Annotated in this window: 124 protein-coding genes, 1 tRNA gene and 2 pseudogenes (2 of these 127 only partly in view); 93 read left to right on the forward strand and 34 right to left on the reverse strand. The window is 28.9% G+C overall.

The features are described 5' to 3' along the window. The 20 genes from CAQ16704_RS00960 to recO form a co-directional block, all read left to right on the forward strand. Window positions 1-803, forward strand: the 3' portion of a protein-coding gene (locus CAQ16704_RS00960) for a ParB/RepB/Spo0J family partition protein (RefSeq protein ID WP_039666486.1). 40 nt of this gene lie to the left of the window's left edge; only the last 803 of its 843 coding nucleotides appear in the window; the start codon falls outside the window, past its left edge; it ends in the stop codon at window positions 801-803. 63 nt (window positions 804-866) lie between these two features. After that, a complete protein-coding gene (locus tag CAQ16704_RS00965; protein ID WP_039666487.1) occupies window positions 867-1,292 on the forward strand; it encodes a FoF1 ATP synthase subunit B' in 426 nt (141 codons plus the stop codon). A 9-nt stretch (window positions 1,293-1,301) separates the two neighbouring features. Further along, window positions 1,302-1,808 (forward strand): F0F1 ATP synthase subunit B, encoded by a 507-nt coding sequence (locus CAQ16704_RS00970; protein ID WP_039666488.1) that lies wholly within the window; start codon window positions 1,302-1,304, stop codon window positions 1,806-1,808. Then, window positions 1,808-2,329 (forward strand): F0F1 ATP synthase subunit delta, encoded by a 522-nt coding sequence (locus CAQ16704_RS00975; RefSeq protein WP_039666489.1) that lies wholly within the window; start codon window positions 1,808-1,810, stop codon window positions 2,327-2,329. Before CAQ16704_RS00970 ends, CAQ16704_RS00975 begins: the two co-directional genes overlap by 1 nt. 9 nt (window positions 2,330-2,338) lie before the next feature. Beyond that, window positions 2,339-3,844 carry a F0F1 ATP synthase subunit alpha gene (gene atpA / locus CAQ16704_RS00980; protein ID WP_039666490.1) on the forward strand — a complete coding sequence of 502 codons (1,506 nt, stop codon included), beginning with the start codon at window positions 2,339-2,341 and terminating at the stop codon, window positions 3,842-3,844. Window positions 3,845-3,853: 9 nt separating this feature from the next. Beyond that, window positions 3,854-4,738: an ATP synthase F1 subunit gamma gene (atpG, locus tag CAQ16704_RS00985; RefSeq protein ID WP_039666491.1), complete on the forward strand. Its 885-nt coding sequence runs from the start codon at window positions 3,854-3,856 to the stop codon at window positions 4,736-4,738. A gap of 14 nt (window positions 4,739-4,752) precedes the next feature. Continuing rightward, window positions 4,753-6,207, forward strand: a complete 1,455-nt coding sequence (atpD, locus tag CAQ16704_RS00990) for a F0F1 ATP synthase subunit beta (protein ID WP_039666492.1) — start codon at window positions 4,753-4,755, stop codon at window positions 6,205-6,207. A gap of 3 nt (window positions 6,208-6,210) precedes the next feature. Then, entirely contained in the window at window positions 6,211-6,603 is a 393-nt protein-coding gene (gene atpC, locus CAQ16704_RS00995) for an ATP synthase F1 subunit epsilon (protein WP_039666493.1), read from the forward strand. Continuing rightward, window positions 6,603-7,169 (forward strand): MotA/TolQ/ExbB proton channel family protein, encoded by a 567-nt coding sequence (locus CAQ16704_RS01000; RefSeq protein WP_039666494.1) that lies wholly within the window; start codon window positions 6,603-6,605, stop codon window positions 7,167-7,169. The genes atpC and CAQ16704_RS01000 overlap by 1 nt, the downstream gene beginning before the upstream one ends. A gap of 5 nt (window positions 7,170-7,174) precedes the next feature. Beyond that, window positions 7,175-7,561 carry an ExbD/TolR family protein gene (locus CAQ16704_RS01005; RefSeq protein WP_039666495.1) on the forward strand — a complete coding sequence of 129 codons (387 nt, stop codon included), beginning with the start codon at window positions 7,175-7,177 and terminating at the stop codon, window positions 7,559-7,561. 4 nt (window positions 7,562-7,565) lie between these two features. Beyond that, a complete protein-coding gene (locus CAQ16704_RS01010; protein ID WP_039666496.1) occupies window positions 7,566-8,342 on the forward strand; it encodes a Tol-Pal system subunit TolA in 777 nt (258 codons plus the stop codon). Continuing rightward, complete coding sequence (tolB, locus tag CAQ16704_RS01015; RefSeq protein ID WP_039666497.1) at window positions 8,342-9,541, forward strand: Tol-Pal system protein TolB; 1,200 nt, start codon at window positions 8,342-8,344, stop codon at window positions 9,539-9,541. The genes CAQ16704_RS01010 and tolB overlap by 1 nt, the downstream gene beginning before the upstream one ends. Window positions 9,542-9,604: 63 nt before the next feature. Continuing rightward, complete coding sequence (gene pal / locus CAQ16704_RS01020) at window positions 9,605-10,090, forward strand: peptidoglycan-associated lipoprotein Pal (protein WP_039666498.1); 486 nt, start codon at window positions 9,605-9,607, stop codon at window positions 10,088-10,090. 16 nt (window positions 10,091-10,106) lie between these two features. Continuing rightward, a complete protein-coding gene (locus CAQ16704_RS01025) occupies window positions 10,107-11,099 on the forward strand; it encodes a tetratricopeptide repeat protein (protein WP_442856716.1) in 993 nt (330 codons plus the stop codon). A gap of 14 nt (window positions 11,100-11,113) precedes the next feature. After that, window positions 11,114-11,692, forward strand: coding sequence for an FKBP-type peptidyl-prolyl cis-trans isomerase (locus CAQ16704_RS01030; RefSeq protein WP_039666500.1), 579 nt, complete (start codon window positions 11,114-11,116; stop codon window positions 11,690-11,692). Continuing rightward, window positions 11,692-12,612, forward strand: a complete 921-nt coding sequence (fabD, locus tag CAQ16704_RS01035; protein ID WP_039666501.1) for an ACP S-malonyltransferase — start codon at window positions 11,692-11,694, stop codon at window positions 12,610-12,612. The genes CAQ16704_RS01030 and fabD overlap by 1 nt, the downstream gene beginning before the upstream one ends. After that, window positions 12,609-13,295 (forward strand): 5'-methylthioadenosine / S-adenosylhomocysteine nucleosidase / 6-amino-6-deoxyfutalosine hydrolase, encoded by a 687-nt coding sequence (locus CAQ16704_RS01040; protein WP_039666502.1) that lies wholly within the window; start codon window positions 12,609-12,611, stop codon window positions 13,293-13,295. Before fabD ends, CAQ16704_RS01040 begins: the two co-directional genes overlap by 4 nt. Beyond that, entirely contained in the window at window positions 13,292-14,053 is a 762-nt protein-coding gene (locus CAQ16704_RS01045; RefSeq protein ID WP_039666503.1) for a tRNA 2-thiocytidine biosynthesis TtcA family protein, read from the forward strand. The genes CAQ16704_RS01040 and CAQ16704_RS01045 overlap by 4 nt, the downstream gene beginning before the upstream one ends. Then, on the forward strand, window positions 14,046-14,558 hold the full coding sequence (locus CAQ16704_RS01050; RefSeq protein ID WP_039666504.1) for a pyrazinamidase / nicotinamidase: 513 nt from the start codon (window positions 14,046-14,048) through the stop codon (window positions 14,556-14,558). Before CAQ16704_RS01045 ends, CAQ16704_RS01050 begins: the two co-directional genes overlap by 8 nt. Continuing rightward, window positions 14,558-15,172, forward strand: coding sequence for a recombination protein RecO (recO, locus tag CAQ16704_RS01055; protein WP_039666505.1), 615 nt, complete (start codon window positions 14,558-14,560; stop codon window positions 15,170-15,172). The genes CAQ16704_RS01050 and recO overlap by 1 nt, the downstream gene beginning before the upstream one ends. Here recO and CAQ16704_RS01060 read toward each other — a convergent pair. From CAQ16704_RS01060 to bamA, 7 genes are read right to left on the reverse strand one after another with little or no spacing between them, the layout of a single operon-like run. Continuing rightward, entirely contained in the window at window positions 15,156-15,506 is a 351-nt protein-coding gene (locus CAQ16704_RS01060; protein WP_148308463.1) for a hypothetical protein, read from the reverse strand. The two genes, recO and CAQ16704_RS01060, sit on opposite strands and share 17 nt — an antisense overlap. Before the next feature lie 30 nt (window positions 15,507-15,536). Next, entirely contained in the window at window positions 15,537-16,463 is a 927-nt protein-coding gene (locus CAQ16704_RS01065) for a tRNA dihydrouridine synthase (protein ID WP_039666507.1), read from the reverse strand. Then, window positions 16,460-17,443, reverse strand: a complete 984-nt coding sequence (locus CAQ16704_RS01070; protein WP_039666508.1) for a hypothetical protein — start codon at window positions 17,441-17,443, stop codon at window positions 16,460-16,462. The genes CAQ16704_RS01065 and CAQ16704_RS01070 overlap by 4 nt, the downstream gene beginning before the upstream one ends. Next, window positions 17,440-17,796 carry an RNA polymerase-binding protein DksA gene (gene dksA, locus CAQ16704_RS01075; RefSeq protein ID WP_039666509.1) on the reverse strand — a complete coding sequence of 119 codons (357 nt, stop codon included), beginning with the start codon at window positions 17,794-17,796 and terminating at the stop codon, window positions 17,440-17,442. Before dksA ends, CAQ16704_RS01070 begins: the two co-directional genes overlap by 4 nt. A 12-nt stretch (window positions 17,797-17,808) precedes the next feature. Further along, entirely contained in the window at window positions 17,809-18,264 is a 456-nt protein-coding gene (locus CAQ16704_RS01080) for a 23S rRNA (pseudouridine(1915)-N(3))-methyltransferase RlmH (protein ID WP_039666510.1), read from the reverse strand. Beyond that, entirely contained in the window at window positions 18,254-19,111 is an 858-nt protein-coding gene (accD, locus tag CAQ16704_RS01085; RefSeq protein ID WP_039666511.1) for an acetyl-CoA carboxylase, carboxyltransferase subunit beta, read from the reverse strand. Before accD ends, CAQ16704_RS01080 begins: the two co-directional genes overlap by 11 nt. A 53-nt stretch (window positions 19,112-19,164) precedes the next feature. After that, the gene (gene bamA, locus CAQ16704_RS01090; protein ID WP_039666512.1) at window positions 19,165-21,381 is read right to left on the reverse strand and encodes an outer membrane protein assembly factor BamA; all 2,217 of its coding nucleotides are present in this window, start codon (window positions 21,379-21,381) and stop codon (window positions 19,165-19,167) included. A gap of 77 nt (window positions 21,382-21,458) precedes the next feature. On the opposite strand from bamA, the gene CAQ16704_RS01095 reads away from it, so the two are divergent. The 13 genes from CAQ16704_RS01095 (at window position 21,459) to ribD (ending at window position 33,299) form a co-directional block, all read left to right on the forward strand. Then, on the forward strand, window positions 21,459-22,286 hold the full coding sequence (locus tag CAQ16704_RS01095) for a chorismate mutase / prephenate dehydrogenase (protein ID WP_039666513.1): 828 nt from the start codon (window positions 21,459-21,461) through the stop codon (window positions 22,284-22,286). A gap of 76 nt (window positions 22,287-22,362) precedes the next feature. Continuing rightward, on the forward strand, window positions 22,363-23,742 hold the full coding sequence (locus tag CAQ16704_RS01100) for a M23 family metallopeptidase (protein WP_039666514.1): 1,380 nt from the start codon (window positions 22,363-22,365) through the stop codon (window positions 23,740-23,742). 2 nt (window positions 23,743-23,744) lie between these two features. Beyond that, entirely contained in the window at window positions 23,745-24,629 is an 885-nt protein-coding gene (lpxC, locus tag CAQ16704_RS01105; RefSeq protein WP_039666515.1) for a UDP-3-O-acyl-N-acetylglucosamine deacetylase, read from the forward strand. A 41-nt stretch (window positions 24,630-24,670) separates the two neighbouring features. Continuing rightward, window positions 24,671-25,078 (forward strand): glycoprotease, encoded by a 408-nt coding sequence (locus CAQ16704_RS01110; protein WP_039666516.1) that lies wholly within the window; start codon window positions 24,671-24,673, stop codon window positions 25,076-25,078. An 8-nt stretch (window positions 25,079-25,086) separates the two neighbouring features. Then, window positions 25,087-25,965, forward strand: coding sequence for a homoserine kinase (thrB, locus tag CAQ16704_RS01115; RefSeq protein ID WP_039666517.1), 879 nt, complete (start codon window positions 25,087-25,089; stop codon window positions 25,963-25,965). A 24-nt stretch (window positions 25,966-25,989) separates the two neighbouring features. Next, window positions 25,990-26,256, forward strand: coding sequence for a putative nucleic-acid-binding protein (locus CAQ16704_RS01120; protein ID WP_052244950.1), 267 nt, complete (start codon window positions 25,990-25,992; stop codon window positions 26,254-26,256). After that, complete coding sequence (gene infB / locus CAQ16704_RS01125) at window positions 26,237-28,849, forward strand: translation initiation factor IF-2 (protein ID WP_039666519.1); 2,613 nt, start codon at window positions 26,237-26,239, stop codon at window positions 28,847-28,849. The genes CAQ16704_RS01120 and infB overlap by 20 nt, the downstream gene beginning before the upstream one ends. Further along, entirely contained in the window at window positions 28,846-29,208 is a 363-nt protein-coding gene (rbfA, locus tag CAQ16704_RS01130; protein ID WP_039666520.1) for a 30S ribosome-binding factor RbfA, read from the forward strand. Before infB ends, rbfA begins: the two co-directional genes overlap by 4 nt. Beyond that, window positions 29,198-29,620, forward strand: a complete 423-nt coding sequence (gene rimP, locus CAQ16704_RS01135; RefSeq protein WP_039666521.1) for a ribosome maturation factor RimP — start codon at window positions 29,198-29,200, stop codon at window positions 29,618-29,620. Before rbfA ends, rimP begins: the two co-directional genes overlap by 11 nt. Window positions 29,621-29,693: 73 nt before the next feature. Next, window positions 29,694-29,981 (forward strand): hypothetical protein, encoded by a 288-nt coding sequence (locus tag CAQ16704_RS01140; protein ID WP_039666522.1) that lies wholly within the window; start codon window positions 29,694-29,696, stop codon window positions 29,979-29,981. Between the two features lie 41 nt (window positions 29,982-30,022). Beyond that, window positions 30,023-30,403, forward strand: coding sequence for a hypothetical protein (locus CAQ16704_RS01145; protein ID WP_039666523.1), 381 nt, complete (start codon window positions 30,023-30,025; stop codon window positions 30,401-30,403). 58 nt (window positions 30,404-30,461) lie between these two features. Then, window positions 30,462-32,156, forward strand: a complete 1,695-nt coding sequence (locus tag CAQ16704_RS01150) for a DUF262 domain-containing protein (protein ID WP_039666524.1) — start codon at window positions 30,462-30,464, stop codon at window positions 32,154-32,156. Between the two features lie 150 nt (window positions 32,157-32,306). Continuing rightward, the gene (gene ribD / locus CAQ16704_RS01155) at window positions 32,307-33,299 is read left to right on the forward strand and encodes a bifunctional diaminohydroxyphosphoribosylaminopyrimidine deaminase/5-amino-6-(5-phosphoribosylamino)uracil reductase RibD (RefSeq protein ID WP_039666525.1); all 993 of its coding nucleotides are present in this window, start codon (window positions 32,307-32,309) and stop codon (window positions 33,297-33,299) included. On the opposite strand, the gene sppA is transcribed toward ribD, so the two are convergent. Together sppA and CAQ16704_RS01165 are read right to left on the reverse strand one after the other, a co-directional pair. Beyond that, the gene (gene sppA / locus CAQ16704_RS01160; RefSeq protein WP_039666526.1) at window positions 33,296-34,189 is read right to left on the reverse strand and encodes a signal peptide peptidase SppA; all 894 of its coding nucleotides are present in this window, start codon (window positions 34,187-34,189) and stop codon (window positions 33,296-33,298) included. The two genes, ribD and sppA, sit on opposite strands and share 4 nt — an antisense overlap. Continuing rightward, window positions 34,177-35,400 carry a metallo-dependent hydrolase, subgroup D gene (locus CAQ16704_RS01165; RefSeq protein WP_039666527.1) on the reverse strand — a complete coding sequence of 408 codons (1,224 nt, stop codon included), beginning with the start codon at window positions 35,398-35,400 and terminating at the stop codon, window positions 34,177-34,179. Before CAQ16704_RS01165 ends, sppA begins: the two co-directional genes overlap by 13 nt. Before the next feature lie 87 nt (window positions 35,401-35,487). Here CAQ16704_RS01165 and aroQ point away from each other — a divergent pair, with 87 nt between their 5' ends. The 11 genes from aroQ to mnmA are packed head-to-tail and all read left to right on the forward strand — an operon-like array spanning window position 35,488 to window position 44,287. Continuing rightward, window positions 35,488-35,970, forward strand: coding sequence for a type II 3-dehydroquinate dehydratase (gene aroQ, locus CAQ16704_RS01170; protein ID WP_039666528.1), 483 nt, complete (start codon window positions 35,488-35,490; stop codon window positions 35,968-35,970). Then, window positions 35,967-36,992 carry a M24 family metallopeptidase gene (locus tag CAQ16704_RS01175; RefSeq protein WP_039666529.1) on the forward strand — a complete coding sequence of 342 codons (1,026 nt, stop codon included), beginning with the start codon at window positions 35,967-35,969 and terminating at the stop codon, window positions 36,990-36,992. The genes aroQ and CAQ16704_RS01175 overlap by 4 nt, the downstream gene beginning before the upstream one ends. A 1-nt stretch (window position 36,993) precedes the next feature. Next, window positions 36,994-37,467, forward strand: a complete 474-nt coding sequence (gene folK, locus CAQ16704_RS01180) for a 2-amino-4-hydroxy-6-hydroxymethyldihydropteridine diphosphokinase (protein WP_039666530.1) — start codon at window positions 36,994-36,996, stop codon at window positions 37,465-37,467. A gap of 8 nt (window positions 37,468-37,475) precedes the next feature. Continuing rightward, complete coding sequence (gene flhF / locus CAQ16704_RS01185) at window positions 37,476-38,858, forward strand: flagellar biosynthesis protein FlhF (protein ID WP_039666531.1); 1,383 nt, start codon at window positions 37,476-37,478, stop codon at window positions 38,856-38,858. Next, window positions 38,851-39,714 carry a flagella biosynthesis ATPase FlhG gene (gene flhG / locus CAQ16704_RS01190; RefSeq protein WP_039667669.1) on the forward strand — a complete coding sequence of 288 codons (864 nt, stop codon included), beginning with the start codon at window positions 38,851-38,853 and terminating at the stop codon, window positions 39,712-39,714. The genes flhF and flhG overlap by 8 nt, the downstream gene beginning before the upstream one ends. A 14-nt stretch (window positions 39,715-39,728) precedes the next feature. Continuing rightward, a complete protein-coding gene (locus CAQ16704_RS01195) occupies window positions 39,729-40,085 on the forward strand; it encodes a hypothetical protein (protein WP_039666532.1) in 357 nt (118 codons plus the stop codon). After that, window positions 40,072-40,758, forward strand: coding sequence for an RNA polymerase sigma factor FliA (locus CAQ16704_RS01200; protein WP_039666533.1), 687 nt, complete (start codon window positions 40,072-40,074; stop codon window positions 40,756-40,758). The genes CAQ16704_RS01195 and CAQ16704_RS01200 overlap by 14 nt, the downstream gene beginning before the upstream one ends. Further along, window positions 40,759-41,850 (forward strand): flagellar motor switch protein FliM, encoded by a 1,092-nt coding sequence (gene fliM / locus CAQ16704_RS01205; protein WP_039666534.1) that lies wholly within the window; start codon window positions 40,759-40,761, stop codon window positions 41,848-41,850. Next, a complete protein-coding gene (gene fliY, locus CAQ16704_RS01210; protein ID WP_039666535.1) occupies window positions 41,840-42,676 on the forward strand; it encodes a flagellar motor switch protein FliY in 837 nt (278 codons plus the stop codon). Before fliM ends, fliY begins: the two co-directional genes overlap by 11 nt. Beyond that, on the forward strand, window positions 42,673-43,308 hold the full coding sequence (locus CAQ16704_RS01215) for a TIGR00730 family Rossman fold protein (RefSeq protein WP_039666536.1): 636 nt from the start codon (window positions 42,673-42,675) through the stop codon (window positions 43,306-43,308). Before fliY ends, CAQ16704_RS01215 begins: the two co-directional genes overlap by 4 nt. After that, window positions 43,271-44,287, forward strand: a complete 1,017-nt coding sequence (gene mnmA, locus CAQ16704_RS01220) for a tRNA 2-thiouridine(34) synthase MnmA (protein ID WP_039666537.1) — start codon at window positions 43,271-43,273, stop codon at window positions 44,285-44,287. The genes CAQ16704_RS01215 and mnmA overlap by 38 nt, the downstream gene beginning before the upstream one ends. 41 nt (window positions 44,288-44,328) lie before the next feature. Here the strand turns inward: mnmA and CAQ16704_RS01225 are convergent, their stop codons facing one another. Beyond that, window positions 44,329-44,580, reverse strand: coding sequence for a helix-turn-helix domain-containing protein (locus CAQ16704_RS01225; RefSeq protein ID WP_039666538.1), 252 nt, complete (start codon window positions 44,578-44,580; stop codon window positions 44,329-44,331). 90 nt (window positions 44,581-44,670) lie between these two features. On the opposite strand from CAQ16704_RS01225, the gene bamE reads away from it, so the two are divergent. Genes bamE through CAQ16704_RS01250 form a run of 5 tightly spaced genes read left to right on the forward strand, consistent with a single transcriptional unit; the run spans window position 44,671 to window position 46,686 of the window. Continuing rightward, window positions 44,671-45,060, forward strand: a complete 390-nt coding sequence (gene bamE, locus CAQ16704_RS01230) for an outer membrane protein assembly factor BamE domain-containing protein (protein ID WP_039666539.1) — start codon at window positions 44,671-44,673, stop codon at window positions 45,058-45,060. 10 nt (window positions 45,061-45,070) lie between these two features. Next, window positions 45,071-45,604 (forward strand): hypothetical protein, encoded by a 534-nt coding sequence (locus tag CAQ16704_RS01235; RefSeq protein ID WP_039666540.1) that lies wholly within the window; start codon window positions 45,071-45,073, stop codon window positions 45,602-45,604. After that, window positions 45,601-46,023 carry a hypothetical protein gene (locus CAQ16704_RS01240; RefSeq protein ID WP_052244951.1) on the forward strand — a complete coding sequence of 141 codons (423 nt, stop codon included), beginning with the start codon at window positions 45,601-45,603 and terminating at the stop codon, window positions 46,021-46,023. The genes CAQ16704_RS01235 and CAQ16704_RS01240 overlap by 4 nt, the downstream gene beginning before the upstream one ends. Window positions 46,024-46,034: 11 nt before the next feature. Beyond that, complete coding sequence (locus CAQ16704_RS01245; RefSeq protein ID WP_039666541.1) at window positions 46,035-46,427, forward strand: hypothetical protein; 393 nt, start codon at window positions 46,035-46,037, stop codon at window positions 46,425-46,427. Between the two features lie 22 nt (window positions 46,428-46,449). Further along, a complete protein-coding gene (locus tag CAQ16704_RS01250; RefSeq protein WP_039666542.1) occupies window positions 46,450-46,686 on the forward strand; it encodes a hypothetical protein in 237 nt (78 codons plus the stop codon). A gap of 42 nt (window positions 46,687-46,728) precedes the next feature. Here CAQ16704_RS01250 and CAQ16704_RS01255 read toward each other — a convergent pair whose 3' ends face one another. From CAQ16704_RS01255 to CAQ16704_RS01270, 4 genes are read right to left on the reverse strand one after another with little or no spacing between them, the layout of a single operon-like run. Further along, on the reverse strand, window positions 46,729-47,220 hold the full coding sequence (locus tag CAQ16704_RS01255; RefSeq protein WP_039666543.1) for a phosphatidylglycerophosphatase A family protein: 492 nt from the start codon (window positions 47,218-47,220) through the stop codon (window positions 46,729-46,731). A gap of 2 nt (window positions 47,221-47,222) precedes the next feature. Next, window positions 47,223-48,389, reverse strand: coding sequence for an ATP sulfurylase (sulfate adenylyltransferase) (locus CAQ16704_RS01260; RefSeq protein ID WP_039666544.1), 1,167 nt, complete (start codon window positions 48,387-48,389; stop codon window positions 47,223-47,225). Beyond that, entirely contained in the window at window positions 48,367-49,242 is an 876-nt protein-coding gene (locus CAQ16704_RS01265; RefSeq protein WP_039666545.1) for a receiver domain protein, read from the reverse strand. The genes CAQ16704_RS01260 and CAQ16704_RS01265 overlap by 23 nt, the downstream gene beginning before the upstream one ends. Beyond that, complete coding sequence (locus tag CAQ16704_RS01270) at window positions 49,239-50,354, reverse strand: bifunctional 2-C-methyl-D-erythritol 4-phosphate cytidylyltransferase/2-C-methyl-D-erythritol 2,4-cyclodiphosphate synthase (RefSeq protein WP_039666546.1); 1,116 nt, start codon at window positions 50,352-50,354, stop codon at window positions 49,239-49,241. The genes CAQ16704_RS01265 and CAQ16704_RS01270 overlap by 4 nt, the downstream gene beginning before the upstream one ends. A 107-nt stretch (window positions 50,355-50,461) precedes the next feature. On the opposite strand from CAQ16704_RS01270, the gene CAQ16704_RS01275 reads away from it, so the two are divergent. Beyond that, a complete protein-coding gene (locus tag CAQ16704_RS01275; RefSeq protein ID WP_039666547.1) occupies window positions 50,462-51,565 on the forward strand; it encodes an Mrp/NBP35 family ATP-binding protein in 1,104 nt (367 codons plus the stop codon). 9 nt (window positions 51,566-51,574) lie between these two features. Further along, window positions 51,575-52,738 carry a 2,3,4,5-tetrahydropyridine-2-carboxylate N-succinyltransferase gene (locus CAQ16704_RS01280; protein ID WP_039666548.1) on the forward strand — a complete coding sequence of 388 codons (1,164 nt, stop codon included), beginning with the start codon at window positions 51,575-51,577 and terminating at the stop codon, window positions 52,736-52,738. Window positions 52,739-52,748: 10 nt separating this feature from the next. Here the strand turns inward: CAQ16704_RS01280 and CAQ16704_RS07915 are convergent, their stop codons facing one another. The 4 genes from CAQ16704_RS07915 to galU form a co-directional block, all read right to left on the reverse strand. Continuing rightward, window positions 52,749-53,630 (reverse strand): Mbeg1-like protein, encoded by an 882-nt coding sequence (locus CAQ16704_RS07915; protein WP_052244952.1) that lies wholly within the window; start codon window positions 53,628-53,630, stop codon window positions 52,749-52,751. Window positions 53,631-53,639: 9 nt separating this feature from the next. Then, window positions 53,640-54,089 (reverse strand): Dps family protein, encoded by a 450-nt coding sequence (locus CAQ16704_RS01290; protein ID WP_039666549.1) that lies wholly within the window; start codon window positions 54,087-54,089, stop codon window positions 53,640-53,642. A gap of 130 nt (window positions 54,090-54,219) precedes the next feature. Next, window positions 54,220-55,443, reverse strand: a complete 1,224-nt coding sequence (locus tag CAQ16704_RS01295; RefSeq protein ID WP_039666550.1) for a glucose-6-phosphate isomerase — start codon at window positions 55,441-55,443, stop codon at window positions 54,220-54,222. Further along, window positions 55,437-56,264 carry a UTP--glucose-1-phosphate uridylyltransferase GalU gene (gene galU / locus CAQ16704_RS01300; RefSeq protein ID WP_039666551.1) on the reverse strand — a complete coding sequence of 276 codons (828 nt, stop codon included), beginning with the start codon at window positions 56,262-56,264 and terminating at the stop codon, window positions 55,437-55,439. Before galU ends, CAQ16704_RS01295 begins: the two co-directional genes overlap by 7 nt. A 74-nt stretch (window positions 56,265-56,338) precedes the next feature. Here galU and CAQ16704_RS01305 point away from each other — a divergent pair, with 74 nt between their 5' ends. Then, the gene (locus CAQ16704_RS01305; protein ID WP_039666552.1) at window positions 56,339-56,920 is read left to right on the forward strand and encodes an IMPACT family protein; all 582 of its coding nucleotides are present in this window, start codon (window positions 56,339-56,341) and stop codon (window positions 56,918-56,920) included. Between the two features lie 19 nt (window positions 56,921-56,939). On the opposite strand, the gene CAQ16704_RS01310 is transcribed toward CAQ16704_RS01305, so the two are convergent. The 5 genes from CAQ16704_RS01310 to CAQ16704_RS08200 all read right to left on the reverse strand — a co-directional run bounded on the left by CAQ16704_RS01310 (window position 56,940) and on the right by CAQ16704_RS08200 (window position 60,166). Continuing rightward, a complete protein-coding gene (locus tag CAQ16704_RS01310) occupies window positions 56,940-57,272 on the reverse strand; it encodes a hypothetical protein (protein WP_039666553.1) in 333 nt (110 codons plus the stop codon). A gap of 50 nt (window positions 57,273-57,322) precedes the next feature. Continuing rightward, entirely contained in the window at window positions 57,323-57,655 is a 333-nt protein-coding gene (locus CAQ16704_RS01315) for a hypothetical protein (protein WP_039666554.1), read from the reverse strand. Continuing rightward, window positions 57,652-59,226 carry an ABC-F family ATP-binding cassette domain-containing protein gene (locus tag CAQ16704_RS01320; RefSeq protein ID WP_039666555.1) on the reverse strand — a complete coding sequence of 525 codons (1,575 nt, stop codon included), beginning with the start codon at window positions 59,224-59,226 and terminating at the stop codon, window positions 57,652-57,654. Before CAQ16704_RS01320 ends, CAQ16704_RS01315 begins: the two co-directional genes overlap by 4 nt. Before the next feature lie 137 nt (window positions 59,227-59,363). After that, entirely contained in the window at window positions 59,364-59,717 is a 354-nt protein-coding gene (locus CAQ16704_RS01325) for a hypothetical protein (RefSeq protein ID WP_039666556.1), read from the reverse strand. Beyond that, on the reverse strand, window positions 59,714-60,166 hold the full coding sequence (locus tag CAQ16704_RS08200; protein ID WP_039666557.1) for a hypothetical protein: 453 nt from the start codon (window positions 60,164-60,166) through the stop codon (window positions 59,714-59,716). The genes CAQ16704_RS01325 and CAQ16704_RS08200 overlap by 4 nt, the downstream gene beginning before the upstream one ends. Window positions 60,167-60,346: 180 nt before the next feature. Between CAQ16704_RS08200 and CAQ16704_RS01335 the strand changes: the two genes are divergently transcribed. The 3 genes from CAQ16704_RS01335 to CAQ16704_RS01345 are packed head-to-tail and all read left to right on the forward strand — an operon-like array spanning window position 60,347 to window position 62,964. Continuing rightward, entirely contained in the window at window positions 60,347-60,544 is a 198-nt protein-coding gene (locus CAQ16704_RS01335) for a hypothetical protein (RefSeq protein ID WP_039666558.1), read from the forward strand. A 52-nt stretch (window positions 60,545-60,596) separates the two neighbouring features. Beyond that, on the forward strand, window positions 60,597-61,595 hold the full coding sequence (locus CAQ16704_RS01340; RefSeq protein ID WP_039666559.1) for a hypothetical protein: 999 nt from the start codon (window positions 60,597-60,599) through the stop codon (window positions 61,593-61,595). A 1-nt stretch (window position 61,596) separates the two neighbouring features. After that, on the forward strand, window positions 61,597-62,964 hold the full coding sequence (locus CAQ16704_RS01345; protein ID WP_039666560.1) for a phosphomannomutase/phosphoglucomutase: 1,368 nt from the start codon (window positions 61,597-61,599) through the stop codon (window positions 62,962-62,964). On the opposite strand, the gene tilS is transcribed toward CAQ16704_RS01345, so the two are convergent. Further along, window positions 62,945-63,907, reverse strand: a complete 963-nt coding sequence (tilS, locus tag CAQ16704_RS01350; RefSeq protein ID WP_082020044.1) for a tRNA lysidine(34) synthetase TilS — start codon at window positions 63,905-63,907, stop codon at window positions 62,945-62,947. The two genes, CAQ16704_RS01345 and tilS, sit on opposite strands and share 20 nt — an antisense overlap. Next, a complete protein-coding gene (gene rimO / locus CAQ16704_RS01355; RefSeq protein WP_039666562.1) occupies window positions 63,897-65,213 on the reverse strand; it encodes a 30S ribosomal protein S12 methylthiotransferase RimO in 1,317 nt (438 codons plus the stop codon). Before rimO ends, tilS begins: the two co-directional genes overlap by 11 nt. A gap of 77 nt (window positions 65,214-65,290) precedes the next feature. Here rimO and prfB point away from each other — a divergent pair, with 77 nt between their 5' ends. Continuing rightward, window positions 65,291-66,391: a peptide chain release factor 2 gene (gene prfB / locus CAQ16704_RS01360; RefSeq protein ID WP_039666563.1), complete on the forward strand. Its 1,101-nt coding sequence runs from the start codon at window positions 65,291-65,293 to the stop codon at window positions 66,389-66,391. Between the two features lie 19 nt (window positions 66,392-66,410). Then, window positions 66,411-67,247: a universal stress protein gene (locus CAQ16704_RS01365; protein ID WP_039666564.1), complete on the forward strand. Its 837-nt coding sequence runs from the start codon at window positions 66,411-66,413 to the stop codon at window positions 67,245-67,247. A 114-nt stretch (window positions 67,248-67,361) separates the two neighbouring features. Here the strand turns inward: CAQ16704_RS01365 and CAQ16704_RS01370 are convergent, their stop codons facing one another. Beyond that, complete coding sequence (locus tag CAQ16704_RS01370; RefSeq protein ID WP_039666565.1) at window positions 67,362-67,964, reverse strand: BspA family leucine-rich repeat surface protein; 603 nt, start codon at window positions 67,962-67,964, stop codon at window positions 67,362-67,364. Window positions 67,965-68,179: 215 nt separating this feature from the next. After that, window positions 68,180-69,223, reverse strand: coding sequence for a YeiH family protein (locus tag CAQ16704_RS01375; RefSeq protein ID WP_052244953.1), 1,044 nt, complete (start codon window positions 69,221-69,223; stop codon window positions 68,180-68,182). A 99-nt stretch (window positions 69,224-69,322) separates the two neighbouring features. Between CAQ16704_RS01375 and CAQ16704_RS01380 the strand changes: the two genes are divergently transcribed. Continuing rightward, the gene (locus CAQ16704_RS01380) at window positions 69,323-70,189 is read left to right on the forward strand and encodes a LysR family transcriptional regulator (RefSeq protein ID WP_052244954.1); all 867 of its coding nucleotides are present in this window, start codon (window positions 69,323-69,325) and stop codon (window positions 70,187-70,189) included. On the opposite strand, the gene murD is transcribed toward CAQ16704_RS01380, so the two are convergent. Then, the gene (gene murD / locus CAQ16704_RS01385) at window positions 70,181-71,380 is read right to left on the reverse strand and encodes a UDP-N-acetylmuramoyl-L-alanine--D-glutamate ligase (protein WP_039666566.1); all 1,200 of its coding nucleotides are present in this window, start codon (window positions 71,378-71,380) and stop codon (window positions 70,181-70,183) included. The genes CAQ16704_RS01380 and murD overlap by 9 nt on opposite strands. Continuing rightward, window positions 71,380-72,408, reverse strand: coding sequence for a phospho-N-acetylmuramoyl-pentapeptide-transferase (mraY, locus tag CAQ16704_RS01390; RefSeq protein WP_442856717.1), 1,029 nt, complete (start codon window positions 72,406-72,408; stop codon window positions 71,380-71,382). Before mraY ends, murD begins: the two co-directional genes overlap by 1 nt. A 109-nt stretch (window positions 72,409-72,517) precedes the next feature. Between mraY and gpmI the strand changes: the two genes are divergently transcribed. Further along, complete coding sequence (gene gpmI, locus CAQ16704_RS01395) at window positions 72,518-73,996, forward strand: 2,3-bisphosphoglycerate-independent phosphoglycerate mutase (protein ID WP_039666568.1); 1,479 nt, start codon at window positions 72,518-72,520, stop codon at window positions 73,994-73,996. Window positions 73,997-74,010: 14 nt separating this feature from the next. Next, entirely contained in the window at window positions 74,011-74,754 is a 744-nt protein-coding gene (gene fabG, locus CAQ16704_RS01400; RefSeq protein ID WP_039666569.1) for a 3-oxoacyl-ACP reductase FabG, read from the forward strand. Window positions 74,755-74,765: 11 nt separating this feature from the next. Here fabG and acpS read toward each other — a convergent pair whose 3' ends face one another. From acpS to CAQ16704_RS01415, 3 genes are all read right to left on the reverse strand, one after another. Then, window positions 74,766-75,122, reverse strand: a complete 357-nt coding sequence (gene acpS / locus CAQ16704_RS01405) for a holo-ACP synthase (protein WP_039666570.1) — start codon at window positions 75,120-75,122, stop codon at window positions 74,766-74,768. Continuing rightward, entirely contained in the window at window positions 75,122-75,667 is a 546-nt protein-coding gene (fliL, locus tag CAQ16704_RS01410; RefSeq protein ID WP_039666571.1) for a flagellar basal body-associated protein FliL, read from the reverse strand. The genes acpS and fliL overlap by 1 nt, the downstream gene beginning before the upstream one ends. Window positions 75,668-75,732: 65 nt before the next feature. Next, entirely contained in the window at window positions 75,733-76,371 is a 639-nt protein-coding gene (locus tag CAQ16704_RS01415; protein WP_039666572.1) for a YheO-like PAS sensor domain-containing protein, read from the reverse strand. Window positions 76,372-76,583: 212 nt separating this feature from the next. On the opposite strand from CAQ16704_RS01415, the gene CAQ16704_RS01420 reads away from it, so the two are divergent. The 6 genes from CAQ16704_RS01420 to CAQ16704_RS08490 are packed head-to-tail and all read left to right on the forward strand — an operon-like array spanning window position 76,584 to window position 81,341. Then, window positions 76,584-78,008: a catalase gene (locus tag CAQ16704_RS01420; RefSeq protein ID WP_039666573.1), complete on the forward strand. Its 1,425-nt coding sequence runs from the start codon at window positions 76,584-76,586 to the stop codon at window positions 78,006-78,008. A 52-nt stretch (window positions 78,009-78,060) separates the two neighbouring features. After that, the gene (locus tag CAQ16704_RS01425; protein ID WP_039666574.1) at window positions 78,061-78,531 is read left to right on the forward strand and encodes an ankyrin repeat domain-containing protein; all 471 of its coding nucleotides are present in this window, start codon (window positions 78,061-78,063) and stop codon (window positions 78,529-78,531) included. 60 nt (window positions 78,532-78,591) lie between these two features. Continuing rightward, window positions 78,592-79,995, forward strand: coding sequence for an argininosuccinate lyase (gene argH, locus CAQ16704_RS01430; protein WP_039666575.1), 1,404 nt, complete (start codon window positions 78,592-78,594; stop codon window positions 79,993-79,995). Window positions 79,996-80,034: 39 nt separating this feature from the next. After that, window positions 80,035-80,658, forward strand: coding sequence for an anaerobic C4-dicarboxylate transporter family protein (locus CAQ16704_RS08480; RefSeq protein WP_256375740.1), 624 nt, complete (start codon window positions 80,035-80,037; stop codon window positions 80,656-80,658). 46 nt (window positions 80,659-80,704) lie between these two features. Then, window positions 80,705-80,971: an anaerobic C4-dicarboxylate transporter family protein gene (locus CAQ16704_RS08485; RefSeq protein WP_250634647.1), complete on the forward strand. Its 267-nt coding sequence runs from the start codon at window positions 80,705-80,707 to the stop codon at window positions 80,969-80,971. Further along, complete coding sequence (locus CAQ16704_RS08490; protein ID WP_200884645.1) at window positions 80,952-81,341, forward strand: anaerobic C4-dicarboxylate transporter family protein; 390 nt, start codon at window positions 80,952-80,954, stop codon at window positions 81,339-81,341. Before CAQ16704_RS08485 ends, CAQ16704_RS08490 begins: the two co-directional genes overlap by 20 nt. A gap of 3 nt (window positions 81,342-81,344) precedes the next feature. Here the strand turns inward: CAQ16704_RS08490 and CAQ16704_RS01440 are convergent, their stop codons facing one another. Then, a complete protein-coding gene (locus tag CAQ16704_RS01440) occupies window positions 81,345-82,013 on the reverse strand; it encodes a YheO-like PAS sensor domain-containing protein (protein ID WP_039666576.1) in 669 nt (222 codons plus the stop codon). Window positions 82,014-82,175: 162 nt separating this feature from the next. Here CAQ16704_RS01440 and CAQ16704_RS01445 point away from each other — a divergent pair, with 162 nt between their 5' ends. The 11 genes from CAQ16704_RS01445 (at window position 82,176) to CAQ16704_RS01495 (ending at window position 93,180) form a co-directional block, all read left to right on the forward strand. Further along, window positions 82,176-82,538, forward strand: coding sequence for a Rid family detoxifying hydrolase (locus CAQ16704_RS01445; RefSeq protein WP_039666577.1), 363 nt, complete (start codon window positions 82,176-82,178; stop codon window positions 82,536-82,538). 3 nt (window positions 82,539-82,541) lie between these two features. Further along, window positions 82,542-83,981, forward strand: coding sequence for a C4-dicarboxylate transporter DcuC (gene dcuC, locus CAQ16704_RS01450; RefSeq protein ID WP_039666578.1), 1,440 nt, complete (start codon window positions 82,542-82,544; stop codon window positions 83,979-83,981). A gap of 13 nt (window positions 83,982-83,994) precedes the next feature. Further along, window positions 83,995-85,164: a trans-sulfuration enzyme family protein gene (locus tag CAQ16704_RS01455; protein WP_039666579.1), complete on the forward strand. Its 1,170-nt coding sequence runs from the start codon at window positions 83,995-83,997 to the stop codon at window positions 85,162-85,164. Between the two features lie 3 nt (window positions 85,165-85,167). Beyond that, a complete protein-coding gene (gene purB, locus CAQ16704_RS01460) occupies window positions 85,168-86,532 on the forward strand; it encodes an adenylosuccinate lyase (protein WP_039666580.1) in 1,365 nt (454 codons plus the stop codon). Between the two features lie 6 nt (window positions 86,533-86,538). Next, on the forward strand, window positions 86,539-87,879 hold the full coding sequence (locus CAQ16704_RS01465) for an MmgE/PrpD family protein (protein WP_039666581.1): 1,341 nt from the start codon (window positions 86,539-86,541) through the stop codon (window positions 87,877-87,879). 93 nt (window positions 87,880-87,972) lie between these two features. After that, window positions 87,973-88,200 carry a FeoA family protein gene (locus tag CAQ16704_RS01470; protein ID WP_039666582.1) on the forward strand — a complete coding sequence of 76 codons (228 nt, stop codon included), beginning with the start codon at window positions 87,973-87,975 and terminating at the stop codon, window positions 88,198-88,200. After that, window positions 88,200-90,227 carry a ferrous iron transport protein B gene (feoB, locus tag CAQ16704_RS01475; protein ID WP_039666583.1) on the forward strand — a complete coding sequence of 676 codons (2,028 nt, stop codon included), beginning with the start codon at window positions 88,200-88,202 and terminating at the stop codon, window positions 90,225-90,227. Before CAQ16704_RS01470 ends, feoB begins: the two co-directional genes overlap by 1 nt. Before the next feature lie 392 nt (window positions 90,228-90,619). Beyond that, entirely contained in the window at window positions 90,620-90,853 is a 234-nt protein-coding gene (gene acpP, locus CAQ16704_RS01480) for an acyl carrier protein (protein ID WP_039617517.1), read from the forward strand. 28 nt (window positions 90,854-90,881) lie between these two features. Then, complete coding sequence (locus CAQ16704_RS01485) at window positions 90,882-92,096, forward strand: beta-ketoacyl-ACP synthase II (RefSeq protein ID WP_039666584.1); 1,215 nt, start codon at window positions 90,882-90,884, stop codon at window positions 92,094-92,096. Between the two features lies 1 nt (window position 92,097). Beyond that, window positions 92,098-93,033 (forward strand): acetyl-CoA carboxylase carboxyltransferase subunit alpha, encoded by a 936-nt coding sequence (locus CAQ16704_RS01490; RefSeq protein WP_039666585.1) that lies wholly within the window; start codon window positions 92,098-92,100, stop codon window positions 93,031-93,033. 71 nt (window positions 93,034-93,104) lie between these two features. Continuing rightward, window positions 93,105-93,180: transfer RNA gene (locus CAQ16704_RS01495), tRNA-Phe, on the forward strand. Here the strand turns inward: CAQ16704_RS01495 and CAQ16704_RS07920 are convergent. Further along, window positions 93,171-93,974, reverse strand: a complete 804-nt coding sequence (locus CAQ16704_RS07920; RefSeq protein ID WP_052245048.1) for a ferritin-like domain-containing protein — start codon at window positions 93,972-93,974, stop codon at window positions 93,171-93,173. The two genes, CAQ16704_RS01495 and CAQ16704_RS07920, sit on opposite strands and share 10 nt — an antisense overlap. A gap of 84 nt (window positions 93,975-94,058) precedes the next feature. On the opposite strand from CAQ16704_RS07920, the gene kpsM reads away from it, so the two are divergent. From kpsM to gmhA2, 16 genes and pseudogenes are all read left to right on the forward strand, one after another. Next, window positions 94,059-94,835, forward strand: coding sequence for a capsule polysaccharide transporter KpsM (kpsM, locus tag CAQ16704_RS01500; RefSeq protein ID WP_039666586.1), 777 nt, complete (start codon window positions 94,059-94,061; stop codon window positions 94,833-94,835). Continuing rightward, the gene (locus tag CAQ16704_RS01505; protein WP_039666587.1) at window positions 94,832-95,503 is read left to right on the forward strand and encodes a capsular polysaccharide export system, ATP-binding protein; all 672 of its coding nucleotides are present in this window, start codon (window positions 94,832-94,834) and stop codon (window positions 95,501-95,503) included. The genes kpsM and CAQ16704_RS01505 overlap by 4 nt, the downstream gene beginning before the upstream one ends. Then, a complete protein-coding gene (locus CAQ16704_RS01510; protein ID WP_039666588.1) occupies window positions 95,493-96,608 on the forward strand; it encodes a capsular polysaccharide export system, inner membrane protein in 1,116 nt (371 codons plus the stop codon). The genes CAQ16704_RS01505 and CAQ16704_RS01510 overlap by 11 nt, the downstream gene beginning before the upstream one ends. Next, window positions 96,608-98,266, forward strand: a complete 1,659-nt coding sequence (locus tag CAQ16704_RS01515; RefSeq protein WP_039666589.1) for a capsular polysaccharide export system, periplasmic protein — start codon at window positions 96,608-96,610, stop codon at window positions 98,264-98,266. The genes CAQ16704_RS01510 and CAQ16704_RS01515 overlap by 1 nt, the downstream gene beginning before the upstream one ends. Before the next feature lie 8 nt (window positions 98,267-98,274). Beyond that, on the forward strand, window positions 98,275-99,231 hold the full coding sequence (locus CAQ16704_RS01520; protein WP_039666590.1) for a KpsF/GutQ family sugar-phosphate isomerase: 957 nt from the start codon (window positions 98,275-98,277) through the stop codon (window positions 99,229-99,231). Further along, window positions 99,228-100,094, forward strand: a pseudogene (locus tag CAQ16704_RS01525) (glycosyltransferase); the annotation flags it as partial. The gene CAQ16704_RS01520 and the pseudogene CAQ16704_RS01525, both read left to right, overlap by 4 nt. A gap of 184 nt (window positions 100,095-100,278) precedes the next feature. After that, window positions 100,279-101,691 carry a glycosyltransferase family 2 protein gene (locus tag CAQ16704_RS01530; protein ID WP_052244956.1) on the forward strand — a complete coding sequence of 471 codons (1,413 nt, stop codon included), beginning with the start codon at window positions 100,279-100,281 and terminating at the stop codon, window positions 101,689-101,691. Further along, the gene (locus CAQ16704_RS07925; RefSeq protein ID WP_052244957.1) at window positions 101,681-104,845 is read left to right on the forward strand and encodes a glycosyltransferase; all 3,165 of its coding nucleotides are present in this window, start codon (window positions 101,681-101,683) and stop codon (window positions 104,843-104,845) included. The genes CAQ16704_RS01530 and CAQ16704_RS07925 overlap by 11 nt, the downstream gene beginning before the upstream one ends. 1 nt (window position 104,846) lies before the next feature. Further along, on the forward strand, window positions 104,847-106,433 hold the full coding sequence (locus tag CAQ16704_RS08405) for an SGNH/GDSL hydrolase family protein (RefSeq protein WP_069358608.1): 1,587 nt from the start codon (window positions 104,847-104,849) through the stop codon (window positions 106,431-106,433). An 839-nt stretch (window positions 106,434-107,272) separates the two neighbouring features. Continuing rightward, window positions 107,273-107,656, forward strand: a pseudogene (locus CAQ16704_RS08575) (alpha-2,3-sialyltransferase); the annotation flags it as partial. Between the two features lie 113 nt (window positions 107,657-107,769). Next, window positions 107,770-108,318 carry a dTDP-4-dehydrorhamnose 3,5-epimerase family protein gene (locus tag CAQ16704_RS01550; protein WP_039666591.1) on the forward strand — a complete coding sequence of 183 codons (549 nt, stop codon included), beginning with the start codon at window positions 107,770-107,772 and terminating at the stop codon, window positions 108,316-108,318. Further along, window positions 108,315-109,385, forward strand: coding sequence for a GDP-L-fucose synthase family protein (locus tag CAQ16704_RS01555; protein ID WP_052244959.1), 1,071 nt, complete (start codon window positions 108,315-108,317; stop codon window positions 109,383-109,385). The genes CAQ16704_RS01550 and CAQ16704_RS01555 overlap by 4 nt, the downstream gene beginning before the upstream one ends. A 48-nt stretch (window positions 109,386-109,433) precedes the next feature. Beyond that, window positions 109,434-110,495 (forward strand): GDP-L-fucose synthase family protein, encoded by a 1,062-nt coding sequence (locus tag CAQ16704_RS01560; RefSeq protein ID WP_039666592.1) that lies wholly within the window; start codon window positions 109,434-109,436, stop codon window positions 110,493-110,495. 38 nt (window positions 110,496-110,533) lie between these two features. Then, the gene (locus CAQ16704_RS01565) at window positions 110,534-111,565 is read left to right on the forward strand and encodes a GDP-mannose 4,6-dehydratase (protein WP_039666593.1); all 1,032 of its coding nucleotides are present in this window, start codon (window positions 110,534-110,536) and stop codon (window positions 111,563-111,565) included. 2 nt (window positions 111,566-111,567) lie between these two features. Next, a complete protein-coding gene (gene hddA / locus CAQ16704_RS01570) occupies window positions 111,568-112,587 on the forward strand; it encodes a D-glycero-D-manno-heptose 7-phosphate kinase (RefSeq protein WP_148308464.1) in 1,020 nt (339 codons plus the stop codon). Continuing rightward, window positions 112,575-112,712, forward strand: partial view of a D-sedoheptulose 7-phosphate isomerase gene (gmhA2, locus tag CAQ16704_RS01575; protein WP_039666595.1) — the 5' portion only. Its footprint extends 468 nt past the window's final position; only the first 138 of its 606 coding nucleotides appear in the window; it begins with the start codon at window positions 112,575-112,577; the stop codon falls past the right edge of the window. Before hddA ends, gmhA2 begins: the two co-directional genes overlap by 13 nt.

The following is a 112,712-nucleotide window of genomic DNA, read 5'->3' on the forward strand; positions in this document are numbered from 1 at the left end:
TTTTAGCTGATATAGATAAGGTTTATGAAAAAGAATTAGGATCTAGTGAAAATAGAATAGAAGAAATTGACATAGAATTAATCAGCCCAAATCCTTATCAACCAAGAAAAAATTTTGATAAACAAGCTTTAGAAGAATTGGCAGGCTCTATAAAAGAATACGGCTTAATTCAACCTATAGTAGTTTTAAAAAAAGATGAGTTTAGTTATATTTTAATAGCAGGTGAAAGAAGATTTAGAGCGTGTAAATTTTTAAAAAAAGACCAAATTAAAGCTATAGTTTTAAATGTTGATGATAAAAAGCTTAGAGAATTGGCCTTAATAGAAAACATTCAAAGAGAAAACTTAAATCCTATAGAATTGGCACACTCATACAAGGAATTATTAGAAATTCATAATATTACTCAAGAAAAATTAGCAGATCTTATTCATAAATCAAGATCACAGATTGCTAACACACTAAGACTTCTAAATTTAAACGAGCAGACACAGAATTTTATTATAGAAGGCAAAATTTCTCAAGGACATGCAAAGGTTTTAGTAGGTCTTGAAAAAGAAAATGAAAAAATGATAGTAGATACCATTATAGGTCAAAAACTTAATGTTAGAGATACAGAAAAGTTAATTAAAAATTTTAAAAATAAAAAAATAGAAAAAAATAGTGGTAGAAAATATCAATCAATGATCAAATTAGAAGAAAAGTTAAATACTTTAGAATTTAAAACGCAGGTTAAAAATTTAAAATTAACCATTGATTTTATGAATGAAGATGAGGTGGCAAAATTTATAAAAATACTAGATTAAATATGTTTTTAGGTATTTTTTGATAAAATAAATATTTCTATCTATTTTATTTTAGGAGTATTAATGTTTAATGATGTACATTTTTCCATCATGATAGCTACAGGCATAATTTTTTTGCTTTTGATAGCAGTTTTAAATTCTATGCTTTATAAGCCTTTAATTAAATTTATGGATTCTAGAGATTTAACTATTAAAAATGATGAAGAGAGAATGAAAAAAAATTCTGATGATATTTCAAATGTTGAAATTGAATTAGAAAAAATTCATATCCAAACAAGAGATGAAATTAATCAAATCAAATTAAAAGCAATAGAAGAAGCTAAAATAAAGCAAGAAAAAGAGCTTTCAGCAAGAAAAAAAGAATTAGAAGAACAAATGATTGTATTTTTAAAAAGTCTTAAAGAGAAAGAAAAAGAGTTAAAAGAAGAAATGAGTTTAAAAATGCCAGAATTTAAACAAAGTTTTAAACAAAGCCTGAATAGAATTTAAGGAAAAAAGATGAGAAATTTTTTAATATTAGCATTTCCTTTTTATGCTTTTGCAGCTAGCAATGGAAATGGGGAATATGATATAATCCCAAGAGCAATTAATTTTATATTATTTGCTGCAATTTTATACTATTTTATTGCTACTCCTTTGAAAAATTTTTACAAAGGAAGAATTGCCAAAATCTCTTCTAAAATGAATGAAATTCAAGAAAAACTTATTGCAAGTAAAAATCATAAATTAGAAATGATGAAAAAACTTGATCTTGCAAAACAAGATGCTGCAAATGCAGTTGCACTTGCAAGAAAAGAAGCTGAAATTATAGCAGATAAAATTGATAGTGAAACAAAAATGGAGCTTAAAGCTTTGGAAAAAACATACGAAGAACATAAAGAGTACGAAACAAGAAGAATGGAAAAAGAGGTTATTCAAATAGTGTTGGAAGAAATTTTTGAGGATAAAGATTTGCAACTACAACAAAAAGAAATTTTAAATATTATGATGAAAAAGGTATCTTAATGAATAGTGTTATTGCGAAAACTTATGCTAAAGCTATACTAGAAAGAGATGATTTTGATTTTTTTTATAATCATTTAATACAGCTTAGCTCTGCATATAATTCTGAAAAATTTGTAAGTATTTTAAATTCATATGAAATAAAGCAAGAAAAAAAATTGGAATTTTTACTTTCTTTGTTAGATAATACTAGTGAACCTTTTAAAAATTTTCTTACTTTGATTATAACTAATAGCAGAGAAATGTTGATTCCAGATATAGTTAAAGAATTAAATGAACAAAAAGCACTAAAAGAAAATATGTTTTTGGGACAAGTTTATTCAAAAGAAGTATTAAATCAAGAAGAAATTAAGAATTTAGAAGTAAAACTTAGTCAAAAGTTTAATGCAAATATTAGATTAGATAGTAAAATAAGTGATAATGATGGTGTAAAAGTTAGCTTAGATGGACTTGGATATGAAATTTCATTTTCAATGAAAAATTTAAAAGCTAAAATGAATGAATATATATTAAAAGCAATTTAAGGAGATTTGATGAAATTTAAAGCAGATGAAATTAGTTCTATTATAAAAGAAAGAATTGAAAAATTTGACTTTAATCTTGAAATAGAAGAAACTGGTAAAATTATTTCGATTGCTGATGGTGTTGCTAAGGTATATGGTCTTAAAAATGCTATGGCTGGGGAAATGGTTGAATTTGAAAATGGTGAAAAGGGAATGGTTCTTAACCTTGAAGAATCTAGCGTGGGTATTGTTATCTTAGGAAAAGGATTTGGTTTAAAAGAAGGAAGCTCTGTAAAAAGACTAAAAAAACTTTTAAAAGTTCCTGTTGGTGACGCATTAATAGGTCGCGTAGTAAATGCATTGGGTGAACCTATTGATGCTAAGGGTGTAATTGAAGCAAGTGAATATCGTTTTGTAGAGGAAAAAGCAAAAGGTATTATGGCTAGAAAAAGTGTTCATGAGCCACTACACACAGGTATTAAAGCAATTGATGCTTTAGTTCCAATTGGTAGGGGTCAAAGAGAATTAATTATTGGAGATAGACAAACAGGTAAAACGACTGTTGCTATAGATACTATTATTAGTCAAAAAGGAAAAGATGTTATTTGTATTTATGTTGCAATTGGTCAAAAACAAAGCACGGTTGCTCAAGTGGTAAAAAAACTTGAAGAATATGGTGCAATGGATTATAGTATAGTTGTGAATGCAGGTGCTTCTGATCCTGCTGCTTTACAATATCTTGCTCCTTATACTGGAGTTACTATGGGTGAATATTTTAGAGATAATTCAAGACATGCTTTAATTGTTTATGATGATTTGAGTAAGCATGCTGTTGCCTATCGTGAAATGTCATTAATTTTACGTCGTCCACCAGGTCGCGAAGCTTATCCAGGAGATGTATTTTATTTACACTCAAGATTGCTTGAAAGAGCAAGTAAATTAAATGATGAATTAGGAGCAGGTAGTTTAACAGCTTTGCCTATTATTGAAACTCAAGCAGGAGATGTTTCAGCATATATTCCAACTAATGTTATTTCAATCACCGATGGTCAAATTTTCTTAGAAACTGATTTATTTAATTCAGGTATACGTCCAGCGATTAATGTGGGTCTTTCTGTATCTCGTGTTGGCGGTGCTGCTCAAATTAAAGCTACTAAACAAGTTTCAGGTACTTTAAGGCTTGATTTGGCTCAATATAGAGAATTACAAGCTTTTGCTCAATTTGCAAGTGATTTGGATGAGGCTAGTAGAAAGCAACTTGAACGTGGTCAAAGAATGGTTGAGGTATTAAAACAACCTCCATATTCTCCGCTTTCAGCAGAAAATCAGATTGTTATGATTTATGCAGGTACTAAGGGATATTTAGATGATATTGCTGTTTCAAAAATTAGTGAATTTGAAGTGGCGTTGTATCCATTTATTGAAGCTAAATATCCAGAAATTTTTGAGCAAATTAGAACGAAAAAGGCTTTAGATAAAGATTTGGAAGAAAAACTAGCTAAAGCATTGAGTGAGTTTAAAGCAAACCATATATAAGGTTTTTAAATGTCTAATTTAAAAGAAATTAAAAGAAAAATCAAAAGTGTTCATAATACACAAAAGACAACCAATGCAATGAAGCTTGTTTCTACTGCTAAACTTAGAAAGGCAGAGGAGGCAGCAAAAAAATCAAAAATTTTTGCTCAAAAAATTGATGAAGTTTTGTCAGAAATTGCATTTAAAATTAATCAGTATAGTGATATTGATGATAAGCTTCTTTTTTTTAGAAAAAAAGAAAATATAGAAAAAATGGATATAATATTTATTACCGCTGATAAAGGTTTATGTGGTGGTTTTAATATAAAAACCATTAAAACAGTTAATGAAATGCTCGAAGAGTGTAAAGCTAAAAAAATTAAGGTAAGATTAAGAGCTATTGGAAAGACTGGCATAGAGTATTTTAATTTTCAAAATATTGAAATTTTAGAAAAATACTTAGATACTAGTTCAAGTCCAGATTATGAAAAAGCTTGCTCAATAATTCAAAGTGCGGTTGATGATTTTACAAACGAAGTTACAGATAAAATTGTAATTGTGCATAATGGATATAAAAATATGATTTCTCAAGAAATGCGTATAAATGAGTTATTACCAGTACAAGCTATTGCAAGTAAAGAAGAGCAAAATTCTCAATCTTTAATGGATTTAGAACCTGAAGATGAAGAAATTTTAAGTGATTTGTTAAAAACTTATTTTGAATATAATATGTATTTTTCTTTGGTTGATTCTTTAGCGGCTGAGCATAGTGCGAGAATGCAAGCTATGGATAACGCAACTAATAATGCAAAAGCTAGAGTAAGACAGCTTAATTTGGCTTATAATAAGGCTAGACAAGAATCTATTACAACGGAATTGATAGAAATTATCAGTGGCGTTGAGTCAATGAAATAAATTTAGGAGTGATGATGCAAGGTTTTATTTCTCAAGTTTTAGGACCAGTTGTTGATGTGGAATTTAAAGACTATCTTCCACAAATTAATGAAGCAATTATTGTAAATTATGAATTAGAAGGCAAAGAATATAAATTAGTCCTTGAAGTAGCAGCACATTTAGGTGATAATAAAGTAAGAACTATTGCTATGGATATGACTGATGGGCTTGTAAGAGGTTTAAAAGTTGAAGCTACCGGTAGTCCAATAAGTATTCCAGTAGGTGAAAAAGTACTAGGTAGAATTTTTAATGTAACTGGTGATTTGATAGATGAGGGCGAGAATATAGATTTTGATAAAAGATGGTCTATACATAGAGATCCTCCTCCGTTTGAAGAGCAAAGCACTAAAAGCGAAATTTTTGAAACAGGTATTAAAGTAGTCGATTTATTAGCACCTTATGCTAAAGGTGGTAAAGTAGGTTTATTTGGTGGTGCTGGTGTTGGTAAAACAGTTATTATAATGGAGCTTATACACAATGTTGCTTTTAAACATAGTGGATATTCTGTTTTTGCTGGTGTTGGTGAAAGAACACGTGAGGGCAATGACCTTTATAATGAAATGAAAGAAAGCAATGTTTTAGATAAAGTTGCACTATGTTATGGACAAATGAATGAGCCACCAGGGGCAAGAAATCGTATAGCTTTAACTGGTCTTACTATGGCTGAATATTTTAGAGATGAAATGGGCCTAGATGTGCTTATGTTTATTGATAATATCTTTAGATTTTCTCAATCAGGATCTGAAATGTCAGCACTTTTAGGTAGAATTCCATCGGCTGTTGGATATCAACCAACTTTAGCAAGCGAGATGGGAAGATTCCAAGAAAGAATTACTTCTACTAAAAAAGGTTCTATTACTTCAGTTCAAGCAGTTTATGTTCCAGCTGATGATTTAACAGACCCTGCTCCAGCAACTGTTTTTGCTCACTTAGATGCCACTACTGTTTTAAATAGAGCTATAGCAGAAAAAGGAATTTACCCAGCTGTTGATCCACTTGATTCTACTTCAAGAATGTTAGATCCTCAAATTATAGGTGAAGAACATTATAAAGTAGCTCGTGGGGTTCAATCGGTTCTTCAAAAATATAAAGATTTACAAGATATAATAGCTATTTTAGGTATGGATGAACTAAGCGAAGAAGATAAGTTGATTGTTGAGAGAGCTAGAAAAATAGAAAAATTTTTATCTCAACCATTCTTTGTAGCTGAAGTATTTACAGGAAGTCCTGGAAAATATATTTCTCTTGAAGAAACGATAGCAGGATTTAAAGGTATTTTAGAAGGTAAATATGATGATTTACCAGAAAATGCTTTTTATATGGTTGGTAATATAGATGAAGTTATAGCAAAAGCTGAAACACTTAAAGAAGTAAGCAGAAAAGAAGTTTGCTTAGATAATTGCAAAGTGGATAAAGCTAAAAAAGGTTAATCCATGAAAGATTTAGTATCTTTAGAAATTATTACTCCTCTTGGTATGATTTATCAAGGAGAAATAAAATTAGTTGTTTTGCCTGGAAGTGAAGGAGAATTTGGAGTTTTAAGAGGTCATGCTTCTTTAGTATCTTCACTTAAAGCCGGAATTATCGATATAGAAAAGTCGGATTCAACGCATGAGTTGATTGCTATTGATTCAGGTCATGCTAAAATTTCTGAAACAAAAGTAAGTGTTTTAGCTAAAGGTGCTGTTTGGGTTGGTGGAAATAGTGATAATGAAATTGCTCAAAAACTAGAAGAGGCAAAAAAATTAATTAAGTCAATGAGTAGCGATAGTGTAGCTTTAGCTTCTACTTTCGCTAAATTAGATAGTAGTGTAAGGCAAAGATAGTGGATTTTCAAGCTATTTTTCATTTTTTTGAAAGTACAAGTTTAATTACATATATAGTTTTAGCTTGGCTTTCTGTATATTTTATACTTAGTTTTAGTATTTTGTTTTCAAGATTAATACTTATTAATAAATGGATACAAAATGAAAATCAAGCCTTAAAAGCTTTGATGCAAGGTGAGAAAGATTTAAGTCAAAGTACATCCATTTTAAAAAAATGTAAAGAAATTGATGAAACTAAAATGAATATCTATAAAAATTCAGTAGAAAAAAAAGCGACTATAGGACTTACTTGGTTGAGTATCATAGCTTCTACTTCGCCTTTTATAGGTCTTTTTGGAACAGTTATTTCTATTCTTGAAACTTTTGGTGGTTTGGAAATGCAAAATTCATTAAGTATTATTGCACCTAAAATTAGCGAGGCTTTGATTGCAACAGGATGCGGAATTTTAGTTGCTATTCCAGCTTATAGTTTTCACTTAGCCATTAAAAGAAAGGCTTATGAACTAATTAATATTTTAGATAGTGAAATTAAATTATTGATTAGTAATAGTTTTACAAAGGTATAATATTAATGTTTTTAGAGGATAAGCCTGAATTAAATATTACACCTTTAGTAGATATTATGTTGGTTTTGTTAGCTATTTTGATGGTTACTGCACCAAGTATTACCTATGAAGAAAAAGTACAACTTCCTCATGGTTCACAAAAAACTTCTAGTGCTCCAAATATTAAGAGTTTAATTGTAACAATTAATGCTAAAAAGGAAATTTTTGTAGGAAAAAATAAGTTCGATTTTGTAAGTTTTGCAGATAATATGAATGCTTTAAAAGCCCAATATAATATTCAGGAAACAGTTTTTATAAGGGCAGATAAAAATTTAAAATATGATGATGTGATGAGTGTTCTAAGAACAATGAAATATTTGGGCTTTCAAAAAGTTGCTTTGCAAACTGAGTAGAGTAATGGAAGAAAATTCTAAATACAATATAAAAGCTTTTATTTATGCGATTTTAATTTATTTTTTTGTTGTTTTTTTGGTATTTTTTAAATTGGTTGAATATAAAACTAAAATTATTGAATACACAGATGACCCTAATAGTTTTATTAATATTGAACTTGGAGATAATGTTAATAAAAACCAAGTTAATATAGAGCAAGAAATTCAAAAAGATAATTTACAAAATTTATTTGAAGAAAATATATTACAAAAATATACTACAAATAAAAGTGTAAATACTCAAGATATAGAGCAACAAGCTAGTGTTTTTAATGAATTATTTGGAAAAATAGAAGATTATCAAGAGGAAAAAACCACAAAAGTGCAATCTTCTATGCCATCAAAAAAACCTATTTTTGCACAAAGAGAAAAAATCAATGATTTTTCAAAACAGCTAAATGAAAATTTACAAATTAATCAAGAATTAGGGCAATCTGTTATAGAGCAAAAAATTGGCGTTTATGATCAATTTTTAGGAGCTGTTAGAAAGTATCTTGAAGATAGATGGAGAATTTATAATCCTAGTGGAAATTTAAGTATAGATGTAGAATTTGTGATTGACAACAATGGTTATTTTTATTTGTTAAGTGCCACTAGTACATATAGTGATAATTTTGATAAAAAAGCAAAAGAATTTTTACAAAATTTAGAAGGAAAGTATATAACTTTACCTCCAAATGGTAAAATGAAAAAAATAAAAATGCAACTTAGTGATGTAATTGAATTTGAAACGGAGAAATGATGAAAAAAATAATGGCAATTTTATTTTTTTGTTCAATATTATTTGGACAAGATGCAACAATTTCTGTTGTAAATAAAGGTATGCAATTACCTAAAATTTACATTAAAGATCAATCTAAGCTCAGTGATTTAGATCTTAAGAAAAGTTTTTATAATATGCTTATTAATGACATAAAAGTAGGTTCAAATTTTGAATTAAGTCAAGACGAAAAACAAAGTGATTATATTTTTTCTTATAATTTAAATAAAAATGGAAAGATTTTAGATATTGATGTAGAAATTCTAGTAGCAAACGAAATTAAAACAAGTTTTTATGAACAAATTCTTTCTGTTGAGGAATATCCATTTTTAGCACATAAGAGTATTGTTCAAATGAATAAAAAATTAGGTTTTGCTCCAATTGATTGGATGGATCATAAAATTTTAATAGCAAGAACCCAAGGTAGCAAACAAAGTGATATTTTGTTAGCTGATTATACTTTAACTTATCAAAAAATATTAATTTCAAAAGGACTAAATTTATTTCCAAAATGGGCCAATAAAGAACAAAATGCTTTTTATTTTACAGCCTATGAGGGTGAAATTCCTACTTTGTATAAATATAGTATGAAAAATAAGAATATTTCAAAAATTATTTCAAGTGAGGGTATGATAGTTGCTTCTGATGTAAGTGACGATGCTAAAAAAATATTGCTTACTATGGCACCTAAAGACCAGCCAGATATTTATTTATATGATATAGATACAAAAAGTCTTACACAACTTACAAATTATAAGGGTATTGATGTGAATGGTAATTTTGTTGATGATGATAAAAATGTAGTTTTTGTATCTGATCGTTTGGGTTACCCAAATATTTTTATGCAAAATTTAGATTCTAATTTAACAGAACAAGTAGTATTTCATGGTAAAAACAACTCTTCAGTTTCTACTTATAAACATTATATGGTATATTCTAGCAGAGAAACAAATCAAAGAGGAGTTTTTAATCTTTATTTAATGTCTACACAAAGTGATTATATTAGACAACTTACTGCCAATGGAAAAAATCTCTTTCCAAGATTTTCTATTGATGGAGAAAGTGTAGTTTTTATCAAATATTTAGGTTCACAAAGTGCTTTAGGTATTATTAGAATTAATGCAAATAAAGCATTCCATTATGGCCTAAAAATTGGAAAAATTCAATCAATTGATTGGTAAAATATAAAAATAATATTTTTTTTGTTATAATTAAATATGATTTTAATAAAAAAAGGGGAAATAATGAAAAAAATCATTTTTGCTTCAATAACTGCATTTGCTGTTATTATTAGTGGTTGTGCTACAAAAAATACTAGTGTGAGTAGCTCAAGTAGTGTCGATAGTTCAAAAGGAAGTGGTGGATCAGATAGATTTGAAAATCTTGAATCTTTAAACTCAATTGCTAATGTTTATTTTGACTTTGATAAATTCGATGTTAGAAAAGATATGCAAAAAGTTATTGCTAACAATGCTGAAATATTAAAAAAAGAAGCTACAAATGCTACAATTGTAGTCGAGGGAAACTGTGATGAATGGGGAACTGATGAATATAATCAAGCTCTAGGTTTAAAAAGAGCAAAAGCGGTTAAAGAATCTTTAATAGCTCAGGGTGTTAGTGCAGATAAAATTAGCATAAAAAGTTATGGTGAAACTAATCCTGTATGTACAGAAAGAACAAAAAATTGTGATGCACAGAATCGTCGTGCAGAATTTAAATTGTTAAAATAAGTTTTAAATAATGAAAATAAAACTACTACATGTAGCTCTTTTTTTAGGAGCTACTTTTTTACACGCTGAGATTTCGGCATTCGATGCAGGAAAAGTAGATACAAAAACACCTTATGGCTTAACTCAAAACGAGAAACTACAATATGAAAATCAAGAGCGTTTAAAAGCTTTAAATGAATATTACACTAATCTAACTAGCAAGATAAATACTGCAGTAGAAAATATAGAGGGTTTGCAAAGTGTAACAGAAGGTTTAAATGCTCAATATTCTAAAGCAAATACAAAACTACTTTTATTAGAAGAAAATTATCAAAATTTTGATACAAATATTACTCATGAGATTCAAAATTTAAGAGCATATGTAGAAGAAAATAGAGAAATTCAAGAGAAAAATTATCAAGAAATTCAAAAAATTTTAAGTGAAATATCAACCTTAATTAATAAAATCAATGATGATTATATTTCCAAAGAAGACATGAATCAAAGTATAAATTTTTTTCAATCAGAAATAACTAGATTGCAAAAACAAACAAATATCCCCCAGGTTATTAATCCTGTTATAATTGATGATGAAAATAAGACACAGGAGCGTGTTCAAGAAACAAATACAACTTTAGAGGAAATGACAGGCAAAAAAGATGATAATTGGAAAAAGCTACAGTCTAGTAAAATTTTAAAAAATGCAATTGATGAAGTAAATAAAAATAAATTCGAGGATGCAAAAGAAAAATTTGAATATTTAATTAACATACATTATAAACCTGCAAGATCTACATTTTGGCTTGGAGAAATAAGATATAAACAGCAAGACTATGCGGGAGCTTTAGGATTTTATAAAAAAAGTTCATCAATAAGCACTAAAGGTGATTATGTACCAAAATTGCTTTATCATACAGCTATAAGTTTAGATAAGGTTGGAGATCCTAAAAGTGCTAATAAATTTTACAAAGCTTTAAAAACGGCTTATCCAGATAGTCCTGAGGCAAAAGCTTCACCAAATAGAAAGTAATCAAAGGAGAAAAAATGGCTATAGAAAAAAATAGCGTAGTTTCAATGTTTTACGAATTAAAAGATGCAAATACAAATGAAATATTAGAATCGAATACCTATGCCGAACCTATTTCTTTTATTTTAGGTAAAGGGCAAATTTTAGAGGGATTAGAAGAAGAAATTCAAAAACTTGATGCACCTTGTAATGTTGATATTGTAATTAAAAAAGAAAAGGCTTTGGGTGAATATGATGCCAGTGCTTTGCAAACTTTACCGAAAGAGCAATTTGCAGGAATTGATTTGCAAATAGGTATGGAGCTCTTTGGTGAAGGAGAAGATGGTAATACAGTAAGAGTGATAGTTAGGGAAATTACAGATAATGAAGTTACTATTGATTATAACCATGCTTATGCAGGGAAAGATTTGTTATTTTCACTAAATATTGTAGATGTAAGAGCTGCAAGTGAGGATGAAATTTTAACAGGAATTATTGCAGGAAGTAAAAGTTGTGGATGTGGTGGTGGAGGACACCATCATGGACATGGCGATGGTGGTTGCTGTGGAGGTCATGGACATGGCAATGGTGGTTGCTGTGGAGGACACCATCATTAATGAATAGTGTATTTATTTTTCCAGGGCAGGGTTCTCAAAGTGTTGGTATGGGGTTTAGTTTTTATAAAAATTCATCTAAAGCAAAAGAATTATTGGATCATGCTAGTGAATATTGTAAAGTTGATTTTAAACAATTGCTTTTTAATAATAATGAAAATTTAAACAAAAGCGAATTTACACAAATGGCTATTGTGTTAAATTCATTAATGGCTTATGAGGCTTTAAGAGAACAAGTCAATATAGAGGCAAAGTATAGCTTAGGTCATTCATTGGGAGAATTTAGTGCTTTGGCAATACAAGGTGCATTTGATTTTTTAGATGTTATTACACTTGTTAATAAGCGTGGCCGATTTATGCAAGAAGATTGTTCTATAATAGAAGCTGGCATGATGGTGATTTTAGGACTTGATGATGAAATAGTCAAAGAACTTTGTCAAAAAGCATTTGCAAACGGAAAAAGCGTTTATGTGGCAAATTATAATTGTGATGGGCAGATTGTTGTAGCTGGTTTAAAGCCGGATTTGATTGCTTGTGAAAATGATTTTAAAAATGCTGGTGCAAAAAGAACTATGCTTTTAAATATGAGCGTTGCAAGTCATTGTCCATTATTAAAAAATGCTTCTATGAAGCTTTCAAAAGAGTTAAAAAAGATTTTAAAAGATAATTTTAAAAATGTCATATCAAATGTAAATGCTAAAGCATACAATGATAAAAATCAAGCTTTAACACTCTTAAGTGATCAGCTTACAAAACCTGTTCTTTATAAACAAAGTATTAAAGCAATTGACAATGATGTAGATTTTTATATAGAATTTGGTGCAAGTGTATTAAAGGGCTTAAATAAAAAAATCACTCAAAAAGAAACCTATGCTTTAAGCAAGATGGAAGATATTGATGAAATTTTAAAGGTAATTAAGTGAAAATAGCTATTTTAGGGGCTATGCCTGAAGAAATTACTCCTTTACTAGAGACGTTAAAAGAATATCAAACAATAAATTATGCGAATAACACTTACTACCTTGCTAAGTATAAAAATCATGAATTAATCATCGCTTATTCTAAAATAGGAAAAGTAAATTCTACTCTTAGTGCGACTATTATGATTGAAAAATTTAAATCCGAAATTTTACTTTTTACAGGTGTAGCTGGAGCTTTTAACCCAGATCTAGAAATAGGTGATCTAATTTATGCTACAAAGTTAGTTCAATATGATTTGGATATTACAGCTTTTGGTCATCCTCTCGGATATGTTCCAGGTAACGAAATTTTTATAAAAACAGATGATAAACTTAATTGTCTTGCTTTAGAAGTTGCCAAAGAACTTGATATTAAACTGCAATCAGGTATTATTGCTACGGGTGATGAGTTTATTTGCAATGAGAGTAAAAAAGTAAAAATTAGAGAAATTTTTAACGCAGATGCTTGTGAAATGGAAGGGGCTAGTGTAGCTTTAGTATGCGATGCTTTAAAAATTCCTTGTCTTATTTTAAGATCAATGAGCGATAAAGCAGGCGAAAAGGCCGAATTTGATTTTGATGAATTTGTAGAAAAATCAGCAAAAATTTCGGCTAATTTTGTTTTAAAAATTTGTGAGAAGCTATGATTAATCTTAGTAAAAAATTGATTAGAGAAGTTGCAAAGGCAAATGCAAAATATTCTTTAATAAAAGATAATGATAAAGTTTTATTAGGACTTAGTGGAGGAAAAGATTCATTAACTTTAGCTCATCTTTTAAGACGTATGCAAGCACATGCTCCTTTTAAATTTGAATTTAAAGCAGTAACTTTAAGTTATGGAATGGGTGAAGATTACACTAAACTTCATAATCATTGTGAAAAATATGGGATTATTCATGAGATAATTGATTCTAATATTTATGAGATTTCAGGTGATACTATTAGAAGAAATTCAAGTTTTTGTAGTTTTTTTTCAAGAATGAGGAGAGGTGCTTTATATACTTATGCCTTAGAAAATGGTTATAATAAGTTAGCAATAGCACATCATTTAGACGATGCCGCTGAAAGTTTTTTTATGAACTTTATTTATAATGGTGCACTTAGAAGTTTAGCACCAAAATATAAAAGTAAAAGAGGAATAGAGGTTATTCGTCCATTGATTTTTGTAAGAGAAAGACAATTGCGGGAAAATGTCATCACGAATGAATTAGAAGTTATAGGTAACGAATTTTGTCCTGGCATGAAATTGAATGAAAAAAATGTTAAATTCCCACATGCTAGAGAAGAAGCTAAGCAACTTTTAGCAAATTTAGAAAAAGAAAATCCGAAATTGTTTACAAGTTTAAAAACCGCATTTGAAAATATTCATACAGATAGTTTTTTTATGGTTAAAAGCAATGACTAAACTTTTAGTTGTTGTTGATTATCAAAATGACTTCATAGATGGTAGTTTAGGATTTAAAAAGGCCATTAAAATAAAAAATAATATTCTTACGCTTTTAAAAGCTCACCAAGGAGATATTATTTTTACTTTTGATACACACGATAGAGGGTATTTAAATACTCAAGAAGGAAGAAATATTCCGATTTATCATTGTATTAAAAATACTTTGGGTTGGAAAATGCCAAATGAGTTCGATGAATATTTAAATAAAGCCAAAAAAATTTTCTATAAAGATACTTTTGGAAGTCTAGATTTGGCTAATTTTTTAAAAGAAAATTATTATGAAAGTATAGAATTTTGCGGTTTAGTTTCGCATATTTGTGTATTCAATAATATCATTTTAGCATTAAATGCTAGTCCTAATTCTAAAATTACTCTACATAAAAATGCTAGTGCAAGTTTTAATGAGCAATTAGAAAAAAGTGCTTATGGTATTTTACAAGCTTATGGTATAGAGCTTCTTTAATGCAAGGTTTTATTTTGCATACTCAAAGCGTAAAAGATGAGGATTTGATCGTTTATCTTTTAAGTACTAAGAAAGTTATTAAAAGTTATAGATTTTATGGTATGAGGCATTCTAGTATCTTAAGTGGTTATAAAATTGATTTTGAGTTAGAAGAAAGCACAAGATTTTTACCACGTTTAAAAGATGTTTTGCATGTTGGATTTTCTTGGGTTTTAGACAGAGAAAAAATGTATCTTTGGCAAGAGTTTATTAGGCTTTTTTATTGGCATTTAAAAGATGTTGAAGAAATAGATAGTTTTTATTTTGAACTTTTAGAAAATTGTGCTATACGGTTTGAAAAACAAGATTGCAAGCGTGTAATAGTAGATGCATATTTAAAAATTTTAAATCACGAGGGTCGTTTGCATAGAGATTTTATTTGTTTTTTGTGTGACAATTGCATAAAAGAGAATGTTGTGTTGATAAGAGCTTTTTTACCTGCTCATAAGAATTGCTGTTTTGGTTATGAATTTAAAATTAAAGATATTTTAAAATTTTATAAAAATTTTAATTCATCGCATTTAAGCGATGAATATATTGATAAATTGCATAAAATTATCAAAGAGGGTTTTTAAGAGTAAAATCATACATCATAATAATATCTTGTCTTAATCTTGCAATAATATTTTGCGTATCAATATGAGTATTTTTTATAATAGCTTTTTTACTATTTTTAATGTCTTCCAGTAAATCTCCAAGTTGTTTTTGAGAGCTTTTTAAACAAGTATTAATACATTTTGGTTGTTCTTGTTTTAAAAATTTTTCAAAATCTAAACTTTGATTATTAAGTTTTGAAGTATAAGCCGCCAAATTATTTGCACTTGTTCTAATACCCCCTAATGCTTTATAAATCCCCTTTGAATTGATATGAGCTGCCATCAACTTTCCTTGTTTTTGGTATCTCTTCATTCGTATTGCTTATTATTTTATAAGCAAAAATTATTCCTTATTAAAGAATTCTTGAATATATTTTCTCATGGTATCAGCATCGGTAATACGATTTACTTGATTTCTAAAATTTGAAGCATCTTCATAACCTTTAGAATATTCATGTAAGTGTTTTCTAAATATACTTACCCCTTGCCCCTTATAATGTTTTAACATTTCTTCGAAATGAGTAAATATAATTTTGTTTTTCATAGCTTTATCGATTTTTTTACCACTTTTAATCTCATAAAATATCCAAGGTTTTCCGATGCTTGCTCGACCTATCATTAAAGCATCACAATTGGTTATCATAAATACATCATTAGCATTTTTAGCATTAATATCTCCATTTGCTATCAAAGGAATTTTTATGTTTTCTTTAGCTAAGGCTATGGCTTCATAATTAGAATTTCCATTATACATTTGTTTTCTAGTACGTCCATGCATACTAATAAAATCTACTCCAGCATTTTCACAAGCTTTGGCTATAGCGATAGGTTCTTTTTTATCGTATCCAATTCTTACTTTTACGCTAGTCAATTTTTTGTTGCTTATTTTTTTTATAAGTTCTAGTATTTTTTGTAATTTTCCAAGATCCTGTAAAAGTGCGCTCCCTGCATTTTGCTTAATAATTTTATTAACCGGACACCCACAATTAAAATCAATGCCATCTATAAAATCAAATTGATTTAGAATTTGCACAGCCTTTTGTATAATATTTTCATCAGATCCTGCAATTTGGACTATATAGGGTTTTTCAAGTTCAGCCTTTTGTAACATTTTAAGAGTTTTTGCACTTTCATAAACCAAAGCATTGGAGCTTATCATTTCACTAATTGTTACATCAGCTCCAAACTGTTTGACTAAATTTCTTAAAGGTAAGTCTGAAAACCCAGCCATAGGTGCTAAAAATAAAGGTTTTTTACTAAAATCTATCATTGTATAAATTTTTCAAGATCAATTTTTTTGTTGTGTTCTCTTAGAAACAAAATAAGTCTAAAATCCTTATATTCATTTTGATCATTTCCTAGTTCTTTTAATAATTCATCATACATGCCAAATTCAGCCAATGTGTAAAAATAAGCTCTTGTAGATTGGGTATGATTCTCTTTTATTTTTTTAAATATTGCAATTAAATTTTGAGGCTCTATTTTTTTACATAGAATTTTTGCACATTGCATATACGCACTCTCATCTAAAGTATTCATGTTTAATAAAACTTCTATTTCAATATGATTTAATTCTATATTTTCATTTTTAAACCGATGTAACAATAGCAAAATATTATCTTGATTTTTTTGAATTTTTAGTGTTTTTATTTGGTTATAAGAGGCATTTTTTAATATTTGTTCATACGCAAAATTTTCAAGGTCACTTGATAGTTTTTCCTTATTTTTGATGAAAGAAAATGCATAGTCGACATCTTTTTGAAAATGATTTTTTTCATTTAAAATAAAGAATTCATTATTTGAATCAAGTTTATATTTTTTTAAATCGACAAAATTTTCATTTTTTAATTGTTCAAAAATATCAATGATATTATCTATTTTTGGATTTTGATTTTTTTCTTTAAAATATAATGCTTGAGTATTTTTGGCTATTTCTTGAAATTCTTGAGTTTTAAATTTAATCTTACTATTTTTTTTAAAAAATATATCAATAATAAAATTTTCATAATTTTTGCTATCTTTAATAAGATTTTTATATTGTAAATGTTTTAAAAAACCATAGAAACTCATATGTAATAATGCTAAAATCATTAATATAAGAGCGGGTAGAATTACCCATAAGCTAATAGGCAAAGTTAACTCAAAAGAAGAAATTGTAAAAGTATAATCTCCTAAATTTAAATTATAAACTAAAGCTGCAATGATTAAAAGATAAACAAAACTTGCAAAAAAAAATAATTTTAACTTCATAACTCTTTCCTTTTTTCTAAGTTTTCACGACAATTTATGCAATATTTTGCATGAGGTTTTATTTTAAGTCGCTCAGGATGGATATCATCTTCACAATATTCACAAATTCCATAAGTATTGTTCTCTATTTTATTTAATGAATGTTTAATTTCTTCTAATTCCGCTTTTAAATTTTCATTAATCTTAAAATCAATATGTGAACTATTATCAATTTGCTGCAAATCAACTTCATCACTAGGTTCACTATCTTGCAAGTTATGAATATTGTCTATATTGCCTTGAAGTTGATTTAAAATTTCTTTTTGTCTTTGAATCAAAATACTTTTAATTTTATCAAGATTTGTTTCTCGCATAAAGTTGTGCTCCTATTTGTGATATGGGTGATTTGTATTAATACAAAATGCACGATAAATCTGCTCTAAAAGCATAGTTTTTGCAAATTTATGTATTAAAGTCATTTTACTAAGTGCTATACTTATATGCATTTGTGCAATAAATTCTTTTTCAAAGCCATAAGCACCACCAATGAAAAAAGAAATTTCATGTTTATCTCGTAATAATTTTGCAAACTCTGTGCTTGTAAATTCTTTACCTTGTTCATCTAAAGCTATACAAAAACCTTTTTTATAAGGGTTTAATGCACTTGTATAAGCTTTTTTTGCTTCTGTTGCATTTATATTTTGTGCCAAAGTTATTTTATTGCTGAAAATGCAAATATCATTAAAATTACAAAATTTTTTAATAAGGCTTGTATATTGTTTATTAATTTTACTAAATTCATCGTTATTATTTTTTTGAATACTTAAGAGATTAATTTGCATTTTCTAGTTTGTTAGAAAAAAATCTTAAGAAATCTGCTATGAATTTTTTTTGCTCACTTCTGTTAATAATAGCATCAATTAAACCATGCTCAAGTAAAAATTCAGCTTTTTGAAAACCTTCAGGTAGATCAGTTCCTATGGTTTGTTTAATCACTCTAGCTCCAGCAAAACCTACCAAAGCACCAGGTTCTGCTACGATAATATCTCCAAGCCAAGCAAAAGAAGCACTAACTCCGCCCATTGTTGGATCTGTTAATACTGAAATATAAGGTAATTTTTCTTCTGCTAGTAATTTTAAAGCCGCACTAGTTTTACTCATTTGCATTAAAGAATAAGTACTCTCTTGCATTCTAGCACCACCACTAGCACTTACTATCACCACTGGAGTTTTTTTCTCTATAGCTCTTTCTATAGCTCTAAGAATTTTTTCGCCTTCAACCGATCCTAAGCTTCCGCCCATAAAAGAAAAGTCAAAGACTACTAGCTGTGTTTTAATTCCATCAATATTACACTCTCCACTTATTACAGCACTTTTTCTACCAGTTTTTTCTTCATTTTCTACTAGTCTTTTTTTATAAGATTTACTATCAACAAATTTTAATGGATCAACTGCATATAAATCTTTATCCATTTCCATAAAAGAATTTTCATCACTTAACAACTCTATGCGTTTTAAGGGAGTTAATCTCATATGAAAATTACATTTAGGACACACATTATAGCAAGTCTCTATTTCTTTATAATACATTAATGCATGACAAGAATTACACTTAACCCAATGATTTGGTGCTTCACTTGGAGTTGATTGCTTACGTCTTATACTAGAAAAAATATCTAAAAAATTCATCATCACTACCCAAAATATAAAAATTTCAAAATTATAGCAAGATTTTTTATTTTTTAAAATCTTGCTCCTAACATAAATTCAAATTTGCTTAAATCATCTTTGGATTTTGTATTAAAAGGTTTAGCAAAAACTAAATTTAAAGCTCCTAATGGGGTTAGCCATTCAAATCCAACACCAGTGCTCCATCTTTGGATTTGAGTTAAAGAATTTTCTCCAATAGCACCATAGTCAAAAAATATACTTCCTCTTAGTTTTATCCTATCAAAAATAGGAAAGCTAAGCTCTACAGAATTTGCAAATGCTATGGTACCGCCAGTTTCATCACCCCAATCATTTTTTGGACTAACACTTCTTCTATCAAAACCCCTAATAGTTCCTATACCACCAAGATATAATTTTTCATTAATTGGTAGATAGCCTTGATCCCATACCTTATAAAAACTTGCTTTGTATCGATAAATCAAATCCCATCCTATGAAATCTTCTAATCCTTGATAATAATTAAATTTAGTAACTGAGCTTATAAATTCTTGATCTCCACCTAATCCTGCGTATTCAAGAGAAGTTGATGCGATAAAACCAGATCTTGGCAAATAATAATCATCTGTATTATTAAATATTATTGATGGCGTTAAAGAGCTTTTGTAAGTTTTACCAAGTTTATATCCTTGAGCAATTAAACGATCACTTAAATAGTAAATATCACTTTGTTCAAGATTATAAGTTAAATCTACATTTACGTATCTTCCTAAAGATTTACCAGCACTTATATTAAAGCCGTAATTTCTTTCATCGTAACTATCCCATTCTAGACGATCTGAATATAGTGATCCGCCAAGAGAATAATCACTATCGTTTACTCTAGGATTTCTTAAAGAAACTCTACCTGAAAGCGTATCATCACCTTTATCTATATTTACACTACCTTTCATACCTGAACCTAGTATATTTGCATCAGATAATGAAGCACTTAGTAAAATTCCATCACTAGTTCCATAGCCAATACCACCAGAAATAGCTCCTGTTGAAGCTTCTTTTACCTCTATTATTAAATCAATATGTGTGTCATCTACTCTTTGTTCTTTGATATTTACACTTTCAAAATAAGCAGTTCTTCTTAGTGCATTTCTTGAATCTGTTAAATCGGTTCTATTGTAAAGATTTCCTTCGGTTAAATAAAGCTCTCTACGAATAACTCTATCAACTGTCTTTGTATTACCTGAAATTTCAACATTTCTAATATATACTTTTTCGTTTGGAATTACCTTAAAAATAATTACCGCTTCATGATTTTCTTTATCTTTTTGTATATCAGGTATAACTTGTACAAAAGCATAGCCTAAATCTGCTGTTTTTGTTTCTATTGTTTTTATATCTTCTCTTAATTTTTCTATATTAACTATTTTTCCTATACTAAGCTTGAGATCTTTAGCTAAAACATCGTTTTCTTCATCACTAAAAATAGGATTAAAGATTCTAATGTCTTTGACCTTATAAACTTCACCTTCGTTAATAAAATATGTCAAATCTGCTTGATAAGTATCTGTGTAAGTATTTAAAAATGCAGGTGATACACTAATATCTAGATAACCTTCTTTTAAATATACATCCGAAATTCTTGAACTATCATTTGCAAGATCAAAAATTTTAAGTTTGCCATCATTAAATCCCCACATCCATCCTAGGATTTCTCTTTGTTTATTTGCTATCACAGGTTCTATATCTGAATAACTTAGTTTTTTAGCTCCACTTAAACGCACCTTTTCTATGATAATATTTTCACCACGATTTACAATAAATGTTAGTTTAAGAGAGCTTGAGTTACTCAGTTTTTCACTTTTTATTTCTACTACAGTATCATAAAATCCTTTAGCTTGATAAAAAAGTTTAATTTTTTCTGCTGATTCTTTAGCTGAATTTTCATCATATAAAATTCCAGGTTTTAATCCTACTAAAGATTCTATTTGTTTTCTATCATTACTTGCTATACCCTGAATGTCAATTTTTCCAATAGATGGTTTTTCTACTACTTTAAAAATTATTACTCCGTTTTTTTCTTCAACAAATATATCTTTAAAATAATTTCTGTCAAAAAGATTTTTAATCGCCATATCTATGCTAGCAGTATCGATTTTTTGTCCTATTTTTAATTTTGAAATCGCAATAGCACTCTCTTTAGAAAGTTGCGATAAACCTTCAAATTTAATATCTTTAATTGTAGTTGCACATAAAGAACTTGAGAGTGCAAAAAAAATAAACCATTTTTTCATCATTTTACCTAAATTTTTATATACAAAAGCGTTATAATACCAAAATATTTTTAACTGATTCTTTTTAAGGAAAATTTATGAAAATAGGCATAGTGGGACTTGGTTTAATAGGCGGATCATTAGGAATTAGTTTAAGAGAAAACAAATTGATAGATTTAGTTTGTGGATATGATATTAATAAAGAATATGAACAAATTGCTTTAGAAAGAAAATTGGTAGATAAAATCGTTGATTTTGAAGCACTAAAAAAATGTGATATAGTCTTTTTAGCTATTCCTGTAAATGCTATTGTAAAAATTTTAAAAGAATTTAAAACCATTTCTAAAGATTGTACTGTAATAGAGCTTGGAAGTACTAAGGAAGAAATTATTAAAAACTTACCACAAAAATTGCAAAAACAATTCATCGCAGCTCATCCTATGGCAGGAACTGAAAATAGTGGACCAAATGCAGCTATAAAGGACTTATATAAAAATGCTGTTTGTGTTTTGTGTGATATACAAAATGCAGATCATATACACCAAAAAAGAGCTATAGAAATTTTTTCTGATTTAGGAATGAAACTTGTGTTTATGGATAGTATTTCACATGATCATCATGCATCTATTATTTCGCATTTGCCTCATGTAATTAGTTTTTCTTTAGCAAATTTTGTTATGAAAGAAGAAAATAAAAAAAATATAGCTCATCTTGGCGGTCCTTCTTTTAAGGATATGTGTAGAATAGCTAAATCTAACCCTCAAATGTGGAGTGGAATTTTTCAACAAAATAAGCAAAATTTATTAAATTCTATTAATCTTTTTCAAAAAGAGCTACAAGAGTGTAAAAAAATGATAGAAAAAAGTGATATTAGCGAACTTGAAAATTGGATTAAAGATGCAAATAAATTAAGAGAAATTTTATAATTTTTTTTACAATTTACTCTTAATTTGCAATTTCATAATATATTTATTATAAAATATAGATTGAAAGTGAATAAATATGATTTTTACGCGTAAAAGATCAAACAAAAAATGGATTGCTATAATTTTTTTAGTAATCTTAACTTTTATAGTATTTGTTTTAAATACGAGTTTATTTGAGAAAAATGCCCCATCAATTCAAACAAAATCAGATATTATTTATAGTAATTTAAATGAACCTATATCAATAGAAATAAATGATGAAAGTGTTTTAAAAGATATTAAAGTAACTTTGTATAAGGCAAATGAGATTAATGGAGAAACTTTAGTTAATGAACATATTAAAGGTAACAAAAAAAATATTCATTTTGACTTAAAATTACCAAAACCAGCTTATAAAGAAAAAATTGATTTTTATAAACTTGTAATTGAAGCAAGAGATAATAGTTTTTGGAATTTTTTCCTAGGAAATCAAGTTATCAAGGAAATAAAAATTATTATAGACACCAAAAGACCTTTAGTAGAAATTTTAGATAATTCTTATCAAATAGAACAAGGTGGCATTGGTAGTGTAGTGTTTAAAGCATTTGATGAGAATTTGCAAGAGGTTTATATTGTAAATAATAAAGATAAGATATATCAGGCAACTCCTTATGTAAAAGAAGGTTATTATGCAGCTTTAGTTCCTTGGGAAGCGACTGAAGAACATTTTAGAGCTTATGTTGTAGCAGTAGATAAGGCAGGAAATATAAACAAACAAAGAATTAGATATTATTTTGCAAATAAAAAATATCGTGTTTCTAATATAAAAGTAAGTGATAGATTTTTAGATGGAAAAATAGAATTTTTAGCCCAACGGTATGCTCCAAAAGATAGAGATTTAAGTAGGCTTGAAAAATTCAAATTTGTAAATGAAGAATTAAGAGCTTTTAATGAAGTGATTATTCATGATATTACTAGTAAAGTTCCTGATACTTTGATTAATAATTTTAAAATTAATCTTTTCAAGCCTTTAAAAAATGGCCAAAAAGTAGCTGATTATGCTGATCATAGATTTTATTCTTATAATAATCAAGCTTTTAGCAGTTCTTATCATATGGGACTTGATTTAGCAAGTATAAAAGAAGCACCTATTGTAAGTAATAATAATGGAGAGGTTGTTTTTGTTCAAGAAAATGGAATTTATGGACTAAATATTATCATATATCATGGATTTGGAATTTATACTCTTTATGGACATTGTACAACAGCTGAAGTAAATGTAGGAGATAAAGTTAGAGCAGGTGATGTGATAGGAACAACTGGAACTACTGGTTTAGCATTAGGTGATCATGTGCATTTTGGAGTATTGGTGCAAGGTGTTGAGGTGCGACCTGAACAATGGCAAGATGCAAAATGGATAAAAGAAAATATCTATAATGTATTAGAAGCAAGTAAAAAAAGAATTTTAAGTGAATAAATATGAATCAGACAACAATAGCAAGAGAAGTTAAAGGTGTTGGTATAGGTTTACATAAGGGTGAACCTATTAATATAAAGTTAGAGCCATTGGAGGCTGGTAATGGTATAGTATTTTACAGAAGTGATTTGGGAATTTCTTATGAAGCAAAACCTGAAAATGTGATTGATACTCAAATGGCTACTGTTATTGGTGATCATAGGGGGTATGTTTCCACTATAGAGCATTTAATGAGTGCTATAAACGCTTATGGAATCGATAATGTGCGTATAGTTTTAAATGCTAATGAGGCTCCTGTGATGGATGGTAGTAGTATAGGTTTTTGTATGATGCTTGAAGAAGCTGGCATAAAAGAGCTTGATGAAGCAAAAAAAATTTTAGTGATTAAAAAAACTATAGAAGTTAAAGAAGGTAATAAATTTGTACGTTTAAGTCCTACTAATATGCCTATTATAAATTATACAATTGAATTTGATAATCCTATCATAGGTAAGCAAAATTATTGTTTTGAATTTAGTAAGGAAAATTATATCAATGAAATTGCAAGAGCAAGAACTTTTGGATTTTTAAAAGATGTTCAAGCTTTAAGAGCTATGAATTTAGGTCTTGGTGGAAGTTTGGAAAATGCAGTTGTAATTGATGATAATCGTATTTTAAATCCTGAAGGATTGCGTTTTAAAGATGAATTTGTACGTCATAAAATTTTAGATGCTATTGGGGATTTAACCCTACTTGGATTTAGAGTTTTTGGAGATTATACCTCTTATGCAGGTTCACATAAACTTAATCATCTTTTAACTAAAGAACTCTTAAAGGATTTTGGAGCATATGAAATAGTAAGCTTAGAAAAAAATACACATAAAATTTATGAAAAGGTTTTTGCATAAAAAAGGTTACTTTACTTTTAAACGCCATAACAAAGCCTTTAATGCTTGGTGTCTATGAAAATGATGAAATATTAGAAATGATTGAGAGTGATTTGAAAGTTAGTGAGATTTTGCCAAAAATTATACAAGATCTACTTTCAAAATATGATTTTGAAGAGCTTATTTATGTGCATGGACCAGGGTCATATATGGGGATAAAAATTTCTTATATTTCTTTTCAAACTTTAGCTATAGTTAAAAGTATTCCTTTAAAAGCTATTAATGCTTTTGAGTTGAATAATAATACTCCCATAGCTGCTAATAAATACTTATGCTTTGTAAAAAAAGAAAATGGTAAAGTTGTTTTAGAAAAAACACAAGCGGGGAATTTTTTTATGCCTCAAAATTTAAAAAATTTAAATTTGAGTAAAGAAAATACACCTTTTTATGTTTTAGATGTAGTTAATTAAGGTAGAAAATGAAAATTTTAGTTCCTGCTACAAGTGCAAATTTAGGTCCTGGTTTTGATTGCTTGGGATTAAGTTTAAAATATTTTAATCAAACAATAGTAGAAAAATCTAATTTTTTTAGCATTAGTATTCATGGTGAAGGCGAAAATAATATCTACCTGAAAAAAAATAATACTTTTGTAAATATTTTTTATGAAATTTATCAAAGACTTATTGGAAGAAAAGATAGCTTTCGTTTTATCTTTCAAAATAATATTCCATTAGCAAGAGGTATGGGAAGTTCTTCTGCTGTAATAGTTGGAGCTATTGCCTGTGCTTATGCATTAAGTGGATTTAAGGTAAATAGAAATATCATTTTAAATGAGGCTTTAAAATATGAAAATCATCCAGATAACATAGCTCCAGCAACTCTTGGTGGATTTGTATGTGCATTAACTTGTAACAATGAAGTTTTAGCTATAAAAAAAGAAATTGATAAAAATTTACAAGCTATTATAACCATTCCCAATGTAGCAATGAATACACAAAAATCAAGGGAGGTTTTAGCCAAAAGAATCAACCTAGAAGATGGAGTTTTTAATCTTTGTCATGCTTCGTTTTTAACAGCGTGTTTTTTAGAAAAAAAATATGACTTGCTAAAATATGCGAGTTTAGATAAATTACACCAAAACCAAAGAATGAAACTTTTACCCGAGCTTTTTGAGGTACAAAAACTAGCTTTAGATAATAATGCTCTTATGAGTACGCTTTCAGGTTCAGGTTCGAGTTTTTTTACTTTAGCTTATAAAGATGATGCAAAAAAAATCAAAGAAAAAATAAAAAATAAATTTGTTAAATTTAGGATTGAGCTTTTAGATTTTGATGATGAAGGCTTTAAAATTTGCTAAAAATTCCAAAAAAAAGATATAATTTTGAAAAATCATATACCCATTAGAATGTGCATTGTTTGTAAAGGTCGTTATGAAAAGCAAAGTTTGCATCAATTTCAAATAAAAAATTCTCAAATTATCACAAAAGTGAAGTTTGGTAGAAGTTTATATATTTGTAATTTATGTTTTGAAAATGACGAAAAGACATTGCAAAAAGCTTTTAAAAGAGCTTGCAAAGGCAATTTTCATGGCAGTATTAATCAGCAGGATTTAAAGGAGATGTTTTTTTATGGCAGATGTAAAAATTAGTGAAATTGCTCAAGAGCTAGGATATACTAGTAAAGAAATTATAGAAAAGGCCAATGAAATAGGCTTAGAAGATATAAAATCCCCTAATAAAAAAGTATCTTCTGAAATTGCTGAAGCAATTTATCAATATGTACAATCAGGTGAAATTTTAGATGTAGTAAAAAAAATTGCAAAACCAAAAAAAGAAAGTGTAACTAAAAAAAATACAAATAAAAAAGAAGAAAAGAAAATTGTAACCAAGAAAGAAACAAAAGCTACTACAAAATCAATACGAGATAAAAAAGAAGAAAAAAAACTTGAAAATTCTATTAAAGAAACATTTTTAGAAGAAACAAGAGAAGATATTAAACTTGATGAAAAACTAGGTTCTAGCATAAATTTAGCTAAAAGAAGAGGTTTGGTTATCGTAAAAAAGAAAAAGGAAGAAAGTAGAGAAATTACAATAGAAAAAGAAGAAAAATCCAATACACAAGTTACTCAAGGCTTGAGTCTTAGCATGATTTTTTCCAACTCTGATTCTGAAGAGAATTTAAAAAGAAAGAAAAAAGAAAAGAAAAATCATCCGGTTGCAAGTAAAAAAGAAAATACTACCAAAATGGATCTTTTAGGAGATAAAGATTTTGCTGAAATTTCATTAGAAGATGATGATATGGTAGTTTTGCCTGATTTTAGTGTAAAAGAAAATAAACCAATTCAAGCGACAAATAAAAAACAACCAAATATTTTAAAACAATCTTTAAATAATTCTATTAATCCTTTTGGTGAAGGTGGTATACAAAGAAGAAATAGAAAAAAACCACCTAAAAAAATAGAAAAAAAAGAAAATGAAACCATTACAAGTGTAAGTATACCTAAAGAAATTCGTGTGTATGAATTTGCTGAAAAACTTGGTAAAAATACAGGCGAGGTTATTTCAAAGCTTTTTATGCTTGGCATGATGACGACTAAAAATGACTTTTTAGATGAGGATGCTATAGAAATTCTTGCTGCAGAATTTGGCGTGGAGATTAATATCATTGATGAAGCTGATGAGTTTGATTATGTAAAAGATTATGATGAAAATCAAACAGAAGAAAATTTAAGCCAAAGAGCTCCAGTTATCACTATCATGGGGCATGTGGATCATGGTAAGACTTCTTTGCTTGATTATATAAGAAAATCACGCATTGCAAGTGGCGAAGCAGGCGGGATCACTCAGCATGTGGGCGCTTACATGGTAGAAAAAAATGGCAGAAAAATAACTTTTATAGATACTCCAGGCCACGAAGCATTTACTGCTATGCGTGCAAGAGGAGCTAGTATAACTGATATTGTTATTATTGTAGTGGCTGCAGACGATGGAGTAAAACCTCAAACTAAAGAAGCGATTAATCATGCAAAAGCAGCTAATGTACCTATCATTATAGCAATCAATAAAATGGATAAAGAAAACGCAAATCCTGATATGGTAAAAACTCAACTAGCAGAAATGGATATAATGCCAGTAGAGTGGGGTGGATCTTATGAATTTGTGCCAGTTTCGGCTAAAAAAGGTGATGGTATAGAGGATTTACTTGAAATTGTATTATTACAAGCTGATATTTTAGAGCTTAAAGCAAATCCAAAAGCACATGCAAAAGCAAGTATTATAGAATCTTCAGTGCAAAAAGGTAGAGGTCCTGTGGCTACTATCATCGTACAAAATGGTACTTTAAGAGTAGGAAATACTGTCGTAGCAGGGGAAGCTTATGGTAAAGTGCGTGCTATGAGTGATGATCAAGGTAAAGCTTTAAAAGAAATAGGCCCAGGTGAGTGTGGTGTGATCATAGGTCTTAGTGAAGTAGCTGATGCGGGAGAAACTTTAATAGCTGTAGATAGTGATAAGCAAGCAAGAGAATACGCTAATAAACGCCATGAATACAACCGCCAAAAAGAATTAAGTAAATCCACTAAAGTAAGTATAGATGAGCTTGGTGCAAAAATTAAAGAAGGCAATTTAAAAGCCCTACCTGTGATCTTAAAAGCAGATGTGCAAGGTTCACTTGAAGCGATTAAGGCTAGTTTGGAAAAACTTAAAAACGATGAGATTAAAGTTAATATCATCCATAGTGGGGTAGGTGGGATTACTCAAAGTGATATAGAGCTTGCAAGTGCTAGTGAAAACTCTATCGTTTTAGGCTTTAATATACGCCCAACCGGTGAAATCAAAGAGCGCGCTAAAGATAAAGGCGTAGAGATAAAAACTTATAATGTTATTTACAATTTGCTTGATGATGTAAAAGCCTTACTAGGTGGTATGATGAGTCCTATCATCTCTGAAGAACAACTCGGTCAAGCTGAAATTCGCCAAGTGATCAATGTGCCAAAACTAGGACAAATCGCAGGTTGTATGGTAACAGAAGGAACTATAAATCGTGGTGCGAAAATCAGGCTCATTAGAGAAGGGGTTGTGGTATTTGAAGGCAATGTAAGCTCACTTAAACGCTTTAAAGATGATGTAAGAGAAGTTGCAAAAGGCTATGAATGCGGTGTTGGCATAGAAGGTTGTAACGATATGAGAGTGGGTGATTATATAGAAAGTTATAAAGAAGTTGAGGAACAAGTAAGCCTATGAACCCAGCTGAAATCAAAAAGCTACGTACGGAAAGTATTTTAAAAGAGCTTATACCAGAAGCTTTAGCAAATTTAGACAATGAAGCTTTAAAAAACTTGTGCGTGGTGGATGTAGAGTGCAAAAAAGGCAGATATGATGCTTTTGTGTATTTAGATAAAATGTTTTTTAACACTCAAGAGCAAGAAATCATACTTAATCAACTCAAAAAAGCCGCCCGTGCTTTGCAAAATTATTGTATGAGTGAGCAAGGATGGTATAGATGTCCGAAATTTCATTTTAAATTTGATGATAGATTAGAGTATCAAAACCATATGGATGCACTTTTTGAAAAGATAAAAAAGGAAAGAAATGAATCTTGAAGCTTTGTGTAAAGAAGCAGGGCTTAGCTTTTATGATGATGAGCTAACAAGTGAAAATGGTAGAAAGATTTATAGAATTTATGTGCAAAAAGAAGGTGGGGTAAATCTTGATGATTGTGCTAGGTTTAGTGAGATTTTATCGCCTATTTTTGATGTAGAGCCACCTGTGGGCGGGGAGTATTTTTTAGAAGTATCAAGCTGTGGGCTTGAAAGAAAACTTAGTAAAATTGAGCATTTTGCAAAAAGCATTAATGAGCTTGTAAAAATCACAACTAGTGAAAAAGAAAAAATCGAGGCAAAAATCATCGCTGTAGATGATGAAAATATCACTTTAGAAAATTTAGAAACTCAAGAAAAAACTACTATAAATTTTAGCGACATAAGAAAAGCTAAAACCTTCATACAATGGTAAAAATTTAGAAATCTAAATTTTTACTTGTCTTTTGTATAATTAAATTTAAACATAAGAATAAAAAAGGTGTATAATGCTTGAAAATAAATATGATTATAAAATCAGTAAAACAGACAAAAATGGCAATGTGTATTATCATTTTCCAAAAGATAGTGATGAATTTAAAGAAGCAGTTGTAAAAAATGGTGGCATGAGTGTGTATGTTTATCAAGATGATAAATTAATAGATGAACTTCATACAAAAAGTCAAGGTTATAAATGGACTTCACCTGTTTTTAATTATTTAAAAACTATGAACAAAAATGGTGAAAGATTTTATAGATATTATAAAAATTGTAAATTTTTTGCAATTGTGGATTAGTCTCCTGATAGTAAATTTATATTTTAGTAAAAGGAATTATTGTGTCTAATGCATTTTTTATTTTTGAAAACAATGTAATGTTTAAAATAAATGTTTTTAAAAAAAGTAATAAAGATGATTTTAGGTATTTTTTAGACGAAAAATCAAATTTGGCTAATTCAACCAAGAGGGATTATTGTGGAACTAAAACAAAAAAATTTTTTCAAAAATTATTTACAAATGGAATTTTATCTTGTGAATGTGAGTTGTATAATTTAGATATAGATTCCTTACAGGCACTCAATTTTTTACTCGATAATATTAAGAATAAAAATAGTGTTTTATATAATATTAATTATGAAAAAAAGAAATTAAATGGAACCCCTAGTGCTTGTATTGCTTGGTATATTAAATTTTTAGAATATAAAAATACTAAAATTTAAATCATTTTTTAATAAAAAATATATTATATTTGTGATTTTATATAATAAAGGATTGTTGATGGAATTTAAGCCAAAAAAAGAATATATATGTAAATTGTTAAGCGATGAGGGGGTTAAATTTGTAATTCCAGAATATCAAAGACCATACAGATGGGATATAGATGAATGCGAAACTCTTTGGAATGATGTTTTGGAGGTATTTGGTGATGGCGAAAGTATTAATGAATATTTTTTAGGATCTATCGTTGCTTATCAAAATAATAATAATGAGCTTGAGATTATAGATGGACAGCAGAGAATTACTACTTTTACACTGTTTTTTAGAGCATTTTATGAGCATTTTCAATCTGAACAAGCTAATGTAAAAATAAGTTATTTGGAAGGTTTTGGTAAATGTGTTTGGGAGTATGATTTAGACAGTGGTTTGGATTATAACAAAAGTCATTTAAGTAGCAGAGTGATTACAGACCGTGATAATGTTATACTAAATGAATTATTAAGAAAAGAGATTAATCTTGAGGATTTACAAAAATCAATCTCAAAATATTCCAAGAATTTTATTTTCTTTTATAATAAATTGCTGGAATTTAAGATAAACAGACCTTTGCAATGGGAAATACTATGTAAAATGTTTTTATCAAAAATACTTTTTATGTTAATTGTGGTATGCGATAGTCAAGAATCTGCTATGACTATATTCAATACTCTAAATTCAAGAGGATTGCCACTATCTAATGCTGATATTTTAAAAGGATATATTTATAAAAGAGTATCACAAAAAAACGAGTTTGCAAGTGAGTGGAAAGAATTAGAAGCAAAAATTGATGAAAGTGATAATATAAAAAATCTAGATTTCTTATTTTTACAATTTATGCATGTAATTCGTGCTGAAAACGAAGATTTTGATACAACAACCCATAGTGTATTAAATTTCTTTACAAAGTCAGATAAAAAAGTATATTATGGTGCAATTGATAATTGGCTTTATAAAGATAATACAATGTATTTTATAAAGTGTCTAGCAAATTTTTGGGATAAGCCTGAAAATTATTTAAGTGATTTATCAAACAAATATATGAAAATTTTAAATTTATTTCAAAATGATTCATGGAAAGCATTTGTTAGTTGCTTGGTTTGGAGAAATAAAGATAATATAGACGACAAAGATAAATTTAGTGAAGAATTTGATAAATATTTACCGATATTAATTCAGTATATTACATTGCCATTTTTAAATGGAAATGCATCAATCAACGTGATTAAAGATATTGTATTTAAAATGAATGTAAAACTTAAAAAGAATGAGAGTTTTCCAGCAAAGCAAAACATGCCTAGCTTTGAAAATTTTATAGAAATAAGTAAAAATTTTGATTCCAGAAAAGCTAAATATATTTTATTTTTATACGCTTATATTTATGATAATTTTGAGCAAAATATAGATTCTGCTTCTTTAGAGGTGGAACATATTTTACCGAAGCAATGGCAAAATGCTAACTTTAATGATTGGTGCGAGCAAACTCACATGGAATATTTAGAAAATATAGGAAATAAAATTTTATTAACAAAAAAAAGCAATATTAAATGTAATGATAATTTTTTTGCTAAAAAACAGATAGAGTATGCTAGTGTTAACAATAAAAATCTAAAAGAAATTTTGGATTTATCAAAACGTGTGAAAAATAATTGGACTAAAGAAGATGTTAATGAAAGGGCAAAAGCGATTTATTCTAAAATTGTAGAATTTTTAAAATAAAATAGCTATCCATAGAGAAGACTCTCTATGGATATTTACGCTAAAATATATTTATGATTTTTTCTGTGCTGTGTATTTTGTTGATATGGTGCATCTCATATATTTTTTGATAAAATGTTTTATGTTTAAAAATACAAAATAGAAGGCAATATGAATCACGAATTTTATATGAATTTAGCCATAGATGAAGCTTGGAAATATCAGCTTTTAACCTACCCAAATCCAGCCGTAGGCTGTGTGATCTTAGATAAAAATGGTAAAATCTTAAGCATAGAAGCACACAAAGAAGCGGGCAAGGCTCATGCAGAGCTTGAAGCAGTGAGTAAAGCCTTAAAAGTACTTAATCCAAATTTAGATTTACCACAAAATGCAAACGATTTGCATGAGTTTATTTGCAAAAATCATCAAGGGTTATTAAAAGGTGCTAGTGCTTATGTGAGCTTAGAGCCTTGCAATCATCAGGGTAAAACCCCGCCTTGTGCGAAACTTTTTAGCGCACTTGGCTTTAGTGAAGTTTTTATCGCCACTAAAGATGAGCATAAACTCGCAAGCGGTGGAGCAGAGTTTTTAAAAAATCAAGGCATAAAAGTTCACATGGGAATTTGTGAGCAAAGAGCCAAAGAGCTTTTAAAGCCTTTTTTAAAATGGCAAAAATCAAGTTTTAAATTTTTTAAACTAGCCCTTTCTTTAAATGGCTCTGCTTATGGTAAAATAGTAAGTTCTAAAGCAAGTAGAACCTATGCTCACGCATTACGCTCAAAGCTTGATTTGCTCGTAGTAGGTGGAGAAACTATAAGACATGATAGGCCTATTTTAGATGCAAGGTTAGTTCAGGCTAAAGCACCAAATTTATGCATACTAAGCCATCAAAATTTAGAAAGTTTTGATCCAAAAATTCCTTTATTTAGTGTGCCTGAAAGAGAAATTTTTACAAACATTCCTAGTGAAGCCAAGTTTATTATGTATGAGGGCGGGGAGAATTTTTTAAAAGCCTTTAAAGATGAGTTAGATATGCTTTTGATTTTTTCAAGTTCAAATTTAAATACCTTTGAAAATGTTAAGTTAGATTTAAAGCTAAAGCCTTTATACAAAGGCTTTTTAGGAAATGATACTTATGGATTTTATGAGATTGTTAAATCTTAGTAGATTTTTTGTGAGCTTACTTGTGTGAAAAATTGCGCTAAAGTGTTAGCAAAAAAGCTAGCACTTTGCTCTTCCAATCGTTTTAAAAACTTATCTATAGCATCTTCTTTTTGCCAGATAGGGTTTTGCACTTTGGCTAGCTTTTCTAGCTCTTTTTTGGCTTGCTCGTAATTGCCTATTTTATCAATGAGTTTTAATTTTAAAGCCTCATTAGCTAAAAACACTTTCGCATCAGCCCATGAGCTTGTTTGGTTTAAGTCTAATTTGCGATTTTTAGCGACAAATTGCGTGAAAAGCTCATAGCTTTGATTAGCTAAATTTTGTAAAAAGTCTTTTTCTTCTGCACTCCATTTTCGCATAAAAGTTCCTGCTTCTTTGTAGCTTCCTGCTTTGATGGTTTGTTCGCTTATGCCAAGTTTTTGTGCAAGGTTGCTTACTTCAAAGCCTTGCATGATTACCCCAATAGATCCTACAAAACTAGCAGGATTAGCAATGATCATATTAGCCCCAACTGCACTTAGGTAACTCCCACTTGCTATGGTCCCACCTGCATATACTACTACAGGTTTTTTAGCTTTAAGATCTTGTATGGCTAAAGCTATTTCCATGCTTGGTGCAAAAGCTCCTCCGGGACTATCTATAAAAAGCAAAACGCCCTTTATGGCTTTATTATCTTTAGCTTTATAAATTTGCTCTAAAAGATTACTCGCATCGCTAATTTCGCCTTTGAGATTAATTTGAGCTAAGTTTGCATTAGAAAGTTTAGCATTATCCCCGCTTGGAGCAAGGATTAAAAATACGATAAATAAAAACACAAAGGTTTTAAAATAAGTGTTGATATAAGAAATGATTTTTCCAATTCCTTTAAAAAATGATTTTATAAGTTGCATTCTTTTCCTTCTATAAACAGTTTTAACACTTCTTTACTTTGCAAAATAAATTGCAAAGGAAGTTGTTTTAAATTTACACTATTTGGTAAAGCAAAAAGACTAAAATCAGCTATTTTACCTTTTTGAATTTGACCTAGATTTAAATTTAAGGCTTTTGCGGCTTTATTAGTCGCCATTAAAAGCAATATTTTAGCAAAATTTTCTAACTCAAAATCATCATGTATAAGCAAATTTGCTCTCATTTCATCAAGCATACTTAAAGAAGTATTTGAGCTTAAGCCATCGGTTCCTAGGTGGATATTAACGCCATTTTTTAAAGCAGATTTTAATTTAAAAGTATTTTTGCTCAAAAGTCTATTAGAAAATGCACAATGTGTGATTGAATGTAAATTTTTATCTAGCAAATCCCATTCTTTAAAATAAACACAATGCGTAAATAAAGTTCTTTGATTTTTAAAAAGTTCCAAAAAGCTTTGTGGGGTGTAAAATGGTATAGGATTTTTACTAAATTTAGCTAAGCTCTTTTTAAATCCACCTTTTTTAAATCTTAGCCAATTATTTTCATGATTACTTTCAAGAAAATGTGTGCTTAATAAATGATTATTTTCTTTAGCAAATTTTATGGCAAATTTAGCAAGTTTTGGGTGTGTTGAGTAAGGTGCATGTACAGAAATTGCAGGGATAAATTTAGAAGTTTTAAAACTCATGCTTTTTTCATAGCGTGTTAAAAATTCTTCTTTTTTAGCAATGATAAAATTTTCATTTGAGCCTAAAATTTCATTAAAAAATATTACCCTAGCTTGTGAATTCACACAAGGGTTTAAATCACCTCCAAAACTTGAAATTTCACCTATAGTAGCAGTGCCACTTTTTAGCATTTTATGGATATTTTGAGAGATTAATTTTTCTTTGGCTTTTTTATTTAGTTGTTCACGGTTATTAAAAATACTATCAAGCCATTTTAAAAAGTCTCCAAAAACTAAATTTCCATTATTTGCACTAAATTCTAAATGTGTATGAGGATTGATGAAAGCAGGTAAAAGTAAAGTATCTTTTGGAGTTGGTATAAGCTTAGCTTGTGGGCAGGATTTTTGTAAATTTTCTAAGGTATCAATTTCTAAAATACTATCGTTAAAAAGAATAGCCTTTTCTTCTAAAATGCTAAATTCATCATCGCAAGTTAATATAATTTTGGGTGCTATTATAAACATTTATATCCTTTAAAAAGGGAAATTGTAGCTAAAATTTATCTTTAAAGTGTTATAATATAGTAAATTTTACTAAATAAAGGTTATATTATGAAAGTTATGGTTATACAAGGTCCAAATATCAATATGCTTGGTGTAAGAGAAACTCATATTTATGGTAATATGAAAATGGAAGACATTCATGAGCAAATGAAATTAGCTGCTAAACAAGCAAATGCTGAGATTGAATTTTTTCAAAGCAATTTCGAAGGTGAGTTAGTTGATAAAATTCAAGAATGTTTAGGAAGCGTAGATGGAGTAATCATCAATGCAGCTGCATATGCACATACTTCTATTGCAATTCGTGATGCTATAGCAGCAATTAATTTACCTGTGATTGAGGTACATATTAGTAACACTTATAGAAGGGAAGAATTTAGACAAAAAAGTATGATAGCACCAGTTTGTGCAGGTAGTATAGTAGGTTTTGGTCCTTTTGGCTATCATATGGCTTTAATGGGGCTTTTTCAAATTTTTGATCAAATTAATGCTTACAAAGCAGCACAAGCAAAAACTCAACAAGCAAATCAATGAATTTTATCTTAAAAAACGAAAATGCACTTTTTTATGAGTGTGGCTATTCTTGTGATCATGCTTTATTTTTAAAACTCGAAAATGAAGCTTTTTTTATAACTGATGCAAGATATAGTTTTGAAGCTAGTGAATTTATAAAAAATGCTAAAGTGATTTTAGCACAAGATCTTTTTGCTAGTGCTAGAGATCTTTTGGAAAAAGCAAGAGTTGATAGAGTATGTTTTGATCCAAAAGACTTTAGCTATTTTGAGTTTAAAGAGCTTAGCAAAAGTGTAAATATCGTTTTTGAAGAAAAATTAGATCTTAGCAAAAATAAACGCATTATAAAAAATGCCAAAGAATTGCAACTTTTGCAAAAGGCTGTAAATTTTGGCAAAGAATGCTTTGAAGAATTTGCTAAATATATTAGTCAAGAAGGCTATGGAAAAAGTGAAAAAGAATTGCATTTTAAAGCATGTGAAATTTTTCAAAAAAATGGTGCTTTAGGACTTTCTTTTTCACCTATTGTAGCTATTAATGAAAATGCCGCTAAAGCCCATGCTTTACCTAGTGATAAAAAGTTAGAGTATGAAGATTTATTATTAGTTGATGCTGGAGTAGTGTATCAAAGGTATTGTTCTGATCGTACGAGAACAGCTTGCTTTGATGAGAGTGGCGTAGTTTTTGATAAAGATAAACCAAATTTTAAGAACAAAGAAATAAAAGAAATTTATGAAATAGTAAAGCAAGCACAATTTAAAGCTATAGAAAAAGTAAAAGTAGGTATAATGGCGAGTGAACTTGATTTTGTAGCAAGAGAAGTGATAAAAAATGCAGGTTTTGAAAAAGAATTTATCCATAGCTTAGGGCATGGAGTAGGGCTTGATATACATGAACTGCCAAACATTAGTCCAAAAAGTGATTATGAATTAAAAGAAGGTATGGTTTTTACTATCGAGCCTGGAATTTATATTAAAGACAAATTAGGCATTAGAATAGAAGATATGATTTATCTTGATAAAGAAAAGGCAGTGGTGCTATAATTTGCTAATTAAAGGAGCTAGAAAAATAGAAAAAATTCGCTTTTTCCCTTTTTATTCAAATGCTGGTAAAAAAGGAAAATATATAGCTATTATAGGAGTTGGAGGTAATATAGAAGATGAAAAAAAACGTTTTAGAAGTTTGTTTAGAGTTTTGATGCAAGATAAACGTTTACAGATTTTACAAACTTCACCATTTGTAATAAATAAAGCTTTTGGTTTCGAAGAGCAAAAAGACTTTACTAATGCAGTAATGGTTGTAAGTACGAGTTTACATGCAAGAGCACTTTTAAAAGTTTTGTTTTTTTATGAGTTTAAATTTAGAAGAAAAAGAACTTTTAAAAATGCTCCTAGGACACTTGATTTGGATTTGCTATATTTTTCAAAGAAAGTGAGAAAAGATGAGTATTGCACGGTGCCTCATGTAGGGGTAAATGATAGAATTAGCGTAACTTTGCCCTTGGGCTTGTTAAGATAAGGAAAAATATGGGACAATTGATTCATACTTTTACAGTTGAAAGCACAGATGAGATTATACCTAAGGTTAAACAAGATTATGGCGATAAAGCTTTGATAGTAACTAATAAGCAAATTCGTCCAAAAACTATCAACCAAAAACCTTTATATGAGGTTATAGTAGCAATTGAAGAATCCGATTATGAAGAACATTTAAAGCAAAATAATATGCCTATACCACCGAAGAAAAAGCCAAATATAGCAAATTTTCCTGAAGCTAAAATTCAAACTCCAAAGCAAGAAGATGTGAAAAAAGAAGAAGATGTGGTACTTGATTTTTCTTCAAAAGCTAAACAAAAACCTATTAATCCTTATCTAAATGCAAATAAAAAAGATGATAATTTTTTAAATTTAAAAAATAAGCTTTCACAGGTTAGTTCAGAAATTAATAAAGTTTCTAATTATCAGGACTTTTCTATGCCAAATCCAAGCTATAATAAAAAAATTGAAGCTTTTGAAAAACAAATGAATAAGCTAAATGATAAAATGAATTTGCTTGTAGATATGATGTGGGATGATAAAACAGATTTGCGTAAAGAACTTGTTATACCGCCTGAATTTGCAAGTATTTATAAGCAAGCTAAGGCAAGTGGTATGCAAGAAGCACACTTAGAAGCAATTATGAAAGCAACTATTGAAAATATGCCAAGTACTATGAAAGCAAACCAAGAAGCAGTACAAAGATATTTTTATTCACTTTTACGCAATATGCTTCCTTGTCGTTTAGAAAGTGAAATTAAAAAACAAAAAATTATGATGTTAGTAGGTCCAACAGGAGTAGGAAAAACTACCACTTTAGCAAAGCTTGCTTTTCGCTATGCTTATGGAGATAGACGATATAAAACTGGTATTATCACACTAGATACATATAGAATAGGTGCTGTGGAGCAACTCTTTCAATATGCTAAGATGATGAAACTTCCTATTATTGATAGTATAGAGCCAACAGATTTAGATGATGCAATTAGAAGTTTAAATACTTGTGAAGTTATTTTGGTAGATACAACCGGAAATTCTCAGTATGATAAAGCAAAACTTGAAAAAACTAAAGAATTTTTATCACATTCTAATGCGCAAATTGATGTAAATTTAGTTCTTTCAGCAAATACAAAGTATGAAGATTTATTAGAAACTTATAATAATTTTTCATTTTTAAATATAGATACTTTAGTTATTACAAAATTTGATGAAACAAAAGTCTTTGGTAATGTATTTTCTTTACTTTATGAAACTGCTACACCGATGAGCTTTTTTTCTTTAGGACAAGAGGTGCCCGATGATATAGAAGTAGCAAATAGCGACTTTTTAGTTCGTTGCGTGCTAGAAGGTTTTAGGAGAGATGAAAATGAGTAATCAGGCGGAAAAATTAAAAGATTTGGTAAAAAATAATAATTCAAATATAAAGCATACTCATTTTATTGCGGTTACTAGTGGTAAAGGCGGAGTTGGAAAAAGTACTTTTAGTGCAAATTTGGGTAATATTTTATCTAAAAATGGATATAAAGTAGGGCTTTTTGATGCAGATATTGGGCTTGCAAATTTAGATGTAATTTTAAATGTACGTATAGAAAAAAATCTTTTACATGTTTTAAAAGGTGAGTGTTCATTAGAAGATATTTTGATAGAAGTAAAACCAAATTTATGGCTTATTCCTGGTGAGAGTGGAGATGAAATTTTAAAATATAATGATAAAAATATTTATGAAAGATTTTTGAATCAAACAAGTATTTTAGATGATTTAGATTTTTTAATTATTGATACAGGTGCAGGTATAGGTGGTAATATAGGAAATTTTTTAGAAATGTCTGATGAGGTTATTGTCATCACTGTGCCTGATCCTGCGGCGATTACTGATGCTTATGCAACTATAAAAGCAACTTCAAAAACCAAAGAAAATTTATTAATGGTGTTTAATGTAGTAAAAAATGAAAATGAAGCTTTGAGAATTTTTGATAACATTAAAAAAGTAGCAGATATTAACATTAAACATAATTTAAATTTAGAATTTTTAGGGTTTTTAGGTCAAAGTAAAGATATTAGTTCTAGTATTAAAAAAAGAACTTTATTTAGTGATGAAGATACCAATGCAAGTGATGAGTTAAAAGCTATAGCTTCTAAACTTTTATATAGATTGGAACAAAAAGTGCTTAGTAATGTAGGAGATAAAAGCATTGTGAGTTTCTTTAAAAAGCTTTTAGATCGTTTTTAGATTGAAGGAAAAAAATGAAGCCAGAAAATTTTGTAGCTTTTTTTACTGTTTGTGGTTTTTTTATAGGTTTAATGTTTACCATAGTTAATATAGAAGATGCGTTAGAAATAGTCGTATATACTTGTTTGATTACTTTTGTGTTTTATGTATTAATTCATATAGTGATTATGATTTTTGTAGATATAAATAAAATTAGTGGTAGAAGTTTCAATAAAGAAAAGTATGAAAATGACAACAATAGTTTTATAGTAGAATTAGCTGCAAGAGAAAAGAAAATGGATTACTTGCTTGAAAAACTTCAAGAAGAACGTGAAGATCTTAAAAAACACGATAATTCTAGTAAAAGAAAAGTAAAACATGCAGCCGCTTAATGCTTATGCTTCTACACTAAAAAAAGAACAAGATGAATTAGTTATATCCTATATGCCAGCATTAAGAGCTATGGCTTTTAGACTTAAAGAACGTTTGCCGGCGAGTATTGATGTAAATGATTTAATTAGTATAGGTGTGGAAGAAATGATTAAGCTTTCACGCCGTTATGATAAAGAGCAAAATGATAATTTTTGGGGTTTTGCAAGAAAAAGAGTTAATGGAGCCATGCTTGATTATCTAAGAAGTTTAGATGTAATGAGTAGAAGTAATAGGAAAATTATTAAAGATATTGATGCTATTATAGATGAATTTTATCAAGAAAATGAAAAAGAACCAGATGATGAGTATTTGGCAAAAAGGCTTGATTTAGAAGTAGAAAAAGTCAAAGAAGCAAGAGCAGCACATGCAATTTCACTTGTGATGCCTTTAGATGAACAGCTTAATTGTTTTAATGATAGTAATATTATAGAACAAATTGAAAAAGAAGAATTAATAGAAAAAATCAATGTTGTTTTAGAAGAATTTAAAGAAAGAGAAAAACTTGTAATTCAACTTTATTATTATGAAGAATTAAATTTGAAAGAGATTGCTGAAATTTTAGAAATTAGCGAATCAAGAATTTCTCAAATTCATAAACGATTATTAAAGAAAATTCGTGAAAGGTTAGCTTAGATGGCTGAGATACTTTCCCAAGAAGAAATTGATGCTTTATTAGAAGTAGTTGATGATGATAGCGATGATAGTGCTACCTCTTCTAAGTTAGAAGAGATAGAAGATAAAAGAGATATAGTTGTATATGATTTTAAACGTCCTAATAGAGTTTCTAAAGAACAACTTCGCTCTATTAAAGGAATTCATGATAAATTAGCTAGAAATCTTGCATCACAAATTTCATCTATGATGAGAAGTATTGTTGAAATAAAACTTCATTCGGTTGATCAGATGACTTATGGCGAATTTTTGATGTCTTTGCCTTCGCCTACAAGCTTTAATGTTTTTTCTATTAAACCTTTAGATGGAAATTGTGTTTTAGAGATAAATCCAAGTATTGCTTTTCCTATGATAGATAGACTTTTGGGTGGTCAAGGTGAAAGTTTTGATACCTTAAGAGAACTGACAGAAATCGAACTTAATTTACTTGATTCTATTTTGCGTATTATTATGCAAAGGCTAAAAGAAAGTTGGATGAATGTGACTGAAATTTATCCAAGTGTTGAAGCTAAAGAATCAAGTCCAAATGTTGTGCAAATTGTTTCACAAAATGAAATTGTTATTATGGTAGTAATGGAGATTATCATCGGAAATTCAAGTGGTATGGTAAATATTTGCTATCCTGTTGTACATTTAGAAAGTATTTTGAGTCGTTTAGCAAATCGTGATATTATGATGGGTGAAACTTCAGCAAAAAAATCAAGAAATAAAGAACTTAAAACCTTAATCGGTCGTGCTGAAGTGATTTATGAAGCTATGCTTGGTAAGACATTTATTAATGTAAATGAGTTTTTAGATCTAAAACAAGGAGATATCTTAAAACTTGATAGAGGTGCAGATGATAAAGCTATAGTGGCCATTGATAAAAAGGAAGTATTTTTAGCTCAAGTTGGACTTCATAGATTTAGAAAGTCAATTAAAATCTTAGAACTTATCAAAACAGATAAAGACGAGATTAAAGAAATGCTTGAAAGATATGAAGATGAAAGAAGAGCAAAAGCAAATTCTTATGATGGTAATGAAGAACTAGAAGAGGAAGACGATGATCAATGATTTTTTAGGCATATTTGTCAACGAATGTGTAAGTACTATAGAAGGTTTAACTGGAAAAAATGCTGAATTTAGTGAGTATTACGAATATGATGTAAATTCTCAAGATTCTATGACTCCACCATTAGTATGTGCTACTTTTAGCATTAATAATGACATGAAAATTAAGGTCTTAGCAAGTGCGGTTTTAATGAGTGCAATTGGTGAATGGATGATGGGGGAAGAGGAAATCTCCAAAAATAACGAATTAAATGATGATGAAATGGATGCAGCTAAAGAAGCTATACAAAATATTATTTCTGCATTTTCTACAACCTTAGGTGCACAAAAAGAAATTCCTAAAATGGAATTTAATTTAGAAAATTGCGAATTTGTTGTAGATGCCTTAGATTTAGGTGGTTTCCATAAATTGTATTTATACAATGTAAAAATATTAGATTTGGAAGAGAAAATTTCTTTAGTTTTTGATGAGAAAATATATAAAATTTTAACTAAGACTGAATTAGAAGAAATTGTTGCATCAGAAGATCATGCACAAGATCATAAAGCTTTAGCAAATGTTGAAGAGTTGAGAAATATCGGTTTGATTATGGATGTACGTTTACCTATAAGGGTGCGTATTGGTAGTAAAAAAATGCTTTTAAAAGACGTTTTGACTATGGATATTGGTTCTGTTATTGAGCTTGATCAACTCGCTAATGATCCTTTAGAAATTCTAGTTGGAGATAAAAAAATTGCCTATGGGGAAGTTGTAATTGTAGATGGAAACTTTGGAGTGCAAATTACCGAAATTGGCTCTAAAAAAGAAAGATTAGAACAATTAAGATGAAAGAATGTATCATTGAAGATATTGCTTATCTTCAAGAATTAGAAAAAATTCAAAAAGGCATAACTTTTTTCGGTTCTGCTCGGTTAAAAGAAGATAATGAATATTGTATATTGGCTTCAAATTTAGCAAAAAGACTAACTGATGAGGGTTATAGTATAATTAGTGGCGGTGGTGGAGGTATTATGCAGGCTGCTAATTATGGTGCTATGCAGAGTAAAGCTTTGCATTTAAAATCTTTTGGTTTTAATATACATTTACCTTTTGAGCAAAAAGCAAATGATTTTTTAGAGTATAATATCACTTTTAAGAGCTTAGCCATTCGCAAAATGGCTCTTATTCAAAAGAGTCTAGCTTTTGTGATTTTCCCAGGCGGCTTTGGGACATTGGATGAATTTTTTGAAATTCTTACTCTTAAACAGCTTAATTTTAAAAAAGATGTTCCTATTATTTTAGTTGGGCAAAAATTTTGGCATACTCTTGATAAATTTATAAAAACCTCTTTGCTAGAGCTTAAAACAATATCTAAAAATGATGAATTAAAGTATAGCATAAGTGATGATTTGGATGAAATTATAAGAATGATAAAGGATAATGATGAAAATTCTTGTTGCGATGAGTGGGGGTGTAGATAGTACAGTTACTGCTTATAAGTTAAAACAAGCTGGACATGAAGTTCAAGGGTGTTACATGAAGCTTCATGGAAAACCTAATTATCATGAAGAAAATATACAAAAAGTTGAAAAAGTTGCTAAATTTTTAGATATCAAATATCATATTTTAGACTTACAAGAAGATTTTAAAAATCAAGTTTATATGCCTTTTGTAAATACATATAAAGAAGGAAAAACCCCAAACCCTTGTGCTTTATGTAATCGCTTTATCAAGCTTGGTAAGCTTTTGGAATTTGCTAAGAGTTTGGGTTGTGAGAAATTAGCCACAGGTCATTATGCAAGGATAGAAAATGGTTTGATTAAAACTGCGGTTGATGAGAGTAAGGATCAAAGCTATTTTTTAGCAAATGCAGATAAAAAAGCTTTGGGATATTTGATTTTCCCTCTTGGAGAGATGAAAAAAGAAGATGTAAAAAAATTTGCTTCTACAATCAATGTTTTAAAATCTTTTGCAACACAAAAGGAAAGTTCTGAAATTTGTTTTGTGGAAGATACTTATGTGCAAGTTTTAGATCAGTTTATGGATACCAAAATTCCAGGTATTGTAAGAGATAGTAGTGGCAAAGAAGTGGGAAAACATGAAGGTTATATGCACTATACTATAGGCAAAAGAAGGGGTTTTGAAGTGCGTGGGGCACATGAGCCACATTTTGTATTAAAAATTGATCCTAAAAAAAATGAAATTATAGTAGGAAAAAAAGAAGAACTTAAAATAAGTGAATTTAATCTTGATAATATTAATTTATTTATTGATACTAAAGAGTTAGATTGTGAAGTAAAAATACGCTATAGATCAAGATCAACCCCATGTAAGGTTTTGATCAATGAAGATAAAAGTGCAAAAATTATCTTACAAGAGCCTGTTTATGGACTTGCTAGCGGACAAATGGCGGTATTTTACGACAAAGATTTAGTTCTTGCAAGTGGATTTATAAATTAACAACAAAGGATTTGTTCCTTTGGTGTTGTATTCTTATGTAATTATTCTAATAAATCTTTCAATGGAATGTCTAAGCTTTTAGAAATTTTATATAAATGTTCTAAGTTAAAATGCTTACCATATCGATTGCATTCACAATTTGAATAAAAAGCAACCGATTTTATGCCTATATCTAAAGCTAGTTCAAGCTGGGAAATTCCCTTTTTTTCTCTAAAATTTCTTATATTTGATGATACTTTTTTATAAAAATTTAAAATTTCTTCTTCGCTAGAATTGCTAAAGTCATCTTCCATTTTTTATCCTATAGGATTAATATGAAATTAAACTTTACAAAGATATAATTTTTTTAAATATATCCTATAGGATAAATTAAAGGAGTAAAAATGAAAAAAATAGCATTCTTTTTTATTGCTTGTATTTTATTTACAGCATGCAATAAAACTTTATACAATCCGCAGGTGGATGAAAAGTTAACTGTAGCAAAAGCTCAAAAAGATATAAAAATAGGTATGAGCTCATCTGAAATCATAGAAATAATGGGATCTCCAAATATTATATCAACTGATGAGCAAAGAAGAGAAGTTTGGGTATATGATAAGATTAACACTCAAAGAGCTTATCAAAATTCATCTGGTGGTATAAGTATTATTTTGGCTGGGGTTGCTGGAAATAGTGGTAGTAACGTTAGTACACAACGAACTTTAACTGTTATTATCAAATTTGATAATAACCAAAAAGTTAGAGATGTAGCATACCACACTTCAAGCTTTTAAGGTATTAAATATGAAGTTTATAATACCTATTTTTTTACTTATTTTTAGTGGTTGTGCTACAACTAGTGTTAAGGAAATGATGAAAATTGAAACATCTACAGCGCAAGAAAGACAATTGCAGACTAAAAGTTTTAATACCGTTGATACAAATAAAATTTTGTCATCTAGTATTGCAACATTGCAAGATCTTGGATTTAATATAGATGAAATCAATAGGGACTTTGGTATAGTTAGTGCATCTAAAATAAGAGATGCGCGTGAAGCTTCAACACAGGTTGGCGTTGTATTCTTGGTACTATTATCGCCAAGTGCTGCTATAGCCGCTTCAAAACAATCAGATCACACACAAGAAATTAAAGCAAGTATAGTTGTTTCTACAAATAACAAGCTAAAAAAAACTTTTGTAAGATTTACAATGCAAAGAACCATAAGAAACCAAGAAGGTGCGGTTAATGAGGTTGGTACGATCAAAGAACCAGAAATTTATCAACAATTTTATGAAAAATTATCAAAATCAGTGTTTTTGGAGGCAAATGAACTATGAAAAAAATATTATTATTTATAATAGCTTTATATTTTGTTGGGTGTGGTATAAATTCTAGACAAATGGTTATTGAAAATACTCAGCAACTTCAAGTTAGGACATACCAAACAAAAGAATATGATTATCCTAAAAAAATTGTTGCAAAGGCTGGTGTTTCTGCATTGCAAGATTTAGGTTTTGTAATAGATAAAGCGGATTTACAAACAGGTACAGTTACTGCAACAAAACTATCAAAAGGTGCAACAATGCGTATAACATTGGTTGTAAGAGAAAAAGGAGATAAAAAATCAACCATTAGGGCAAATGCTCAATATGGATCTAACATGCAAGTTCCAACTCTTGTAGAAGATCCAGAAATTTATCATTCGTTTTTTCAAGTGCTAGATAAGGCAATATTCTTTGAAAAAGAGAATATATAAAGGAAAACACATTGAGAATAATAATTTTTATGTTGCTTTTATCTGTAATGTACGCAGATAATTGCAATAATGAGCAAAATGATTACAAAGAAGCTGTATTAGAATATAAAATTACTATACAAAATTTAGATCAACAAGAACAAATTGACTTAGACAGAGTGCATAATAATATTCTTAGAAATAATACAAAGTCTCCAATGGATTTAATGCAAGAAAGATTATCTGATAATTACAATGCTTTCGAATATAGAAATAAAATATTAGAGGAAGATAATCGTGCTATAAGAGATATAATAAATATGCAAGATGAAGTTAGAAATTTTTACAATAGACAAAGATTAATAGCTCTTGAAAAATTAAATTTATCAAAGTTGAAACTGCAAAGATGTAAAAATAAAAAATAAATTATAACAGTTTGGAATTATTATGGAGATCTTCTTTGTTTTTACTTATCATATGGATTTCATTTACGAGATTGATTTATTTTCTTTTATTTATAATGATTTTATTCAAAGTGCTAATTATAAATCAGGTGGAAACATATCAAAACTTGATTCTTTGTTTGGTGTAATTGCTTCTGTATTTACAAAATTAATCTTTTGCATAGTTGTAGTTGTGGTTATTTTAAGTTATATTTTAGAAAAACTACATAGCAAATCTTAATTCTATATTTTTATGTAATCGTTAAAACAATAGGTATAATGATCAAAATATCTCCATAATGCTTATATCAAACCATAAAAGATCAAATTTAAGTAAAATTCCATAAATCACAGCACTAAACAATCCTGCGAAAATTCCTGCTAAAACATCATCTAGCATTACACCTAAACCGCCTTTAGTTTTTTTGTCAATTTTACCTATGATAGAAGGTTTTGTGATATCAAAAAATCTAAATAAAACAAAAGAAAGTAAAAAAGTAAAAACACTTTGACCACAAATTGCTAAAGCTAAAAATACCCCTACAACTTCATCTATAACGATGTGTTTATCATCATGTTTGCCTGTTTGTTTTTCGTATTGATCGATGATTTTTATAGAGACTAGGAAAAGTAAAATTGCAAGTAAAATTAAAGTTCCTATGCCAAGATATCTTAGTATAAAAAAAGCAGGGATGAGTGCTGCTATAGTTCCAAAAGTTCCTGGAGCTTTACTTACACTACCTGAATAAAAAAATGTTAAAAATAGTTTTTGCATGATTACACCATATATGACATTTGATGGAGCTTTATAAGCTGTTCGTAAAATTCTTTATCGCTTCTATATTCTAAAATACCATGCGTAGGGAAAAGATTACTATAGATATTTTGTTTGTTATGGAAGCGATTTGGAAAAAGCTCTGATAAAATCAAAGCAGAAATTTCTCTTCTTATAAAAACTGCTGGTGGAATGATACCAAGTCTAAGTAAATTTTTTAAAGAATCTCCGTGGTATTTCATATGATGATGAGCTCCATGTGGGCATGATTTGGTACTTACTATCATTTTGCACTCATCACAAAATACAAATTCAGGAAGTATGGTTACTTCTATATTATAATCTTTTGCAAAATCATCAAGAACGGTAAATGCTTTGTTTTGGTTAAAATACATTCCAAGCCCTGCGTGATTTTGTCCTACGAAAAGTTTATTACAATCAAAGCTTTTAGCTAAAGCACATTCAAGTATAGGATTTAAATGTGAGGCAAATATTTTTATATTATATAAAGGTATAAGTAAAACCCTAGAAGAAGGAAGATAGTTTTGTGCAAAAATATCAAAACAACGCTTTTTAAGTTTCAAATTCAAGCCATTATTTTCATAAGATTCTATAAGGAAAATAATCACTAGATCAGATTGTTCTATAGCCCATCTTAAAATTCTTTCATGCGCTCTATGAAAAGGATCAAAACTTGAAACAATGGCTGTGATATTAGAAGGATTGAGTCTTTTTTTGATTTTCTCAAAATCTTCTTTGATAGCTTTAATATGATTGTGATAAATTTCAAATTCGCCGCTTATACAAGTTTTTCCAAAATCATCAATCAAACAAGCATTAGGTCTAAAAATATCATTAGTATTTTTATCGTTTTTAAATTTGCTTTCCAAGATTATATGTCCTATAACTTTATCATCGCATATAAATTCTATTTTTTCGCCAATTCTTGCATTTTCTAAAGTTTTTTCATTTTCTTTCATTCCTGCTGGGGCAAAGGTTAAAGTGTAAGGAATTTTTTGATTGTGAATCATTCCTGTAGATAGAACTTCATCTCTTTCTTTTTCATTCATTAATTTTGTAAAAGATCCAAAAATACCTTCTTTTATAAAACATAAAACCTCGTATTCTTCTTCTGATATTGTAATGTTATTTTTTCTTACTGATGCCATATTTTTTCCTTTTTTCCCATAAAGACTTTCTTGAAATTCCTAATTTTTTTGATAAATCAGTGTCAGGAAATACATTTTGATAACTAATAATAATATGTTTAACATAATCATCAATAGTCAAAATTCCATTACTTTCAAAGGTTTTTTCATCGGTGTTTAAATCTATAATTTTAAATCCATCACACTCGATGTTTGCACTTGTGTGTATAATAACAGATTTTTTAATAGCTAAATTTAATAGTTTTTCTTTTTCTAAAGATTTTAATGTCTGAAAATTTGTTAGATAATATAATGAGTTATCTTTAAAAATTTTATCTAAATTTTGATGGTGTGATAAATCTATGTAGATATTTGCAATATTGTGTTCATTGGTATAGTTAAATACAAAATGATCGGCAAAAATTTGATTGTTTGTTTTTAGAATTAAAGGAGTTTTTATTTTTTTATAATCAAAAATAGGCAATTTTGCTGTTTCAAATTTATGCTTAAGATAAGATTGGTAAGTATGATTTAAAACACTTATTTTTTTAAATTCTTGAAAATGTTTCATTTTGCGTGTAAGTTCTTCTATCATAAAAGGTTTTTGTATATAATCACTAGCTCCTGATTTTAAAGGCGTTAAAACCGTATCTGAGCTAATATAAGATATAAGCAAAATGATTATTTTATGTTTAAAAATTTCTATAATATGCTCAAAATTAGCCACACTAGTTGAAAGTAAGATGATTTCATAATCATGATAAACTATTTCATTAATATTTGCTATTATGTCACACTCATAACCTATAGAATTTAATTTTGAACCCATACTTTGTGCTAAATAAAATTCATTTTCTACTATTAAAACTTTCATAATTTCGTCCAATCAAAATATTTTAAATTTACACTTGCTAAAACACCAATCCCTTCTTTACGGCCTATAAAACCTAAATGCTCTGTAGTAGTAGCTTTAATGTTGATTTTATTTGGTGTAGTTTTCAGTGTTTTAGCGATATTAAAAGCAATGGCTTCTTTAAAATCTTTCATTTTAGGAGTTTGTGCAATGATGGTAATATCAGCATTTACAAGTTCAAAGCCATAATTTTGCACTAAAGTATAAGCATTTTGCAATAAAAGCATAGAATCAACATTTTTATACTGCATATCATTATCTGGAAAAAGTTCTCCTATATCTCCAAGCCCTGCTGCACCCAAAAGCGCATCAATTAGCGCATGAGCTAATACATCCCCATCAGAATGAGCTTTTAAACCCATATTTTCATGCACTTTTACCCCGCCTAAAAGCAAAGCTCTTTGTTCTCCAAATTCATGTACATCAAAGCCATTTCCATTAAAAATATCCCAAGATGGTTTTGGTAAATTTAAACTTTTCAAATCCTCTTTAAAGGTAATTTTTTTTGCTAGCTCATCACCTTGTACATACCAAATCTTACCACCTATAGCTTGAATTGCAGTACTATCATCTGTAAAATTTATATTTTGTTTTAAAGCTTTTTTCAACACATTTGTACGAGAAAGTTGTGGGGTTTGTATGAGTTTGATTTTATCTCTTTCTATGACTTCTTGAGCATAAATTGTCGTATCGCTTACTTTTAAAATAGGTGTAATACAATCGGCTTTATCATAATTTTCTATGATGTTATTAAAAAGATTTTTAGAAACCAAAACTCTTGCTACATCGCTAACTAAAACATATTCACTCTGTACTAGATTTAAAGCATTAAGTAAAGATTGTGCTCTAGTTGTACCACCTTTAACAAAGTGATATTCAGGAGCAAATTTTTTCATATAAGAAATATTACTAGAAGTAACAATTACTTGTTTAAAAGGATAAAAAGAACTTAAATTTTTAGTAGCATAAAGCCATAAAGGTTGATCACCTAGTCTTAAAAATTGTTTTTTTACCGGAGAATTAAATCTTGATGACTCCCCAGCAGATAACATAATCAAGGAAATATCTAACATTTGTTACACCTTAATTTTTTGTTGATGTTACGATATTATACACCATAAAAGCCAAAATTTATATTTTTGTTAGTAGAATTAATCATTTTAAATAATAAGGAGAAAAATTGAAGGAAAAAATAGAAGAAAGGCTAAAACAAGTTATATACCCTGGATTTAAAAAAGATATAGTTAGTTTTGGCTTTGTTAAAAATATTGATACAAATGAAAATAAAGCCCATATTATAGTAGAAATTGTTTCAGCTAATACTCAAATTGCACAAGAGCTTAGAGCGAATATTGTAAATGTTTTAAAAGATTTAAATTTAGAACTTAATTTAGAAATCATTCAACCAAAAATTCCTGAAGAAAAAAGTAATTCAAGAAGTGGTAAAAATATTGCTCCACAAATTAAAAATTTTCTTATGATTTCAAGTGGAAAAGGCGGAGTAGGCAAAAGTACTACGACTTTAAATTTAGCAATTTCTTTAGCTAAAATGGGCAAAAGAGTAGGGCTTTTGGACGCAGATATTTATGGACCAAATATACCAAGAATGTTGGGTGAAAGCAAGAGTAAGCCAGAAATTGTAGGACAAAAAATTCGTCCTATTTTATCTCATGGTGTTTATATGATGAGTATGGGTGTGCTAATAGAAGAGGGTAAAGGTTTAATGTGGCGTGGTTCTATGATTATGAAAGCAATTGAACAACTTTTAGCTGATGTACTTTGGCCTGAACTTGATGTATTATTACTTGATATGCCTCCTGGAACAGGTGATGCACAAATTACTTTAGCTCAAAGCGTTCCAGTGAGTGCAGGTGTGTGCGTAAGTACTCCTCAAGTAGTGTCTTTAGATGATAGTAAAAGAGCGCTTGATATGTTTGAAAAATTACACATTCCTGTTGCGGGTATTATAGAAAATATGAGTGGCTTTTTATGTCCTGATAATGGTAAAGAGTATGATATCTTTGGAAAGGGTACGACTGAAGAAATGGCAAAAGCTTATAATTGTGAAGTTTTAGCTCAAATTCCTATCGAAATGAGTGTAAGAGAAGGTGGAGATAGCGGTAAGCCTGTAAGTTTTTATATGCCTGAAAGTGTTAGTTCAAAGAGGTATTTACAAGCTAGTGAAAAAATTTGGGAATTTATAGAAAAAGTAAACCAAGAGGGTAAAGTAGATAATTCAGCTATTCAGCCAATAATGAATGGTAAAAGTGCATGTTCGCAATAAGGAGAAACAATGGCAATAGAAAATAAAGAAGAATTTTTAAATTTAATCAAACAAATCGAACAAAGGATTAATTATAAAAAGCCTAAAGCTTTTGCTATAGCAAGACTTGATTTAAGTCAAGTTGATCCTAGTAAAAAACTTCAAGCTAATTTTGGCGTGATTAATTTTGAGCAAAACTATGCCGCTGCTGCAGTGATGTTTGAAGCATTTTTCAGAAGAGGGGTTGATATTGATTTTAACGAAAGTGAATTTGTGGCTACTTTGATCAAAGAAGATTTAGATTTTGCACTTGAATGCTTTGCGCCGTTTTTGCAAGAACAAGGCCATAAAAATATAGAAGTCATAAAAGCAGCAAAAGAAAATTTTAGAGAAAATACTTTTTCTTTTGTGTGTATTTTTGAAGATGAAGCACCAAAAAGTTTAGAAAGTGTATATTTAAAACTTTATTTACTTTCGAATAAAAAAGTTCCTCTAAGAAGTTTAAATTTAACAGGCGCTTTTGGGATTTTACCAAATGTTGCATGGAGTGATAATAAGCCTATTGATTTAGACTTTTTAAGAGAAAATGAAATTGATTTAAAAATGAGTGGAAGATATCCAAGGATTGATTATGTGGATAAATTTCCAAGATTTCTAGCTCATGTAATTCCTGAAGATAATACTAGAATTTTAGAAAGTTCTAAAGTAAGAATGGGTGCGGTCTTGGCTGCAGGTACTACTATAATGCCAGGTGCTGCTTATGTGAATTTTAATGCAGGAACAACTGGTGCTTGTATGGTGGAAGGTCGTATTAGCTCTTCAGCTGTGGTAGGTGAGGGAAGTGATGTAGGAGGCGGTGCTTCTATACTCGGTGTTTTAAGTGGTACCAGTGGTAATGCTATTAGTATCGGCAAAGCTTGTCTTTTGGGTGCAAATTCAGTTACGGGAATTCCTTTAGGGGATAATTGTATTGTTGATGCAGGTATTGCTGTTTTAGAAGGGACTAAATTCGCTTTAAAAAATAAAGAAGAACTCCAAAAAATCAATCCTGACTTTAACTTTGATAAAGACATATATAAAGGTTTAGAATTAGCAGGATTAAATGGTTTGCATTTTAGACAAGATTCTCAAAGTGGAGCAATGATAGCAGCTTTTAATAAAAAGGCTGTAAAACTTAATGAAGATTTACATTAATTCTTAGCCCTTATGGGTTAAGAATTTTAAATAATTCGTGTAGTTTATAAATACACACGCTAGGGTGATGTTTAATGCTTCCTATATGTAGTAAAATCTCTTTGCTATCTTTTTTATAAAGCTTTTGCACAAAATTAAAATTCCACCATTTGTAAGTTTTGAAATTTAAATTATGGGTAGTATTTATATGAAAATTTATATAAGAATGGTTTTGAAAATTTTGTTTTAAGCCAGGTGCTTGAAAGGCATAAACTTCTTTTGCTGTGCTAGGAAAGATTCTTGTAAAAGTTTGAGCTAAATATCCTCCTAAAGAATGTCCTATGATGATGAGATTTTTATCAATGGTGTATTTTTGTTTGAGTTGATTGTAAAAATACTGCATGGATTGAATTTGACCTTTAGGGGTTTTGTTAAGTAAAATCAAAAAATCACTATAAAAATCTTTAAAATCAAAACACAAAGGATTTAAGTCACTCCCTGCAAAGGCTAAAATATAGTTTTTTCGTGTTTTATCATAAATAAAATTAGCTCTAAAACCCATTTTAGATTGAGGGTGTGTTTCATTGATGTGTTCAAGTATTTCATAATTTTTTACAAATTTTAAAGCTAAAAATGCATTGTTTAAACCACCTACAGGGATTTTTTCTTTTTTATAAAAAGGATTGGTTAAGGCTTTTATAATGGCTTTGCGTTTTTGAAAACCTTCTTTTTGTAAGCTTTGGTTTAAGCATACATTGGCACAATAAGCTACTAAACTATAATCATATAATTTTTGCAATAAATTGATATTTTTTTTGAAATGAATTTGAAATTTAAATAAGAGTAGCTTTTCTTGGGAATTTAAATTTGTTTTTTGACTTAAAGCAATAAAGCTTTGCAAGTCAAAAAACATTATAAATTCTTACATAGAGCAAGTGTTTTGGATAGTTGAACTAAGCATCCAAAGAACTTTTTCATATTTTGCGATATTTTCTTGAGCAAAAGCTGCAGTTGTAGTATCACTTGCTTTTTCAGCTTCTTCATTTAGTTTTTTAAATTCAGCTAAAAGGTATTTATAATCTTCTCTAATAAGCTCTAAAACTTCTATTGGGGTAAAGCAATCTTTTTGAGCCTTAGGTGCTTTTGCATTTTCTAGTAATGTTTTTGGACAAACAATAGCTTTTTCTCCAAGTTGCAAAGCCCTTTCAGCACAATCATCAAAAAGTTCAGCCATTTCTTCATAAGCTTTTTCTGTATATTCATGAATTGAAAAAAATTGCAAACCTTTTACATTCCAGTGATAATTGTGAAATTTAATCCATAAGCTATGAGCATCCGCTTGTAATTGTAATAATTGTTTTGTTACTGACATGTTATCTCCTTTTTTTATTTTTGAAAATTATAACACAAAATTCTTAAATAATAATTATTATTATATAATAAATTTTAATGTTAATAATTATTATATTTTCATTATACTCTTTTTTTATAATAAAGCAAATTTATTTACTTAACATATTTTTGAGTATTAATTTCCCCACTTCCACACCAGGTTGATCATAAGTATTAATCCCAAGCATAATTCCACAAGCTGAGGTAAATAATTCATAATAATACATCAAATATCCGCAATGATAAGCATCTAATTTTTCAAGTTCTATGACATCAACACTTAAATTTTCAGCAATCAAAGCATGCATGGTTGCATCACATTGAGCATTTAAAAGATCGTGTAAATTGACTTCATTAGTAAAATCACAATTTTGCAAATGATTAAAGCTTATATTTGGGATACTAGGGGATTTTTGACTATCTTTGATTTTTAAAAAAGTAACGGTTTTATCTTTGGGTCCATCCATGATAAGTTGCAAAAAGCTATGCTGATCTCTAGCGCCAATTAAAGCAACAGGAGTTAAACCTATGCGTTTAAAGCCTTGTTTTTTACCTAGGCTTTCAGCAATTAGTTGAATATACCATTCATTAAAACCTTTAAAAGCATCTCCATAAGAAAAAAGTACATTAATATGCGCACTTTTATGTGTGCAATAATGATAAGCTTTTTGCAAAATTTGATCACATTTTTTTTCAAAAAAATCCACATAACAAGCTTTTGCACCTTCTAATAAGGCTTTAGTATTATAACCACAAAAACTCAAAGGAACAATTCCAATAGCAGATAAAACACTAAATCTACCCCCAACATTTTTAGGTATAAAAAAGCATTTTATATTTAATTCTTCGCCTAGTTTGTGAAGTTTTGACTCAAAATCGGTAATAAACACAAAGTTTTCGTGTAAATTTTCATTTTTAAAATTAAAATGAGCAACGATGAGTTTAAATAAAGAAATTACCTCTATAGTTGTGCCTGATTTACTTGCTATAATGAAAAGTGTTCTTTGTGGGTTTATTTTTTGCATAGCTTGGGTAAAATTATGCGAAGAGGTGTTATCTATAATGAAAAGTTTTTTTTCTTCTACTTGGTCAAATAAAAGCTCTTTTAAAGCTTTAACCCCACAACTTGATCCACCCATACCTACTAAAACAATATTTTCTATATGAGTTTTAGTTGTGATGAATTCTTTACTTTCTTTAATCAAATCAAAGCTTGTATCCACTAAGTGATAATACCCTATATCACCACTTTTTAACTCATCATTCATTCTATTTGCATAAGCGGTGATTTTTTTAAAATCTTGGGTTTTAAAAAATAAAGTGTTATTTAGCATTTTTTGCTTTTCTCATAAAAATAATTAGTTGCCTCGACAAAGCCTTCTACGCTTCCACAATCAAATCTTTGTCCTTTAAATTTATAAGCTAAAACCATATTATTGGTTGCTTGTGAAAGTAGTGCATCGGTTAGTTGAATTTCTCCATTTTTACCTGCTTTAGTATTTTCTAAAATACCAAAAATATCAGGTGTTAGAATGTATCTTCCTATGATGGCTAAATTACTTGGAGCATCTTTTGGATCAGGTTTTTCTACCATAGAATTTACCATGATTAAATCTTCTTCCACGGCATTTCCTGCAATCACTCCGTAATTTGAAACTTGATCAGCTTCAACTTCCATCACAGCTATAATAGAGCAGCGGTATTTTTCGTAAATTTTTACCATTTGAGCTAAGACATTTACCCCATCTTCATTCACACATAAATCATCTGCTAAAATCACTCCAAAAGCTTCATCTTGCACCAAAGGCTTTGCTTTTAAAACCGCATCTCCTAAGCCTTTCATTTCATTTTGTCTTGTAAAAGTAAAAGTGCAGCGATCTATAAGTGTTCTTATTTCGCTTAAAAGGTATTCTTTTTTAGTGCCTGCGATTTGATGTTCAAGCTCATAAGAAATATCAAAATAATCCTCTAAAGCTCTTTTTCCACGCCCTGTAACAAAGCCCATAGTTTCCATACCAGCTTCTAAAGCCTCATCTACCCCATAGTGAATTAAAGGTTTGGTTAGTATGGGTAGCATTTCTTTAGGTAGGGTTTTTGTAGCGGGTAAAAATCTAGTCCCATAACCTGCTGCCGGAAAAATACAAGTTTGAAGCATAGTTTATCCTTAAATTTTTATAAGTTGTTTTGATTATAATTTTATTTAAATATTATAACTAATTTAAGGAAAAAATGAAAACCATTGATCAAATTTATCAAGCAAAAATAGAAATCAAAAAATCAACTTTTTTATCTTTTTTATGTCCTTTTGAAGATTTTCAAATTTTAATGCAAAGACTAAGAAATGAACATTTAAAAGCTGTGCATTTTGTATATGCTTATAGGTATTTAAATGAATTTAATCAAATCATAGAAGATAAAAGTGATGATGGTGAGCCAAAAGGAACCTCTGCAATGCCTTGTTTGAATGTCTTAAGAGGAGCTTTGCTTGTTAATTGTGCGGTGATTGTGGTGCGTTATTTTGGAGGGATTAAACTTGGTACAGGTGGTCTTGTAAGAGCTTATAGCGAAGCCACAAATGAAGCTATTTTAAATGCAACGCTTTTAGAATTTGAAGCAAAAAATATTTTAAATTTAAACATTCCTTTTTATCTTTATGCAAGATTTGAGCATTTTTTAAATAAAAATAACATTTCATATGAAAAAAAATTTCAAGAAAATGTTGAATTGATTTTAAGCGTTAATGCTAAAGAAGAAGAGGAATTTAAAAAATTTGCAAAAGAGTTTGAATTTAGCGGACTTGTTTGGAAGTAAGCGTTTGCTTACTTCATTTTTATAAAGAACTTAAAAGATCTTTTACCATATCTTTTTGTGGCTCTTGTTTTTCTTCTATATTAGCTTGCATAGGAGTTTCATTTTGTCCTCTAAAACGATAATTATAAATATTTGACATATTTGAGCTAAAAATTCCTGTGCTAAACTGATCTTGACTCATAGCTTTTGAAAAAAGCTCATCAAGTTTTATGCTTTGCTCGTTTAAATTTTCGCTATTGCTTTGACTAAGTAAAGACATAAAGTCTTCATTAGCTCCTTGAGTGCTTTTATAAGCACTACTTTGACCATATCCATACTCTTTAACCGATAAATTATCATGGTTAACTTGCATGTTTTCTCCTTTCAAAATGTTACAAGGAAAAAACAAGCAAAAATCATTCCTTAATCACCATGAGTTGGGTGGTATTCAGCTTCTATTTCATTATTTTTGATAAACTCTTCTCTAGCTTTATTACAGCGTTCATCTCTTAATTTTCTATAAGCATTTCTACTTTCTAACTCTTGAGGTTTTAAGGGACGATCTTCTAAAAAAGAAATGTGAAAATAAGTATCATCTTCTTTGCTAAATTTTTCATAAAATTCTACATAATCAAAATAATCTTTTTCACTTTGAAAATCTACACTTTCTTCTACATAAATAGTTGGCCCAAAGCCTCTGTGATTTTGAGTAAAATGTCCAAAACCAGCTGCATATTTTATCTTAAACGAATTCATTCTAAACCTCCTAAAAATTCGTCATAACTTCCTTTGAAATCTGTTAATTTCCCATTTTCTAAAAACCATATACGATTAGCAAAAGCACTAATTAGCTCTCTATCGTGGCTTATACATATCACACAACCTTTGAAATTATACAAGGCTTCACCTAATGCAATGATACTTTCAAGATCTAAATGATTATCCGGTTCATCTAAAAGTAAAAAATTCCCGCGTTCTAGCATTAGTTTTGAAAGCATTAAGCGGTGTTTTTCGCCTCCGCTTAAACTAGAAGCCATTTTTTCTTGATCGCTTCCGCTAAAAAGCATTCTACCAAGACATTTGCGAATTTCATCTAAATCTTTGAATTTTTCACTCATTAACCATTCATAAAGCTTCAAATCTTCATTAATTAAATTTGTTGTATCTTGAGCAAAATATCCCATTTCTATAGTAGCACCAAGGTGAATATGGCCACTATCAGGTTCTAATTTTGAAGCGATGATTTTAGCTAAAGTGCTTTTGCCTACACCATTTGCACCAATTAAAGCTATTTTATCACCTTTTTCTAATTTTAATTCTAAATTTTCAAATAAAGTTTTATCATAAGCTTTGCTAATACCTTTTAATTCTAAAACTTCATTCCCTATTTCTCTATTAGTTCTAAAAACTATGCTAGGATCACGCCTGCTTGAAGTTTTAATCTCTTCAAGTTCAAGTTTTTCTAAAGCTTTGGCCCTGCTTGTAGCTTGTTTAGCCTTTGATGCGTTTGCACTAAAACGGCGTATGAAATTTTCTAATTCTTCTCTTTCTTTTAAGGTTTTATCGCGTTTGAGTTCAGCTTGTTTAGCAAGTAAGGTTGAAGCCATATACCAATCATCATAATTTCCTGCAAAATCTCTAATTTGTTTAAAATCCACATCTAAAATTCTTGTACAAACTTTATTTAGAAAATGTCTATCATGGCTAATTACTACTAAGGTTCCCTCATGTCTTAAAAGCTCATTTTCAAGCCAAGAAATAGCTTCTAAGTCAAGGTTGTTTGTAGGCTCATCTAAAAATAACACATCAGCACCTAAAAACAATACTTGTGCTAGTAAAACTTTAAATTTATCTGCACTTTGCAAAGTGCTCATGAGGGCATTAAAATCTTTAATATTTAAAGAGCTTAAAATTTTTTCACATCTAAGCTCACAATCATAGTTTGGATCCTCTTCTGCTGTTATGATTTCAAGCTCGCTTAATCTATCATTGATTTCATCGGTAAATTCTTCACTCGTATAAAGTTTTTCTTTTTCTTTTAGTGCATCGTATAATCTTTTATTCGCACACATTACCGCATCTTTGATGGTGTAGTTTTCAAAAGCAAATTGATCTTGACCTAAAACAGCGATTTTTAAATTTGGATCTATACAAATTTCTCCACTACTTGATTCTATTTCGCCTGAGAGAATTTTTAAAAAGGTTGATTTACCAGCTCCATTTGCACCTATCAGTCCATATCTTTCACCGCGGTTTAGTTTTAAATTTACATCTTCAAATAATAACTGATTTGCAAAACGCATTGAGAGATTTTTTACTTCTACCATTAGTATCCTTGAATATTTTGTTATAATTTTACAAAATATTGTATAATACTTTTTGCGTATATGAGAATATATTTTATTTTTTATGATAAATATTAAAAATCAAAGAGAAGTTGTTATTCTCTTTGATTGATCGTGGGTTATCTTTTGTAATTTTCAAGTTCCACATAGATTTCTTTTTTATCATCTGTAAATTGAGTTGTAAATTCTATCCACGCTTCATCTTTAAAATTTGTTCCAAAAATTTTTACTTGTGCTTTGCAATAATTAGTTTTCCCTTCTTGGTCACTTAATTGGGTTATAAAAGCACTATATGTAAATTTAAGCTTTTTTTGTTCTATTTTGGATAGATTTTGAAATCTATTGTCTAAAATAATAGATGTTAAAATTTCTTGAACAGTTTCATCGTTACATTTTGGAATATTAGATTTTCCGCATGCTATAAATAATATTGCCAAAGGTGATAATAAAATTAATTTAATAATTTTCTTCATTGATTCTCCTTATATTTATTTAATGCATTTAAAACTTTTTCTAAATTTTGTTTTCTAAGTTTTTTACCCACTAAGAATAAGTCTATAATATACCAAACCCAAGAATTTAATATATAGATAACCCCTCCTACTATAGCAAAAAAGCTACCCTTGTCGATACTGCATTCATCTGCCATGGAAAATATTAGTATGGATGTAAAAGCTAAAATTAATCTTATTAATCCAAGTTTAATATCTCCAATCATAAAACGAGCAATTCCGAAACTTCCAAGTAAGAAATTTCCTATCCAAAATACCAATGCTGGATTTTTTAAATGAAGTGTTGATAATTTGCTTAAAACACTACTTTTTTGACTTTCATTGAGTTTTTCAATTTCTGTTATTATTAATTCTTTTGATTCTTTTGGAAGTTTTTTAGTTAAAGAATTTACTAAAAAAATATATTCCATAAAATCCTCCTATCCGTGAATAATTTTATTGAAATTATAAAAAATAAATATAAAATAAACCTTAAAAAACATAATATTTATTTATTTTTTTATAAATAAGAATAAATATTATGCTGTTTGCTTTTAAATAATTTTCAAGTATTCTCAAAAATATCAATTAAAATAAAGAAGAATATAAATATGACAAAACGAGATATAGCAGGCTTTTTAGGAGTTGATGTGCAAACATTGCGTAATTGGCAAAAGACACGCCCTAACCTTTATCGCGTGATTATGCAAGGTTTGGCTATTGAAGAAGCTGTAAAAGAAAGCAAAGAGCATTATGAAAAACTTTCGTCTATTGCAAAGGATGCACAAAAATATGTATTAAAAAAATAATTCAAAATTGTTGTATAATTTTTAAAATTATTTTTAAGTTAAGGTTATTTGATTGAATTTAGTTTTGTTATCTTTTTTACCTTCTTTTAGTCTTGTTTTGGAGTTTTTAGCTTTATTTTTAGCTTATTTTTTTAAGCAAAATAAGATTTTTTTCTTGCTTTTGTTGATTTTATGTGCTAGAGCTTTATCTTTAGTAGCAAGTGAGTATCAAGCACATTTGTTTATCTCGGTGTTTTTGCCTTTTTCTTTTGTGCTTTTTGTGTTTTTGCAAGATAGTAAGCTTGTGTTTGAAAGAATTAATCTCATTAAATTTGCTTATTTAGCCTTTATGGGGCTAGTAGCATTGATACTTAGTACAAGTACTAATTTTAACGCAAGTATTACAAGTGAAATTTTTGGCCTCTCAATACAATTTTTTAAGCCTATTAGCGAGTTAAGTTTTTGTGTGTTTTGGGTAGGATTTGTATTTTTATTATTTTCATATTTTAAAAATAATGATTTTCATTTTTTACTAGCTTATATGGGTTTGAGCGTGCAATTTTTATTTTATAATAATGTCGATTTGGGTTATTATGAATTTGCCTCTTTAGTTCTAATAGGATTTTTAGTATATAAAGCTTATAAAATAGCCTTTTTTGACACTTTAACTAATTTACCAAATTTAAAAGCCTTAAGAAGATATGCACAAGGGCTTGAAAATTTTCATCTAGCTTTGATTGAAGTAAAAAATATCAATGAAATTTATCATCAAAAAAGCTTAAAAATGGGTGAGTTTATAATGCATGAATTTGCTAGGATTTTAAAAAAAGCTTTACACGCTAGGGTTTTTAAAGATGATAAGGATTATTTTATCATTGTATTTGAAAATGAAAATATGGCCTTTGTGCAAAGTAAGCTTCAAATGCTTGAAAATTTTATGCAAAAATATACTTTTGAATTTAAAGAGCAAAGTGCAAAATTAGAAATTAAACTTTGTTTATCTAGTAAAAATGAAAACATAGAAGAGAGTTTAAAACAAGCAAAATTAGAACTTAGAAGACAAAAGGATTAAAATGCTAGATTTGATTTTTAGAGAATATGATATAAGAGGACTTTACCCAAACGAATTGAATGAAAAAAGTGTAAAAGCTATAGGCTATGCTTTGGGTTTAGAAATGAGAGCAAGAGGTTGTGAGAAAGTAAGCATAGGCTATGATGCAAGATATAGTGCAAATGAACTTTTCAACTATTTAATTAGTGGTTTAAATAAAGCTAATATGCAGGTATTTAACATAGGCTTAGCACCAACTCCTATGGGGTATTTTAGCTTATTTTTTGATGATATTTTTGATGCAAACATTATGATAACAGGCTCGCATAATCCAAAAGAATATAATGGCTTTAAAATTACGATTAAAAAAGAAAGTTTTTTTGGTGCTGATTTAAAAAAACTTTCTTTAAAAGTACAAGAGTATTTAGAACTTGAAATAAATGATGATTTAAGATATGAAAATTATGATATTAAGAGCTTGTATATAGACTTTTTAGCTAAGCATTTTTTACATCTTAAAGACTATAAAGAAAAAATCATCATTGATTGTGCAAATGGAGCTACTGGAGTAATTATAAAGCCTTTGGTGGAAAAATTAAATCTTAATGCACAAATTTTATTTGAAAATCCTGATGGAAATTTTCCAAATCACGCGCCCGATCCAACAGAGCTTGAAAATTTACATGCATTGCAAGTTGCGTTAAAAGAAAATGAAAATGCAAAAATGGGCTTTGCTTTTGATGGAGATGGGGATCGTTTGGTAGTCGTAAGTAAAGATTATGTATTTAAGGGTGATGAGCTTTGTTATTTATTTGCTAAAAATATAAAAAATCCTAGAGTTTTAGGTGAAGTAAAATGCTCTAAAAATCTTTTTGATGAGGTGGCAAAATTTGGTTTTATTATGATGGGTAAGACCGGACATTCTAATATTAAAAAAATGATGAAAGAGCAAAATATCGACATAGCAGCAGAGCTTAGTGGGCATATTTTCTTCAAAGATAGATATTTTGGTTATGATGATGGAATTTATGCATTTTTAAGAACTTTAGAGCTTTTAGTAAATGGTTTTGATATAGAAAAATTAGTTAAAGAGTTGCCAAAACTTTATGCAAGTGAAGAGATTAAGCTTAAGGTTAGTGAGGAAAATAAATTTCAAATCATAGAAAAATTTAAAGAAAAAGTAAAAGCAAACGCTTTTGAAAATGTGCTTGATTGTAATGAAATTGACGGAGTTAGAATCACATTTAAAGAAGGCTGGGCGCTTTTGCGTGCTTCTAATACAAGTCCATATCTTATCATGCGTGCTGAAGCTACAAGTGCTGAATTTAAAGACTTTTTAGAAGCAAGAGTAAAAGAACTTTTTGAAGAAATTATAAAAGAGCTTGTATAAGTTCTTTTACATCAATATTTTTTGTGTATAAATATGCTCTTAAGAGTTTAGGAATTTTTGCTTTTCTATAAATTTCTTTAAATTCTTTTGGTATTTTCTCACAATTTACAAAAGGAAAAATCAAAACTTTTTCTTGTATATAAACAATACCTATTTTATGCGAAATCACCCCATCGCCTTTTAATGCTTCTTGTCTTTGTTTAGCACTTAAAAGAACTCCAAGTTTTTTGAAACATTTTGCGATTAAGCTTTCATCTTTTTGAGTTATATAAATATTTTTAAATTCGCAAATATTCTCTTCTTTTAAGTCTTTTTCTAAGTATTTAAAGCTTTTTTTTACTCCATTTGGATAAAACTTTAAAAACTCATTAGCAAAATTTTTGCGTATGAAATTTCTAAAATATTTCTCATCATCATTACTCTCATCATGAAAATAAGTGATATTATTTTCTTTTAGGTAGTTTGAAATTTCTTCTTTTGGAGTTTCAAGCAAGGGTCTTATGATGGTAAAATATTTTCTTTTTTCAATATCTTTAAAACCAAGTAATTCTCTAAGCCCTGCACCTTTAGAAAACTGCATTAAGAACCATTCTAGTTTATCATTTAGATGATGAGCTAATAAAAGATTATCATAAGAGTGATTTTTGCAAAGTTTTTCAAAAAACTCATAACGCAAAGCTCTTGCATGAGCTTCGAAATTTTTTGTTATTTTGGGTGCGGTTTTGATATAAATTTTTTTATGAAAACTCTTGGCTAATTTTTTAGCACTTTGCTCTTCTTTGTCGCTATTTTTGCGAATTTTGTAGTTTATAAAAGCAAGGTCAAAATCTATATTTTTTTCTAAAAGCATGAAAAATAAAGCACTAGAATCACTCCCATGAGAAAATGCTAAAAGATTTTTCCCTTGCTTTAAATGATTTAAATATTTGCTATCAATCATCAAGCTTTCTTAAGGCTTTTGCAATAAGTTTTTTATCTAAGCTCTGCGTAATTTCACACTCATAAAGCTCACCCATTTCTAAATCGCCACAATCACTTTCATTGATGAGAATTTCTCCATCTATATTTCTATCCCAACGCATATCTTTTGCACCGATGAAAAATTCTCCTTCAGAGCTTTGACCTTCACAAAATGCTAAGGTTTTTTTACTAACTTGTTGGTTAAAGCTTTTTTCTATGCATTCATCTACGATTTTTTCTATCACTTTTAATCTTGCATTGATGGTTTTACTAGGAATTTGTTCCATGTCAAAAGCTGCAGTATCTTCTTCTTTAGAATAAGCAAAAACACTAATTCTATCAAAACTAAATTCTTTTATAAAAGCACATAATTCTTCAAAATCCTCATCACTCTCTCCAGGGTGTCCTACTATAAAACCTGTGCGTAAAAATGAATTTGGGGCTTGTTTCATTAAATTTAAAAATTCGATTAATTTAGCTTTGTTAGCCCCACGCTTCATGATTTTAAGCATATTATCACTGATGTGCTGCAGAGGCATATCAAAATAATTTACAAAAACTTTTGATTGAATGATTTTTTCTATCACTTCTTTGCTAATGCTTGTTGGGTATAGATATAAAATTCTAGCAGCTTTTACTCCCTGAATGCTTTCTACTGCTTCAATAAGCTTTAAAAGCCCATCTTTTTGGCCTTGATCAAATAAATACGAGCTTGTATCTTGAGCGATAAAAGAAAAATCTTTATAACCTTTACTAGCAAGTTCTTTTACTTCATTTATAATGCTTTTTAAGTTTCTTGATTTGAGTTTGCCTTTAAAACTTGGTATGGCACAAAATGAGCATTTTTGATTACACCCTTCAGCTATTTTGATAAAAGCATGATAATTTGATCCAGTAATCACACGATTTGTGTTTTCATCTTGCAAGTAAGTAGAAGTTGAAAAAAGATTAGTTTTTTTAAGTATCATTTCATCGATTTTTTCATAATCTCCTACACCAGTAAAAAGATCAACTTCAGGTAATTCTTTCATCAATTCTTCGCGGTAGCGTTGCATTAAGCATCCAGTTACAACCAAGAGAGAATCTTTTTTTCTTTGCTCGTGTAAATCTAAAATCGCATTAATGCTTTCTTTTTTTGCACTATCGATAAAGCCGCAGGTATTTACAATCAATACATCAGCTATGCTTGGCTCATCACAAATTTCATAATTACTTAATCTTCCAAGCATAATTTCACTATCAACTAAATTTTTATTACAACCTAACGACATTAAAAAAAGTTTTGGCATATTTCTCACTTTAAATATTTTATTTTTTTGCTAAAATTATAAGATTAAATTATATCGAAATTAGAAAGAAAATTTTTATGGATAATTACGAATACAGCGAACTTTTAAAAAAATTAAAAAATAAAGTTGGAAATATAGCTTCTATTATTAAACCTGAGGAGATAAAAGCAAGATTAAAAGAAATAGAGAATTTAGAAAATTCTCCTTCTTTTTGGAGTGATGTAAAACAAGCAGGAGTAATTGGAAAAGAAAAAACTAAAATTTCAAATTTGCTTAAAAATTATGATAATGCAAATAATGCATTAAATGATGCAAGCGAGCTTTTTGATCTTGCTAATAGTGAAAATGACCTAGATACCATAGAAGCTTTATTTGAAGATGCAAACAAGCTAGAAGATCTTATTGTAAATCTTGAAATTTCTATGCTTTTAAGCGGAGAAAATGATGGCAAAAATGCCATAGTTTCTATTCACCCAGGAGCTGGTGGGACTGAGAGCAATGACTGGGCAAGTATGCTTTATAGGATGTATTTAAGATTTTGTGAAAGAGAAGGTTTTAAAGTAGAAACGCTTGATTTTCAAGAAGGTGAAGAAGCTGGACTTAAAGATGTGAGCTTTTTAGTTAAGGGTGAAAATGCTTATGGGTATTTAAAGGCTGAAAATGGCATTCATCGTTTAGTAAGAACTTCTCCTTTTGATAGTGCAGGGCGTCGTCACACGAGTTTTTCTAGTGTGATGGTTTCTCCTGAACTTGATGATGATATAGAAATAGAAATTGAGGAAAAAGATATAAGAATTGATTATTATAGAGCAAGTGGGGCAGGTGGACAGCATGTTAATAAAACAGAATCGGCTGTACGTATTACACATATGCCAAGTGGTATAGTAGTGCAATGCCAAAATGATAGAAGTCAGCATAAAAACAAAGCGACAGCCTTTAAAATGCTAAAGTCACGCCTTTATGAACTTGAACTTATGAAGCAGCAAGATGAAGCAAATTCAAGCGAAAAAAGTGAGATAGGTTGGGGTCATCAAATTCGCTCTTATGTTCTTTTTCCTTATCAGCAAGTTAAAGATACACGCTCAAATGAGGCTTTTTCACAAGTTGATAATATTTTAGATGGAGATATTAAAAAAATCATAGAAGGTGTTTTAATAGCACAAAAAGCACAAGATTAATACTACAAAAGGATAATAAATGGAAAAAATTCTAGTTTGTGTGGATGTTTTAGAGCCTTGCAAGGATAGTTTGTATTATGGGGTGTATTTAGCTAAAAAGCTAGATTTACCTTTAATGTTTTTATACACTATAGAGCCAAATTTTACTAATGCTGAATTAGCTTGTAGTTTTGGTATAGGTGCTAGTGGATGTGTGATAGAAGATTTAGTAGAAGAGCAAAATCAAAAAACTGAAAATCTTTGCAAAAAAGGACAAAGAATTTTAGAAGAATTTTGTGCTTATGCAAAAGAACAAGGCGTCAAAGAATGCTTTAGTGTGCAAAGAGATGGGGACTTGGAAGAAGTTTTAAAAGAATATAATGATCAAATAAGACTAGCTATTGCAGGTTTAAAAGGTGGTGGCAAGAAAAATAAAATAGGCATTCATACAGAAGAATTAGTAAGAGCTTTAAATGTGCCTATTTTGCTTGTAAATTCTACATTTAAAGAGATAAAAAGTGTGATGATGGCTTATGATGGAAGTAATTTGGCTAAAAAGGCCATAGAGCAAGCCATTAAAAGACCTATTTTTAAAGAAGCTAAGCGTTATGTGGTAAATGTATCTAAAGATGAAAAAGCCTCTTGTGAGTTATTAGCTCAAGTAAGTCAAATTTTTAAAGAAGCAAAATTAAATGTGCAAACACAGCATTTAAATGGCGATATTACCCAAGCTTTGTTTGATTTTGGTGAACAAAATGATATAGATTTGTTGATTATGGGGGCTTATTCACACCATTGGTTAAAAAGTATTTTATTTGGCAGTTTAACAAATGAGATTTTAACTAAGGCTAAAAAACCTTTATTGTTGATACGTTAATTTTTATAATTTTTTATGTAAAAATAAAACCATAATAAAAATTACAATTTTAAGTTAAATTGTTTAAACTTTTTATATTTTAAGCAGGTAAGTAATTTTACCTACCTGCTATGATTAATGCTTTAACATATATTTACTTTGAAATTCTTCATGACCTAATATTTTTTGTGTATTGCAATTTTTGTCAATATCCAATTTTTTAATATCATGATGAAAATTGGTGCAATTATGAAGTAAAAATGCCATTGTTTTAGCATTATGAACATCCCAATTTGATAAATCTTGGTCAAATTGCTTGCAATTTTCAAACATATGAGCTAAAGTTATAGCATTATGAACATCCCAATTTTCTACTTTATGGTTAAATTTAAAACAATTACAAAACATATATTTTGTATCTTTGACTTTTGACATATTCCAAGAAGATAAGTCTTGATCAAATGATTCACAATCAAAAAACATACCTTCCATATTTTCAACATTTTTAACATTCCATTTAGATATATCACTATTGAAGCTTTTGCAATAATAAAACATATAAGACATATCTTTGACATTTGATACATCCCATTTTTCTATGCCAGAAAAATCAGTTCTAGTAGAATAATAAAACAAGTAAGACATATCAGTAATTAAGCTTACGTCAATTTCACTTAATTTAATAAGCTCTTCTCTAACAAGAGCAACTAATTCATATTTTGTTTTAGGCATAAACATGTTCGCTCCTTTTATTGTTATTTAACAATATAATTATAATATTATTTAAATATAAAAATTAAATAATTAAATGTAAATTTAATAAAGTTTATAATTTTTTTTGAATATTGTTTCATTATGTAACTATAAATTTTATTTTGATATATTTAAAATATTTTTAAAAAATTTAAATTATATTAGGAAAATATAAATTTCCTAGTTTTAAAATTAGGAAATTACATTAAAATATTAACTAGAAAAATTCCAAAAATTACAAGCCATATAAAAAGTATAAATGCCATTAAGAATGGTTTTAATCCAGCATTTTTTATAACATCTTTATGAATATTAACACCAAGTGCTACCATAGATATAGAAAGCAATAAAGTGTCTATAGTTTCAATATTTGATTTAATATGTTTTATAGCAAAAGGTGTGTTTAGTATATCTAAAGAACTAATAACACTTGCAACTAAAAATAATAAAGCAAAGTAAGGAATATTATTTTTAATAGATACTTTTTCTTTTCCTTTGTTTAAAAATTTCAAAGAATAAACTGCTAAAAATATTAAAAAAGGAACTAGCATTAAAACCCTAATCATCTTTTCTATCACAGCACTATCACCTGCTTTTATGGCTTCACCAGCTGCAACTGCATGTGCGACCTCGTGTAAAGTAGCTCCCATAAAATATCCCATTTGTTCGGTATTAAAAAAATCAAACCAGCCAAGATTCCAAGCTAAAGGATATAAAAACATTCCCAAGGTTCCAAAAACTACCACAGTGCAAATTGCCACTCCAACTCTTGAAGATCCTCCCTTTACTATGCTTTCGCTTGCCATTACAGCAGCAGCCCCACATATACTTGAACCACTACTAATTAAAATACTCTCTTTTAAATCAAGCTTGAATAATTTTCCTAAAATAAGTCCTATAAAAAATGTAGAAAATACTATGATAAAAGCTAAAGTTATGCCTTCTAAACCAGCTTTTTGAATATCGTTAAATGTAATTCTAAAACCATAAAGAATAATACCAAGCCTTAAAATTTCTTTAGTGGCAATACCCAAAACACCTGTTTTTTTTAGTAAATTTGCATTTTGATGTGCAAAATTTCCTATTAAAGCTCCAAGACATACTGCTATAATTAATGCAGAAATTCCTATATTTTTAAAGAAGTTAAGCTCTGAAATAGCATAAGCACAAAATGCTAAAACAAATAATAATAAAAACCCTTCAAATTTGCGACCTTTGTATATTTTTTTATGTCTAATATGCATATTTATCCTTTCATTTTTTATAATTTTAACTATTTTTTTATGATAAGAAAAATTAATTTTATTTGTTATAATGATTAAAAATATTTATCAAGGAAAATTATGACTTTTAAACAAATTAAATATTTTCAAGCTTTAAGTAAAAATTTGAATTTAAGAGCTTGTGCTAAAGAATTAAACATAACTCAATCTGCATTGTCTTTGGCTATTTTTGAACTTGAAAAGAATTTGAATGTAAAACTTTTTGATAGAAAATCTAAATTTTTAACTTTAAATGAAAAAGGAAAAACTTTTCTAAAAAAAATTTCACCTTTAATTTTGGAATTTGAACGCATTGAAAAAATGATGCAAAATGATGAAAATTATGAATTAAATATGAAAGTAAGTCAAAACATAGGAACATTTTTAATGGCAAATGTTTTAAATAATAAAAATGATAGGATTAAATTAGAATTATCTTTGGATAATAGTAAAAATATTATAAAAAGTGTTTTAGAAAAAGATATTGACTTAGGTATTATTGAAGGAATTTGTAAAGATAAAGATTTAGAAAAAATTAAAATATGTAATGATGAGCTTATAGTAGTTAGCCATAATGAATTTAAAAATGAATATTTTATTGATGAATTGAAAAATTATCAATGGTTAAGTAGGGAAAAAGGTTCTGGAGCTAAAGAGGTTTTTTTAAATGCCTTACCAAAAGATGTGAAATTAAATTTAATGTATGAGCTAAATTCCACTGCTATGATTAAAGAATTAGTAAAAAAAGGAAATTTTTTAGCAGTATTACCTAAATTTAGTATTAAAGAAGAATTAGAAAATAAAAAACTATTTCAAGTAAGATTAAAAAATTTTAAAATTTCAAGAGAGCTTTTTATAATTTATCATAAAAACAAAGAGCTTAATAAAAATTTTTTAAACTTTTGTCAATTTTTATTAAAGCAGATACAAAAAGACATTTTAGAATAATTTTTTAATACATTCTTTAAAAATACTACCTCTTTCTTCATAAGACTTGAATTGATCTAAACTTGCACAAGCAGGGCTTAGCAATGCTACTTCATTGCTAGTTAAGTTTTGATTGATTTTTTCAACCGCATTAGGTAAAAATTCACAAGAATGTGCTTTTAAATTAGCATTTTTAGCATATTCAAGCATTTTATTTGTACTTTTTCCTATGGCATAAAGCTCTATGTTAAGATTTTTCATAAAAGAAAATAAAGCACTTAAATCTACTCCCTTATCATCACCACCTATAATAAGATGAATTTTTTTATCTTTGTAGCGTTTTAGTGCTGCTAAAGTAGCATCAAGATTTGTTGCTTTAGTATCATTTACCCAAAGCCTATTTTTAAGATCAAATATTTCTTCAAGTTTATTTTTTTCAATCTTAAACTCATTTAACAATTCATACGAGCAATGATCGAGTATGATTTTTTCTATACTTAATGCAATTATTGCATCTAGTAAAAAAGGAGTTTTAAAATTAATTTTTTTAATATCAATTTGCATTTTTTTAGCTAAATCTTGCTCATCTTCATAGCTTATAATAAAGGCATGAGTTGGATAATTTTCATATTTTTTAGGTAAGATTGCAACATCGTTTTCATTCATTCTTTCAAGTACACTAAGTTTTGCTTGTTCATAATCATTAAAACTTTTATGCCAAGAAAGATGATCGGGCGTGATAGGCAAAAGTGCATAGATTTCAGGTTTAGCTATTTTGGTGTAAAAAAGTGAAAATGAAGAACTTTCTAAAATCCATAATTTCGCATTAGTATCCATTTGTGCCAAAGGAATTCCTATATTTGCTCCCATTTGTGCATTGATATGTTTTAAGAGATGATGCGTCATTTGAGTGGTGGTAGTTTTACCATTTGTTCCACTTATCCAAACACTTTTTGGCATAGCATCATAAAAAAAATCATATTCACTGCTTAAATTTTTTGCTTGTTGCACAAGAAAATGATCATTAGGAAAACCAGGACTTGGTATTTCTAAATCACTCATTAAAGGATCAAATTTGCAAGGTGGTAAAAGTGTATTGCCAAATTCATCTTTACTAATACTTGTAAAATGATCATCATAAATATTGCAATTTCCAAAACGCTGTGCAAAAGCTTTAGTTGTTTTTCCGTATCCAAAAAGTGAAATTTTCATTATCTTAACTTTATACTAATTAATGCAATGATATTTGCAAGTAAGGCTATCATCCAAAAACGCACAATGATTTTATTTTCCACCCAGCCTATTTTTTCAAAATGATGGTGAATCGGTGCCATTTTAAAAACTCTTTTATTGAAAATTTTAAAACTTCCTACTTGCAAGATTACTGAAATGGTTTCTAAAACAAATACAAAGCCTATGAGTAAAAGTAAAATTTCATTTTTACTTACTATGCCAAGATAGCCTATAAATGCACCTATACTTAAACTTCCACTATCTCCCATAAAAACTTGTGCAGGATAGCAGTTATACCATAAAAAGCCCATTAAAGCACCAATTAATGCTGATGTTAACACAACAAGTTCTCCTAGACCTTGAACTTTAGGTAAAAATAAGTAAGAGCTATAAATAGCATTTCCACATAAATATAAAAAAGCACCAAGACTTAAAAGAGAAAATATAGAAGGCACGGTTGCAAGACCATCAAGTCCATCGGTTAAATTTACGGCATTAGAACTTGAGATAATAACTAAAACCCATAAAAATAGCATAAATACCCCGCCATCAAAAATAGCATACTTATAAAATGGTAGATAAAATTCTGTGTTTATATTAAAAAAGTATAACAATAAAATACATATAAAAGCAGCACTAAGCTGTCCAAAAAGTTTCATTTTAGGGCTAAGTCCTGCGTGGTTATCTTTTTTTAAAATTTTACCCAAATCATCTACTAAGCCTATAGTGCAAAATAGTGCTAAACACAATAATCCAACTATAACAAAGCTATTGTTTAAGTCAGCACTGAAAATGCTAGCTATAATGGTAGCAAAGATAAAAACAAGTCCACCCATAGTAGGTGTATGAGATTTAGCTTTGTGTGATTGTGGAGCGTATTCATAAATAGGTTGGTTTGCTTTTTTATTTTGAGCCCATTTAATAAATTTTGGCATTAAATATAAACTCAAAAATAAAGCAATAAAAAATGCAAAACCAGCACGAACGCTAATGTAAGAAAAAAACATATAATTTGTATATTCTGTAAGATAAAGCAAAATTTTTAACCTTATGTTTGTTTTTTTAAAACATAATTTTAGTAAAATCATATAAATAAATTATAAAAAAGAGTAAAAAATGTATCAAAAATGTATTTTGATAATAACAGATGGTATAGGACATAATAAAAATTCAAATTACAATGCTTTTTTTCACGCTAAAAAACCAACTTATGATGAGCTTTTTGAAAATACCCCTAATGTTTTGATAAAAACAAGTGGTTTAGCAGTTGGCTTGCCTGAAGGTCAAATGGGTAATAGCGAAGTAGGTCATATGTGTATAGGTAGTGGTCGTATAATTTATCAAAATTTAGTTAAGATAAATAAAGCTATAGAAAATGATACTTTAAAAGATAATAAAGCTTTAAAAGAATTATTGCAAAAATGCAAAAGAGTACATATTGTAGGGCTTTATAGTGATGGTGGGGTGCATTCTATGCATACGCATTTTAATGCACTTTTAAAAATTTGCAAACAAGAAAACAAAGAAGTTTTTGCACATGCTATTAGTGATGGTAGGGATTGCCCACCAAATTCGGGTTTAGAATTTATAAAGTCCTTGCAAGAATTTTGTAAAAAAGAAGATATAAATTTTGCTTCTTTATCGGGAAGATTTTATGCTATGGATAGAGATAAGCGTTATGATAGAATCAAGCTTTATTATGATGCTTTGTTTGCTAAGGCACCAAAGTGTGATGATTTTGTGCAATTTATACAAAAAAGCTACGATGAAAATATCACAGATGAATTTTTAACTCCGGTTGTTAGTCAAAGCTTTGATGGGATTAAAGCAGAAGATGGTGTGATTTTTATCAATTTTAGAAATGATAGAATGCGCCAATTAGTCGCTTCTCTAACGCAAGAAAATTTTAATGAATTTTCAAAAGAAGTGCTTGTAAAAAATACTATTACTATGAGTTTATATGATGAGAATTTTAAACTTCCTGTAATGTTTGAAAAAGAAGAATTGAATAATACTTTAGCTTCTGTAATAGCTAATGCAAATTTAACTCAACTTCACACAGCTGAAACTGAAAAATATGCCCATGTAACCTTTTTCTTTAATGGAGGAAAAGAAGAATTAGAGTGCAATGAAACAAGAATTTTAATCCCAAGCCCTAAAGTAAAAACATATGATGAAAAACCTCAAATGAGTGCTAAAGAAGTTACAGATGAGGTACTTAAGGGTATAGAAAATGGAATGGATTTTATCGTAGTAAATTTTGCAAATGGTGATATGGTGGGACATACGGGTAATTTTAATGCAGCTATAAGAGCAGTTGAATGTGTGGATGAGTGTTTGGGTAAGGTTATTGCTAAAGCAAGAGAGCAAGGATATGCTTTTATTATCACTTCAGATCATGGAAATTGTGAAGCAATGAAAGATGAAAATGAAAATATGCTCACTAATCACACAACCTTTGATGTTTTTGCTTTTGTAGAAGCTAAAGGAGTAGATAAGCTTAAAGAAGGTATGGGGCTTAGTAATATAGCACCAAGCGTGCTTAAAATTTTAAACTTGCCCATTCCAAAAGAAATGGATGAAGCTTTATTTTAATTTAAAGGAGAACAATGAAATTTAGTGGAAAAAATGTTTTAATAACAGGTGCAAGTAAAGGTATAGGTGCAGCGATAGCTAAAGAATTAGCAAGTTATGGTTTAAAAGTTTGGATTAATTATAGGAGCAAGCCTGAACTTGCTGATGCGCTAAAAGAAGAGATAGAAAAAAGTGGCGGTTGTGCAGCTGTGATTAAATTTGATGCAAGTGTTGAAGAAGAATTTATGAGTGCTATAGCTACTATTGTTGAAAGTGATGGTGAACTTAGTTATTTGGTTAATAATGCAGGTATTACTAATGATAAATTAGCTCTTAGAATGAGTATGGATGATTTTTCCTCAGTGATTAATGCTAATTTAAATTCAAGCTTTTTAGGTTGCAGAGAAGCACTAAAAACTATGAGTAAAAAGCGTTTTGGTGCGGTTGTAAATATTGCTTCTATAGTTGGAGAAATGGGAAATGCAGGCCAAACTAATTATAGTGCTAGTAAAGGTGGTATGATAGCTTTAACAAAGTCTTTTGCAAAAGAAGGTGCTGCTAGAAATATAAGATATAACTGTATTACTCCAGGTTTTATAAAAAGTGATATGACTGAAGTTTTAAGTGATGAAATAAAACAAAATTATATTAACAATATCCCTTTAAAGCGTTTTGCAGATGCAAGCGAGGTAGCTCAAGCTGTGGCGTTTTTATTAAGCAATCATTCTTCTTATATTACAGGGGAAATTTTAAAAGTCAACGGTGGGCTTTATATGTAAAAGCAAGGTTTTTAACCTTGCTTAGTTTCTATAGCCACTACTGCTATAGCAAAACCCCCATCATGTGCTACGCTTACACTTGCTGATTTTATATTAAATTCTTGCATGACTTTTTGAGAAAAACTAATATGTGGAGCATTTTTATTATCTTTAGAGATGATGATGTCAAAAAAAGAACATTCTTTAGAAATTCCAACCCCCAAAGCCTTAGAAGCAGCTTCTTTGATAGCCCAAAATCCGGCTAGAGTGTTGGTATTTTTTATATAACTTTGCTCTTGCTTGGATAAAAATTTATCCAAGAAAAGCATTTTGTGTTTTTTATAAATTTTTTCTATGCGTGAGCATACAATTATATCACAGCCTATCATTAAGATACTACAAAGTCGGTAAAATAGATATTTTTAACAAAACCATCAGTTAAAACTTCATTAATTTTACCAGTTAGCTCATCTTTTAATCTTTCTTTACCCTTTGTTGTGCTTACCTCTTCAAAAGTTTTTGAAGTTAAAGTTCTGATAATAATATCTCTAATAATAGCAACTTTTTTATCAAGCTCAGGAGTTAGAGTTTCAACATTTTGTTCAAGCTGAATGGTGCATTTTACATATCTTGAGCCACCATCACTTAATAAATTTAAAGTAAAAGGTGCTAAAGGATACATCACACCAATATTTGCATAATCACTTCCTCTAGCTGCTACAGCATTTGTTTTTTTAGGAGTTTGTGCAACTTGAGCGTTTTCTTCATTTTGTGGAGTAGGATTTTCTTCTGAATTGCCACTAAACATCAAATAGGCAATTGCACCTACAATTACAAGTAAAAAAACAAATAAAAATACTACAATTATGATTACTAAAATATTGCCACTCTTTTTCTTTGGTTTTGTTTGTTCATCTAGCGTATCATCAGCCATTTTTTTCCTTTTGATTAAAATTTAAACACTATTGTATCAAAAAATATTTTTTTTAAAAACATTTATTATTTAATCTTTTGTAAATGTCTGTAAACACTGGGCTCTGAAATATTTAAAAGTTCGGCAACTTTAGGGATTGTACCTTTTATATTAAATATTCCTTTTTTATATAAATTAGCAATTATTTTTTGTTTTTCTTTCGGCTTTAGATTTTTATTTTTAAAATTATCTATATTTATGCTAGTAATATCTTCCACTATTTTCTCTAAATCAAAGTTAATATATTCTTTACTGTCTTGTTCAAGATGCTCATAGGAATTATCATAAATATTTCCAAGACTTAAAATTTCATCAGATATTTTTTTAAAGGACGAGGTATCATGATTAATACAAAGTAAACCTTCAAGTTTTTCATCTTTTTTAATAAAAAATGTTGAGCCTGAAGTGATTTGAGAATTTTTTGTAGAGGTTTTATAATGAGTAATATAATCACGTTCGAGATATATTTTATTTTTAATCATTTCTATTGCAAAACCAGTAAGAGGTGAATTTATGGTTCTTTTGCTAATATGATTATTGGCAATTTCTGCTATATTAGTTCCATCTTCACTTACATCATGTAAGACTATTTCATAATTTCTTCCTAAAGTATCGGCTAAAAATTTTACTAACTTAATATAGTAAGTTCTTGTTTCCTTGTCCATACCATCCCCTTTTAATTAATTTTTTGTAGTAAAAATATTTAAAATAAACAATCTTATTTTTAACAATTTTATTACAAAATAAAAATATTTATGCTTAAAAAAATATTATATTTAAAAAAATAATAATTTTTGTTAATTAATTTTATTTTAAATTCTATATGGATATAATTTATCAAAAAATAAAAATTATTATTTAATAAAAAGGAGACACAATGAAAAAATTAACTAATGATTTTGGTAATATAGTTGCGGATAATCAAAATTCACTAAGTGCCGGTTCTAATGGACCGCTTTTAATGCAAGATTATATTTTGCTTGAAAAACTTGCTCACCAAAATAGAGAAAGAATTCCAGAAAGAACAGTGCATGCGAAAGGAAGTGGTGCTTATGGAGAACTTAAAATCACTAAAGATATTTCTCAATACACTAAAGCAAAAGTTTTACAGCTTGGAGAAAATACACCTTTATTTATAAGATTTTCAACCGTTGCAGGTGAAGCAGGTGCAGCTGATGCAGAAAGAGATGTAAGAGGTTTTGCAATTAAATTTTACACTAAAGAAGGAAATTGGGATTTAGTAGGCAATAATACTCCGACATTTTTTATAAGAGATGCGTATAAATTTCCTGATTTTATCCATACTCAAAAAAGAGATCCAAGAACTCATCTAAGAAGTAATAATGCTGCATGGGACTTTTGGACTTTATGCCCTGAAAGCTTACATCAAGTTACTATTTTAATGAGTGATAGAGGAATTCCTGCAAGTTATCGTCATATGCATGGTTTTGGAAGTCACACTTATAGTTTGATTAATGATAAAAATGAAAGATTTTGGGTGAAATTTCATTTTAAAACAAAGCAAGGTATTAAAAATTTAACCAACGAAGAAGCGGCGAATTTAATAGCAAATGATAGAGAAAGCCATCAAAGAGATTTATATGAAGCTATTGAAAAAGGAGATTTTCCAAAATGGATTTTCCAAATTCAAGTTTTAAAAGAAGATGAAGCAGAAAAACTAGGTTTTAATCCTTTTGATTTAACCAAAGTTTGGCCACATAGTATTGCGCCTTTAATAGAAGTAGGTGAGTTAGTGCTTAATAAAAATGTGCAAAATTACTTTAATGAAGTAGAACAAGCTGCATTTAGTCCAAGCAATATCGTTCCTGGCATTGGTTTTAGTCCTGATAAAATGTTGCAAGCTAGAATCTTTTCTTATCCTGATGCACAAAGATATCGTATAGGGACAAATTATCATTTATTATCAGTTAATCGTGCAAAAAGCGAAGTAAATACTTATAATGTAGCAGGAGCTATGAATTTTGACACTTATAAAAATGGTCTTGCTTATTATGAGCCAAATAGTTATGATGATAGTCCAAAAGAAGATAAAAATTACCTAGAGCCTGATTTGACACTTGAAGGTAATGCACAAAGATATGCTCCACTTGATGATGATTTTTACACCCAACCAAGAGCCTTGTTTGATATAATGAATGAAAATCAAAAAGAGCAATTGTTTAAAAACATAGCAGCTTCTATGAATGGGGTTGAAGAAAAAATCATACAAAGAGCATTAAGTCATTTTGAAAAAATTTCAAGTGAATATGCAAATGGCGTTAAAAAAGCTTTGAAAATGTAATTTTTACTTGCCACTTTAAAAGTGGCAAACTAAAGATTATAAAAGGAAAAATATGTTTAGCAATGAAGAAGAAAAAAGAATTCAAGAGCTTTGTGCTATGGCTTTTGATTATGCAAGAAAAAATGATTTGCAAAATTTAAAGATTATGATAGAAGCGGGTTTAAGTGTGAATTTAAAAAATCATAAAGGTGATAGTCTTTTAATGCTTGCAAGTTATCATAATTCTTATGAATGTGCTAAATTTTTATTAGAAAATGGAGCTAATGTAGATGAAAAAAATGATAGAGGGCAAACCCCATTAGCAGGGGTGTGTTTTAAAGGATATCTACCTATGTGTAAGCTTTTAGTAGAATATGGGGCAAATATTGATGAAAACAACGGTCTTGGTATGACGCCTTTTACTTTTGCACTAATGTTTGGACATAGTGATATAGTAGAGTTTTTAACAAAGCAGTCTAAAAAAAGTTTTTTTAAAAAAATAGCTTTTAGTGTGTTAAAAATTTTTAAAAGAAAGAAAAGTTAAACTCTTTGAAAAAATAAAAATTATAAAATTATCCTTTTATTTGTAAATAGAAGGATAGATATGTCACAAAAAGCAGAGAAATTATGGGGTGGACGCTTTGATTTGCCTACAAACAAATTAGTTGAAGAATACACCGCTTCATTATTAGTTGAGCCAAGACTTGCTCCTTTTGATATACAAGGAAGTATAATCCACTGCACTATGCTTGCAAAACAAGGCATTATAAAAGAAGATGAAGCAAAGACTATCATCAAGGGTTTAGAACAAGTTAGAGAAGAAATTCAAAATGGTACTTTTGTTTTTGATATAGCTGATGAGGATATTCATATGGCTGTAGAAAAAAGAATGACGCAAATCATAGGTTCAGTAGGTGGAAAGCTTCATACTGCAAGAAGTAGGAATGATCAAACAACGCTTGATTCAAAAATGCATATGATGGCTGTTGTAAAAGAAAATTTAAATCAAATCATTGCCTTACAAGAAGAAATTATCCATCAAGCTCAAAAAAATATAAAAGCTATTATGCCAGGTTATACACATTTACAAACTGGTCAACCTATACTTTTTTCACATTGGATTATGGCGTATTTTTGGATGTTAAGTAGGGATTATTCTCGTTTTGAAGATTTATATAAAAGAATGAATGAGTGTCCTTTAGGAGCAGCTGCACTTGGTGGAACAACATTTAATATAGACAGACATTTTTGTGCCAAAGAACTAGGTTTTACTAAACCAACAGAAAATAGTATTGATAGCGTAAGCGATAGAGATCATATGGTTGAATTTACTGCTATTGCCGCAATGTGCTTTATGCACCTTAGTCGTTTTTGCGAAGAGCTTATACTTTTTTCAAGCCAAGATTTTAAATTTATAGAATTAAGTGATGATTTTTGTACTGGTTCAAGCATAATGCCTCAAAAGAAAAATCCAGATGTTGCTGAAAAAATGCGTGGTAAGACAGGTAGAATGTATGGCAATGTTATGGCAATGCTAACTATTATGAAAGGTATTCCACTAGCTTATAATACTGATATGAGTGAAGATAAGGCTCAAGTTTATGATTCTATGGATACTTTAATGACTAGTTTAAAAATCATAACTCCTATGATAGAAAAAATGCAAGTAAATGCTAATAATACAAGAGCAGCAGCTGCAAAAGGCTTTTCAAATGCCACAGATATGGCTGATTATTTAGTAAGAAAAAATATACCTTTTAGAGAAGCTCATAGTATAGTAGGTAGTGTGGTAAATTACTGCATTAAACATGGAAAAATGCTTGAAGAACTTAGCATGGAAGAATTCCATCAATTTAATGAAAATATTCAAGAAGATATATATGAGGCAATTGCTTTAGAAACTTGTGTAAATGCAAGGCTTTCTTATGGTGGTACAGGAGCTAAAGTGGTGTTAGAGCAAATTGAACATGCAAAAGAACTTTTAGCTAAATATAAAAATAAGGTATAAAATTAATGGATATTATTTTTTATATTAGAATTTTTCATTATTTTTTCTATGATAGCCATAGGTGGTAGATATGGTGGCATAGGACTTGGTATTGCAGGTGGACTCGGTGTGTGTATTTTAGTGTTAGTTTTTGGTATGCAACCAGCTTCACTTCCTGTGAGTGTTGTTTTTATTATACTTGCTGTAATTACTTGTGTGAGTGTTTTGCAAAGTGCAGGTGGACTTGATTTACTAGTAAAAATAGCAGAAAAATTGCTTAAGAAAAAACCTCAAGCTATTGTTTTCATGGGACCTTTGATTAGTTCTACATTTACTATATTTTGTGGTACTACTTATGTGGCATTTTCTATTTATCCAGTGATAGCTGAAGTTGCGGCTGATGCTAAAATTCGTCCTGAAAGACCACTTTCGGTTTCAGTTATAGCAGCAGGTATTGCAGTGGTGGTTTCTCCTATGAGTGCTGCTACTGCAGGCATGGTGGCTATTTTAGCTGTTAGTGGTGTAGGGCTTGTTCAAATATTAACTGTGGTAATGCCAGCATTTTTAATTGGTGTTGTATGTGCTTGTTTGAGTGTTTTTAAAAGAGGCAAAGAACTTGAAAAAGATGAGGAGTTTCAAAGAAGAGTAAAAGCAGAGGGAATATCAGTTTTTAACTCAAGATAAACAAGAAGATAAACAAGAAACAGATCCTAAAGTAAAAAGAGCTTTATTGATATTTGTTTTGGGAATTTTAACTATTATTTTCTTTGGAACTTTTACGAGTTTATTGCCTCATTATGAGCTTGCAAATGGTAAAATAGAAAGACTTTCTACTCCAAATTTAATCCAAATGATCATGCTTGCAACAGCTTGTTTGATTATGCTTTTTGCTAAAGTTCCTGCTAATAAGCTTGGTGATGCTTCGGTATTTAAATCAGGACTGATAGGCGTTGTAGGGGTTTTTTGGTATAGCTTGGATGACAGGAACATTTTTTGAAGCTTATAAGCCTTTATTTAGTGATTCTTTATCGCATATTGTAGAGGATTATCCATATTTATTTGGTGTGGCTTTATTTGCCTTTTCTATGGTGATTTTTTCTCCTTCAGCAACTGTAGCTGCTTTGATGCCTTTGGGTGTGAGTTTGGGAATTCCTCCTCAAATTCTTATCGTGCTTTATCCTTGTGTAAGTGGAGACTTTATAGTACCAGGTGCAAATCAAATAGCATGTGTGGTTTTTTATAGAACAGGTACAACAAAAATAGGTAAATTTGTAGTCAATCACTCTTATTTAAGACCTAGTTTTGTTTTAATTATTAGTGCAACAATATCAGGTTATTTCATATCACAAATTGTTTTTGATTTTTAAAGGCTACTTTTTAAGCTTTTGTAAATACCTATAGACGCTAGGTTCTGATATATTAAGCGACTTAGCAACTATAGGTATGCTTCCTTTAATGTTAAAAATTCCTTTCGAATGAAGCTTTTTAATAATTTCATCTTTTTGCTCAGTGCTTAAGCTATATCCTGAATTTAAATATTTTAAGTCTATGTTTTCAGCTAAGATATCTTCTATAGAATGACTAAGTGTTTCTATATTACTCACATTATGTAAATTTACATTGTTTTGATTTTGAATGTTTAATAAATCACTAAAATCATTGATTTTTTCAAGCTCTATAATTTTACTAATAGCATTGCGAATTTCTGTAGTATCATGATTTATACACAAAATTCCTACAATTTTATTTTGATTTTTGATAAAAAAAGTTGATCCTGTAACTATTTTAGATTTACCTACTTTTGCTTTGTAATCACATAAAAAATCTTTATTTAGATATTCTTTTTCTTGTATTAATTCACTTGCAAAAGATGTTAATGGGGAGTTAGTAGTTCTTCCACTAATATGATTATTTGCTATAGCTGCTATATATGAACCTTCTTCAGAAATTACATGAAATACTATTTCGTAATTACTTCCAAGGACTTGTCCTAAGAACTGAGTAAGTTTTATAAATAATTCTTTTTGTTGCTCATCCATAATCTAGACCTTTTTGTTGTTTTTTTGTTATTTTACAAAATATTTTCATCAAAATCATTAATTTTTATCATAAAAAAAATTATTATGATGATAAAAAAATATTGACAATTAATTATTATGATGATAATATTATATCACTATTAAATTATACAAGGAGTACACATGGCAAATTATCCAAAGGCTATAGGTCCATATTCAGCTTATAGAGAAGCTAATGGTTTATTATTTATTTCAGGACAACTTCCTATTAATCCTGAAAGTGGTAATATAGAAAGCGAAGATGTAAAAGAACAAACTAGACAATCTTTGTTAAATATTAAGGCTATATTAGAAGAAAATAATCTTTATTTTAATAATGTTATTAAAACAATTTGTTTTTTAGCAAATATTGATGATTTTTTAGCTTTCAATGAGATTTATTCTGAATTTTTCGCAGCTCCATACCCTGCAAGAAGTGCTTTTGCTGTAAAAGATCTTCCTAAGGGTGCAAAAGTGGAGATAGAGGTTATTGCTCATAAAGGATAGAATATGTTAGGTTTATTTTTTGCAGGATGCTCTGTAGTATTGTTAGTTTTTATGCTTTATAAAAAAATCAACGCTCATATGGCGTTGCTTTTGAGTGGTTTGCTCTTGTTAGCTTTAGCAGGAATTTTTGGACTTTCTCCTATTATTAGTGAAAAGCAATCTTTACATTTAGGTATTTTTGATATTTTCCAAGTAGTAAATACCAAAATGTCAAGCACTTTAGCAGGACTTGGACTTACTTTGATGTGTATAGCAGGGTTTTCTGCATATATGGATCATGTGGGTGCAAGTTATGCTTTATTCAAAGTATTTGAAAGACCTTTAAAGGCAGTAAAATCACCTTATATTTTATTGCTAGTTTCTTATTTTGTAGTTCAATTTTTAGTGCTTTTTATACCTTCACATGCAGGTTTAGCACTTTTGCTTATGGTTACAATGTATCCTATTTTGGTGCGTTCGGGTGTTTCTAAGCTTTCAGCACTTTCAGTAATTGGAATTTGTCAATATATTGACCACGGACCTGGAAGTGGTAATGTGATTTTAGCTGCAAAAACTGCTGAAATTGATCCTGCGGTGTATTTTGTGCATTATCAGCTTCCTACAACTGTGCCTATCATCATAGCAGTAGGTATTGCAATTTATTTTTGTGCTAAATATTTTGATAACAAAGAAAATTTTGTATTTAATCGTGATGAGGTTGAAAAAGAATTAGTTGAGCATGATGGTAAAAATGAAGAACTTAAAAAACCACCTAGAATTTATGCAATTTTACCTATTATACCTCTAGTGTTAATTTTGGGTTTTAGTAGCGTTTTAGATAGCATTATGGTTTTAATGGGGCTTACAACTATGGAAGAAGTTAAGGCAGCTTCATCTACAGCTATAAAAATGAATGTTCCAGTTGCAATGATGATCTCAACCTTTATAGCAATTATTTTTGAAATTATTCGTTATAAAAGTTTAATTGATACTTTAAATTCTATCATGGTATTTTTCAAGGGTATGGGACATTTGTTTGTGATTACAGTTTCTTTGATCGTTTGTGGTCAAGTCTTTGCAAGTGGACTTTTATCAGTTGGTTTTGTGGATACTTTAATAGGTTTTGCGAAAGATGCAGGTTTTGGGGTGCTTGCTATTATCATAGCTGTGTCTATTTTACTTGCTGTATGTGCGTTTTTAATGGGTTCAGGAAATGCAGCATTTTTCTCTTTCGCACCACTTATCCCAAATATAGCAAAATCTTTTGGCGTTGAAACCATAGCTATGATAGCACCTATTCAAATCATGACAGGTTTTGGTAGATGTGTTTCGCCTATTGCGCCTGCTATTTTGGCAATTTCAGCTATGGCTAAAGTAAATCCATTACAAGTTGTAAAAAGAACAGCTATTCCTATGCTTGTAGCTGCTATTGTTAATGTGATTATGACTTATATTTATCTATAAAAAGGAGTACAAAATGAACAACAAAACTAAATTAATCCACCTAGGAAGAGGCGATCAAAATGCTGAGGTAAGACCTGTTAATCCAACCCTAATGCGTGCATCAACTATACTTTTTAAAGATCATGCAACTTGGCAAAAATACCGCGAACTAAGAAAAACTGATCGTGTTTTAAGTTATGGTGCTAGAGGAACAGCAACTAATTTTGAACTTGAAAAACTAATTTGTGCGCTTGAAGGTGGCCATAGAGCGCAACTTTTCCCAACAGGACTTGCAGCACTAGCTATGGTGCTTTTAAATTATGCTAGCAAAGATGCTCATTTTTTAATTACTGATGCTATTTATGGACCTGTTAGAACGATTTGTGATTTGTTTTTAACTAAAATGGGTGTAGAAATTGACTTTTTAAAAGCTGATGCTTCTGATGTAGAAGAAAAAATCAAACCAAACACAAAATTAATCCTTTGTGAAAGCCCAGGTTCTATACTTTATGAAATCATAGATTTACCAAAACTTTGTGAAATTGCACACAAACATAATATACCAGTAGCGATTGATAATACTTATTCAAGTGGGTATTTTTTAAATCCACTTGAGCTTGGTGTGGATATTTCAGTGATTGCAGCGACTAAGTACTTAAGTGGGCATTCAGATGTTACTATGGGTATAGTAGTGATTAATGAAAAAGAATGGAAAAATTTCGACAAATTGCCAGAAGCTTTAGGATTTACTACAAGCCCTGATGATGCTTATTTGGTGCTTCGTGGTATGAGAACTTTAGATGTAAGAATGAAAGCTCATGAAAAAAGTGCGGATGAGATAGTAGAGTTTTTACAAAGTAGAAAAGAAGTTAAAACAATCTTTTATCCAAAATTAAAAACTCATCCAAACCATGAAGTTTTTATGCGTGATCATAAAGGTGCTAACGGTATGGTAACGATTGAATTTGCAGATGGTATTTCTAAAGAACAAGCCATTAAATTTGTAGATAATTTAGAGTATTTTTCAATCGGTGCAAGCTGGGGTGGATATGAGAGTTTAGCTACTGTTACTACTCCACCAAGAACGGCAACAGATTGGAGTGCTAGAGGGCCTTTTGTGAGATTTCATATAGGTCTTGAAGATAGTAAGGATTTGATTGCTGATTTAAAACAAGCATTTGAAAAAATAAATTTTAAAGGATAGGCTATGGGTGTGAGTGTATTTGATATGAGGTTGCTTCAAGATTCTTGGAGCACCCCTGCAATGAGAGCTATTTTTAGTGAAGAAAATAGAATTCAAAAATGGCTTGATGTAGAAGCTGCTTTGGCAAAGGCTCAAGCAAAACTTGGCATTATCCCTAATGAAGCAGCTATAGAAATAGCTAAAAAAGCTCATTATAAATTTATGGACATGGATTTTATTTTTGCTGAATTTAAAAAGACTAAACACCCTTTAGTACCTACTGTGCGTGGTTTGGAAAAAGCTTGCGAAAATGGTTTGGGAGAATATGTGCATTTTGGAGTTACTACTCAAGATATTATAGATACGGGTATAGTTTTACAATTTAAAGAAGCTATGGCTTTAATCAAGCAAGATTTAAAAGATATAGCTAAAAATTTAGCAAAAATCGCAAAAGAGCATAAAAATACTGCTATGATGGGAAGAACCTTAGCTTTACAAGCTTTACCTATAACTTTTGGACACAAAGTTGCAATTTGGCTTAGTGAATTAAACCGCCACTATGAAAGAATTGCTGAACTTGAAAAAAGATTATATGTGGGATTAATTGTAGGTGCAGTAGGAACTAAAGCAAGCTTAAGTGACAAGGCTAATGAAGTAGAAAAACTTACTTTAGAAAGCTTAGGTTTAGAAGTTCCTGATATCTCATGGCAACCAGCAAGAGATCGTTTTATTGAGCTTGGTTATGTTTTGGGTAATATTAATGCAACCTTTAACAAAATTGCACATCAGCTTTTAATTTTAGCTCATAATGAAATCGATGAAATTGCTGAGCCTTTTGGAAAAGGTCAAGTAGGAAGCTCTACTATGCCTCATAAAAGAAATCCTGCAGTAAGTGAAAACGCAGTGACTGTAAGTAATGCCCTAAGAGCAAATATTGCAATTTTAAGCGATATAGAAAGACATGAGCATGAAAGAGATGGCCAAGTTTGGAAAATGGAATGGAAGCTTTTACCAGAAGCATTTTTAATGCTTTCAGTGGTATTGGCAAATATGAAATTTGTCTTTGATGATTTAGAAGTTAAAAAAGACAAAATGTTAAAAAATCTTGATACGCTTAATGGTTTTGTATTAGCAGAACGCGTGATGTTTGCTTTGAGTGATCATTATGGTAAGCAACATGCACATGAAATTGTTTATGAAAATGCTATGAGAGGTATAGAAAATCATAAAACTTTTAAAGAAGTTTTACTTGAAGATGAGCGTGTAAGTAAGGTTTTAAGTGAAAAAGATATTGATACTTTAATGGATGCTACAACTTATGTAGGTTATGCACCAAAATTAGTTGATGAGTTCTTAGAAAAAATTGCTAATGCACCAATTCTAAAGTAGGAAAAAATGTATTTAAGTGAAAAATTAGCCGAATTTATCGTAAATTTAGACTATGAAGCTATTCCTAGTGAAGTAAAGCAAAGAGCAAAAGAGCTTATGCTTGATGCACTAGGAACGGCTTTAGCTGCTAAAAATGAAGCTTGTGTTTTAAATGCAACTAAGGCCTTTGAAGCCTTAAGTGTAAATCCTAGTGAAAAAATTTGGAGTGAAGATAAAAAGCTTGATGTAATTTATGCTGCGATGGTAAATGCTATTGCAGCACATGCCCTTGATTTTGATGATACTCATACTGAAGCTATTTTGCACGCTAGTGCAATTTTGACTCCACTTTGTTTAACTTATGGATTTAGTGTAAGTAAAGATGGGAAGAAAGTTTTAAAAGCCTTTATTGTTGGTTGGGAAGTTGCTGCTAGAGTGGGTATAGCAAGTAAAGGAAGTTTCCATAAACGCGGGTTTCATACTACAGCTATAGCAGGAATTTTTGGTAGTGTGGCTGCAAATTGTGTTTTGCTTGATTTAAACAAAGAGCAAATCATTAATGCTTTAGGTTTGGCAGGAAGTTTTGCAAGCGGAGTAAATGAGTTTTTATCTAATGGATCTAATTCTAAAGTTTTACACATAGCTAATGCTTTGAAAAATGGAATTTTAGTAGCAAATTTTGCAAAAGCTAATATGAGTGGTCCTTTGAGTATATTTGAAGGAAGAGATAATATCTTTAGAACTTTTGGTTTAGAAGAAGAATGTGATAAAAGCGAACTTTGCAAGGGCTTAAATGAAATTTGGCAAATAATGCAAGTTTCGCTAAAACCTTATCCAAGCTGTCATTTTGCACATGGGCTTATTGATTGTGCTATGAGCTTAAGAAATGATGGCTTAAAAGTACAAGATATAAAAAGCATACATTGCTTTGTAGATGAGGTGCCAATTTCATTTATATGTGATCCAATCGAAGTAAAATACACACCACAAAGTGCTTATGCCGCCAAATTTTCCATGCCTTTTTTAATGGCTTTGGCATTTTTTGATGGTAAAATTACTTTAAAATCTTATGAAGACTTAAATAGAGCTGAACTAATAGAATTTGCTAAAAAAATCAGCTATGAGAAGAAAAAATCTACTGGTTTCCCTAAATATTTTCCAGGACATTTAGAAGCTGTTTTAAATGATGGAAGAGTAATTAAAAAAGATGTACTGATTAATAAAGGAAATTTTGACAATCCTTTAAGTTTTGATGAATTAAAAGATAAATTTCTTTCTAATGCTAGCATAGCACTTTCTTTAGAAAAGGCTGAGGAGTTAGTCAAAAAGCTTCAAAATTTAGAAAATATAAATGGTTTTGATTTCTAGCAATCTCATTTTTTGAGATTGCTTATTATTTTAAAAAATAAATAATTTAATTTTTTATATAATATCTTATCTTAGTTTTTATCAAGGAAAAACATGACTTTGGATGTTTTAAAAGATAATGAAGAAGCTATTATAATAGGATTTGGCGCTGATAAGCAACTTTTAGCAAGGCTTTTTAGTTTTGGCTTTGCAAAAAATAAAAAAATTAAAAAAATCCGTTCTTCTATGGCAAATTCTACTATTATGGTAGAGCTTGATACAGCTTGTGTAATTTTAAGATCAAACGAAGCTAAAATAATACAAATTTCAAAAGATTTTTAATGAAAAAAATCATTATTGCCTTAGTGGGTCAGCCAAATGTTGGAAAAAGTTTATTAATCAATGCACTTTGTAAAGCCAATATGAAGGTTGGAAATTTTAGTGGCGTTACGGTTGAAAAGGCTGAAGCTAGATTAGTTTATAAAAACTATGAGTTTGAATTTATAGATTTACCAGGAACTTATGCATTAGATGGTTATAGCGAAGAGGAAAAAATCACAAAAGAGTTTTTAAAAAAAGGTAATTTTGATCTTGTAGTAAACGTGCTTGATTCTACAAATTTAGAACGTAATTTAATCTTAAGTGCTAGTTTAATAGACGCTAAAGTTAAAATGATTATGGCTTTAAATATGCAAGATGAAGCCAAAAATGAAGGTTTTGATATAAATTTTAAAGTTTTATCAGAACTTTTCAATACTCCTTGTATTGGTGTTTGTGCTAAAACCAAAGAAAATTTAAATACACTTTTGGATTTAATCATTTCAACTCACAAAGCTAAATTTGAACCCAAAGAACGCATTTTTAGTGACATCATAGAAGAAGAGCTTGTAAAAATAAGTGATTTTTTAAATAAAAACAATATAACCTATTTGAATTTTTCCACTAAAGACTTAGCACTTGCTTTGCTTAAAAGTGAAGCTAATATTGCTATTTCTCATTCTTTGAGAAAAATACTTGATGAAGCTTTAGAAAAAATTTATATGGCTTATCATAGTAAAGACATAGAAAGTATTTTTAAAGAAGAGCTTGTTGATTTTGCAAATGGTATATGTATTAAAGTTTTAAGCAAGAGTATTAAATATAAAAATCATACGAAAGAAATTGATTCTATTTTAATAAATAAATATTTAGGAATTCCTATATTTTTATTTTTTATGTGGGCTTTGTTTCAGCTAACCTTTACTTTAGGGCAAATTCCTATGGATTATATAGAGGGATTTTTTGCTACTTTAGGTGAGATGGTAAAAAGTAATATTAGTAATGACTTTATAGCTTCAGCCTTAGCTGATGGTATTTTAGGTGGAGTTGGTGCTGTAGTGACTTTTTTACCAAACATAATGATTTTATTTTTTGGTATAGCCTTGCTTGAAACAACTGGATATATGGCTAGGGTTGCATTTTTATTAGATGGAATTTTATATAAATTTGGATTGCATGGTAAAAGTTTTATTCCTTTGATCACGGGTTTTGGTTGTTCAGTGCCTGCTTTTATGGCTACAAGAACTTTAAAAAATAAAAAAGATAGATTATTAACTCTTTTTATTATTAATTTTATGAGTTGTGGCGCGAGGCTTCCTGTATATGTGCTTTTTGTTGGGGTATTTTTTCCTACTGAAGTGGCAGGGAATTATCTTTTTGGGATTTATCTTTTAGGTGCATTTTTGGGTTTGATTGCAGCTAAAATTTTAAGAATGAGTGCTTTTAGAGGACAAGATGAACCCTTTGTAATGGAAATGCCAAAATATAGAATGCCAAATTGGAATTTGGTATGGTTTATGGTGTTTAACAAAGCCAAAATGTATTTAAAAAAAGCAGGAACATTTATTTTGATAGCTTCCTTGCTTATTTGGTTTGCGAGTAATTTTCCTATGCAAAAAAATAATATTCAAGATACTTTAAGTCAAAAACTTCAGATAGAAAATAGTTATCTTGGGCAATTTGGTAAAGCAATAGAGCCTATTTTTGCACCACTTGACTTTGATTGGAAACTTAGTGTTTCTTTGGTAAGTGGTTTAGCTGCTAAAGAAGTGATGATTTCTACCATGGGCGTACTTTATTCTTTAGGCAATGAAGTTGATGAAACAAGTTCAAATTTACAAGAGGTTATAAAAGAAAATATCCCTTTTAGCACAGCTATTGCCTATATTTTATTTGTGATGATTTATAATCCTTGTTTTGCAGCTACCATAGTATTTACTAAAGAATCAGGAAGTAAAAAATATACTTTATATTTATTTTTATTTACCTGTTTAAGTGCATATTTAACAGCATTTATGGGATTAAGTATAGTCAATTTATTTCATCACTAAAAAAGATTATATTTATATTGTTTTTGCTCTGAAAGAGTTTTTCTAAAATGCATTAATTTAATATAAATTAATATATTCAATTTTTGCTTTTTTAAATATATTAATATTTTATAAACAATATGAGCTGATTTGAGTTATAATTAGTTTGTATAGTTAAAAATTTTGAAGTTTTAGTTTATTTATAGAAATAATTTTATTTGCATAAAAGCTTATTTTGCAAGATTGGTTTTTAAATTATTAGAATATATTTTTTTGAATTTTATATAACTATAAAACATAAAGTTTTTATAATCTTTAAAATAACTATTTTTTGTAATAATCTTTAATTTAAACAAGAAATTTATTTTTTTATTGTAAAATACAGTTTAATTTTTTAAAACTAGGAGATAAAAATGGCAATTTTTGATGATGTAAAAAAAGTAGTTGTTGAACAACTTAGTGTTGATGAAGATGCAGTTAAGATGGAATCTAAAATTATTGAGGATTTAGGTGCTGATTCTTTAGATGTTGTTGAATTAGTTATGGCTTTAGAAGAAAAATTTGATGTAGAAATTCCAGATAGTGATGCTGAAAAATTAGTAAAAATCGAAGATGTTGTTAATTATATAGAAAATCTTCAAAAATAATTTTAACTTTTTTGACAAGGAGTGCGGTTTGAAACGCGTTGTAGTAACAGGTATAGGAATGATCAATGCCCTTGGTTTAGATAAAGATAGTTCGTTTAAAGCTATTTGTGATGGTAAAAGCGGTGTTGATAAAATTACTCTTTTTGACACCACTGATTTTCCGGTACAAATTGCTGCTGAAGTAAAAAATTTTGATCCTTTAAGTGTTTGTGATGCTAAAGAGGTTAAAAAGATAGATCGTTTTATACAACTTGGTATTAAGGCAGCAAGAGAAGCTATGGAAGATGCTAAATTTGACGAAATTTTAAGCAAAGAAGAATTTGGTGTAGTTTCAGCAGCTGGTATAGGTGGTTTACCAAATATAGAAAAAAATTCCGTTACTTGTGCTCAGCGTGGGCCACGTAAAATTACTCCTTTTTTCATACCTTCAGCTTTGGTTAATATGCTTGGTGGGATTATTTCAATCGAGCATGGATTACAAGGGCCGAATATCTCATGTGTTACTGCTTGTGCAGCAGGAACTCATGCTATAGGTGAAGCTTATAAAAGCATAGCCTTGGGCAATGCAGATAAAATGCTTGTAGTAGGAGCTGAAGCAGCTATTTGTGCTGTGGGTATTGGTGGTTTTGCTGCTATGAAGGCGCTTTCAACTAGAAATGATGATCCAGCTAAGGCTTCAAGACCTTTTGATAAAGAAAGAGATGGTTTTGTAATGGGTGAGGGTGCTGGTGCATTGGTTTTTGAAGAATACGAAGCTGCCAAAAAGCGTGGTGCAAAAATTTATGCTGAATTAATTGGATTTGGAGAAAGTGCAGATGCACATCATATCACTTCTCCTACTTTAGAAGGACCACTGCGTGCCATGAAAAAAGCTTTAAAAATGGCAAAAAATCCAAAAGTAGATTATATTAATGCCCATGGAACTTCTACTCCAGTAAATGATAAAAATGAAACAGCAGCTATTAAAGAACTTTTTAAAGATCAAATTCCTTTAGTGAGTTCTACAAAAGGACAAATAGGACATTGTTTAGGTGCTGCTGGTGCAATTGAGGCTGTTATTTCTTTAATGGCACTTGATCAAGGCATACTTCCACCAACTATTAATCAAATTTCAGCAGATGAGGAATGTGATCTTGATTATATACCAAATGTTGCAAGAAAGAGTGAAATAAATGTGGTAATGAGTAATTCTTTTGGATTTGGTGGAACAAACGGCTGTGTTATTTTTAAAAAAGTAGATTAAAATGGCTTCTTATTTAGATTTTGAAAAAAATATTCAACAAATTGATGAAGATTTAGCAAATGCAAAAATCAAAGGTGATGATGAAGCGGTAAAAATTCTAGAAAAAAATCTTGAAAAGGAAACTCAAAAAGTTTATAAAAATTTAAGCGATTATCAACGTTTACAACTCGCAAGACATCCTGATCGTCCTTATGCGCTTGATTATATACAAGCTATATTGAGTGATGCTTATGAAATTCATGGCGATCGTGCTTTTAGAGATGATCCTGCTATTGTGTGTTATGCAGGTTATATAGGTGGAAAAAAGGTTATAGCTATAGGAGAGCAAAAGGGTAGAGGAACTAAAGATAAGCTTCATAGAAATTTTGGTATGCCACATCCTGAAGGATATAGAAAGGCTCTAAGAGTAGCAAAGATGGCTGAAAAATTTGAGATACCTATACTGTTTTTAGTAGATACTCCAGGTGCTTATCCAGGAGTTGGTGCTGAAGAGCGTGGTCAAAGTGAGGCTATAGCAAGAAATTTATATGAATTAAGTGCTCTTAAAACTATTACTGTAGCAGTAGTTATAGGCGAAGGAGGTAGTGGTGGAGCTTTAGCTATAGGTGTAGCTGATAAACTTGCTATGATGAAAAATTCTGTTTTTTCTGTAATTTCTCCAGAGGGTTGTGCTGCTATTTTATGGAATGATCCATCAAAAATAGAGGTTGCTACCAAAGCAATGAAAGTAACTGCTGATGATTTAAAAAATCAAGGTTTAATAGATGATGTTATTGAAGAACCAGTCAGTGGGGCTCATAGGGACAAAGATAACGCTATTAAAAATTTAAGTGATTATGTCTTAAAAGCTATAGAAGAGTTAGAAAAATATGATAAAAGAGAATTAGTCGCTATAAGAATGCAAAAAGTTTTTAAATTTGGGGTTTTTTCTGAATAATTTATATTTTATATAAATTTCAATTTTTTTTAAAAAAACTATTGTATAATTACAACTTCAATTTTGTTAATGGTTGGATAGCTCAGTCGGTAGAGCAGCAGACTGAAAATCTGCGTGTCGGCAGTTCGATTCTGCCTCTAACCACCATTTTTATTATAAAGATTGTTTAATTCTTTAAGTTCGCTTTCATTAAATCCAGCTTGTATTCTAGCTTTTTTATTATATATTTTTCCTAAGAGACTAAATTCTTTGTATGCTTTACAAAGGTCTATGTAGTTATCATTTTCTTTTTTAGCAAAATTCCACCAAAAATTCCCCTTGTATACATGTTTTATTTCATCATTTAAAATAATGGTAAAAATTTCATCAAATAAGCATTTTACTGGATGATTTGTAGTTTTTAATTTTTCTAAAACAAAAGGATTAGCATCGAGTCCTTTTGCCTCAAGTCCTCTATGCACTATACCCATTCTGTGAGCAAGATTGTCTTTGGTTAAAAACAGAGCTTTTTCAAGATTATCATGTGCATGAAAGTCTCCATATTTAAAACCTAATTCATTTAAAGTTTTTTCCAAAAGTAAAAAATGCTTAATTTCTTCATCAGCTACTTCAAGCCAGTCTTGATAAAAGTTCAATGGTAAGTTTTTAAATCTATAGCTAGCATCTAAAGCCAAATTTATAGCACTATACTCTATATGTGCAACAGAATGTAAAATTTTAGCCAAAGATAAAGTGCTATTTGCCTCTTTTGGGCGTCTTATTTTCATAGGATGTATGATTTTAACTTGTGAATTCTCATTAATGATAGCTTGATGAGAATGATCAAAAGTATACAAATTAGCTTTAAAATTTTCATAAAAATTATTAAAATCATAAATTTTTTGAAGAATATCTTTTTGATATAAAATTTTTTCTAACTCTATAAAAAAATTTCTTGCCATTTTTCAACCTCTATTAAATATTATATAAGATAAAAAAGTATAATATAAAAATTTTGAAAATTTAAAAAAAGGTTTGCTAAAAATATGCTTAATGTTATCTATGCTCTTTTTTTTAGAGAGCTAAAGACAAGATTTGGTATCAATAAGTATTTAGGCTATTTTTGGGTGGTTGGTGAGCCTATGATGGTAGTGTTAATAATTACTTCTATTATAGCTGCTATTAGGGAATTTCATCATTTAATTATGCCTGAAGGAATTTCTGTTTTTATGTTTTTAGCTGTAGGGATTATACCTTTTTTTATGTTTAGAAGCATTATAACGCAGCTTTTAAATGGTATTGGAGCAAATTTGGCTCTTTTTGCTTATAAACCCATTCGTCCTATACATGTTTTTATTGCAAGAACTATGCTTGAATTTTGTATTTATTTTACTATTTTTTTATGTGTAATGTTTTTAGCTGGTTGGTTTTTGCATATGCAAGTTATTCCTAAACATTTTTTAGAAGTTTTATTTTCCTTTTTTTTACTTGTTTTGTTTGGTTTTGCTTTGGGTATGTGTTTTTCTATAGCAGGACACTTTGCTGAACCTTTAAAGATGGCTTTAGGTTATTTGAATGTGGTTTTATATTGGACTGCTTTAATAGTATTTCCTGTTTGGATAGTTCCCAAACCTATTTTAGATATACTTTATTATAATCCACTACTTCATATACTAGAGCTCTTAAAATATAATTTTTTTCAAAATTATCCATTAGTCGATAATTACAATTATTATTATCCTATTGTTTGCTTGGGTGTTGTTTTGTTTGTGGGTTTATTTTTTTATTATTTTACTAGAGAAAAGTTGATAGCAGTACGATGATAAAACTAATCAATTTAACTAAATCTTTTTCTTTGCGTAATGGGGGAAGGCATTATGTCTTTAAAAATCTAACTTTCGAGTTTCCTGAAAATTGTAGCATAGGTTTGATGGGGCGTAATGGTGCTGGAAAATCTACTTTAATGAAACTTCTAAGTGGTTCTTTGCTTCCTGATAGGGGTAAGATTATAACAAATAAAAAACTATCTTGGCCTTTAGGCTTAGCAGGTGCATTTCAGCATAGACTTTCAGCTAGAGATAATGCACGTTTTGTGGCTAGAGTGTATGGTTACAAAGATGAAGCTTTGGAAGAAAAAGTTAAATTTGTAGAAGATTTTGCCGAGCTTGGAAAATTTTTTGATGAACCTATGAATACATACTCAGCAGGTATGAGTGCTAGAATTTCTTTTGGCTTGAGTATGGCATTTGATTTTGATTATTATTTAATTGATGAAGCAGGAGCTGTGGGAGATCCTAAATTTAGAGAAAAAAGCTCCAAGATATATAAAGAAAAGTTAAGTCAGTCAAAAGTTATCATGGTTTCACATAATGTAGCTGAAATTAAACAATGGTGTGATAAAATTATTTTTATGCAAGATGGACAAGCTACTATATATGATGATGTAGATGAAGGTATAGCTGTGTATCAAGGGAAAATTAATGCAAAATAAATTATTAAAAAAAATTAAAAAATTAAAAATATTAAATTCATTTAAAATTGTTTTAATCTTAACAGTATTTGTTGTGTTTTATTATGTTTTTATAGCAGCAAATCGATATGTAAGTGAGAGTGTATTAAGCGTAAAATCAACTTCAGGAGATACAGGAGCAGTTACAGGTATAGCAGCTCTTTTGACAAATAATTCTTTTTCAAGTGATGATATTAATTATTTGAAATCTTTTATTCATTCTTTAGATATGTTGAAAATTTTAGAAGAAAAAATTCATATCCGAGAACTTTATCAAAAACAAAAACTTGATTTTTTTTATAGTATTTCATCATCAGCCGATCAAGAGGAATTTTTAAAATATTATCAAAATCGTGTTAAAATTATTCAAGAAAATTTAGCCAATGGACTTTTACGAGTAGAGGTTGAGGGTTTTGATCCTCAAAGTGCGCATTTAATAGCTACAACTATAGTAAAAGAGAGTGAAAAATTCATCAATGAAATTTCACATAAAGCCGCAAGAGAACAAATGCAATTTGCCGAAGATGAGCTTTTGCAGTTTAAAAAAAGATATCAAAAAGCTAAAGATGAGCTTTTAGCTTTTCAAAATAAATATGGTGTATTTGATCCACTTAAGCAAGCAGAGGGAACTTTAAAATTAATAAGCGAGCTTGAATCAAAAATAGCAGCTAAAGAAGCAGAACTTTTAATGATGCAAAGTTATATAAATGATAGTGCACCACAAATTGTAACCATAAAAAGTGAAATAACTGCGTTAAAAAAACAACTTCAAAAAGAAAAATCCAAAGTTGCCTCATCAAAATCTTCCAAAAAACTTAATGATCTTGCAGCAAATTTCCAAGATCTAACTATAGAAGTAGGCTTTGCAGAAAGTGCTTACACAGCTGCTCTAAAGGCATATGAGAGTGCTAGAATAGAGGCTTTAAGAAAGATAAAACAAGTAGTAATTGTACAAAATCCAAGCTTACCTCAAAGCGCTAAGTACCCAGAAGCTTTGTATAATATATTTACGGCTTTTATGGTTTTATCTTTGATTTTTGGAATTGTTAAATTTATCAAAATGATTATAGAGGAGCATAGATACTAATGAAAAAGATATTTTTATTTTTAATTTTACCATTGTTTTTATTTTCTGCAGTAGATGTTTCTCAGATTACAAAAATTCAAAGTCAATCATTGAGTCCGACTATAGAATCACAAACTATAAGTTATGATAGCAACCAAAGTGATTTTAATCAAACCCAAGTTCCAGTAGCTAAAGTTTTTGGAGCACATTTGTTTAATGGAAATTTTACTAAATTTACCCAACATATTTACAATCCTGATTATAAATTAGCAGTAGGTGATAGAATAAATATTAAAATTTGGGGTGCGGTAGAATTTATCCAAACTTTAACAGTAGACTCCCAAGGTAATATTTTTATACCTAAAATAGGTGCTATCAATCTTTTGGGAGTTAAAAATAGTGCTTTAGTACAAGTCATTACAAAAGCTATTAATAAAATTTATAAAAGTAATGTTTATGTATATGCAGATATGGATATATACCAAAATGTTTCAGTTTTTGTAACAGGAAATGTTAATCAACCAGGGCTTTATCAAGGTTTAAGTTCAGATTCTATTATTCAGTATTTAGATAAAGCTCGTGGTATAAATTTAGAGTATGGAAGTTTTAGGGATATTCAAATTTTAAGAGACAATAAAGTTATAAAACATGTAGATTTATATGATTTTTTGCTTAAAGGACAGCTTGATCTTTTCCCATTTAGAATGGGTGATGTGATTTTAGTTGGCAGTGTGCAAAAATATGTTTTTGTAGAAGGGGATGTACAAAAGCCTTTTAGATTTGAACTTAGTAATGATATTTTAAATTTAGAAGATATAGCAAAGGTTGCAGGAGCTAAACCTATAGTAACTAATGCTATAGTAAAAAGCTATAGAGATGATCATAAACTTCATGTAGAAGCTTATACTAAAAAACAATTTTTAGATGTAAAGTTATATAATGGTGATGAGATAGAATTTAGACCTGATTATACTACACAAAATATTAGTATTAATATAGAAGGTGAACACAATGGTTTGCATTCAGTTGTAGTTAAAAAAGGTACAACTTTAGCTGATATTGCTAAAATGATTACAGTTAATGAACAATCTGATATCAATGCTTTACAAGTTTTTAGAAAAAGTGTTGCAGCCACTCAAAAACAACTCATAGAAGCTCAACTTAAAGAACTTGAAACATTAGCTTTAACAAGCTCTTCGGTAAATGCTGAACAAGCTAGCATTAGAGCAACACAAGCTAAAACTATATTAGAGTTTATTGAGCGTGCAAAACAAGCTCAGCCAAAAGGACAAATCGTTATAGATAATGTCAAATCTTATAAATCTATAGTCTTAGAAGAAGGTGATGTAATAAATGTGCCTAGTAAAAATAATATTGTTTTAGTTCAGGGTGAAGTTTCTATACCAGGTGCTTTTGTCTTTATGAATAAAGAAAAATTAAAATATTATATTAATTTAGCAGGTGGTTTTAGTGATAGAGCTGATATTTCAAGAGTTTTGGTGATCAATGCTAATGGTAAAGCGACTAAATATAGTGGTAGAAGTTCAGCGGATATTAAAGCAGGGGATTCGATTTTGGTTTTGCCAAAAGTAGATAATCAAAATTTACAAATCTTTAGTATGTTAACGCAAATTTTATATCAAATAGCTATTGCAACTAATGTAGTGTTAAATATATAGGATTAAAAATGAATCAAATTGATGCGATTAAAATAGCCAAAGAAGTTTTTGAGATAGAATCAAAAACGATTTTAGATTTATGTGATAGTCTTAATGAGGATTTTAGCAAAGCGATTGAGCTGATTTTATCTATCAAAGGTAGATGTGTAGTAAGTGGTATGGGTAAATCAGGTCATATAGGTGCAAAAATAGCTGCGACTTTAGCTAGTACAGGTACTCCAAGCTTTTTTATGCACCCAGGTGAAGCATTGCATGGAGATCTTGGTATGCTTACAAATGAAGATGTGCTTTTAGCTATTTCAAATTCGGGAGAAACCGAAGAAGTTTTAAAACTCATACCAGTGATAAAAAAAAGAAAAATCCCTTTAATAGTTATGGTAGGTAATGAAAAATCTACTTTAGCTAAACAAGCTGATATTTTTATCAAAATATCAATTAAAAAAGAAGCTTGCCCGCTCCAACTTGCTCCAACTTCTTCAACTACAGCTACTTTGGCTATGGGTGATGCTATAGCAGTAGCTTTGATGAAAGCAAGGAAATTTAAACCTGATGATTTTGCTTTGTTTCATCCAGGTGGAAGCTTAGGTAGAAAGCTTTTAACTAAAGTGAGTGATTTGATGGTTTTTAAAAACTTACCTATAGTATATCCTGAGAGTGAATTTAATGAATTAGTTGATGTTATGACTAGCGGTAAATTAGGACTTTGCATAGTACTTGAAAATGAAAAATTAGTCGGGATTATCACAGATGGGGATTTAAGAAGGGCTTTAAGAGCAAATGATAAGCCAAGATTTGACTTTAAAGCTAAAGAAATTATGAGTGAAAAACCTAAAACTATAGAAGCGAATGCTATGGCAAGTGAAGCTGAAGAGCTTATGTTAAAACATAAAATTAAAGAAATAGTTGTAACTCAAGATGAAAAAATAGTAGGTATCATACAACTTTATGCGATAGGTAATGTGTGAAGCTTTCTATTATTATACCTTTTGGTTTAAGTAAAGAAAGAATTTATATAAAAGATCGTGTTATTCAAAAAGCATGTGAGTTTAAAAGTAATGATAAGGTTGAATACATTTTTGTTGAAGGATATTCTTCTTTAGAAAATGATTTAAAGCGTAACATCGAAGAAAATGGACATATTTACCTTAAAGATGAAAGTCAAAAAGATTTTTTCTCGCAAGGAAAATGCCGTAATTTAGGTGCATCTTTTGCAAACTCCGATGTAGTGATGTTTTTAGATGTGGATTGTTATTTTTCTATAAATTCTCTTGAAATGATTTTACAACTTATAACTATAAAAAATATTTCACAAAATATTAATGAGTTTTTAGTGCTTCCTGTTGTTTATCTTAGTAAAGAAGGTAGTGATTTTATCTATACACTGGAAAAAGAATTGTGGGATGGTTTGATTAAAAATGATTTAATTAGTGGAAAGAGAGAATGGGTTGAGTTTTATTCTTTAGTTTCAAGTAGTGTGGTTTTAAATAAGTATAAATTTTTAAGTCTTGGTGGATATAGTGATGATTTTGTAGGACATAGTTATGAGGATTTTGATTTTTTGGCAAGATTGATTCATAATGCAGTAGAATTTCAAAAAATTCCAAAAGCATTGTGTTATGATGAAGCAAATTGGGGCTTAAGCTCGTTCAAAGGTTTTAGAGCTTGGTTTTCTTTGCTAGGTGAAGAAATGAGTTTTCACGGGATTTACATGTATCATTTTTATCATAAAGAACCAAATCAAAATAATTATATGACAAATCGTAGAAAAAATCATAAGCTTTTTTATAAAAACTTATCCAATATAAAAAACTATCATTTAATGTCTTTACTTGATAAGCATATCACAGAATATGGCAAATTTAATCTCACAAAAAAATATATCTCTTTAAATTCTTTGGTTTATGCTAGATATTTATACGAAATCAAACATCTTAATGTATTGAATATTTTTAATTTATTACTAGTAAAAATATCTCATACCAAAATTTACAGAGTATTAAAAAAGAAATTTTATGCAGACTAAAACCGTAGGCGTAGTAATCCCCATATACAATGTAGAAAAATATTTAAAAGAATGTTTAGATAGTGTAATCAATCAAAGCTATACTAACTTAGAAATCATACTAGTAAATGATGGTAGTACAGATGAAAACTCACTCAATATTGCAAAAGAATATACTCTAAAAGATAAAAGAATAACTCTTTTTGATAAAAAAAATGGTGGACAAAGCAGTGCTAGAAATGTAGGTATAGAATTTTTTAGTGGAGAATATAAACTTAAAAATAAAACAAAAACTATAAAAGAAAATTCTTTAATAGAATTTAATATAGAAGGTAATAATCCTTATGAAATATATACTATATATAAAAGCTATAAAGCTTTTAATAATGAAAAAGATTTAACAAGCTTTACTTATCCTATTATAGATTATATTATCTTTTTAGATAGTGATGATTATTGGGAATTAAACTGCATAGAAGAATGTGTACCTAGAATGGATGGGGTAGATGTGTTGTGGTTTGATTATAGGCCTTTATATGAAAAAGTCAAAAAAAAACATATCAGTCAAATGACTTATTTTGATTATAAAAATGAGATTATCATCACGCCTAAAGAATGGCTAGAGAAAGCTAGAGAAAGAAAACTTTTTTATTTTTGGTTTGCTTGGCAAGGTATGATAAATTTTGATTTTTTAAAAAATATAAAATTAAAATTTATTAATGGGATTTTTGCGGAAGATTGTCATTTTGGAGTGATATTATTTGCTTTAAGTAAAAATATCTATGTGTTATCAAAACAAATATATATTTATCGTCTAAGAGAACTAAGTTCTATGAATTTCACCAAAAAAAAATGGGTAATACATCCTAATTCGCATCTAAAAAAAATAGATGTTTTTGAGAACTCAAATATGGCTTGGCTGTACTATGAAAGTGCAAGTTGGATGCAAATCGCATTAGATTTTATAAAATTTATAAATTCTAATCACTATTTGAGTGAAGGTATAAAAACACATTTTTTACCAGTGGTTTGCAATAAAGCTTTGACCTTACAGAGATTTGAGAGAGACCCATTATATTTAAAAACACATACTAAAAATTTAAAAATATATATACAAAATCAACCCTTAGGGGCAGTTGATAGAGTAAAGGAATATCTTTCGTATAAACTTACAAAAGAACTTTCTAAAAAGAAAGGGATAAAGAAATTAATGTTGCCTTTTAGTATTGTTAGAATATCTTTACGACACCAAAAAGAAGTTAGAATGTACAAAAAAAGTATTAAAAGAAATGTTTTAAATAAAAGATTGCCACTAGAATTTTATAAAGATTATCAAAAAGCTTTATGTTTAAAAAATCAAAAGCTAATCAAAGTATTATATAATACAAAAAATATCTACTTAAGGTTGATTCATGATTTTTAATTCTAGAAAGTTAAAAAAGTTTAAAGCTAACCCAAGATTGTTTTTCAAAGATGCTATAAAAAAAAAGATTTTTTACTTAGGTAGTATGTATAAAAAATATCTTCCTAAAAAATATAAAGCTTTTGCTCGATATACTATAGTTTCAGCTGTGTATAATGTAGAAAAGTATTTAGATGATTTTTTTAATTCTATTATAAATCAAAGACTTGATTTTAAAGCAAATATTTTTATGATATTAGTAGATGATGGCTCCACTGATAACTCCGCCAATATCATTAAGAAATACCAAAAAAAATACCCAAAAAATATTGTTTATATTTATAAAGAAAATGGCGGGCAGGCTAGTGCTAGAAATTTGGGTTTAAAATATATGCAAGAAAATGAATATAAAACTCCTTGGATTACTTTTACTGATCCAGATGATTTTTTAGATATAAATTATTTTTATTCAATTGACTCAGCTTTGCAAAACTATCAAGATAGTAAGATAAGCTTTGTTGCTAGTCAATTAATATTTTATTACGAAAATATTAAAGTTTTTAATAATGATAATGTTTTAAAATTTCTTTTTGGGAAAAATGATATAAAATTGGTAAATAATAGCAGTTTGGAGTGTATCCAATTAAGTGCTCCCTCGACTTTTATAAATTATGATTTGTTGGTTGATAAAAATATAGTATTTGATGAAAGTATAAAACTATGTTCTGAAGATGCTAATTTTATTGCACGCATTATGATAAATAGTTTGAATTACCAGTCTTTATATGTGGATAATGCTTTGTATTTTTACCGCAGAAGATCTGATGGAAGTTCTACCATGGGAAATCAAGATGCAATTTTAAATAATAAAAATTTTTATATTAATACAACTGAGAGAGCTTATGTTGGTATTCTAAATGAAACACTTCGAATTAATACTTTTGTTCCTTTAAGTATTCAACGATGGTTTTTATGTTTGTATATACTTCAATTTATTCATTTGCGAAAGGCTATTAATAAATCTAAAATATTACACATATTGTCAAAATCAGAAGTTTGTTATTTCTTTCAAATGTGGGAGCAAATTTTTTATTATATACAAGATGAGATCATTTTACTAGAAAATGATATTGTTTTGTTTGATGTTTTTGAAAAGATTCTAACTTTTTTGTTATTTAAACCAAAAAGTAAATATCATCAATATGTTTTTGTTGATAAAAAAAATGATAAAATACAAATTTTATACCTATCATTAAATCAATGTAAAGTGAAGATTTGTGTAGATGATGAAGTAATTTATTTAAATGCTCAGCAAGAGTTGTTTTTAGATAAAAAAATATTTAAATATCATTATGAAATTCAATTAGAAGATATAAGAAATAAAATTTATATAAAAATAAATGATGAGTATGCAGATATATTATATGAAAAACAGATATTAAAGTTTGTAAATTTTAATAAAATTAATGTAGCAAAAGCAGCAATTGTTTCGGCAAAACCAGATGGATTTGGCATGAGATTAAGCTCTATGCTAGTAGGATTGTATTTATCTAAAAAATTGTCTTTTAATTTTTATTTTTTATGGCCAAAGACAACAGATTTGGAACAATACAATATTAGAAATCATGGGGTGTCGTTACCTGATGTTTCTACTGTTTTTAAATTTAATTTTATAGATAAGTATTTATTAGACAACGGTGAAATTAAAGAGAATTATGGTACAGAAATTTGGTCAAAAAAACGTACTGTAGAAGAATTAAAAAATATTAATTTACAAGAACAATGGGGGTGGTTTTCTACAGAACAAAATCCTAGCGAATGGATTTATAATATTGATAAAGAAAAATGTCTTCAGGAATTAAGTTTTATCTATAAAAATATTCCTTTTTCTTATCGTTTTAGAGAATTGATGTTTTTGGCTGATGAGTATTTGAGTAAAATTGGAAAAGATTTTATTGCCATACATATTAGAAGTGGTGATGTTGTATTCTCGGATACTAAAAATTTAATATTTCATCCAATGATGGAAGAGAGATATTTTCCTTATGAGATAGCAATTGAATTAATAAAAAATATAGGCTTAAATCAGAATGTTGTCATCTTTGGTCAGGATCAGCAGTCGAATAGAAAGTTGATAGATTTTTTTAAAAAATATCATAAGAATGAATTTAATATTTTTGTTGTCGAAAAAAATGAGAAATGTCATGATGATAATGAGCAGATGTTCTTTGAAGTTAATCTTTTGTCTAAGGCAAAAGCTGTATATTCATCTAAAGAAAGTGCATTTTCTAGACTTGCAATGTATATAGCAGGTAAAAATATTTTGATTTCGTATCATAGTATTTTAGATCAAAAAATTCAGATTAACGCAATTAAAAAATATGGTAATTTGCTGAAGCTGGATAATATACAACGAAGTATGTCTTATTTTTTTATTGCACTACACTATTATAATTTAAAAGAATTTTTAAAATCTTTAGATTATACAAGACAAGCTATTAATTTTGATGTAGAGAATTATGGTTATATTTTATTTTTAATATACAGTTGTTTATTAACAAATAATTTACAGGAGGCAGAGCAAGTTATTTGTTGTAATATGGATAATTTTAGTGTATTTAAAAAAATTTTATTTTACCTATGTCATTGGTCTAATTTACGAATTAGAGAAAAAATTATAGAACTAAATTTTGATAATACTTTCTATGGCTTAAATTTTTTGAAAATGGTTGTTTTATTTGAAAAAGGTGATCCTATGGCCTCTAAATTTCTTGATAAAATGTTAAAAAGAAATAAAGATAAAGACTTTTGGGAGAGATTTTATTTGATTTGCTTTTTATGTCCTGATGTAAAATTAAAACTACATTTATCCTATAGGCTAGGTTATATTTTAATTCATTCGGGAATTAAAATATTTAATCCTTTTTATTTAATAGATTCTTTTAGAAATGAATTAGTGTGCTATAGAATTAGAATAAATGAAACAAAAAAAATACTAGACAAAACTATGATTTTTAATGATGAATCGAATGTTTTAAAAATAAAAAATCATCTTTCTTATAAGTTAGGAGCACTGTTGATACAGACCCATAAGAGTCGTTTTAAGATTGGTTATTGTATTTTGTTATTTCGAATTGTAAAGTTATTTTGTAAGCATTACTACAAAAGGAAATAAGATGAAAAAAAATATTATATTGCTTGGAGGAAGTAGCTTTTTAATCCAAAATGGATTTTCATCTGTTTTTAGCATAGATGAAATTAGTCTTGCTAATTTATCTCTTGGAGGTACAACATCAATCCAATTGTTATATGAGTTAAAAAAGAAAAAAAATCGTAAATTATTTGAGAATGCTGATTTAATTATTTTAAATTCCAATGTAAATGAAATTCAAAGTTGTGCAAATGAGTACGAGAGGTTACCATTAGGATTGATTTATCGAGATATGGAATTTTTATTTTTAGAATTAAATAAATTAAATAAAAGAACTCTTGTGCTTATTACTCCATTTTTCTTTTACTGCGATATAGTCAATAAGGTAAATAGTATTGTTAAATATTTGACTAAAAAATACTCATTTAATTTAATAGATATGCAAAAATATTATGAAAAATATAATCTTGAAGATATTGCAAAGGCTTGGGATGGCAGTCATCAATTTGGTTTTATTATGAGAGAGTTAGCTACTAATATTTTAGGACAAATCAAAAATTTTAAAAAAACTATTTGCTTAAGTAATTATCCAAAACTTGAATTTAAAATTTATTGTTTTAGTGAGCATAGAAAACATACAATTCAAAATTCTTTTATGAGTGAACAATATTTACGAATAAAAAATGGAAATAGAATAAAATTTGATAAAAAATATTATGGCTATAAAATTCTCGCAATTCATACTTGGAATAACACAGATAATACAAATATGAATAAAATTATGAAGAAAGATTGGAATACATTAGTACACACTATATCCCCTTTTGTATTGGAAAATAGAAAGATACGAATAAGCAAACCAACTAATTTTATGAATATGATTGTTTCTATTCAGAAAGAAATTTATGTGGATGATTTTACTTTTATTTTTAACTCTGAAGAAAATAATTTTAGTGAATTTTATCATAATGCTAGAACTTGGGAACCATTTAATACTGCAAATCATCTAGATTTAGTTTCGGTGCTCCTTTTAAATGGAGAGTTGATTCAAGATGATTTGGATAAAGTATTTGCAAGCGATAATACACTTTCATCTTGTTATGATTTTGAATACTTAATACCACCTATTGAAAAATATAAAGAAATTATTAATGAATATTGTCTTATAGCAAATTCTAGAACATTAAAACAAGATGATCAAGCAAGTTTTCTAAAAGATGTTTTAATTAAAATAGAAGAAAAACTATCCTTCCAAACTAAATATGGTACAACTAAAACAAGAATTCAAAACCAACTTTCATATAAACTAGGCCAATCTATGATAGCAAATTCTAAATCTTTTTTAGGCTACTTAATAATGCCTATAGCGTTATTAAGTATAATAATTTCACACAAGCAAGAACAAAAAATCTACCAAGAAAAAATAAAAAAAGATCCTTCTTTAAAATTACCTCCTTTGGAAAACTATCCTGATTATAAAGAAGCTTTAAAAGTTAAAAACCATCTTTCATATAAACTAGGTCAAGCTCTTATACAAGCTAATAAAAATTGGTATGGGGGGGGGTATATCAAATTGCTGTTTGAAATTAGAAAGTTGAAGAAGAGAAAATGAAATATATCAAGGATGAGAATGATAATATTATATATTACTATTTAGAGAAAAGTTTAAATAGTATTACTATTGATTTTAATGCTTTTTGTAATAATATTATTTTTATTGCTGGTAATATTAAAAATATAAAAGTTAATTTTTATGGCTCAAATTCAGTAATATTTTTAGGTGAAAATTGCCAATGTTTCCATATAGAAATTGCTTCTGATTCTTTGTGTTATATAGGAGATAATACAACATCTGGTGGGGCAAATTTAGTTGCAATTGAAAATCAAAACATTTTAATAGGGAACGACTGTTTGTTTTCTTGGGAAATTTTATTAACAACTAGTGATTATCATGGTATATATGATATTCGTAGTAAAAATAGAGTTTCTTTTGGAGGTGGAATTTATATAGGAGATCATGTCTGGTGTGGTAGGAGAGTATCTATTTTGAAAAAATCTAGAATTTATTCTGGTTCTATAATAGGTTTTAATTCAATATTATGTTCTAAAAAAGTGTTTTCTAATAATATTTTTGCAGGAATTCCAGCAAAGAAAATTAAAGAAAATATTTTTTGGATTAAAGATAATATTGATAGGCTAGATAAAAAAAACACATTGAAATACAATTATTATTTTAAGGATGATTATATTTTTCAGGAAGATATTAATGAATATATTGATTTTGACTTTATAGATAAAGAAATAAAATCTTTAACATCATCACAAGACAAATTGCATTTTGTATATGATGTTATTTATAAGAATAATTTTAAAAATAGATTTGTGAATTTTGGAAATATAGGTATGAAAAAAATAAATAGGATCTATTATTTTTCTAAAGAAGTTCAAACCATTATTTCTTTCCAAACTAAATATGGTACAACTAAAACAAGAATTCAAAACCAACTTTCATATAAACTAGGCCAATCTATGATAGCAAATTCTAAATCTTTTTTAGGCTACTTAATAATGCCTATAGCGTTATTAAGTATAATAATTTCACACAAGCAAGAACAAAAAATCTACCAAGAAAAAATAAAAAAAGATCCTTCTTTAAAATTACCTCCTTTGGAAAACTATCCTGATTATAAAGAAGCTTTAAAAGTTAAAAACCATCTTTCATATAAACTAGGTCAAGCTCTTATACAAGCTAATAAAAATTGGTATGGGGGGGGGTATATCAAATTGCTGTTTGAAATTAGAAAGTTGAAGAAAGAGTTTAGACAAAGAAAATAATTTTGATATAATCTTTTAAATTAGGTCAAGTTCTTATGTAAATTAATAAAACTTAGTATAAGGGTGAATATGTTAAGATATTGCTAGGGATTAGGGAATTGAAAGGAAAAATTATGGCGATAGAGTTTAATATAAAAGAATCAAAAAAAATAAAAGGTATTTACATTATTACTCCAAATAAATTTAGGGATTTAAGAGGTGAAATTTGGACAGCTTTTACTGAAGAAATATTAGGGGATATTATCCCAAAAGGTTTGAAATTTAAACATGATAAATTTATAAATTCGCATTTTAATGTATTACGAGGTATTCATGGTGATATTAAAACTTGGAAGCTTGTTACTTGTGTTTATGGAGAAGTACATCAGGTTGTAGTTGATTGTAGAAAAGATTCACCTACATACTTAAAATGGGAAAAATTTATTATTAATCGAGATAATCAACAATTAATTTTACTACCGCCAAATATGGGAAATTCGCATTATGTTAGTTCCAAAGATGCTGTTTATTATTATAAACTTGCGTATGAGGGTGAGTATTTGGATGCACCGGATCAATTTACTTATGCTTGGAATGATGAAAGAATAGGCGTTGATTGGCCGACTAATTCACCGATTCTCTCAGAAAGAGATATTTTAGCTACAAAAAAGGAAAATAAATGAATAAAGATTCTAAGATTTATATTGCAGGACACACAGGGTTAGTTGGATCGGCATTGTTAAAAGAACTGACAAAACAAGGATATTATAATATATTAACTAGAACACACAAAGAATTAGATTTATTAAATCAACATGATGTTGATGGTTTCTTTAGAGAAGAAAAGCCAGAATTTGTATTCTTTGCTGCTGCAAAGATGGGTGGAATGATGGAACAGATTCAAAGAAGAGCAGATTTTTTATATTTAAATTTGATGATGCAAACAAATATTATACAAAGCTCCTATATGCATAATGTCAAAAAAATGCTTTATCTTGGAAGTATTTGTGTTTATCCTGAAAAAGCATCTTTGCCTATTCATGAAGATAGTATGTTGACAGGAGAATTGCAATATATTAATGAGCCTTATGCTTTAGCTAAAATTACTGGTTCTAAGATGTGTGAATTTTATAATCAACAATATGGTACAAATTTTATAAGTTTAATGTTGACATCTATATATGGTCCTAATGATAATTTTAATCTTGAAACAGCACATGTTTTTCCAGCTATTTTTAGAAAGATTTATTTAGGAAAGTTATTGAAAGAAAAACAATATGATTCTTTGTTGAATGAGCTTCAAGTTGAGCAATTAGAATATGCTAAGGAGTATTTGTCTAAAATGGGAATTTCTGAGGAGTTTGTGATATTGTTTGGTACTGGTAATCCAAAACGAGAATTTATTTATATAGATGATGTTGTTTCGGCTGCTATTTTTTCTATGTATAATATTAATTATAAAGACATTAAAAAAGATAAAAATGTACATATTAATATTGGAACAGGAGTTGAATTTTCTATTAAAGAAGTTGCTTTTGAAATTGCTAAAGTTATGGGATACAATGGAGATATTTTATTTGATTCTTCAAAGCCAGATGGCACTATGAGAAAAATTATAGATTGTTCTAAAATTCATTCTTTGGGGTGGAAGCATAAAATCGAACTCAATGAAGGAATAAAAATGATGTATGATTGGTATTTAAATAGTCGTAATAAAGAAGTAAAAACTCACATACGGGGGGGGGTATAGAATAATTTGCATTTATTCTCCTTATAGTGACACCTATAAGGAGGTAGCATGACAAAAAACTCCAAAATATATATAGCTGGACATAATGGTTTAACTGGATCAGCTATTTTAAAAAAATTACAACAACAAGGTTATAAAAATTTTATTTTAAAATCTCACAAAGAACTAGATTTAACAAATCAACAAACTGTGAAATATTTTTTTGAAAAAGAAAAACCAGAATATGTTTTTTTATGTGCTGCAAAAGTAGGTGGGATATTAGCTAACAATACTTATAGAGCAGATTTTATATATCAAAACTTGCAAATTCAAAACAATGTTATTCACAGTGCTTATTTAAATAATGTAAAAAAACTTCTATTTTTAGGAACAGCTTGTATATATCCCAAAAACTGTTCTCAGCCTATGAAAGAAGAGTATCTTTTGACAAGTATTTTGGAATATACAAACGAACCTTATGCTATAGCTAAAATAGCAGGTCTTAAAATGTGTGAGTCTTATAATTTACAATATAACACAAACTTTATTTCTGTTATGCCTTGTTCTTTGTATGGTTTAAATGATAATTTTAATTTAGAAAAATCACATGTATTACCAGCATTGATTAGAAAATTCCATTTGGCTAAGTTACTTAACGAAAAAAAATATGATCTTGTATTAAAAGATGTACAGATGGATGATATTATTCAAGCTAAAGAGTATCTTCAAAAATTTGGTATTAGTGAGGATGAAGTTGAAATTTGGGGAACTGGAAATGCAAGAAGAGAATTTTTACATGCCGATGATATGGCAGATGCTTGTATTTATGTGATGGAAAATATCAACTTTAATGACTTATATAATTCTCAATATAGCGAAATAAGAAATACGCATATCAATATAGGCTCTGGTAAAGATGTGGCAATAAAAGATTTGGTTTCTTTAATAAATAGAATTATTGATTTTAAGGGAAATATATTTTATAATAGTACAAAACTAGAAGGGACTTTTCAAAAACTTAGTAGTTGTGATAAAATCTATTCTCTGGGTTGGAAACATAAAATCGAACTTGAAGAGGGTGTTAGAATGATGTATGATTGGTATTTAAAGCAAAAATATATAAGGAATTAAGATAAAAATGTTATTATTTTCATAAAAAAAGGTTTATTATGAAAAAAAAAACATTAATCACCGGTTTTACCGGACAAGTTGGCTCACAAATGGCGGACTTTTTACTAGAAAATACTGACTATGATGTTATAGGTATGATGCGTTGGCAAGAACCTATGGATAACATTTATCATTTAAGTGATAGGATCAATAAAAAAGATAGAATCAATATTTTTTATGCTGATTTGAATGATTATTCAAGTATTCAAAAGCTTTTTGAAACCAAGCGTCCTGATGTAATCTTTCATTTAGCCGCACAATCTTACCCAAAAACTTCTTTTGATATACCTATAGAAACTTTACAAACTAATATCATAGGTACAGCAAATATTTTAGAAAATATTAGATTATTAAAAGCCAAAGATGGTTATGACCCTGTAGTGCATGTATGCTCTTCTAGCGAAGTTTATGGTAGAGCAAAAGCTGGTATTAAGCTAAATGAAGATACAACTTTTCATGGTGCAAGTCCTTATAGTATAAGCAAAATAGGAACTGATTATTTGGGAAGATTTTATGGTGAGGCTTATGGTATAAAAACTTATGTCACTAGAATGGGGACTCATAGTGGTCCAAGACGCTCTGATGTGTTCTTTGAAAGCACTGTTGCAAAGCAAATCGCGTTGATTGAAGCAGGTTATCAAGAACCTATTATTAAAGTAGGAAATTTATCAAGTGTGAGAACTTTTCAAGATGCAAGAGATGCTATAAGGGCTTATTATTTGCTTTCATTAGAAAGTGAAAAAGGCAAAGTTCCTTGTGGTGAAGCTTTCAATATAGCAGGTGAAGAAGCTTTCAAACTTCCTGAAGTTATCGACATACTTTTGAGTTTTTCTACAAGAAAAGATATCAAAGTAGAACAAGATGAAGAAAGATTGCGTCCTATTGATGCAGACTATCAAATGTTTGATAATACTAAAATCAAAAGTTATATCAATTGGAAGCCAGAAATTCCAGCTAGGCAGATGTTTGAAGATTTATTAAATCATTGGAGAAAAGAAATTTCCATGGGTAGAATCCCACTAAATAGGTAGTAATCGTGATAATTCGTTCTCAAACTCCTTTGCGTTTAGGTTTAGCTGGTGGAGGTACTGATATAAATTTATATTGTAATCAATACACAGGTTATGTTTTAAATGCGACTATATCTTTATATGTACATTGTACTCTGATAGAAAGAAATGATGAAAAAATCATCTTTGATTCATCAGATATAAATGTAAAAATAGAATACAAAAGCAAAGATTTTTTAGAAAATGATGGTAAGTTAGATCTTTATAAAGCAATTTATAATCGTTTAGTAAAAGACTATATTAAAAAACCTTTAAGTTTCTCTTTGTATACTTATTCAGATGTGCCAAGTGGTAGTGGACTTGGCGGTAGTTCTACTTTGGTAGTGGGTATCATTAAAGTATTTGCTGAGTGGTTGAATTTACCTTTAGGTGAGTATGAGATCGCGCGTTTAGCTTATGAAATTGAGCGAGAAGATATGGCTATAGTAGGCGGTGCACAAGATCAATATGCTGCAACATTTGGTGGATTTAACTTTATGGAATTTTACGATCAAAAAAGAGTGATAGTTAACCCTTTGCGCATTAAAAATTGGATAGCAAGTGAACTTGAGGCTAGGATTTTGCTTTATTTTACAAATATTACCAGAGAAGCAAAAGACATCGAAGAACATAAAAAAGGAAAGCTAGGAGATGAAAACTCCCTTAATGCTATGCATGCGATAAAACAAGATGCCTTAGATATGAAAGAAGCATTATTTAGAGCTGATTTTGATAAAATAGCTCAAATTTTAGGGAAATCATGGCAATCAAAAAAGATCATTTCTGATATAGTAAGCAATGATGAGCTTGAAAGAATTTATCACTTAGCCATGGAAAATGGTGCTTATAGTGGTAAAACAAGTGGAGCAGGCGCTGGAGGATTTATGTTTTTTATGGTTGATCCTATAGAAAAATATAAACTCAAAAAAATTCTAAATGAACAGCAAGGATATGTGCAAGAATTCTACTTCACTAAAGAAGGAGCAAAATCATGGAAAATTTAAATTTATATATAAAATCTCATTTTAGTGATTCAATCGATATTAAAACTAAGATTTTAAATGATGATGATATGATTGGTTTAATTAAAGAAGTATCTTTAAGAGTAATTAGTGCTTATAAAAATGGC

It is taken from the genome of Campylobacter sp. RM16704 (assembly GCF_000816245.1).
Classification (GTDB): Bacteria; Campylobacterota; Campylobacteria; order Campylobacterales; family Campylobacteraceae; genus Campylobacter_D.

What these genes read in the sequence shown, in the direction of transcription:
- CAQ16704_RS00965 (WP_039666487.1), top strand. Translation starts at nt 867, where the DNA reads ATGTTTAATGATGTACATTTTTCCATCATGATAGCTACAGGCATAATT.
- CAQ16704_RS00970 (WP_039666488.1), top strand. Translation starts at nt 1,302, where the DNA reads ATGAGAAATTTTTTAATATTAGCATTTCCTTTTTATGCTTTTGCAGCT.
- CAQ16704_RS00975 (WP_039666489.1), top strand. Translation starts at nt 1,808, where the DNA reads ATGAATAGTGTTATTGCGAAAACTTATGCTAAAGCTATACTAGAAAGA.
- atpA (WP_039666490.1), top strand. Translation starts at nt 2,339, where the DNA reads ATGAAATTTAAAGCAGATGAAATTAGTTCTATTATAAAAGAAAGAATT.
- atpG (WP_039666491.1), top strand. Translation starts at nt 3,854, where the DNA reads ATGTCTAATTTAAAAGAAATTAAAAGAAAAATCAAAAGTGTTCATAAT.
- atpD (WP_039666492.1), top strand. Translation starts at nt 4,753, where the DNA reads ATGCAAGGTTTTATTTCTCAAGTTTTAGGACCAGTTGTTGATGTGGAA.
- atpC (WP_039666493.1), top strand. Translation starts at nt 6,211, where the DNA reads ATGAAAGATTTAGTATCTTTAGAAATTATTACTCCTCTTGGTATGATT.
- CAQ16704_RS01005 (WP_039666495.1), top strand. Translation starts at nt 7,175, where the DNA reads ATGTTTTTAGAGGATAAGCCTGAATTAAATATTACACCTTTAGTAGAT.
- CAQ16704_RS01010 (WP_039666496.1), top strand. Translation starts at nt 7,566, where the DNA reads ATGGAAGAAAATTCTAAATACAATATAAAAGCTTTTATTTATGCGATT.
- tolB (WP_039666497.1), top strand. Translation starts at nt 8,342, where the DNA reads ATGAAAAAAATAATGGCAATTTTATTTTTTTGTTCAATATTATTTGGA.
- pal (WP_039666498.1), top strand. Translation starts at nt 9,605, where the DNA reads ATGAAAAAAATCATTTTTGCTTCAATAACTGCATTTGCTGTTATTATT.
- CAQ16704_RS01030 (WP_039666500.1), top strand. Translation starts at nt 11,114, where the DNA reads ATGGCTATAGAAAAAAATAGCGTAGTTTCAATGTTTTACGAATTAAAA.
- fabD (WP_039666501.1), top strand. Translation starts at nt 11,692, where the DNA reads ATGAATAGTGTATTTATTTTTCCAGGGCAGGGTTCTCAAAGTGTTGGT.
- CAQ16704_RS01045 (WP_039666503.1), top strand. Translation starts at nt 13,292, where the DNA reads ATGATTAATCTTAGTAAAAAATTGATTAGAGAAGTTGCAAAGGCAAAT.
- CAQ16704_RS01050 (WP_039666504.1), top strand. Translation starts at nt 14,046, where the DNA reads ATGACTAAACTTTTAGTTGTTGTTGATTATCAAAATGACTTCATAGAT.
- recO (WP_039666505.1), top strand. Translation starts at nt 14,558, where the DNA reads ATGCAAGGTTTTATTTTGCATACTCAAAGCGTAAAAGATGAGGATTTG.
- CAQ16704_RS01060 (WP_148308463.1), bottom strand. Translation starts at nt 15,506, where the DNA reads ATGAAGAGATACCAAAAACAAGGAAAGTTGATGGCAGCTCATATCAAT.
- CAQ16704_RS01065 (WP_039666507.1), bottom strand. Translation starts at nt 16,463, where the DNA reads ATGATAGATTTTAGTAAAAAACCTTTATTTTTAGCACCTATGGCTGGG.
- CAQ16704_RS01070 (WP_039666508.1), bottom strand. Translation starts at nt 17,443, where the DNA reads ATGAAGTTAAAATTATTTTTTTTTGCAAGTTTTGTTTATCTTTTAATC.
- dksA (WP_039666509.1), bottom strand. Translation starts at nt 17,796, where the DNA reads ATGCGAGAAACAAATCTTGATAAAATTAAAAGTATTTTGATTCAAAGA.
- CAQ16704_RS01080 (WP_039666510.1), bottom strand. Translation starts at nt 18,264, where the DNA reads ATGCAAATTAATCTCTTAAGTATTCAAAAAAATAATAACGATGAATTT.
- accD (WP_039666511.1), bottom strand. Translation starts at nt 19,111, where the DNA reads ATGAATTTTTTAGATATTTTTTCTAGTATAAGACGTAAGCAATCAACT.
- bamA (WP_039666512.1), bottom strand. Translation starts at nt 21,381, where the DNA reads ATGAAAAAATGGTTTATTTTTTTTGCACTCTCAAGTTCTTTATGTGCA.
- CAQ16704_RS01095 (WP_039666513.1), top strand. Translation starts at nt 21,459, where the DNA reads ATGAAAATAGGCATAGTGGGACTTGGTTTAATAGGCGGATCATTAGGA.
- CAQ16704_RS01100 (WP_039666514.1), top strand. Translation starts at nt 22,363, where the DNA reads ATGATTTTTACGCGTAAAAGATCAAACAAAAAATGGATTGCTATAATT.
- lpxC (WP_039666515.1), top strand. Translation starts at nt 23,745, where the DNA reads ATGAATCAGACAACAATAGCAAGAGAAGTTAAAGGTGTTGGTATAGGT.
- CAQ16704_RS01110 (WP_039666516.1), top strand. Translation starts at nt 24,671, where the DNA reads ATGCTTGGTGTCTATGAAAATGATGAAATATTAGAAATGATTGAGAGT.
- thrB (WP_039666517.1), top strand. Translation starts at nt 25,087, where the DNA reads ATGAAAATTTTAGTTCCTGCTACAAGTGCAAATTTAGGTCCTGGTTTT.
- infB (WP_039666519.1), top strand. Translation starts at nt 26,237, where the DNA reads ATGGCAGATGTAAAAATTAGTGAAATTGCTCAAGAGCTAGGATATACT.
- rbfA (WP_039666520.1), top strand. Translation starts at nt 28,846, where the DNA reads ATGAACCCAGCTGAAATCAAAAAGCTACGTACGGAAAGTATTTTAAAA.
- rimP (WP_039666521.1), top strand. Translation starts at nt 29,198, where the DNA reads ATGAATCTTGAAGCTTTGTGTAAAGAAGCAGGGCTTAGCTTTTATGAT.
- CAQ16704_RS01140 (WP_039666522.1), top strand. Translation starts at nt 29,694, where the DNA reads ATGCTTGAAAATAAATATGATTATAAAATCAGTAAAACAGACAAAAAT.
- CAQ16704_RS01150 (WP_039666524.1), top strand. Translation starts at nt 30,462, where the DNA reads ATGGAATTTAAGCCAAAAAAAGAATATATATGTAAATTGTTAAGCGAT.
- ribD (WP_039666525.1), top strand. Translation starts at nt 32,307, where the DNA reads ATGAATCACGAATTTTATATGAATTTAGCCATAGATGAAGCTTGGAAA.
- sppA (WP_039666526.1), bottom strand. Translation starts at nt 34,189, where the DNA reads ATGCAACTTATAAAATCATTTTTTAAAGGAATTGGAAAAATCATTTCT.
- CAQ16704_RS01165 (WP_039666527.1), bottom strand. Translation starts at nt 35,400, where the DNA reads ATGTTTATAATAGCACCCAAAATTATATTAACTTGCGATGATGAATTT.
- aroQ (WP_039666528.1), top strand. Translation starts at nt 35,488, where the DNA reads ATGAAAGTTATGGTTATACAAGGTCCAAATATCAATATGCTTGGTGTA.
- CAQ16704_RS01175 (WP_039666529.1), top strand. Translation starts at nt 35,967, where the DNA reads ATGAATTTTATCTTAAAAAACGAAAATGCACTTTTTTATGAGTGTGGC.
- flhF (WP_039666531.1), top strand. Translation starts at nt 37,476, where the DNA reads ATGGGACAATTGATTCATACTTTTACAGTTGAAAGCACAGATGAGATT.
- flhG (WP_039667669.1), top strand. Translation starts at nt 38,851, where the DNA reads ATGAGTAATCAGGCGGAAAAATTAAAAGATTTGGTAAAAAATAATAAT.
- CAQ16704_RS01195 (WP_039666532.1), top strand. Translation starts at nt 39,729, where the DNA reads ATGAAGCCAGAAAATTTTGTAGCTTTTTTTACTGTTTGTGGTTTTTTT.
- CAQ16704_RS01200 (WP_039666533.1), top strand. Translation starts at nt 40,072, where the DNA reads ATGCAGCCGCTTAATGCTTATGCTTCTACACTAAAAAAAGAACAAGAT.
- fliM (WP_039666534.1), top strand. Translation starts at nt 40,759, where the DNA reads ATGGCTGAGATACTTTCCCAAGAAGAAATTGATGCTTTATTAGAAGTA.
- fliY (WP_039666535.1), top strand. Translation starts at nt 41,840, where the DNA reads ATGATCAATGATTTTTTAGGCATATTTGTCAACGAATGTGTAAGTACT.
- CAQ16704_RS01215 (WP_039666536.1), top strand. Translation starts at nt 42,673, where the DNA reads ATGAAAGAATGTATCATTGAAGATATTGCTTATCTTCAAGAATTAGAA.
- mnmA (WP_039666537.1), top strand. Translation starts at nt 43,271, where the DNA reads ATGAAAATTCTTGTTGCGATGAGTGGGGGTGTAGATAGTACAGTTACT.
- CAQ16704_RS01225 (WP_039666538.1), bottom strand. Translation starts at nt 44,580, where the DNA reads ATGGAAGATGACTTTAGCAATTCTAGCGAAGAAGAAATTTTAAATTTT.
- bamE (WP_039666539.1), top strand. Translation starts at nt 44,671, where the DNA reads ATGAAAAAAATAGCATTCTTTTTTATTGCTTGTATTTTATTTACAGCA.
- CAQ16704_RS01235 (WP_039666540.1), top strand. Translation starts at nt 45,071, where the DNA reads ATGAAGTTTATAATACCTATTTTTTTACTTATTTTTAGTGGTTGTGCT.
- CAQ16704_RS01240 (WP_052244951.1), top strand. Translation starts at nt 45,601, where the DNA reads ATGAAAAAAATATTATTATTTATAATAGCTTTATATTTTGTTGGGTGT.
- CAQ16704_RS01250 (WP_039666542.1), top strand. Translation starts at nt 46,450, where the DNA reads ATGGAGATCTTCTTTGTTTTTACTTATCATATGGATTTCATTTACGAG.
- CAQ16704_RS01255 (WP_039666543.1), bottom strand. Translation starts at nt 47,220, where the DNA reads ATGCAAAAACTATTTTTAACATTTTTTTATTCAGGTAGTGTAAGTAAA.
- CAQ16704_RS01260 (WP_039666544.1), bottom strand. Translation starts at nt 48,389, where the DNA reads ATGGCATCAGTAAGAAAAAATAACATTACAATATCAGAAGAAGAATAC.
- CAQ16704_RS01265 (WP_039666545.1), bottom strand. Translation starts at nt 49,242, where the DNA reads ATGAAAGTTTTAATAGTAGAAAATGAATTTTATTTAGCACAAAGTATG.
- CAQ16704_RS01270 (WP_039666546.1), bottom strand. Translation starts at nt 50,354, where the DNA reads ATGTTAGATATTTCCTTGATTATGTTATCTGCTGGGGAGTCATCAAGA.
- CAQ16704_RS01280 (WP_039666548.1), top strand. Translation starts at nt 51,575, where the DNA reads ATGGCAATAGAAAATAAAGAAGAATTTTTAAATTTAATCAAACAAATC.
- CAQ16704_RS07915 (WP_052244952.1), bottom strand. Translation starts at nt 53,630, where the DNA reads ATGTTTTTTGACTTGCAAAGCTTTATTGCTTTAAGTCAAAAAACAAAT.
- CAQ16704_RS01290 (WP_039666549.1), bottom strand. Translation starts at nt 54,089, where the DNA reads ATGTCAGTAACAAAACAATTATTACAATTACAAGCGGATGCTCATAGC.
- CAQ16704_RS01295 (WP_039666550.1), bottom strand. Translation starts at nt 55,443, where the DNA reads ATGCTAAATAACACTTTATTTTTTAAAACCCAAGATTTTAAAAAAATC.
- galU (WP_039666551.1), bottom strand. Translation starts at nt 56,264, where the DNA reads ATGCTTCAAACTTGTATTTTTCCGGCAGCAGGTTATGGGACTAGATTT.
- CAQ16704_RS01305 (WP_039666552.1), top strand. Translation starts at nt 56,339, where the DNA reads ATGAAAACCATTGATCAAATTTATCAAGCAAAAATAGAAATCAAAAAA.
- CAQ16704_RS01310 (WP_039666553.1), bottom strand. Translation starts at nt 57,272, where the DNA reads ATGCAAGTTAACCATGATAATTTATCGGTTAAAGAGTATGGATATGGT.
- CAQ16704_RS01315 (WP_039666554.1), bottom strand. Translation starts at nt 57,655, where the DNA reads ATGAATTCGTTTAAGATAAAATATGCAGCTGGTTTTGGACATTTTACT.
- CAQ16704_RS01320 (WP_039666555.1), bottom strand. Translation starts at nt 59,226, where the DNA reads ATGGTAGAAGTAAAAAATCTCTCAATGCGTTTTGCAAATCAGTTATTA.
- CAQ16704_RS01325 (WP_039666556.1), bottom strand. Translation starts at nt 59,717, where the DNA reads ATGAAGAAAATTATTAAATTAATTTTATTATCACCTTTGGCAATATTA.
- CAQ16704_RS08200 (WP_039666557.1), bottom strand. Translation starts at nt 60,166, where the DNA reads ATGGAATATATTTTTTTAGTAAATTCTTTAACTAAAAAACTTCCAAAA.
- CAQ16704_RS01335 (WP_039666558.1), top strand. Translation starts at nt 60,347, where the DNA reads ATGACAAAACGAGATATAGCAGGCTTTTTAGGAGTTGATGTGCAAACA.
- CAQ16704_RS01345 (WP_039666560.1), top strand. Translation starts at nt 61,597, where the DNA reads ATGCTAGATTTGATTTTTAGAGAATATGATATAAGAGGACTTTACCCA.
- rimO (WP_039666562.1), bottom strand. Translation starts at nt 65,213, where the DNA reads ATGCCAAAACTTTTTTTAATGTCGTTAGGTTGTAATAAAAATTTAGTT.
- prfB (WP_039666563.1), top strand. Translation starts at nt 65,291, where the DNA reads ATGGATAATTACGAATACAGCGAACTTTTAAAAAAATTAAAAAATAAA.
- CAQ16704_RS01365 (WP_039666564.1), top strand. Translation starts at nt 66,411, where the DNA reads ATGGAAAAAATTCTAGTTTGTGTGGATGTTTTAGAGCCTTGCAAGGAT.
- CAQ16704_RS01370 (WP_039666565.1), bottom strand. Translation starts at nt 67,964, where the DNA reads ATGTTTATGCCTAAAACAAAATATGAATTAGTTGCTCTTGTTAGAGAA.
- CAQ16704_RS01375 (WP_052244953.1), bottom strand. Translation starts at nt 69,223, where the DNA reads ATGCATATTAGACATAAAAAAATATACAAAGGTCGCAAATTTGAAGGG.
- CAQ16704_RS01380 (WP_052244954.1), top strand. Translation starts at nt 69,323, where the DNA reads ATGACTTTTAAACAAATTAAATATTTTCAAGCTTTAAGTAAAAATTTG.
- murD (WP_039666566.1), bottom strand. Translation starts at nt 71,380, where the DNA reads ATGAAAATTTCACTTTTTGGATACGGAAAAACAACTAAAGCTTTTGCA.
- mraY (WP_442856717.1), bottom strand. Translation starts at nt 72,408, where the DNA reads ATGTTTTTTTCTTACATTAGCGTTCGTGCTGGTTTTGCATTTTTTATT.
- gpmI (WP_039666568.1), top strand. Translation starts at nt 72,518, where the DNA reads ATGTATCAAAAATGTATTTTGATAATAACAGATGGTATAGGACATAAT.
- fabG (WP_039666569.1), top strand. Translation starts at nt 74,011, where the DNA reads ATGAAATTTAGTGGAAAAAATGTTTTAATAACAGGTGCAAGTAAAGGT.
- acpS (WP_039666570.1), bottom strand. Translation starts at nt 75,122, where the DNA reads ATGATAGGCTGTGATATAATTGTATGCTCACGCATAGAAAAAATTTAT.
- fliL (WP_039666571.1), bottom strand. Translation starts at nt 75,667, where the DNA reads ATGGCTGATGATACGCTAGATGAACAAACAAAACCAAAGAAAAAGAGT.
- CAQ16704_RS01415 (WP_039666572.1), bottom strand. Translation starts at nt 76,371, where the DNA reads ATGGACAAGGAAACAAGAACTTACTATATTAAGTTAGTAAAATTTTTA.
- CAQ16704_RS01420 (WP_039666573.1), top strand. Translation starts at nt 76,584, where the DNA reads ATGAAAAAATTAACTAATGATTTTGGTAATATAGTTGCGGATAATCAA.
- CAQ16704_RS01425 (WP_039666574.1), top strand. Translation starts at nt 78,061, where the DNA reads ATGTTTAGCAATGAAGAAGAAAAAAGAATTCAAGAGCTTTGTGCTATG.
- argH (WP_039666575.1), top strand. Translation starts at nt 78,592, where the DNA reads ATGTCACAAAAAGCAGAGAAATTATGGGGTGGACGCTTTGATTTGCCT.
- CAQ16704_RS08490 (WP_200884645.1), top strand. Translation starts at nt 80,952, where the DNA reads ATGACAGGAACATTTTTTGAAGCTTATAAGCCTTTATTTAGTGATTCT.
- CAQ16704_RS01440 (WP_039666576.1), bottom strand. Translation starts at nt 82,013, where the DNA reads ATGGATGAGCAACAAAAAGAATTATTTATAAAACTTACTCAGTTCTTA.
- CAQ16704_RS01445 (WP_039666577.1), top strand. Translation starts at nt 82,176, where the DNA reads ATGGCAAATTATCCAAAGGCTATAGGTCCATATTCAGCTTATAGAGAA.
- dcuC (WP_039666578.1), top strand. Translation starts at nt 82,542, where the DNA reads ATGTTAGGTTTATTTTTTGCAGGATGCTCTGTAGTATTGTTAGTTTTT.
- CAQ16704_RS01455 (WP_039666579.1), top strand. Translation starts at nt 83,995, where the DNA reads ATGAACAACAAAACTAAATTAATCCACCTAGGAAGAGGCGATCAAAAT.
- purB (WP_039666580.1), top strand. Translation starts at nt 85,168, where the DNA reads ATGGGTGTGAGTGTATTTGATATGAGGTTGCTTCAAGATTCTTGGAGC.
- CAQ16704_RS01465 (WP_039666581.1), top strand. Translation starts at nt 86,539, where the DNA reads ATGTATTTAAGTGAAAAATTAGCCGAATTTATCGTAAATTTAGACTAT.
- CAQ16704_RS01470 (WP_039666582.1), top strand. Translation starts at nt 87,973, where the DNA reads ATGACTTTGGATGTTTTAAAAGATAATGAAGAAGCTATTATAATAGGA.
- feoB (WP_039666583.1), top strand. Translation starts at nt 88,200, where the DNA reads ATGAAAAAAATCATTATTGCCTTAGTGGGTCAGCCAAATGTTGGAAAA.
- acpP (WP_039617517.1), top strand. Translation starts at nt 90,620, where the DNA reads ATGGCAATTTTTGATGATGTAAAAAAAGTAGTTGTTGAACAACTTAGT.
- CAQ16704_RS01490 (WP_039666585.1), top strand. Translation starts at nt 92,098, where the DNA reads ATGGCTTCTTATTTAGATTTTGAAAAAAATATTCAACAAATTGATGAA.
- CAQ16704_RS07920 (WP_052245048.1), bottom strand. Translation starts at nt 93,974, where the DNA reads ATGGCAAGAAATTTTTTTATAGAGTTAGAAAAAATTTTATATCAAAAA.
- kpsM (WP_039666586.1), top strand. Translation starts at nt 94,059, where the DNA reads ATGCTTAATGTTATCTATGCTCTTTTTTTTAGAGAGCTAAAGACAAGA.
- CAQ16704_RS01505 (WP_039666587.1), top strand. Translation starts at nt 94,832, where the DNA reads ATGATAAAACTAATCAATTTAACTAAATCTTTTTCTTTGCGTAATGGG.
- CAQ16704_RS01510 (WP_039666588.1), top strand. Translation starts at nt 95,493, where the DNA reads ATGCAAAATAAATTATTAAAAAAAATTAAAAAATTAAAAATATTAAAT.
- CAQ16704_RS01515 (WP_039666589.1), top strand. Translation starts at nt 96,608, where the DNA reads ATGAAAAAGATATTTTTATTTTTAATTTTACCATTGTTTTTATTTTCT.
- CAQ16704_RS01520 (WP_039666590.1), top strand. Translation starts at nt 98,275, where the DNA reads ATGAATCAAATTGATGCGATTAAAATAGCCAAAGAAGTTTTTGAGATA.
- CAQ16704_RS01530 (WP_052244956.1), top strand. Translation starts at nt 100,279, where the DNA reads ATGCAGACTAAAACCGTAGGCGTAGTAATCCCCATATACAATGTAGAA.
- CAQ16704_RS07925 (WP_052244957.1), top strand. Translation starts at nt 101,681, where the DNA reads ATGATTTTTAATTCTAGAAAGTTAAAAAAGTTTAAAGCTAACCCAAGA.
- CAQ16704_RS08405 (WP_069358608.1), top strand. Translation starts at nt 104,847, where the DNA reads ATGAAAAAAAATATTATATTGCTTGGAGGAAGTAGCTTTTTAATCCAA.
- CAQ16704_RS01550 (WP_039666591.1), top strand. Translation starts at nt 107,770, where the DNA reads ATGGCGATAGAGTTTAATATAAAAGAATCAAAAAAAATAAAAGGTATT.
- CAQ16704_RS01555 (WP_052244959.1), top strand. Translation starts at nt 108,315, where the DNA reads ATGAATAAAGATTCTAAGATTTATATTGCAGGACACACAGGGTTAGTT.
- CAQ16704_RS01560 (WP_039666592.1), top strand. Translation starts at nt 109,434, where the DNA reads ATGACAAAAAACTCCAAAATATATATAGCTGGACATAATGGTTTAACT.
- CAQ16704_RS01565 (WP_039666593.1), top strand. Translation starts at nt 110,534, where the DNA reads ATGAAAAAAAAAACATTAATCACCGGTTTTACCGGACAAGTTGGCTCA.